The sequence below is a fragment of the Fodinibius salicampi genome, from assembly GCF_039545095.1.
GTDB classification, from domain to species: domain Bacteria; phylum Bacteroidota; class Rhodothermia; order Balneolales; family Balneolaceae; genus Fodinibius; species Fodinibius salicampi.
This window is the reverse complement of the sequence record NZ_BAABRS010000002.1, coordinates 230,687-346,029: the sequence shown is the minus strand read 5'-3', so window position 1 is coordinate 346,029 and position 115,343 is coordinate 230,687. Positions and strand designations below refer to the sequence as shown.

Annotated in this window: 100 protein-coding genes and 3 tRNA genes (2 of these 103 running past the window's edge); 20 read left to right on the top strand and 83 right to left on the bottom strand. The window is 42.5% G+C overall.

Annotated features, from left to right (window positions below; all coding sequences use genetic code 11):
- From ABEB05_RS09355 to ABEB05_RS09335, 5 genes are all read right to left on the bottom strand, one after another.
- Positions 1 to 247, bottom strand: partial view of a glutamate-cysteine ligase family protein gene (locus tag ABEB05_RS09355; RefSeq protein ID WP_265789589.1) — the 5' end (the start) only. Its footprint begins 1,697 nt before the window's first position; only the first 247 of its 1,944 coding nucleotides appear in the window; it begins with the start codon at positions 245 to 247; its stop codon lies beyond the left edge, outside the window.
- Between the two features lie 152 nt (positions 248 to 399).
- Positions 400 to 2,835, bottom strand: a complete 2,436-nt coding sequence (gene priA / locus ABEB05_RS09350) for a replication restart helicase PriA (protein ID WP_265789587.1) — start codon at positions 2,833 to 2,835, stop codon at positions 400 to 402.
- Positions 2,836 to 2,949: 114 nt separating this feature from the next.
- Positions 2,950 to 3,894 carry an L-histidine N(alpha)-methyltransferase gene (egtD, locus tag ABEB05_RS09345; RefSeq protein ID WP_265789585.1) on the bottom strand — a complete coding sequence of 315 codons (945 nt, stop codon included), beginning with the start codon at positions 3,892 to 3,894 and terminating at the stop codon, positions 2,950 to 2,952.
- Positions 3,895 to 4,019: 125 nt separating this feature from the next.
- On the bottom strand, positions 4,020 to 4,271 hold the full coding sequence (locus tag ABEB05_RS09340; protein ID WP_265789583.1) for a hypothetical protein: 252 nt from the start codon (positions 4,269 to 4,271) through the stop codon (positions 4,020 to 4,022).
- A gap of 298 nt (positions 4,272 to 4,569) precedes the next feature.
- Positions 4,570 to 4,767: a hypothetical protein gene (locus ABEB05_RS09335; protein WP_265789581.1), complete on the bottom strand. Its 198-nt coding sequence runs from the start codon at positions 4,765 to 4,767 to the stop codon at positions 4,570 to 4,572.
- Between the two features lie 273 nt (positions 4,768 to 5,040).
- On the opposite strand from ABEB05_RS09335, the gene ABEB05_RS09330 reads away from it, so the two are divergent.
- The gene (locus ABEB05_RS09330; RefSeq protein ID WP_265789579.1) at positions 5,041 to 5,958 is read left to right on the top strand and encodes a hypothetical protein; all 918 of its coding nucleotides are present in this window, start codon (positions 5,041 to 5,043) and stop codon (positions 5,956 to 5,958) included.
- Between the two features lie 22 nt (positions 5,959 to 5,980).
- Entirely contained in the window at positions 5,981 to 6,592 is a 612-nt protein-coding gene (locus tag ABEB05_RS09325; RefSeq protein WP_265789577.1) for a hypothetical protein, read from the top strand.
- Between the two features lie 242 nt (positions 6,593 to 6,834).
- Here the strand turns inward: ABEB05_RS09325 and ABEB05_RS09320 are convergent, their stop codons facing one another.
- The 53 genes from ABEB05_RS09320 to ABEB05_RS09065 all read right to left on the bottom strand — a co-directional run bounded on the left by ABEB05_RS09320 (position 6,835) and on the right by ABEB05_RS09065 (position 67,496).
- Positions 6,835 to 8,757 (bottom strand): eCIS core domain-containing protein, encoded by a 1,923-nt coding sequence (locus tag ABEB05_RS09320; protein WP_265789575.1) that lies wholly within the window; start codon positions 8,755 to 8,757, stop codon positions 6,835 to 6,837.
- Positions 8,758 to 8,837: 80 nt separating this feature from the next.
- Positions 8,838 to 10,220 carry an eCIS core domain-containing protein gene (locus ABEB05_RS09315; RefSeq protein ID WP_265789573.1) on the bottom strand — a complete coding sequence of 461 codons (1,383 nt, stop codon included), beginning with the start codon at positions 10,218 to 10,220 and terminating at the stop codon, positions 8,838 to 8,840.
- Positions 10,221 to 10,227: 7 nt separating this feature from the next.
- Positions 10,228 to 11,586 carry an ATP-binding protein gene (locus ABEB05_RS09310; RefSeq protein WP_265789571.1) on the bottom strand — a complete coding sequence of 453 codons (1,359 nt, stop codon included), beginning with the start codon at positions 11,584 to 11,586 and terminating at the stop codon, positions 10,228 to 10,230.
- Positions 11,586 to 13,025, bottom strand: a complete 1,440-nt coding sequence (locus ABEB05_RS09305; protein ID WP_265789569.1) for a contractile injection system tape measure protein — start codon at positions 13,023 to 13,025, stop codon at positions 11,586 to 11,588. Before ABEB05_RS09305 ends, ABEB05_RS09310 begins: the two co-directional genes overlap by 1 nt.
- On the bottom strand, positions 13,009 to 16,611 hold the full coding sequence (locus ABEB05_RS09300) for a hypothetical protein (RefSeq protein WP_265789567.1): 3,603 nt from the start codon (positions 16,609 to 16,611) through the stop codon (positions 13,009 to 13,011). The genes ABEB05_RS09305 and ABEB05_RS09300 overlap by 17 nt, the downstream gene beginning before the upstream one ends.
- On the bottom strand, positions 16,598 to 19,315 hold the full coding sequence (locus ABEB05_RS09295) for a YegP family protein (RefSeq protein ID WP_265789565.1): 2,718 nt from the start codon (positions 19,313 to 19,315) through the stop codon (positions 16,598 to 16,600). Before ABEB05_RS09295 ends, ABEB05_RS09300 begins: the two co-directional genes overlap by 14 nt.
- A gap of 3 nt (positions 19,316 to 19,318) precedes the next feature.
- Positions 19,319 to 22,399 (bottom strand): baseplate J/gp47 family protein, encoded by a 3,081-nt coding sequence (locus ABEB05_RS09290; RefSeq protein ID WP_265789563.1) that lies wholly within the window; start codon positions 22,397 to 22,399, stop codon positions 19,319 to 19,321.
- A gap of 12 nt (positions 22,400 to 22,411) precedes the next feature.
- Positions 22,412 to 22,822, bottom strand: a complete 411-nt coding sequence (locus ABEB05_RS09285) for a GPW/gp25 family protein (RefSeq protein ID WP_265789561.1) — start codon at positions 22,820 to 22,822, stop codon at positions 22,412 to 22,414.
- A 10-nt stretch (positions 22,823 to 22,832) separates the two neighbouring features.
- Positions 22,833 to 23,126, bottom strand: a complete 294-nt coding sequence (locus ABEB05_RS09280) for a PAAR domain-containing protein (RefSeq protein WP_265789559.1) — start codon at positions 23,124 to 23,126, stop codon at positions 22,833 to 22,835.
- 42 nt (positions 23,127 to 23,168) lie between these two features.
- Positions 23,169 to 24,929: a type VI secretion system tip protein VgrG gene (gene vgrG / locus ABEB05_RS09275; RefSeq protein ID WP_265789557.1), complete on the bottom strand. Its 1,761-nt coding sequence runs from the start codon at positions 24,927 to 24,929 to the stop codon at positions 23,169 to 23,171.
- A gap of 4 nt (positions 24,930 to 24,933) precedes the next feature.
- Entirely contained in the window at positions 24,934 to 25,617 is a 684-nt protein-coding gene (locus ABEB05_RS09270) for a CIS tube protein (RefSeq protein WP_265789555.1), read from the bottom strand.
- A gap of 6 nt (positions 25,618 to 25,623) precedes the next feature.
- Entirely contained in the window at positions 25,624 to 25,800 is a 177-nt protein-coding gene (locus ABEB05_RS09265; RefSeq protein WP_265789554.1) for a DUF5908 family protein, read from the bottom strand.
- A 9-nt stretch (positions 25,801 to 25,809) separates the two neighbouring features.
- Entirely contained in the window at positions 25,810 to 26,253 is a 444-nt protein-coding gene (locus tag ABEB05_RS09260) for a phage tail protein (protein ID WP_265789551.1), read from the bottom strand.
- Entirely contained in the window at positions 26,253 to 26,684 is a 432-nt protein-coding gene (locus ABEB05_RS09255; protein WP_265789549.1) for a phage tail protein, read from the bottom strand. Before ABEB05_RS09255 ends, ABEB05_RS09260 begins: the two co-directional genes overlap by 1 nt.
- A 24-nt stretch (positions 26,685 to 26,708) precedes the next feature.
- Positions 26,709 to 28,505, bottom strand: a complete 1,797-nt coding sequence (locus ABEB05_RS09250; protein WP_265789547.1) for a phage tail sheath family protein — start codon at positions 28,503 to 28,505, stop codon at positions 26,709 to 26,711.
- Positions 28,506 to 28,531: 26 nt separating this feature from the next.
- Positions 28,532 to 29,962, bottom strand: coding sequence for a phage tail sheath family protein (locus ABEB05_RS17125; RefSeq protein ID WP_265789545.1), 1,431 nt, complete (start codon positions 29,960 to 29,962; stop codon positions 28,532 to 28,534).
- Positions 29,963 to 29,970: 8 nt separating this feature from the next.
- Entirely contained in the window at positions 29,971 to 30,756 is a 786-nt protein-coding gene (locus ABEB05_RS09240) for a hypothetical protein (protein WP_265789543.1), read from the bottom strand.
- Positions 30,757 to 30,769: 13 nt separating this feature from the next.
- Complete coding sequence (locus ABEB05_RS09235) at positions 30,770 to 31,324, bottom strand: Pvc16 family protein (RefSeq protein ID WP_265789541.1); 555 nt, start codon at positions 31,322 to 31,324, stop codon at positions 30,770 to 30,772.
- A gap of 192 nt (positions 31,325 to 31,516) precedes the next feature.
- A complete protein-coding gene (locus ABEB05_RS09230) occupies positions 31,517 to 31,894 on the bottom strand; it encodes a helix-turn-helix transcriptional regulator (protein ID WP_265789539.1) in 378 nt (125 codons plus the stop codon).
- 731 nt (positions 31,895 to 32,625) lie between these two features.
- Positions 32,626 to 34,491, bottom strand: coding sequence for a hypothetical protein (locus tag ABEB05_RS09225; protein ID WP_265789537.1), 1,866 nt, complete (start codon positions 34,489 to 34,491; stop codon positions 32,626 to 32,628).
- A gap of 354 nt (positions 34,492 to 34,845) precedes the next feature.
- On the bottom strand, positions 34,846 to 35,001 hold the full coding sequence (locus ABEB05_RS09220; protein ID WP_265789535.1) for a hypothetical protein: 156 nt from the start codon (positions 34,999 to 35,001) through the stop codon (positions 34,846 to 34,848).
- Between the two features lie 1,184 nt (positions 35,002 to 36,185).
- Entirely contained in the window at positions 36,186 to 36,650 is a 465-nt protein-coding gene (locus tag ABEB05_RS09215) for a nucleotidyltransferase (RefSeq protein WP_265789533.1), read from the bottom strand.
- Positions 36,598 to 36,807: a hypothetical protein gene (locus tag ABEB05_RS09210; RefSeq protein WP_265789532.1), complete on the bottom strand. Its 210-nt coding sequence runs from the start codon at positions 36,805 to 36,807 to the stop codon at positions 36,598 to 36,600. The genes ABEB05_RS09215 and ABEB05_RS09210 overlap by 53 nt, the downstream gene beginning before the upstream one ends.
- Positions 36,808 to 37,716: 909 nt before the next feature.
- On the bottom strand, positions 37,717 to 38,706 hold the full coding sequence (locus ABEB05_RS09205) for a GDP-mannose 4,6-dehydratase (protein WP_265789531.1): 990 nt from the start codon (positions 38,704 to 38,706) through the stop codon (positions 37,717 to 37,719).
- A gap of 151 nt (positions 38,707 to 38,857) precedes the next feature.
- Positions 38,858 to 39,994: a glycosyltransferase family 4 protein gene (locus tag ABEB05_RS09200; RefSeq protein ID WP_265789530.1), complete on the bottom strand. Its 1,137-nt coding sequence runs from the start codon at positions 39,992 to 39,994 to the stop codon at positions 38,858 to 38,860.
- Between the two features lie 51 nt (positions 39,995 to 40,045).
- Positions 40,046 to 40,879, bottom strand: coding sequence for a sulfotransferase domain-containing protein (locus ABEB05_RS09195; RefSeq protein WP_265789528.1), 834 nt, complete (start codon positions 40,877 to 40,879; stop codon positions 40,046 to 40,048).
- A 100-nt stretch (positions 40,880 to 40,979) separates the two neighbouring features.
- Positions 40,980 to 42,074, bottom strand: a complete 1,095-nt coding sequence (locus ABEB05_RS09190; RefSeq protein ID WP_265789526.1) for a glycosyltransferase family 4 protein — start codon at positions 42,072 to 42,074, stop codon at positions 40,980 to 40,982.
- Between the two features lie 113 nt (positions 42,075 to 42,187).
- Entirely contained in the window at positions 42,188 to 43,390 is a 1,203-nt protein-coding gene (locus ABEB05_RS09185; RefSeq protein WP_265789525.1) for a glycosyltransferase family 4 protein, read from the bottom strand.
- On the bottom strand, positions 43,387 to 44,613 hold the full coding sequence (locus ABEB05_RS09180) for a hypothetical protein (RefSeq protein ID WP_265789523.1): 1,227 nt from the start codon (positions 44,611 to 44,613) through the stop codon (positions 43,387 to 43,389). Before ABEB05_RS09180 ends, ABEB05_RS09185 begins: the two co-directional genes overlap by 4 nt.
- A gap of 32 nt (positions 44,614 to 44,645) precedes the next feature.
- On the bottom strand, positions 44,646 to 45,512 hold the full coding sequence (locus ABEB05_RS09175; RefSeq protein ID WP_265789521.1) for a glycosyltransferase family 2 protein: 867 nt from the start codon (positions 45,510 to 45,512) through the stop codon (positions 44,646 to 44,648).
- Positions 45,513 to 45,575: 63 nt separating this feature from the next.
- Positions 45,576 to 46,247: a CatB-related O-acetyltransferase gene (locus ABEB05_RS09170; protein WP_345694266.1), complete on the bottom strand. Its 672-nt coding sequence runs from the start codon at positions 46,245 to 46,247 to the stop codon at positions 45,576 to 45,578.
- Between the two features lie 8 nt (positions 46,248 to 46,255).
- A complete protein-coding gene (locus ABEB05_RS09165; protein WP_265789519.1) occupies positions 46,256 to 47,050 on the bottom strand; it encodes a sulfotransferase domain-containing protein in 795 nt (264 codons plus the stop codon).
- The gene (locus tag ABEB05_RS09160) at positions 47,031 to 48,059 is read right to left on the bottom strand and encodes a hypothetical protein (protein ID WP_265789517.1); all 1,029 of its coding nucleotides are present in this window, start codon (positions 48,057 to 48,059) and stop codon (positions 47,031 to 47,033) included. Before ABEB05_RS09160 ends, ABEB05_RS09165 begins: the two co-directional genes overlap by 20 nt.
- Before the next feature lie 2 nt (positions 48,060 to 48,061).
- Positions 48,062 to 49,027, bottom strand: a complete 966-nt coding sequence (locus tag ABEB05_RS09155) for a sulfotransferase (protein ID WP_265789515.1) — start codon at positions 49,025 to 49,027, stop codon at positions 48,062 to 48,064.
- A 17-nt stretch (positions 49,028 to 49,044) separates the two neighbouring features.
- Positions 49,045 to 49,836, bottom strand: a complete 792-nt coding sequence (locus ABEB05_RS09150; protein ID WP_265789513.1) for a cytidylyltransferase domain-containing protein — start codon at positions 49,834 to 49,836, stop codon at positions 49,045 to 49,047.
- A 6-nt stretch (positions 49,837 to 49,842) separates the two neighbouring features.
- Positions 49,843 to 50,907 carry an N-acetylneuraminate synthase family protein gene (locus tag ABEB05_RS09145; protein WP_265789511.1) on the bottom strand — a complete coding sequence of 355 codons (1,065 nt, stop codon included), beginning with the start codon at positions 50,905 to 50,907 and terminating at the stop codon, positions 49,843 to 49,845.
- A 5-nt stretch (positions 50,908 to 50,912) separates the two neighbouring features.
- Positions 50,913 to 51,959, bottom strand: a complete 1,047-nt coding sequence (locus ABEB05_RS09140; protein ID WP_265789510.1) for a nucleotidyltransferase family protein — start codon at positions 51,957 to 51,959, stop codon at positions 50,913 to 50,915.
- The gene (gene neuC / locus ABEB05_RS09135; RefSeq protein ID WP_265789508.1) at positions 51,946 to 53,058 is read right to left on the bottom strand and encodes a UDP-N-acetylglucosamine 2-epimerase; all 1,113 of its coding nucleotides are present in this window, start codon (positions 53,056 to 53,058) and stop codon (positions 51,946 to 51,948) included. Before neuC ends, ABEB05_RS09140 begins: the two co-directional genes overlap by 14 nt.
- Entirely contained in the window at positions 53,055 to 54,083 is a 1,029-nt protein-coding gene (neuB, locus tag ABEB05_RS09130; RefSeq protein ID WP_265789506.1) for an N-acetylneuraminate synthase, read from the bottom strand. The genes neuC and neuB overlap by 4 nt, the downstream gene beginning before the upstream one ends.
- Positions 54,080 to 54,703, bottom strand: coding sequence for an acetyltransferase (locus ABEB05_RS09125; RefSeq protein ID WP_265789504.1), 624 nt, complete (start codon positions 54,701 to 54,703; stop codon positions 54,080 to 54,082). Before ABEB05_RS09125 ends, neuB begins: the two co-directional genes overlap by 4 nt.
- Entirely contained in the window at positions 54,693 to 55,844 is a 1,152-nt protein-coding gene (locus tag ABEB05_RS09120; protein ID WP_265789502.1) for a LegC family aminotransferase, read from the bottom strand. The genes ABEB05_RS09125 and ABEB05_RS09120 overlap by 11 nt, the downstream gene beginning before the upstream one ends.
- Positions 55,844 to 56,839, bottom strand: coding sequence for an NAD-dependent 4,6-dehydratase LegB (locus ABEB05_RS09115; RefSeq protein ID WP_265789500.1), 996 nt, complete (start codon positions 56,837 to 56,839; stop codon positions 55,844 to 55,846). The genes ABEB05_RS09120 and ABEB05_RS09115 overlap by 1 nt, the downstream gene beginning before the upstream one ends.
- A 27-nt stretch (positions 56,840 to 56,866) precedes the next feature.
- Positions 56,867 to 58,660 carry an ABC transporter ATP-binding protein gene (locus ABEB05_RS09110; RefSeq protein ID WP_265789498.1) on the bottom strand — a complete coding sequence of 598 codons (1,794 nt, stop codon included), beginning with the start codon at positions 58,658 to 58,660 and terminating at the stop codon, positions 56,867 to 56,869.
- Between the two features lie 73 nt (positions 58,661 to 58,733).
- A complete protein-coding gene (gene gmd / locus ABEB05_RS09105) occupies positions 58,734 to 59,843 on the bottom strand; it encodes a GDP-mannose 4,6-dehydratase (protein ID WP_265789496.1) in 1,110 nt (369 codons plus the stop codon).
- A gap of 240 nt (positions 59,844 to 60,083) precedes the next feature.
- Entirely contained in the window at positions 60,084 to 60,182 is a 99-nt protein-coding gene (locus ABEB05_RS17120) for a four helix bundle protein (RefSeq protein WP_425558408.1), read from the bottom strand.
- A gap of 33 nt (positions 60,183 to 60,215) precedes the next feature.
- On the bottom strand, positions 60,216 to 60,353 hold the full coding sequence (locus ABEB05_RS17115; protein WP_425558404.1) for a four helix bundle protein: 138 nt from the start codon (positions 60,351 to 60,353) through the stop codon (positions 60,216 to 60,218).
- A gap of 281 nt (positions 60,354 to 60,634) precedes the next feature.
- On the bottom strand, positions 60,635 to 60,898 hold the full coding sequence (locus ABEB05_RS09095) for a hypothetical protein (protein ID WP_265789495.1): 264 nt from the start codon (positions 60,896 to 60,898) through the stop codon (positions 60,635 to 60,637).
- Positions 60,899 to 61,144: 246 nt separating this feature from the next.
- Positions 61,145 to 61,327, bottom strand: coding sequence for a hypothetical protein (locus ABEB05_RS09090; RefSeq protein WP_265789493.1), 183 nt, complete (start codon positions 61,325 to 61,327; stop codon positions 61,145 to 61,147).
- 48 nt (positions 61,328 to 61,375) lie between these two features.
- Positions 61,376 to 62,365, bottom strand: coding sequence for a GDP-L-fucose synthase family protein (locus ABEB05_RS09085; RefSeq protein WP_265789491.1), 990 nt, complete (start codon positions 62,363 to 62,365; stop codon positions 61,376 to 61,378).
- A gap of 1,295 nt (positions 62,366 to 63,660) precedes the next feature.
- Positions 63,661 to 64,644 carry a GDP-mannose 4,6-dehydratase gene (locus ABEB05_RS09080; protein ID WP_265789489.1) on the bottom strand — a complete coding sequence of 328 codons (984 nt, stop codon included), beginning with the start codon at positions 64,642 to 64,644 and terminating at the stop codon, positions 63,661 to 63,663.
- 196 nt (positions 64,645 to 64,840) lie between these two features.
- On the bottom strand, positions 64,841 to 65,917 hold the full coding sequence (locus ABEB05_RS09075; protein WP_265790137.1) for a Wzz/FepE/Etk N-terminal domain-containing protein: 1,077 nt from the start codon (positions 65,915 to 65,917) through the stop codon (positions 64,841 to 64,843).
- A 261-nt stretch (positions 65,918 to 66,178) separates the two neighbouring features.
- A complete protein-coding gene (locus ABEB05_RS09070) occupies positions 66,179 to 66,511 on the bottom strand; it encodes a four helix bundle protein (RefSeq protein WP_265789487.1) in 333 nt (110 codons plus the stop codon).
- A gap of 688 nt (positions 66,512 to 67,199) precedes the next feature.
- Complete coding sequence (locus tag ABEB05_RS09065; RefSeq protein ID WP_265789485.1) at positions 67,200 to 67,496, bottom strand: hypothetical protein; 297 nt, start codon at positions 67,494 to 67,496, stop codon at positions 67,200 to 67,202.
- A 247-nt stretch (positions 67,497 to 67,743) separates the two neighbouring features.
- Between ABEB05_RS09065 and yajC the strand changes: the two genes are divergently transcribed.
- Both yajC and ABEB05_RS09055 read left to right on the top strand, forming a co-directional pair.
- Positions 67,744 to 68,052 carry a preprotein translocase subunit YajC gene (yajC, locus tag ABEB05_RS09060; protein ID WP_265789484.1) on the top strand — a complete coding sequence of 103 codons (309 nt, stop codon included), beginning with the start codon at positions 67,744 to 67,746 and terminating at the stop codon, positions 68,050 to 68,052.
- 16 nt (positions 68,053 to 68,068) lie between these two features.
- Entirely contained in the window at positions 68,069 to 69,334 is a 1,266-nt protein-coding gene (locus tag ABEB05_RS09055) for a bifunctional 3,4-dihydroxy-2-butanone-4-phosphate synthase/GTP cyclohydrolase II (RefSeq protein ID WP_265789483.1), read from the top strand.
- Positions 69,335 to 69,439: 105 nt separating this feature from the next.
- On the opposite strand, the gene ABEB05_RS09050 is transcribed toward ABEB05_RS09055, so the two are convergent.
- From ABEB05_RS09050 to ABEB05_RS09015, 8 genes are all read right to left on the bottom strand, one after another.
- A complete protein-coding gene (locus ABEB05_RS09050) occupies positions 69,440 to 69,955 on the bottom strand; it encodes a cupin domain-containing protein (protein ID WP_265789482.1) in 516 nt (171 codons plus the stop codon).
- Between the two features lie 582 nt (positions 69,956 to 70,537).
- A complete protein-coding gene (locus ABEB05_RS09045) occupies positions 70,538 to 72,097 on the bottom strand; it encodes an aldehyde dehydrogenase (NADP(+)) (RefSeq protein WP_265789480.1) in 1,560 nt (519 codons plus the stop codon).
- A gap of 6 nt (positions 72,098 to 72,103) precedes the next feature.
- Positions 72,104 to 72,940, bottom strand: a complete 837-nt coding sequence (locus ABEB05_RS09040) for a fumarylacetoacetate hydrolase family protein (protein ID WP_265789478.1) — start codon at positions 72,938 to 72,940, stop codon at positions 72,104 to 72,106.
- A 129-nt stretch (positions 72,941 to 73,069) separates the two neighbouring features.
- Positions 73,070 to 74,020 carry an alpha/beta hydrolase gene (locus tag ABEB05_RS09035; RefSeq protein ID WP_345694278.1) on the bottom strand — a complete coding sequence of 317 codons (951 nt, stop codon included), beginning with the start codon at positions 74,018 to 74,020 and terminating at the stop codon, positions 73,070 to 73,072.
- Positions 74,021 to 74,216: 196 nt separating this feature from the next.
- Positions 74,217 to 75,548 carry a GntP family permease gene (locus ABEB05_RS09030; RefSeq protein ID WP_265789474.1) on the bottom strand — a complete coding sequence of 444 codons (1,332 nt, stop codon included), beginning with the start codon at positions 75,546 to 75,548 and terminating at the stop codon, positions 74,217 to 74,219.
- A gap of 427 nt (positions 75,549 to 75,975) precedes the next feature.
- Entirely contained in the window at positions 75,976 to 76,851 is an 876-nt protein-coding gene (locus tag ABEB05_RS09025) for a SulP family inorganic anion transporter (protein ID WP_345694264.1), read from the bottom strand.
- Positions 76,852 to 76,883: 32 nt separating this feature from the next.
- Positions 76,884 to 77,120 carry a SulP family inorganic anion transporter gene (locus ABEB05_RS09020; RefSeq protein ID WP_265789472.1) on the bottom strand — a complete coding sequence of 79 codons (237 nt, stop codon included), beginning with the start codon at positions 77,118 to 77,120 and terminating at the stop codon, positions 76,884 to 76,886.
- 428 nt (positions 77,121 to 77,548) lie between these two features.
- On the bottom strand, positions 77,549 to 78,451 hold the full coding sequence (locus tag ABEB05_RS09015; protein ID WP_265789470.1) for a LysR substrate-binding domain-containing protein: 903 nt from the start codon (positions 78,449 to 78,451) through the stop codon (positions 77,549 to 77,551).
- Between the two features lie 106 nt (positions 78,452 to 78,557).
- Here ABEB05_RS09015 and ABEB05_RS09010 point away from each other — a divergent pair, with 106 nt between their 5' ends.
- The 5 genes from ABEB05_RS09010 (at position 78,558) to ABEB05_RS17110 (ending at position 81,454) form a co-directional block, all read left to right on the top strand.
- Positions 78,558 to 79,307, top strand: a complete 750-nt coding sequence (locus tag ABEB05_RS09010) for a hypothetical protein (RefSeq protein ID WP_265789468.1) — start codon at positions 78,558 to 78,560, stop codon at positions 79,305 to 79,307.
- Positions 79,308 to 79,339: 32 nt separating this feature from the next.
- A tRNA-Cys gene (locus ABEB05_RS09005) sits at positions 79,340 to 79,409 on the top strand.
- Positions 79,410 to 79,444: 35 nt separating this feature from the next.
- Entirely contained in the window at positions 79,445 to 80,212 is a 768-nt protein-coding gene (locus tag ABEB05_RS09000) for a YggS family pyridoxal phosphate-dependent enzyme (protein WP_265789465.1), read from the top strand.
- Between the two features lie 38 nt (positions 80,213 to 80,250).
- Entirely contained in the window at positions 80,251 to 80,937 is a 687-nt protein-coding gene (locus tag ABEB05_RS08995; RefSeq protein WP_265789463.1) for a type 1 glutamine amidotransferase, read from the top strand.
- Between the two features lie 340 nt (positions 80,938 to 81,277).
- On the top strand, positions 81,278 to 81,454 hold the full coding sequence (locus ABEB05_RS17110) for an aminotransferase class III-fold pyridoxal phosphate-dependent enzyme (RefSeq protein ID WP_350356649.1): 177 nt from the start codon (positions 81,278 to 81,280) through the stop codon (positions 81,452 to 81,454).
- A 37-nt stretch (positions 81,455 to 81,491) separates the two neighbouring features.
- On the opposite strand, the gene ABEB05_RS08990 is transcribed toward ABEB05_RS17110, so the two are convergent.
- A tRNA-Val gene (locus tag ABEB05_RS08990) sits at positions 81,492 to 81,565 on the bottom strand.
- Between the two features lie 252 nt (positions 81,566 to 81,817).
- Here ABEB05_RS08990 and ABEB05_RS08985 point away from each other — a divergent pair.
- Both ABEB05_RS08985 and ABEB05_RS08980 read left to right on the top strand, forming a co-directional pair.
- Positions 81,818 to 84,307: a DUF5686 and carboxypeptidase-like regulatory domain-containing protein gene (locus tag ABEB05_RS08985; RefSeq protein ID WP_265789462.1), complete on the top strand. Its 2,490-nt coding sequence runs from the start codon at positions 81,818 to 81,820 to the stop codon at positions 84,305 to 84,307.
- Between the two features lie 759 nt (positions 84,308 to 85,066).
- On the top strand, positions 85,067 to 85,594 hold the full coding sequence (locus tag ABEB05_RS08980; RefSeq protein WP_265789460.1) for a hypothetical protein: 528 nt from the start codon (positions 85,067 to 85,069) through the stop codon (positions 85,592 to 85,594).
- 8 nt (positions 85,595 to 85,602) lie between these two features.
- On the opposite strand, the gene ABEB05_RS08975 is transcribed toward ABEB05_RS08980, so the two are convergent.
- Genes ABEB05_RS08975 through ABEB05_RS08965 form a run of 3 tightly spaced genes read right to left on the bottom strand, consistent with a single transcriptional unit; the run spans position 85,603 to position 88,476 of the window.
- The gene (locus ABEB05_RS08975; protein ID WP_265789458.1) at positions 85,603 to 85,884 is read right to left on the bottom strand and encodes a GlsB/YeaQ/YmgE family stress response membrane protein; all 282 of its coding nucleotides are present in this window, start codon (positions 85,882 to 85,884) and stop codon (positions 85,603 to 85,605) included.
- Positions 85,885 to 85,900: 16 nt separating this feature from the next.
- Positions 85,901 to 86,950: an ABC transporter ATP-binding protein gene (locus ABEB05_RS08970; protein WP_425558407.1), complete on the bottom strand. Its 1,050-nt coding sequence runs from the start codon at positions 86,948 to 86,950 to the stop codon at positions 85,901 to 85,903.
- On the bottom strand, positions 86,944 to 88,476 hold the full coding sequence (locus tag ABEB05_RS08965; protein ID WP_265789454.1) for an ABC transporter permease: 1,533 nt from the start codon (positions 88,474 to 88,476) through the stop codon (positions 86,944 to 86,946). Before ABEB05_RS08965 ends, ABEB05_RS08970 begins: the two co-directional genes overlap by 7 nt.
- A gap of 206 nt (positions 88,477 to 88,682) precedes the next feature.
- On the opposite strand from ABEB05_RS08965, the gene ABEB05_RS08960 reads away from it, so the two are divergent.
- The 5 genes from ABEB05_RS08960 to ABEB05_RS08940 all read left to right on the top strand — a co-directional run bounded on the left by ABEB05_RS08960 (position 88,683) and on the right by ABEB05_RS08940 (position 93,005).
- Positions 88,683 to 89,174, top strand: coding sequence for an SPOR domain-containing protein (locus ABEB05_RS08960; protein WP_265789452.1), 492 nt, complete (start codon positions 88,683 to 88,685; stop codon positions 89,172 to 89,174).
- Between the two features lie 39 nt (positions 89,175 to 89,213).
- Positions 89,214 to 90,131, top strand: a complete 918-nt coding sequence (locus tag ABEB05_RS08955; protein WP_265789451.1) for an alpha/beta hydrolase — start codon at positions 89,214 to 89,216, stop codon at positions 90,129 to 90,131.
- A gap of 345 nt (positions 90,132 to 90,476) precedes the next feature.
- Positions 90,477 to 90,836, top strand: a complete 360-nt coding sequence (locus ABEB05_RS08950) for an STAS domain-containing protein (RefSeq protein WP_265789450.1) — start codon at positions 90,477 to 90,479, stop codon at positions 90,834 to 90,836.
- Between the two features lie 8 nt (positions 90,837 to 90,844).
- On the top strand, positions 90,845 to 91,267 hold the full coding sequence (locus ABEB05_RS08945) for an ATP-binding protein (RefSeq protein WP_265789449.1): 423 nt from the start codon (positions 90,845 to 90,847) through the stop codon (positions 91,265 to 91,267).
- Positions 91,268 to 91,271: 4 nt separating this feature from the next.
- Positions 91,272 to 93,005, top strand: coding sequence for a PP2C family protein-serine/threonine phosphatase (locus tag ABEB05_RS08940; protein ID WP_265789448.1), 1,734 nt, complete (start codon positions 91,272 to 91,274; stop codon positions 93,003 to 93,005).
- Positions 93,006 to 93,163: 158 nt separating this feature from the next.
- On the opposite strand, the gene ABEB05_RS08935 is transcribed toward ABEB05_RS08940, so the two are convergent.
- The 9 genes from ABEB05_RS08935 to ABEB05_RS08895 all read right to left on the bottom strand — a co-directional run bounded on the left by ABEB05_RS08935 (position 93,164) and on the right by ABEB05_RS08895 (position 108,655).
- Positions 93,164 to 94,666, bottom strand: a complete 1,503-nt coding sequence (locus ABEB05_RS08935) for an MltF family protein (protein WP_265789447.1) — start codon at positions 94,664 to 94,666, stop codon at positions 93,164 to 93,166.
- Between the two features lie 178 nt (positions 94,667 to 94,844).
- The gene (locus tag ABEB05_RS08930) at positions 94,845 to 97,271 is read right to left on the bottom strand and encodes a TonB-dependent receptor (RefSeq protein WP_265789445.1); all 2,427 of its coding nucleotides are present in this window, start codon (positions 97,269 to 97,271) and stop codon (positions 94,845 to 94,847) included.
- 97 nt (positions 97,272 to 97,368) lie between these two features.
- The gene (locus tag ABEB05_RS08925; protein WP_265789443.1) at positions 97,369 to 98,268 is read right to left on the bottom strand and encodes a DMT family transporter; all 900 of its coding nucleotides are present in this window, start codon (positions 98,266 to 98,268) and stop codon (positions 97,369 to 97,371) included.
- 21 nt (positions 98,269 to 98,289) lie between these two features.
- The gene (locus ABEB05_RS08920; RefSeq protein WP_265789441.1) at positions 98,290 to 98,697 is read right to left on the bottom strand and encodes a DUF4293 family protein; all 408 of its coding nucleotides are present in this window, start codon (positions 98,695 to 98,697) and stop codon (positions 98,290 to 98,292) included.
- Between the two features lie 178 nt (positions 98,698 to 98,875).
- Positions 98,876 to 102,388 (bottom strand): efflux RND transporter permease subunit, encoded by a 3,513-nt coding sequence (locus tag ABEB05_RS08915; RefSeq protein ID WP_265789438.1) that lies wholly within the window; start codon positions 102,386 to 102,388, stop codon positions 98,876 to 98,878.
- A 15-nt stretch (positions 102,389 to 102,403) separates the two neighbouring features.
- Positions 102,404 to 103,483, bottom strand: a complete 1,080-nt coding sequence (locus tag ABEB05_RS08910; RefSeq protein WP_265789436.1) for an efflux RND transporter periplasmic adaptor subunit — start codon at positions 103,481 to 103,483, stop codon at positions 102,404 to 102,406.
- A 25-nt stretch (positions 103,484 to 103,508) separates the two neighbouring features.
- Positions 103,509 to 105,029, bottom strand: coding sequence for a TolC family protein (locus ABEB05_RS08905; protein WP_265789435.1), 1,521 nt, complete (start codon positions 105,027 to 105,029; stop codon positions 103,509 to 103,511).
- Positions 105,030 to 105,108: 79 nt separating this feature from the next.
- Positions 105,109 to 105,801 (bottom strand): TetR/AcrR family transcriptional regulator, encoded by a 693-nt coding sequence (locus tag ABEB05_RS08900; protein ID WP_265789433.1) that lies wholly within the window; start codon positions 105,799 to 105,801, stop codon positions 105,109 to 105,111.
- A gap of 490 nt (positions 105,802 to 106,291) precedes the next feature.
- Positions 106,292 to 108,655 (bottom strand): PAS domain-containing protein, encoded by a 2,364-nt coding sequence (locus tag ABEB05_RS08895; protein WP_265789431.1) that lies wholly within the window; start codon positions 108,653 to 108,655, stop codon positions 106,292 to 106,294.
- Between the two features lie 327 nt (positions 108,656 to 108,982).
- On the opposite strand from ABEB05_RS08895, the gene ABEB05_RS08890 reads away from it, so the two are divergent.
- A complete protein-coding gene (locus ABEB05_RS08890) occupies positions 108,983 to 109,741 on the top strand; it encodes a sugar transferase (RefSeq protein WP_265789428.1) in 759 nt (252 codons plus the stop codon).
- Between the two features lie 182 nt (positions 109,742 to 109,923).
- Entirely contained in the window at positions 109,924 to 110,880 is a 957-nt protein-coding gene (gene mdh / locus ABEB05_RS08885; protein WP_265789427.1) for a malate dehydrogenase, read from the top strand.
- Between the two features lie 296 nt (positions 110,881 to 111,176).
- Here the strand turns inward: mdh and ABEB05_RS08880 are convergent, their stop codons facing one another.
- The 4 genes from ABEB05_RS08880 to ABEB05_RS08865 all read right to left on the bottom strand — a co-directional run bounded on the left by ABEB05_RS08880 (position 111,177) and on the right by ABEB05_RS08865 (position 114,410).
- Positions 111,177 to 111,986, bottom strand: coding sequence for a LabA-like NYN domain-containing protein (locus tag ABEB05_RS08880; protein WP_265789424.1), 810 nt, complete (start codon positions 111,984 to 111,986; stop codon positions 111,177 to 111,179).
- A 112-nt stretch (positions 111,987 to 112,098) separates the two neighbouring features.
- On the bottom strand, positions 112,099 to 113,559 hold the full coding sequence (locus tag ABEB05_RS08875; RefSeq protein ID WP_265789422.1) for a lipopolysaccharide biosynthesis protein: 1,461 nt from the start codon (positions 113,557 to 113,559) through the stop codon (positions 112,099 to 112,101).
- 27 nt (positions 113,560 to 113,586) lie between these two features.
- The gene (locus ABEB05_RS08870; RefSeq protein ID WP_265789420.1) at positions 113,587 to 114,015 is read right to left on the bottom strand and encodes a type II 3-dehydroquinate dehydratase; all 429 of its coding nucleotides are present in this window, start codon (positions 114,013 to 114,015) and stop codon (positions 113,587 to 113,589) included.
- The gene (locus tag ABEB05_RS08865; protein ID WP_265789418.1) at positions 114,012 to 114,410 is read right to left on the bottom strand and encodes an HIT family protein; all 399 of its coding nucleotides are present in this window, start codon (positions 114,408 to 114,410) and stop codon (positions 114,012 to 114,014) included. Before ABEB05_RS08865 ends, ABEB05_RS08870 begins: the two co-directional genes overlap by 4 nt.
- 234 nt (positions 114,411 to 114,644) lie before the next feature.
- On the opposite strand from ABEB05_RS08865, the gene ABEB05_RS08860 reads away from it, so the two are divergent.
- Together ABEB05_RS08860 and ftsH are read left to right on the top strand one after the other, a co-directional pair.
- Positions 114,645 to 114,717: transfer RNA gene (locus tag ABEB05_RS08860), tRNA-Lys, on the top strand.
- 220 nt (positions 114,718 to 114,937) lie between these two features.
- On the top strand, positions 114,938 to 115,343 hold the 5' end (the start) of the coding sequence (gene ftsH, locus ABEB05_RS08855; protein ID WP_265789416.1) for an ATP-dependent zinc metalloprotease FtsH. The gene runs 1,553 nt beyond the window's last position; only the first 406 of its 1,959 coding nucleotides appear in the window; its start codon is at positions 114,938 to 114,940; its stop codon lies off the right edge, out of view.

The following is a 115,343-nucleotide window of genomic DNA, read 5'->3' as shown; positions in this document are numbered from 1 at the left end:
CCGTGGTAAAACCTTCCGCACCCTCGCTCTCTAATTTATTCAGTATCTCCATTGAGTGCGGCCATGCTTTCGCTTGCTGATTGACCAGGCAGAGCTCCTGCTCGGCTCCGATACGGATCGGATCGGTCTCAAACCAGTCATCTTCCTCGAGCATACGATCCAGCGCCCGCAAGTCCTTCAACACATATTTCATAAACCGCTGCACTTCTTCCTGACTGTCGGCCAGCTTTACTCTGGACTCACCCATAGGCACCTCACTAAACTGTTAACAAGTGTTAATGGCTGTAATAATCGAATTTCTTAAGTACAATGCAAGCATAATTAAACGGTATTAAGCCTTTTAACGATCCCTGTACCAATTACAAAAACTTTTAATGATGGGAGCAGCAGGTGGAAATTCTACTCCAAGGCATCTACATTCACGTTAATTCGGACGCTGCTGGCTCCTTTGGGTTTACGATTCTCATACCGCTCAAAGGTCTGGTCTATAAGTCGTTCAATGGCACTTGCACCATTGGAAGGCTTTATCTTTAAGAGGCTTTCCCACCGATAAAAGTTCTGCATGCGGGCGATAGCAGCCGGTGAGGGTCCCAAAACAGCCTCCATATTTCCCAGAACTTCTGTAAGGCTTTCCGTAAATGCATACGCCACCCTCCGTACCCGGGTGTCTCTTTTACCTTTAAATGTAAATCGAATGATCCGCGAATAGGGGGGATACTCCAGCATTTTCCTATAAGCCAGTTCTTGACGCGCAAAAGATTTATAATCGTGCTTGCGTGCTGTCTTAATTGCCGGGTGATCCGGCTGCCAGGTTTGAAAAAAGACCCGCCCCTTCTTCTCTGCCCGTCCCGATCGGCCTGCCACTTGGCTCAGTAACTGGTACATTCGCTCACCCGATCGAAAAGAGGGGAAAGCCAGCTCAGTATCCGCATCAATGACGCCCACCACGGTTACATCCGGAAAATTAAGTCCCTTGCCTACAATCTGTGTACCCACCAAAATATCTGCTTCCTTGCGCCCAAATGTCTGGAGTATATTGGCGTGCGCTTCCTTTCCGGAGGTCGTATCATAATCCATGCGCAGGGTTCGGGCATCAGGGAAAAGCTCAGAAAGCTCCTCTTCCAATTTTTGCGTACCACTTCCACGAGGGGCAACAGCCTCATGATTACACTCCCTGCAGCACCGGGGTTGTCGTTCTGAGTACCCACAATAGTGACATCTAAGTTGTTTCTTGGATTTATGAAAGGTCAGGCTCACCGAGCAATTGGGACATTCCGGAATCTCCCCACAGTGCCCGCACTGCAGGTAAGAAGAAAAACCCCGACGATTATACAACAAAATGGCCTGCTCCTCTTGCTCCATCGCTTCCTTTACGGCCTCAAATAAAGGAACCGTCAATGGCCCCCGCATCGCCGATCGATACTGCTTCATATCCAGCACTTTTACCTCGGGGAGTGTTGCCTCAAAAGGACGTTCCGTCAGCGATAACATCTTACTCTTTCCTTTTTTTGCACCATGCAAAGAAACCATACTGGGCGTAGCGGAGCCCATAACCACGGCTGCATTATTCATGTAGGCCCGCATAATAGCCACATCCCGGCCGTGATAGCGGGGCGCAGGATTCACCTGTTTGTAAGAGGCATCGTGCTCCTCGTCAACAATAATGAGTCCCAAATCCTGCACCGGGGCGAAAACCGCTGACCGGGCTCCAATGGCAATACTTTTCTCTCCCTTTTGCAGCGCCCGCCAGGCATCATAACGCTCACGATTAGTCAGGCGACTGTGTAAAACCGCAATATCATCCCCAAAAATGTGATAGAAACGCTCTACAATCTGTGGGGTTAATCCAATTTCCGGCACCAGCACCAGCCCTCCTTTCCCCTGCTCAAGCGCTTTTTTAAGCGCATGGATATAGACTTCTGTCTTGCCGCTGCCCGTAATACCAAATAACAGAAAAGAAGCAAACTGATTCTTTGATAGAACTTCTTCAATGGCCTCATAAGCTTCCTGCTGCTCCTCATTCAAGGTCTTAAGCTGGGAAGGGTCATATTCATATTTAAGGCTTAAATTATTGGCTTCCACCTCTTTCGAAATAATCAACCCCTCTTCGCTTATACGATTAAGTGTATAATATTCAAGCAGGTCATGAGACGTCAATTGGGGTTGAAATTCCGGCAAATTTAACTCTAAAAGTAGCTCTAATGCCCGAATCCATTTATAACTTTGATCCTTTTCTTTGTGCTCCCGTATAACTTTCCGGGCTTTTTCGGGCGCATCCTCCGTCGACCATCGCCACAGCGTTTCAGTATTGGGCTCCATTTTAAGAGCTGGTTCTTCCCATATCTCCAGCGCTTTTTGTCCCACCAGTCGCTTGATAACCTTATCACCCCATCTCTTGTTGGCCTCTTTCAAAGAGTATGCTTCTTCTGACTGAACCTCCGCAACGATATCCTGTTCCTTTTCATCCAGATAGTCGGGTATTTCATCCATAACGGCCCGGACCTTCTTTTCCGCATAGAAATTAAGTCCGGCCGGCAGGGCTGCCTGCACGGTCTCACCCCATCCACAATAGTAGAAACGATACATCCACTCAGTCAGCCGCAACAGTTCATCGGAAAGCACCGGCTCCTCATCCAGAATTTTTTCAACCTTACGCGTATTAAAGTTCGGGGTTCGATCGTGTATATTGACGATCATACCGATCGCCTTGTGTTTTTGAAGCGGCACCCATACCCGTCTCCCGGGAGCGGCATTTTCTTTTAGTACTTCCGGCAATTCATAGGTAAAAGGCTGACGCACTGCAGTTGGAAAGACAATATCAGCGTATAAAGACAAGGAAAATATTTGCTCGTTAAAATGATTGGTTATTGTGGTGGGAAAAGCATATCCAATTTCCGACTGCCAATCAATAGCAGATATGGGATACTTTAACTCTTACTTGTCGACCGCTCATTTTTTGTCGAGATACTGAACCGAGAAAAAAGCGTCCTCATCAGTCCACACTTCCTTTACCGTAAACCATTTACTCACTATCGACTCAAAATCTTCTAACGTATATTTATATGAATTTTCGGTATGAATATACTCACCCTCTTCAAAACTTACTTCTTCATCCTTAATCAAAACCGACTGTTCGCAATCCGATATCAGATGCATTTCTATACGTCCCTTCCCAGCATTATATGTTGCTTTATGTGTAAATTGATCGGTATTAAAATCAGCCCCGAATTCCTTATTTACGCGCACCAATAGATTTTTATTAAAACTCGCCGTAATACCCTTGGAGTCATTATAAGCCGCTTCCAATATCTCCCGGTCTTTTTTGAGATCCACTCCAATAAGCATTCCAGCCTCTCTATCACTCAGAGAAGCCATTGTTTGCAGGAACTGCTGGGTTTCATCCGGGGAAAAATTACCAATCGTTGATCCTGGAAAGAAAATCACTTGGTTTTCATAACTTCCGCTCAAATCAGGAAGCCTGAAGGTATTGGTATAGTCAGCAAAAACGGGAATAATAGTAACTCTTGGGTAGTCCAATCGCAGCTCATTTACAGCCTTCAGCAGGTACTTCTCCGAAATATCCACCGGCACATAAGCTGATAAATTATCGAGTTGATCAAGCAACAAGCGAGTCTTTTGACTACTACCACTCCCCAATTCCACTAACATCGCACGTGTCCCGATATTATCAACTATTTCATCGATATTATTTTGAAGAATCTCTTTCTCCTTGCGGGTAAGATAATATTCCTCAAGCCGGGTAATTTGATCAAAAAGTCTCGAGCCCATCTCATCATAAAAATATTTACTGGGAAGACGTTTATTGGGACGTTTCAATCCATGCAATATCTCATCCAACATTGCTGATTCATTAACCGCCTTCGAATTTGCCATAATAAAGTACAGAGGTGCAAAGTTATAATTAGAACCTGCCAAGTCTGACAGATATAAAATGATTGTTGTCGCTGCTCATTATTATCAGGAGGAATATTATTTGAAGCAGATTATTTCATAACGGTTTATTCTTCTCTATAAAAATAGATCTTCTTCTTTTCTGCATCTTTACCTGTCTTAATCTTGACTCCTTTCTCCTTATTATACTGGTAGACAGCAGTCCGCATGGAATTGACATTCTTTTCATCTTCGTAATCCACTTCAATAGCATCTCCTCCAACTTCCAGCTTATCCAAAGCTTCTAACAGCGGCTTAAACTTCGAGGACCTTTTCTTGGCACGTTTTATTTTGTTCCTATCAACAAATTTAATATCCATAATGACACCTATTCTATATTGATATTAAGCACATACTGCATACTCATTATAAAATATAATATATCATTATTAATGAATAGTATATCAATATTATTTCGGTCTCGTTAATATCCTATATGTAAAACTAACTATGATATAAAAAAGCCTACAGTTTATTATTCCTGCAGGCTTCTATAGCAAAAAATTACGATTTCAATTACTAACTCCTCAACGATTAATGAAGTATCTAACCATGCTTAGTAATAAATTAACATATTTAGCTTGAAAATAGTTTTACAATCTTATTTTCAGAAGAATTTCATTGGATTTCATAAAACTGTTTATAGACATAATCCCAGAAATCAGCCAAATTAGACCCCTTGTTATGTGGATTTTTGGACCTTGTTGATTTCATAGCATCAAGGCATGCTTTTTCTTTGGCATCGTAGTAGGCTTTAAGCTGATGAGACGTTGGATTCTCAATCATTTCCTCAAATTTATCGATCTTTTCAGGCATAGGGTGCAATCCTTTTTTTATTGTTTAACGATTAAAAGGCTCAAAAATTACCCTCTCTTTTAAATAAAGCAGTTTAGGGTAGATATTGCAAGAAGAAGGACCCTTTTACTTCTGAATGCTGCCACTAATTGTCTCCTATGGCTTGGCCGGATCCCGAAAAATTCGGTAGTAAAGTTCGGTAGTGTTATTATAAATATTTTTTATTAATAAATAATAAAGGTCAATTAAGCCTGACTGGAATCTTCCTCAAAACTAATAAGTGAGGGATAAATTATGAGAAGGCTTATTTTTACTTTTATCATTTTAGCTTTACTGTCAATCTCAAAAGGCGATATATTTGCGCAGTCCGTCTCGATCGTTGACATCTCCCCCGATTCACCTTCTAACCTGATTTTTGAACAAAAAGTATCCATTACTTTTGATTACACAATAGACAGAGCAGATGGGGCTCGAATTTATATACGTCCTATCACTTCAGGGAATCCGACTCCCAACTATGCCGCCAGTGGATCACCAATTTTCAAAGGAAAGGGCCAACATACCGTAGATTTCACTATTCGATCAGGTGTAGCAACTGTTGACCAACTCAGAGTGCAGGTGTATAACTCAAACCAAAATCAGTTACTCTCTGAATTTTATTTCCCTGTTGAATTCAGGTTTTCTGCCTCTAAGTTCAAGACATTTCTAAATCCCTCAAAAATCAATCCTAACATACTGAAAGTCAAGCCGAAAAAAGTAATTCCCGATACCTCTACTTCTGGATTTTATGAAATTCCCGAGGACGCCGAAGTGGTACAACAGATTGTGAAGCCGGATGGGACCATAGAAACGCATTATTCTGAAGGATCAATTGCAGGTATCACACCCAACAATATCAGATATCGGATAAATCCTGCTACCGGAGATACTACTTTTATGCAGATGCTGTTTATAGAGGTACAAAAAGCCACACCACCCGGATTTGTTCCCTTATCAAACGACGAGGCCAACCAGGAATGGTTATCTAGTCTGAATGCCTGGATTGAATATCATGGAAACCGCCTGTTGGACCGGATCGATATTCTATTACAAGATGAGGAATCATTTAAAAACTACATGCAGTACGAAGAGGAAAACAGTGATACGATTTACGAACAGGTAAATATCAGATACACATTTCTGGAAAAACTTTATATGAATAACATCCAATAGCATACCTGACAAAACAATCTCTATGATAGCTGCAAAAAGAGCTGTAATATTTTTTCTAAGATCGGCTTTGCTTATTGCTCTTCTCTCCATATCGGTACCAACCCTGGCTCAAGTTCCCGATTCAATTTCTGATACCACAACTACTCAACAGGATAAAACAGTTGAGGAGATTCTCCAGGAAATGGAGCAAGAGAAACAGTCATCTGCTACTCCCTCTTTTTCGAATTCCATTATTAACCCTCCAACCCCTGCCCAGCAGCAACTATTTGATGACTCAACAATGGCCATCTACCAGGATGCGATGTATGCCTATTATGAATACCGAGTCTCTGGTTTTGAACATCGCAAGGAAGTATTTGCCTGGCAGCTTTATTCCTCTAAACTGATTTTCTGGTGCGTATTGCTGCTGGTATTTTCCGGCATCAGCTTTTCGGGTATACAGTTCTACAAATCAATACGGAAAGAACAAGAAGGTGACGAGGCTGCCACAGAAAGCAGTGTCACCGAATTCGAAGCCTCGGCGAAAGGCATTAAAGTAACCTCCCCGGTTCTGGGTGTTATTATCCTCGTAATATCGCTGGCTTTTTTCTACTTGTACCTCGTGTACGTCTACCCGATACGGGAGATATTTTGATGGATATGACTTACGTAAAAAAACAACGTACGACCGTATTCCGTAAATTTTCTATAAGGCCGATTGTTGATTATCTATTTTTCCAAGGAGGACTTCAGGGCAAATGAATTTTAAAAGCGGAGACAACAACAGGTATAAATCAAGTTAAAGCTCTACTCATCGGGATAGGCTCCGCTGGTTGATTTTAATAAAGAACTTCAATAATTATCTAACTGCACAACAAAAAATTGCAGCCTTATTTTTCAAGGTTCTGAGGGAAAATCCCGTTCCGCTAGCTGTTCAAGAGGGGTATCAACCAGCCTTGACCGATATTCCTCAGGTAAATTCTCATATTTAGGAAGCATGTCTTCAGTAATCCATCTCCAACGATCCTCAAATTCTGTAATATCACCATCCTCAACTACCTCATCAAAAGAACGTCCACTCGGAATTGGAGATTGTGAAAGTAAAGACATCGCCTGGGGTAAAATATCCATATCAGGTATATCCTGTATCTCATCGTAATATGGCGGCAAGATTTCCTCCTGCTCCCGTCGTAATAAAGCCTGATTTCCTTCACTGACCCGGCCTGACTCTCCACTCGCAATATCGCGCCACGCTTCGATAGGTATATTATCTCCGGCCATAATCGATTCCAGACACTCCAGCCCTCTTTCAATATAGGCTTGATGTTGCCAGCCAAGATCCAGGAAAATATCTTTCTGCATCGCAAGCAGTAGCTCCATTAATCTATTGGAATAATAATCGGCAATAGGCGCCACCTGGGGAACTGCTCTTGCCATTCGCTGTGCACTTTGTGCCTGTTCCATAGCTCCAAAAACAGTACCTCCAGCAAGCTTAGCCATGCCCGCCCATAAAAGATCAGAATCGGTTTGATATAGATATTCATAATAGGCATATACATTCATCACTGTTTCTCTGTTCGTCTCAAACCCTTCGCTGGGTTCCCAATCACTCATCGTTATTTCAGCTCTTGCCAAAGCACGGCGTAACCATTCTTGCGGAGTGGGACAGGCTGTAATTTCCTCTCCATCGTCAAAATCATATCCGGTGATAACCTGCTGAATTAGTGCCGAACGATTATAAGCTCTCGATTCTTCGGTCTCATTACCAGCAATACAAAGGTCTAGTGGCGCAGCTCTAAAACCAACAATCTTTTGACGAGCAGGAGAAGGCAAAGCATTATTCACTGCTATGGCGCGCTCCCAACGAATCAAGGTGTTGACATTATCACTACCATGACAATCAGAAAAACCCAGTATCTGCCATTGAATATTTTCGTTGGTAATCATCTGCCCCCAGTAATTCGTCCAAATAGAGTTATTTTCAAGGTTTTCTTTCAGATCGCTGCTGCCAACCGTAAAATGGCTAACAAGTAGACCTTCAACAGGATTGCTAATGGGAGCTACCATCATTTCTGAACTCCTTGAACGAGGTATCTCACCGGTATCCCGTTCTTGACATCCCTCCTCTTCTTCACAATTTACGAATCGCTGAATCTTATTCTGACCGTCTCCTTTCTGCTGCACCACATGCGTCAACTCATGGGCCAATAAATGTTTTCCCTCTGAAAATTCTGGATTGTACTCTCCCTTATTGAAGTAGATATCGCTTCCGTGGGTAAACGCCCGGGCGCCCAGCTGCCGGTTTAATTTATGCGCGGCAGGGCCGGTGTGGATATTCACTCCGCTAAAATCTACTCCCATCTTATGGGCCATTTCTGAGCGGACCGTTTTTGGCAAACGATTACCTGTCCCTGACTTAGAGGCCAGCTGGCTGCTTATATTGCTCGCTCTGTCAGCCGAAGTCGATTTTCCATCCGATTTCTTCTGTAGCTTTTCCTCTTCTTCACACTCCTCGCACTTCCGCTGGATGAGTGTCTCCTCCCGCTTCATTTGCAGTTCTTCTTCCTCTTCTTCAATTGGTTGCCGTTGTATTTGGGAATCGGGCATACGCATCACGGTATCTGCCACGCGGTCGGCTTGGTGCTCATATTTATTGCCGGGTTGTCCAATATTGAGCTTTGGCTGGACAGTGGAAGGGCCAAAGAATGGAATAGAGGAGCCAGATCTGGCGGAAAAAAAATCACTTTTCTCACTTCCGTTCCGTAAAGGAATGGATGTATTTGTAGATTCCGGCGTAGTTTGTGAATCGACAGTTTTCATTTTAAATAATTTCTTTTGGCAATAACGGCCTTAACAAATTGCAGGCAACATCTTAAACCCTTTAATTTTAAAACTAAAGATTAATAACTATTGCATTCATGGGTTCTGGCATTGCCTTCTTCCGAAGGTTCCGATGGGTTACCCCGCAGTATAGATCGGGTCTGATTCTGCCAGGTTGTTTCTAATGATGATTTCCAATTATCTATCGTTGTCCTGTTGTAAGGACACACTGTGCTTATGTCATTTCGATTTGAAAGTTGTTGCTCCAGCACCTGTTCCGATACGTCGATGTGATAGCCTTCATGTACACGAGTACTTTGTACGGTTATCGGCTGCGGGGTTGTCATGCTGGATTGTGCAGTTGCCCGAGTTATAAATCGCCGATCGGATGGACTGTTACAGTCTTGGAACCACCGCTCGCCATTTGGCCCTCTCCTGTTCAACTCATTCCTGTTGATCAAAACCGGAACATTAGCTCGAATTACAGCCTTACGTGGACATAAATCATACTCGGCTGAATTACCACTGGGACCGCAGGTATTACAGTTCCTTCTTTCCCGATGCCAAATGCTTAAAAAGGGAACATTAGCGCCTGTCCAACGGGTGCTTCCAAAGTGACCTGCACCCAGATTGGAATACTGTAGGACGGGCCGAATTTTAACGTCAATATCAGGATTGGGAGGTGAAGGGCACGGGTTACAACCGGCAACCTGCCGCTGAATATTGGGAGGATTCTTCGCCGTTTGCTGAACCACATGTGTTAACTCATGTGCCAGCAAATGTTTACCACTATTTGAAGTCGGACTATACTCATCTTCATTAAAATAGATATCCCTGCCGTGGGTAAAGGCCCGGGCACCAAGTTGCTGGTTCATTTGGTGGGCATTTGAGTCTGTATGGATATTCACCCCACTAAAATTAGCTCCGATTTTTTGGCTCATCTCCGTTTGCACACCTTCTGGCAGCCGGCTACCGTTGCCGCTTTTTGATTTCAATTGATGGCTCAGTTTACTGCTTGCAACACCCGATTGTGTGTGGCCTCTTGGTTTTTGTTTCGTCTGCAGATTTTCTTCCTGCTCGCACTCTTCGCACTTGCGCTGGATGCCGGGCTCCCGCTTCGCCTGCAGCTCCTCTTCTTCCTCCATAGGCTGGGTCTGCAGCGTCTCTTCTTCCTCCTCAAGGGGCTGTGTTTGCAGCATCTCCTCCTCTTCTTCCACGGACCGGCGCTGTAAATTCGGGGCATCTGGTGAATTTACAACGGCGTCCGCCACGCGGTCGGCCTCCTGCTCATATTTGTCACCTGGCTGCCCGATTTTTAGTTTGGGCTGAATCGTTGTTGGGCTGAAGAAGGATTGGGGAGCATTAGCTTTAGAGGCAAAGAAATTGTTTTTTTGATCTCTGCTTAAGATCGGAGTAGCAGAATGCGTGGATTCGACGGAGGATTTTGGTTGAGCTGATTTCATAATGTCCTCATTGTTTACCGTTCAGTTTCACTTTCTTTTCCAGCAGGTTGTTAAAAACCTTGCCTTCCTTTTCCACCTCCCGCTTGATCCCGTGCAAGACACTCTCTAAAGTGATAACATCAGAGTCGTTACTTATTGATTTCAGGGAAGCCTGGTGCACAACATTTATAATACTGCCGCCGGTAAGCTTATACCGAGCCGCTATCTCAGACAGATCCAATTCTTTTTCTAACTGGGCTTTCTCCGGCAGTGATTTTTTCCAGATAAGATGCCGCTCTTCCGCATCTGGAAAGGGAAACTTAATAATGGCATTAAAGCGCCTCAGGAAAGCATCGTCAATATTGGATTTGTAATTGGTGGATAGTATCACCAGACCTCCAAAATTCTCAACGCGCTGCAGCAGATAGCTCACCTCCTGATTGGCATAACGGTCATGGGCATCACTTACCTCGGTTCGTTTGCCAAAAAGAGCATCAGCCTCATCAAAAAACAGAATCCAGTCCTTGTTGGCGGCTTTGGAGAAGAGCTTTTCCAGGTTCTTCTCCGTTTCACCGATATATTTGGAAACGATAGTAGATAAATCTACCCGAAAAACCTCCCGGTCGGTATATTTTCCCAAAAGGGTAGCCGTAAGCGTTTTCCCGGTTCCTGAAGGTCCGTAGAAAAGGGCCCTATAGCCCGGCTTCAACTTTTTATCCATCTCCCACTCTTTCATTAACCGGTCATTATGATTCATCCATATCTTTAGCTCCTCAATCTGCTCTTTGACATCGTCCGACAAAACCAAATCCTCCCAATCCCGCTCAGTCTCAATTTTCTGGGCCGGGAAATCAGGTCCGAATGAAGGTGTGGACCTTTTACCTGTTAAAAACAAGTCGACATACTCATCGGCAACCGTAAGCTTGCCGCTCATTTCGGGCTCTCCCGCTGGCATGCTCTCGAGGTTCAAAATCTGATCTTGAATTAATTCAGACTCTTTGAGCAAATCTACCACCCTTAGCCGTTCATTAATATCCGATCCGGCCAAGATAAACTGAGCTGTTTCTCCCGTTGGAATAACGCCCCGGTGATTCTTGCCTTTGGCTGCACCAAATATGGGCAAATCTCCCCCTTGCGGCAGGAAGTGCCGGATGAGATTGGAATATAAAGCGGGATTCAGATGCGGGATCAGAGCAATACCCAGCAGAAGCTGTTCCTCCTTTCCCAGCCGACGTGACCGGACCAGTTGATGAAGAGGATTATTTTTCTGCAGGGTTAGCTTAAAATCTTTTAGAGAAGGAGCCTTCTCCCGTTTTTCAAAGTAATGCTCCAGGCGATGAAAAATAAATTGCTGCACCGATGCTATGAGTTGCTGATAATCCATCATTATTGCCAGTGTACGGTTAACATTTCATCCATCCACTCATGTTTGACGACCGACAAGCTCCACGGCAGCTTTTCAAGCAGGATATCCTGCGTTTCCCGCTCGACATAAAGCGACCAGCCAAACTCCTCCTCGCGTAGAATACCCTTCCGCTGCAGGAAATTACTCCGGAATCCATTAATAGACGTATTTTTTAAAGCCTCCCAGTGAGTAATGGCACTGTTCAGCATTGCATCACATTCTTCTATTTCATACTCACTTATCGGTAGAAACCGGTTGATAGGCTCTCCCGAAGGCCATCCGCATAAAAATTTGGGCAATGCCAATTCATGTTCCGGGAACTCTTCATGACCCGTAGCCAGATAATACAGTAGGCAAACCGCTCGTTCGCGGGCAGACTGTTGACTGAATTCTCCTTCCTCCAACAAGCCCAAATTCTCAAATAATGATTCAATAAAAGGATTCAAGAGTACCAATCCGCCATTGGAAACGGATAAATCATCATCTTCCCCGATCTCAGTATCTCTATCCTGCTCCACTTCTTTTTCCTCTTCCTCTAATTCTATTTCTGGTTTGTCATCCAGCAAATTAAGCCAGAAATATTTATTTCCGTCAGACTTTTCCAGCCATTTTTTCCATTCCTCAATGCCCGTCCCCACATCACGGAAACTTGCGAAGGTGACTCCCATTATTTTATTAAAAATGGGCTTAGTCTCCTCATCAAATATTATCCCTGAAAAAGCATGTTCATAAAGCCGTGTAACAATCCGCCGCCTTGTACCATAAGCTAAATGTTGGTCTCCAAGAAAGGAACTGATATCCTTCAATGCCTTAATGATTTCATCTACGGAATATGCTTTCCTGCCCGAAGATTTTTTTATTAATTGCTGGAGGAGATCTTCGGGAAATTGAGCAGCAAGCCTGCGCAGAACTTCCGGATGAACCAGAACCATCGGCTTGATAAGATCCTGCCACTCCTTGGCAGACATTTCCCTCAGCCTATCTTCAAGATCGGCAGATGATGCGCCTTCGGCCCACCAGGGGAATTGACCTGTTTTCAAAAAGTAACTGAGCAGATCTACCCGACGCTGTCCGGGCTCAATTTTTTCAAAGTGTTGCTTCTCATCCTCTTTTTTACTTTGATTATCAGCTTTATGCCCCGCACTTATCATTTTATCAATCAGTGCTTCCTCAAGCAACGTTTCAAGCTGTGACAGATCATCCTTTTGTAAGTTGAGTTCTACTGAAAGAAACTCCATCCGGTAACTCCTGTTATCCCCATACGTACGGTCCAGTTCCGGCACGATATTATCAAGCGCATTTTGGATCGCTTGCTTCAACTGTTCTGACCTGTCTCCTTCTTGTGATAAGGTGGGAGGAATCGTCAGTTCGGCCTTTACTTTATTGATGATATGTTTTTGCTCATTATCCACTGACTTCATTTAATTTTGAAATTAAATCGTCTACAATATCAGCAATTTCTTCATCAAAACGCTGATTCATCCTCTTGCGAATAATCACAAGTTTTTCATGGATGTCATTGCTTCCAATGAGAGCCTCAAGTGCTTCAGGGAACTCTTCCCTTGCCCGATCTGTAAAGTCTGCCCACCCACCTGCAACATCAGAGATCTGAGCATGCACCTCGATATCTTCCTCACGACAGGCCTGCAGATAGAAATAAAGCAGTATAAGCTCATAATAAACTAAAAGCGAAAACTCCCGCTCAGTATCCGTATTATAGGTACCTATCATTTCCTGAATAGCAAAGTGAGCATTCTGGATAAAGGCGAAAACCTCCTCATCCATACCTCCACTAAAAGCTTCTTCAGTATTTTCAAGTATCTTTTCATATACCGGTTGCACCTCATCCTGGTATGAAGGTTGAACTTCCGAAAGGATATCCGGATTCGCCTGGAATAGTCTGTCCATGATATTTCTGGTATTTCGAATCGTAGCTGCAGTAACTTCCTCGCAATCCTCAACCGGTTCTTCGATATCCGGCACGTCAATATTCACACTTTCTGTAAACGTCTCCTCGCACGAGCCGTTGAAAGCTTTAAGCCTTACCTGGAAGTCATAGTTTTCGCCGGGCTCAACATTAAAAGTATGCTTGAACACCACGGAATTTTCATCCTTAACCACCTCCCCTGCGAAGTCCCATTCAAAAGTGAGCTCATCGAACGGTTCGGAGATATTTTCAAAGGTAACCACGGCAATGGTATTCTCCTCTCTGAAGGTAATTTCATCATCGTATGTAAAGCCCGGTTCCGGTTTGCGATATATCTGCAATATAGGTTCGACCGGCTGACCGTTTACCTTAAACCGGATAACCTTATCATAATCATCTGAAGACACCTGATTTGGATCGAAGAAAAGGCCGTTCTCATTCCGGATGATGACCCCACTGAGTTCACGCTCCTGGATATAGGCCTTGATCTCGCCATCAGCAGGTGTTACATCCATCCGAACAGGATCTACTTCATCATCCTCACCCACACATACATGACCAACAGGCAGACGGAGCGTAGCGAGCTGTTCGGGGAATACAAATGTAGTTGATGGGGTTTCAGAACAGCAGATATAAGGCAAGCAGAGGTCGCCAATGACCGTACCGTGAGGAAGTTGCTGTTTCCTGTTTGCCAAGCTACTTGTACTCATTGCAACTATTCCCCGGCGATCAGATTCCAATTCCGCTCTCAGAGTACGACCCTCGGGCTCCTGCCTTCTTGACAAATACAACACGATAAAAGTCCCTCCATCAGGTACGCCAGCTTTGTGTTCAGCCCCGGGATGCCGGTCAACAAAGTTATCCAGCACCCTTTGTTTCAATACCTCTTGCTTGCGCTCCAGTATTTTTTCATAAAGCACCTCCACCTTTTTGATAAGACAACAGGACGATATAATCCGATTCAATATAAATTCATACTGCTCTATCCAAGGCTGAGCAGCAGTATACTCTTTCAATCCAGACAAACGCTGGAACCGTTTTTTTGAAGTTTGGGCCTGTTTACACTGGGCTTTAAGCGCATCAATATATTTTTTGAGATTTTCTTCAGTAAAATCTTCAATATCGGTCAGTTTATGATCTTCTGTCTCTTTCAAATGACCGAGTAATTCTACCGGGATATTCACTGCAGCTTCTTTGATATCTATTTCCCAATCTTCTACAAATCCCTCAACTGCTTTTCCCGTGTTATAAATAATTTCACCTCTGTTATAATTAGAAACAATGGTATTATGTTCATGCATAGTGCCTCCCAGCGTACCTTGTTCTTCTGTAATACCTTTAAGCACATAATTTTCTTTGGCTTTTGTCCGATAAGCAGTATATGACGGCTGCTCTTTTTTCTTGCGGTAGGCTGTTATTAAAGGCATACCAGTCGATACAGAATTGACGTCACTATCACCATTATTCTCTATGGTATAGTTGACATGTCGGCCGGGTTCTGCAAGACTAAAGCCGGATAAAAATTTGCTGGCGGACTCCATCAAACACTCCTGCTCTTCATTCCAGGCTTGCAATACCACTTGCAGATCTTCGAAATAGACCCGGTATTTGTCATAGTCAATGGTTTCTTCGTCCGGGTATTCCCCAATAGCTACCGGCTTGATATCAAAAGCCAAACCTTTTTCTTCTTGTATATCCTGAAGTTCTTCGTGCACGTCCATTACATGATGACCGACATGTCCTTCAATACGATAAAAATCATGATCGTCCAGACAAACATCTAATGGATCAAAATCACTTTCGGGATAATCATAGCCGTAATAATTGGGTACGAGATCTATATCCTCCTCTTTCCAATTTTCAAGAAAAGTAAGCGGATCTTCAGAATTCTCCAGGTCATAATAAAATGGGATGGCCTGCTCTCCAATCCGAAAATGACCGTTACGGGAAGGAGTAATTTGAACTCGATCTTTTCGTTCTGTCCTAAAGTCCTTGATCATCAGCAACAGTCTTTTAAAGGCAGATTTCAAACTATTCAAGCTGTTGGGATGATTCAGAATAGGTGATGGATAAAATTCGTGCCGCCAGGGAGTTTCGGATTTGACCAGCGACCCCAAAAGCACATGCTTTGGGAATGCATCCGGATCGGGACAGCAGATAGCATAATATTTTTTCAATAAATCTCGCAGCTCATTGTATGCGGTAACCAGATCTTTGTAAAAGTCGTACAGGTACTGCGTGTTAAAGAAAGTACCGGAAAGGCTCCCAAGCACATTATCAGGATTTACATCCTGCTCTTCTAAGATATCATGGAACAGGCCCAAATTTCCCAACTGAATAATACGATTGGCCAGACTACTAAACTGTACATTATATGCTTTCCTGAACTTCTCATAACTATCCGTATTTGCTTTATTAAGCACCACTCTCGGAGTATATATGGGAGACAATGTATTAACCAGTGGCTCTCCCTCCTCAGATAGCAGATCCGATAAAATTGAATCTCCCTGTGCTATTTTTTCCGCGTTTCCCGGCGAAACCAAAAGCACCCGAATGGTATTCACGACTTCACGTCCCTGGGTATCACAGTCCACGGGTGAACAGTCTTCCTGTTCTTTAAGATAATCTTCAAGATAGAGAACGGCTATTGCCTCCTCTAATGGAAATCCTACCTCACTTTCGAAATTTTCAAGTGTATGAACATCAGAAGGATCGGTATCGGTTTCCAGCTCCCAAAGAGGCATAGTAGACTCTCCATCCTGTAAGAAGCGGGAGTATTTGACGTTATCATCCCTGAAACGCTTGAATCCTTTGAAGGTGGTTTCGCCCACTTTCAACAAGTTACCATCGGTAGTCACCGCAGCACCGCTGGTAATTTCTATGCTGGTTTCTCCATTTGTATTTAATGACAAATGAAGTCCGCAGACGATGCCCACTCCACTTAAGAGCACACGCGAAAGCTGGTCTTGGTAGTTAAGATGATCCAATACAGCATTGAGTTGATCATCAGTTAGCACCTGATTATCAACAAACTTTCGATAGGTGGGCACCGGGTCGTATAGTGATTTATTCGTCGCCATTTTCTTCTTGTTTTTTTAATTCTCCTATAGTTGAACGTCCCAATATGATGGAGGTGCTGCTGTCGCCTGAGGTACTGCAATCGTGCAGAGTTCCTGCCGGATAGACCGTTTCCAGTTCATGCAGTAAATCTACCAGCGGCTTTAGAAACTCATTGTCTTTTTGATCTTCGGGACTTTGCATCTTTTTGGTTAACCATTTCTTGTAAAGCTCCTCAAGCTTTGTCATCTGGCCATCTTCGGGTTCATCAGATTCGCTTTCTATTTCCTTTTCGTTGCCGATCCAGCAAATGCGAGTCATAATATGGGCTGGTACTTCCCGGCGGATTAGGTTTTCAGCAAACTCACGAAAGTATACATTTGAAAACCGTTTAGTCCATCCCGGAAAAACGATAGTCATTCTTAATGAATAGGGGTCACCCGGTTTGCATTGCTTGCAATCGGAATCCATACAGATGTCCATAAACTTTTGATCAGCATCAGGATCCTCCCGGTCCGGTCGGAACAGGATATGCTCAAAAAGGAACATCCCCTCATCCGAAACCTTGTCAAACATATACTCCGAAAATTCTTCGATATCGGCCTCGGCAGCTTCGCGGGATGTGTAATACTTAATATGCCGGGCGACGACCTCTTTATGTTCATCCACCAGGTTGAAATAAAACTTGTCACCCGACTCGGTCGGAAGCAACTGGTAATTACTTTTATCCCAGGCCAGCGAAACAGCGATCCACATCTCTTCTTCTGCCTCTGCCCTGCTATGGTAGTGTTTACTGCTCGAAAACATAATCTCTCCGGCAGTATTACGGATGCGCCAGCGCCACTCGGAAATATCGTCGTCATCTTCTTCCTGGTAAAACTCATAATCATAAGTGGTAAGATCGCGGCGAGAGTAATCCCTGATTCCCAACAGTCTAGCCAGGCGATGTTCGAGTCCGCTCACATTGTAGGTTTCCCAGACTTCAGCATCTTCAGCATAATAATTAAAAGCGCTGGATCGTCCGGCACTGACCTCCGGGTATTCCTCTAGCAGCGTGGACTTATGCCATAAGGTGGCACTGCTTATTTCTTCTCCGAATCCTTCCAGCATGGAAAAAGCATATTCATTCATATTCTCTGCAAAACGAGAAAGCAGATGATCCAGAAAAGCGTTTTTTCGTTCATCAAAGTCATCCAGCTCATCAAGAATATTCTCAATTTCACCAGCATAAAGGGCAGGATTACTTACCAGATCCTCAAAATCATTTACATTCTGTACTTCATTTACAAAATAGCTCCGATTGTTGATATCCGCCGATAACAACTGTCCAAAATGCTTCAGATGACCAAAATAGGTGGCTAGAATCTGGTCAAAGAACAAGAGGTAACTTTTTAGCTGTTTTGCTTTGGCGTGGCGCTCTTCGGGCAGTGAAGGAGAAAGTCCGTATTCACCCGTCCCATAAAGCTGTGGCAGATCGTTTTGGACGGTACTGAAATGCCCGGTTTCAAAAGAACTGCCCTCCTCAATTGGGATATCGTCATAGCTCAGCTTCAGGCTTTCCTGATGTACTCTGATACGTTCCTCCAGTTTTTCCTTAATGGTTGCTGAATCCACATCAACAGGAATGACATCTTTAAATAAATTCATGGTCCTGATGCTGCGATCCAGACACAACCGAAGTATTTTTTCATGATCAGGCGGAAAGCAGATGGTCCATTTATCCAGGTTCATCTCCGCAGGCTCTTTTCCATTATCCCCACATCTTGCCATACGTAATTTCCGGATATCGGAAACACCGGGAGTTTCCATGACAATCTGCACCAGATCGGAAAGGTGCACTTCGGTCTTGATATCAGCATTACTTAGTTCGTCATCACGAATAAAACCGTTCTCCAGAACGGGGCCCTCAAAGATATCTTCAACCGGCATACCCTCATCCAGAAGCTGATTCAGCGTATACCGACTGACTGAAGGGGATAAATACATCTGAATACGAAAAAGCATCTCTACCAGCACTTCCACAGCATTAGCGGAGTTTTCAAGCTCAATATCTCCACAAACCAACAGTTTTAGCTCATCAATTTCCTTTACCTCAGCCAGGTCTTCACAGAGATTACGGTTAGCATGATACCGCTCTTTTATCTCGCTGGTAATTTCATCGATACGTACCTTCCGCTCTGCATCCGGCAAAAACTGGATATCATGAGTTGGTTCAAAATAAATGTTATACAATCCCTTTAAGTTGAACTCATCCACCTTCTTATAATCGAACTGCAGATCCCCGTCATAACTTAATATACCTTGCCGAAACTCTTCCGTAGCTTCATCCATCTGCAGGCAATGGCTGTAGAGCGTATGATCGGTATCCACACGAATAAAAGCATTGTTGACCCCTTCAATATCGATAAACAACTTGCGATAATCGCTTTCACTGACCGGCTTGGTGGTAAGAATCTGCTTGGCCGTTGGAAAATCATCGGCCAGCGATTCTTTCTCCTCTTTGGAGGAGGTAATCAAATCACGAATGGGCAAATTGACCCTATTACCCAAATCCGTAATGGCATAACAAAGCACCTCCAAAAAAGTGATCCCCGGATCATGGGTATTATAATCAGTCCATAGTTTCCGGCTCAGCTCTTCGATATGCCTCAGCCCTTCCTCGCGCAGAAACTCAAAGTCACGATCGTCATTTGTTTCGATATTTTTTGGAATAGTGCTTGATTCCATAATTTAAGTACAGGCTGTTGCAGGATTAATGCTATGATTTTGTGCCGGCACCAGAATAGCCATCGCATTCGAAGGCTTGACTTCGGATTTTTTTATCTCCTCATCGCTGTTTACCGGCTTGTGAAACATCTTGAAATCCTCGATATAATCGACGTACTCCAGATTCTCCAGGTAGTTTACAATCTGATACTCTGTAAAAGAACCCCCAAAACGAATATTGATCTCCGGGTCAAATACCCAGGGAGCCATCAGCCGTTTCAGATCTTCTTTCGCTTGCTTTTCGTAGAAACTAAAATCCAGTCCCGCATCAAAACGAATATCAAATTGAAAACGAACCGGCTCGTAAACCGCATTGGCCGCCCTGGTATCAGCATGAAGTGAATTATGTTTAGCCACATATTCCTCCACCCGGTCTTTAAAATCCTGGCTTACCCTTGGTTCTAACCGGTGTTCGATATTCTCTTCGGTCAACTTTGGAATCAGGACCAGCGTTACATTTCCGGGACTCATTTCATCAAGTTCGCTGCCGTCCCAATACGCATGATTCAGGCATTTTACTTTATATAGGGAAGGGAATTGTTCCAAAACAACATGCTCGTAATCCCAAATGCTTACTGCGCGATTTTTATGTCGCAGGCGCTCACTCACCCGACGGTAAAAAGCGTTGTCTGTTTCGGTCGGCCTTCCCCCGAAAGATTCATACGGCTGGCTAACTGATTTAAGCTTTGCGCGCGGGTTTACCATTTTCCCAATTGTTTCGGCGGGCAAACCGGCCTCCAGGTGATCGGTGGTATTTTCCTGATTATGGAACACAGCCGTAGCTGCCTGCGCGTGTATACCGGTAAACCGGCAAACGGCATCCGGCTCTTTTTTCAAATGGATGCGCAACCAATGCAGCCCGCCGTTTACAAGCGTATTATTACTGGTAGCCTCTTCGGGAATAGCAATCTCCACAATACCCGACCGGAGAAAGTTATTGGTTTCGTTACGGGTAAAATGGTCTTTCAAATCTATCCAGTCGTTATCTGACAGTACCGCCCATTCAATATGAGTTTCTCCCTCAGGAAAGTTACTGTACAAAGGATTCTCGCTCCCTTCCGCCACCTGAAACAGCAGGCTGATATTACTACCGGACTCCATTTTTTCCAATCCGACAAACAAAGTACCATGATTATAGGATGGCAACAGTGTTTTGTTTTCAGCAATAACGCGCTTGGTGCCGAAGGGATGCCGGTGAAACAGTACAGTAGATAGATCCTCATCCAACTCTTCTGTAAATGAAATATCTTCCCGGGCAGTATAACTGAGGGTAAGCTGATCAAGCAGCGGTGTATAAGGCTCATTGGGCAAATCAACCGAACCAGATCCTTCATCCCCTTCCACTTCTACCTCTGTCCCTTCAATTGTGATTGACATATCACCGGTGGTTTTCTGGGCCTCCATCACTGCATTAACATACAGCTCGGGATATAAATCGTGATAAAATGACTCGGTTAAAGCCAGCTCAATTTCCCCCTTTTTAGTTATGCCAGTACCAGCAATATCTACCTTAACCTGTGCAGGGTCCGTGAACAACTCAAATGTATCGGATCCGGTCTCGAAAGGAGAAGTAACCTCAACTTTAAAGTTTTCTCGCATATTATCATCCGGGGGACCATCGGATCCGTTTATAATTTCCCAAACCGGTATTCCACCTACCAGCCACTCAGTATTGTAAAAAACAGCAGCATTATAATTAATTTGGTCATCGATCTTATAACTATAGCTTTGTTTTTTGCTGTTTATAGCATCCTCATAATGTTTATAATGTTCACTGAAATTGGCCGGAAGATTCAACCATCGCATACTAAGTTCAAAACGTGAAACCGGCTTGCCATACATCTCCGGATATACAACAGACAACTTTGATCCTATTTTGGGCGAAGATCCAAAAGGACGAAATGGCTTGGTGGGATCCAGGTTCCCCAGCTCGTTTTGCAACTGCAGGGTTTTAACGCCCTCCACTTCCACCTTAAGCTCTATACTTTTTATTTTCGCTCTCTTCAAATTCTCATAATAATCGGGATCACTGAATGTCACCTTCACGACTGGCTGGTCGGTACCGATAGAAGCCTCGTGTACCGCCTCTTTATAACCCAATACCGGGTCCTCTTCCGCATTCAGCTCAAACTGCCATTTTGTTTTATTGCCTCCGGAAAAAGTTGCCTGTACAGGATCAAGCCATCCCTTCTCTCCGGTAAAGTAGGCTTTAATATTAGTCGGTGAAAGATCCTCCAGCAGTGAGGGATTGGCAAGCTCGATTGCAAGCGTAATTATTCTGTTTCCCTCTTGAAGATCCAGCAGGTGCGATGCCACATAAAAACTTAGCTCTGCTTCCGGCCACATCAGATCTTCCTCGGGCCACTCTTCTCTCCCAAAAGCCGGCCAGCTGTTCTCCTCTTTAAATTCCTTGCCCTGGCCATCTGCAGAATCCGTGACAGGGGCATGTCTTAGTATACCTTCGTCAACATATACGGACTTTAAAGAAGCTACCTGTGCGGAATTAACGACCAATGGAGTGGTCGTACTATAATTGAGAGGATTTCCCTCGCTGTCTTTTCCCGCTTTTAAAAGCACGCCTGAATCGACCAGTTCTTGCTGAGCATTTTGGGCCAACTCAAAAAGAACATGCACCTTATCTGGCGTATATGGCTGCTTCTTTAGCTTAAGTACGTCTTTATAGTAGAAATCAAGATGTCGCTGGGGCAATTCATTAATGCTTTCCTGCGGATAAGCCAACAACTTCAGAAAGCTGATAAAAAGGGCAAGATGCGGCTCGACCTCTCCGTCACCATAACGCTCCAGCAGCGATTCAATATCACCTTCGGTTTCAAAGAAATCCTGCCAGTCTCCCCGGGGCTCTTCGGCATTATCTTCCGCATAAAAATTGACAAGCCGTGCATATTCATAGGCAAAATCCAGCCAGTCATCGGCATCCAAATCATGTAGCTTCACTTTTTCCGGATCCAATGCATCCAGAAAACGTCCGGATTGCGAAGTACCCTGATGGATAAGCGGATTGCTATGTTGACAGGAGTCACTCATTCATGTTTGTCATTATATTTCGGTTCCTTCTTCCAGGTAAAAGGGAAACACCTTGTTAAAACGAGAATTGGTAGCCCGGATCAGGTACTCAATTTCAATCATCAGCCGGCCTTCATATATAAAAGTCTCGTCAATATTAATATTCAACGGTTCAATACGCGGTTCATAATACAGAATAGCCGTTTCAACCAGATCAGCCAGATACGTTTTCATCGATAAATTGAAGGATTCGAACACCATATCATCAAGATTACAGCCATACTCAGGACGCATAACCCGTTCACCTTTACGCGTGCCCACCAGTATTTCAAGACTGCGTTCAATATCTTCCCGGTTATGCGTTAATTGTACCTTACCGTCTTCTTTATCAAATGCAGGGGGAAAACTCCATCCGCTGCCTAAAAAATCTTTCCCATTCTCCATAAGCGTTTCGTTAGCCTCCAATTATTACCGTTCCGCTGCCTGCTACAATTTGTCCGCCGTGTGAAGTCATATCTCCCATCCTTGCAGCCGGTTTGCCCTCTATTAACACCGTTGCCGATCCCTGGATGATCGTATCGGGTGGTCCAGAGCACGTAGCCATATCACCCATCCGGGCGGCGGGTAATCCCTCAATTAGAACGGTAGGTGCTCCCGGGGGTAAAACGGGTCCCCCCACATGGGGAGCCCCACCCGGATTCACCATTGGGCAAATGTGCATATCGGTTATTCTTGCTGCTGACGGCATAGTTACTTGCGTTTATACTTTTTAAATTCTAAAAATCTTTCATCAATTAATTTGCACTATACTTCCTTTAATCGTAGTACTACCACTCGAGCTCACTTCGGCCGAGGCCGATCCTTCAGCCTTAAAACCTGCATTGGCTTTGACATTGATATTTGTCCCCTCAAGATTCAGATCACCAGTGGCCTTAATATTGATATCCGAAGGACTTTCCACGGTAATACCATCACTATTCATAACCATGCTGTTGCCGTTCTCATCTTCCATGACAATTTCTCCCGCATCGTCATCGACAGAAATTTTCTTGCCCGAAGGCATTTCAATAATTATAGAAGGAGCATCATCATTGAGCAGCATCTTTATTTCCCCGCGGCTCACCCATCCCTTCTCATGATTATCATCACTGGCCGCAATAGGTGCCGGATTATTAGCACTATTCAGGGAACCTAAAATAATCGGCTGGTTGGGATCGCCGTGGATAAAGCCCACCACCACTTCATCATCTATTTCGGGGCGTACAATTACTCCCCGGTTATCTCCTGCCCCTGCCGTAGCCAGCCGTGCCCACACCCCCTGCTCCTCGGTATCAATCATCGGTAACCGAACGAGGATACGTTCATCGCCATCCGGATCTTCCTCGATTTGCGTAACCAGTCCGATTTGAAGTCCGCTCACAGAAGGCATCATTCCGGCTGCAGGCTCCTCGGAAATTTTATATTGCTCGCTAAACCACTCCGGAGAAAGGCCAAACTGCACATCCATCACCCACTCCCCCTTATAAAAGCTATGCTTTACACCGCTCACAAATGCATTGCCATTAAACCGATCACCGACCCCTTCCAGGGTAATAACCGCTCCCGGATTAATCGTAGATAAACCGCGAATTTTAGCCCGGCCCCGGACCTTAGCCAGCTCGTGCTTCATGAGCTTGGCATTCGCCCATGTCTGCAACACTTCGCTGGGTATTTTAGCACCGGCCCGGAGAAACCACTCCTTATTTTCAAAACTCCCCGAGAGATCACCAGAGCTGATATTCCCCGGCGTTACCGGCGAAGAAGAAGCAGCATCTACCTCACTGGGTTCGGTTTTAGAATAATCCCAGGAAATCCCTTTTACCGATCCCATTTGGCTTGTACCATCCATTTCGGCATCAATCTCCAACAGGTTATTGCCATACACAACAGTTTCTTCAGGCTCTTGGCCAAAGTCCGGTTTCTTAATAGAAATAGTGCCTCCCTCAACGTGGCAAAACAGCCCATTTATATCAGCCCGGCTCTGAATAAAATCCCAATCGGTAGACTGAAACTGCAAAATTTCCTTATGGGTAAACTGCGTAGTTTCTACATCCGCACTTACGTTGCCATATTCACTAATAATCGTTTCAAAAACCTCGCTTTCGGTAGCGTCATAAAAATACCGGCTCTTGGGAATAGTGGTGAGTTTTATAGCCGGGTCGGTACAGCTCACGGTTAATATACTATTGCCATTGGAGCGCATTTTAATAGACTGCCCCGTAACGATTCCTTTGAACACCGTATTTTCTTCAGACTCATACCCCAGCTGAATTTCAATTTCATTGCCCGGCACGAACCAATCCTCTTCACTGACCTTGAAAGTCTGATCTGCGGTGTTACCATCAAGAATAACCACTTTCGCCCGGGGAATACGGTTCAACTCATTCCAGATATCGATAGAGTACACTTCTACTGTCGATGGGACTTCCTCCCCATCAACCAGGATAGTATGAGTTACCACACCGTTGGTTCTTGCACTGTTTGAAAGAATATCTGTTGGTAAAACCGGCATATTATTAATTCATCTTTTCAAGAGGTGGAAACACAATTTCGCTTCCCTGTTTTAAATTTCGAAAATCAGTAATCCCGTTAATCCGGGCCACTTCAAGGTAATACCTGGAGTCGCCATAAATATTATACGTCATCAGTGGCAGGGTATCCCCCTCTTCGACGGTACGAACATGCGTTAAGTCGGGAGAACTTTTATTTTCGCGTGCAACTCGCTCTGTTTCCTCCACATACTTCTTAAAGGTCGTTTTTAACACAGCCCGCAAAGGCAGTCCCTGCGGACTAAACATCTTGTGTTCAATCTCCAGGCTCTGCAACTGGCACTTAAACAGGAGCGTACCCCATACCAGCATCAGATAACGAGGACGGTGAATTTCACCGTCATAACTAAGCGCCAATTTCTTAAAGTGCATGATATCCGGTGTAACTCCGACCGGCCCGCTTTCGAGGTTGCCCAGCGCACCAGATCTATCGAGCAAAAATTCAAATCTGAGTGTCTGGGGATCCGTATTATTATATTTATTAGCGGCACTGCTGGTACCCGATGCCTGTAATTCGGAATAATTAACATACACCGACTGGGTATAGCTCTCGGGATTAACGTGAGCTTTAAAAGGCGGGACTGGCGCCGGAATTGTAAATTCAGCATTTTTATATCCGACGATAAGCATTTTCAGGGTTTCATCAGCCATAATACACTACCTGCGGTTTTTCTGCTTTAATACTTCCAACACTTTTTCTACGCATAGGTCAACCAAATTATCACGATCCCCGGTCGCCTGAGGCGGTCGTCGGCCGGGCCTTGACCTTGATCGCTCCGGCGATGGCTCTTCCACATTTACCTTAATGTGCAGTTCCTTAATCTCAATTGGCATAATCAATCCTCACATATTGATTGAAAATGTTCGATAGTGCAGCTCCAGTGTTTCAATTGCGATGGCGTTTTGCTCGGCATCAAAATCGGAGATACTCCATTTTTTAGGCCAGGCATGTACGAGGTTCCAGCTTACCAACGGATCTCCCTCCTCATTAAGCAGCATGATATCAATCGTAACCGGCTGTACCTGCATCGTATCAAAGGTATCAGTAAACCACTTGATGAGTTTGGAGTCGGTAGCCAGCCCCCGCTTCAGGGTAATATCCGAATAGCTGGACCGCACCGGCAATACATGTTCAAAGCGGTTTTCTCCACCCTCTTTATAGGTTTCGGTTTTAACCTCTGCCGAGAGTCCCGAAACGGACTGGAACCGGGTATCAATGGCATTATCTCCAATACCATTGAACGATACCTGGTAATAAAAACTGACCGGCGGATAAGATTCTGCCATTATTGATACTCTATCGTTAATCCTTCGTGTGCAAGCTCCATAGATTCGATCGCTACCTCGTTGCCGTCGGCTTTCAGATCCGTTGATTCAACCTTAATCGGCCATGCATTTTTGACTTTCCAGGTGATAAGCGGCTCATGCTCTTCGTTGAGCAGGGAAATCGTAATATCGCGCCGTTCTATAGTATTCAGCCTTATCGTATTCCACCACTCATAGAACTCGTTGTCACTCTGAAACGACCCCCGTTTAAGGGTAATATTACTATACTTTTGCAAGCCCGGCATTTTGGTTTTGGTGAACTCCGGACTGGCTCCATGGCGGTATTCGATAGGTTCTGTTTCTACATTCAGGCCAGAGACTTCTGAAAACCCGATCTTTGTACCGCCCCATTCTACCTGGAAATGAAATTTTACTAATGGATAATCACTCATGATACTTGGTTTTAGTTATGAAAATTACGATTCGAGCATTTTGTGAGAAAAACGCAGGATAATAAACTCGGCCGGACGTACGACCGCCATACCGATCTCTACAATCATTTCGCCTTCCAATACATTTTGCTGAGTCATCGTCTCACCCAGCCCTACTTTCACATAAAAGGCATCTTCAGGCTTGGCGCCCATCAAGGCGCCGGACCGCCACTGTACCGTCAAAAAGTTTTCAATCATCGCTTTCACCTTGACCCATGTATTGGCATCGTTGGGTTCAAACACGAACGGCTCGGTGGCTTTCTTCACCGATTCCTCTACCATATTGAAGAAACGCCGCACTGAAATATAGCGCCACTCATTGCTGTTGCCATCCAGCGTTCGGGCGCCCCAAACCAGCGTGCCCTTGCCGGTAAATGCACGGATAACATTAATCGATTTACCCGTGGGATGTACGTTAAAGCTATCATTTTCACTGATCGTCAATTTTTCCGCGGGGCCCGATACCCGGTTAATACTCACATTCGCCGGTGACTTCCAGACGCCGCGGTCTTCGTCTACTTTGGCGTAAATACCCGCCATTGTTGAAGATGGCGGCATGGTCATTCTCTCTTCATCAAGCAGCTTTGTCAATTCGGACTGAAACTCATTTGTATAGTGATCCTCAATATCTGAATTACTGCTTTCCGGTATGGATGTTTGGTTCGGATCATTAAGTTCTGTAATAATAGCCTCCATAGCCGTTTGAGCATCCTCGGTTGCTCCCTGGAAGGCTCCAATAGCGTCTCTTATCTCTTCCTTGGTATTAGAATCATCAATAGATTCTGAGTCAGCATATTCGGTCTTTGCAGCATCCAGATCAGAAGAAGTAAACGTCTCATCAGCAATTAATTCCAAAGCATCTTCGGCAAAAGAAATAGCCTTATCAGCATTTCTTTTTGCAATGCCCAATAAAGCTACAAACTCATCTTTTCGTATTGATTCAATAGGCTCAGCTTGCGCATCTGTATCGGCACCATCTACCCTGGTTTTAGCATCTTCCAGCTGCTGTTGCAAATTAAGAGCTTCAGCAAGTATTTGCACTTCATTCCATACAAAATCATCAAAAGGACCGGAAGCATGCTTAAATGTTACCGCTTCCGGGGTATATGCATACGAGACTGAAGTATTAAGATGCGGATAGTATGCCGCTCCATAGCGAAGAAAGGAGGTGCCAATGCCATTTCGAAAATCGCTGCCATCATCATCTTCGCTTCGCACATCAAAGATACCAAACCGGTCCTGCAGATCACCACACTGCATCAGCACATCCTTATACAAATCGTATTGGCTATCCGCTGATAACTGACTGGCTTCCGGCAAAACGATCAGCGTCACTTCATCGACTTTACGGATTTTATCCAGCCCATCCTTTAACTCCTGGTAATCCTCGATACTGTCCAGGCTGGATACCTCAGTTGCGTCATCGTAATCTCCGACCGAGACGATATAGCAAGGTCCCCCTCCGTTTGCATAAAACATTTCCAGGGCGGGATGCATCAGGTAAGGAGTTTTACCTCCTTGAAAACTTAAGGACTGAGGCAAATACGGAGCTTCTTCAGCCAGGTTCACTTCAAACGCCTGCGGTTGCGGTCCCCCGAAGTAGGTTTCATATTCCAGCATCGATTCAATACGTGTTGGCGTTTCATGCAGTGTATTTCCCTCCTCATCCTCAGCCATTTCCGTAAAGCCGATAAAGGCCGGGATTGCGGTTTCTACTTGTGCTACGGAAGGCGGAAACAGTGACTTTTCCTCTACATAAACGCCGGGTGTTTTATAACTCATAGCTGCAGGGATTTAAACATTTGGTTTTAAGATTCAATCATTTTGTGAGAAAAGCGCAGAATAATAAATTCGGCCGGCCGTACCACCGCCATACCGATCTCCACAATCATTTCCCCTTCAAGAACATGCTGCTGAGTCATTGTTTCACCCAGCCCCACTTTCACATAAAAGGCATCATCAGGCTTGGCTCCCATGAGAGCGCCGTCGCGCCACTGGTCAGTCAGGAAGTTTTCAATCATCGCTTTCACCTTCACCCAGGTATTGGCACTGTTGGGTTCAAATACAAAGCGTTCGGTGGCTTTCTTCACCGATTCTTCCACCATATTGAAGAAGCGGCGCACCGAAATATAGCGCCATTCGTTGCTGTTCCCATCCAGTGTTCGGGCGCCCCAAATCAATACGCCTTTGCCGCTAAAACTTCTGATGGCATTAATGGATTTGCCGGTACCGGTTACATTCATATCTTCCTGGTCTTCGCTGTCTAACGCTACCACAGGACGCACAACCCGGTTCAGCGATACATTGGCCGGTGCTTTCCAAACGCCCCGATTGCTGTCAACCATTGCATAGGCGCCGGCGACGGCCCCGCTCGGTGGAAACACCAGCTTAACCGACTCGATTGTTTTCCTGATATCGTAATACTGCTGCCGGTACGCCCCGTCATTGGCATGGAACAATGATTCACCAGCTGTAGCTTCGGGATCACCGGCATTTTCAATGGTTGCATCGCTATGGCGAAGCACCGAAATATCACCGGCATCCGGGTCATCCGGATTTGTGACGGATACCATTAATTCATCTTCGTTATACTGGTGGGTAAGACTCGTTTCCAGATTCGGATAGTAAGCTGCGCCATACATCAAATTGTTGGTCCCGATTCCATTCCGAAATGCCCCTATCGGATCATCTCCCGATACCTCCTCAACAGGCAATACATCACAAATCGTAAAGCGATCTCCCAGATCAGCACTTTGAGATATAGCTGCGGCATAAAGATCATGATAATCGGTTTCATTGCCGATACTTTGGGCATCCGGGAAAACGATAAGCGTCGGCTCGTCTTCTTTCTTAAGCTTATTCGTCAACGCATCGGTTAAATCCGAAGCAGAAATCGAAGGGGTTTCCTCGTAATTCCCCACTGAGATAATGTAACACGGTCCACCGCCGTTGGCGAAATAAAGCTGCAGCATATAATACATCTTATACTCCGGGGTGACGGGAATATCGGAATCCGGACTCGCGTTACCATCTGCATCAATACTGAAATCGGGCAACTCTTTGGACGGACCTCCAAAAATCGACTGGTAATCAACCATTGATTTTATTCTCGTTGGATCGGTGGGTCCCTCCTCAGTATAGCCGATAAAAGCCGGAATTGCGGTTTCTACTTGTGCTACTGATGGCGGGAATATTGAAACTTCCTCTACATAAACGCCGGGTGTTTTATAAGTGGCCATTTTCACTCTTATTTAGGCTTAAAAATTATGTTATACTCCTGACCCTTCTCAGGATCAGAAACAGTGTCTTGGGGATTTTCCCAATAAATATCTACGACGCCGTGAGCGCCTTTTTGTCCAAGTTCTTCGCTAAGATATACCTTCCGGTTGGGAGGGGGCTGGACATCTGCCTCCAACAGGTACGGACCGGACTCGCTAATATAATCCCCATTCAGGTCTATCGAGTTTATTGTTGTGATGAGAGAACCTGCGGCCGGGTCGGGATCAACCGGGTTGGTCTGTGTCAGTGACGTATTGTACTGATGGCTTAATTCATAACTAGAGGGAGGAGTCCCGGCAGCCTCATCATATACCTTAAAGGTTTGCCGATAAATGCGATAGGTATCAGCGGATGAAACCGTTTCCCCGGGATCTGTTCCAGAAGCAACGATAGAGGCCGGGCTCCCGGATATGATGGAGCCATCCGGGTTAAGATTATCAAAATAAAGACCGGGCTGATAGACCGTGGTATCGGTTTCATCTTCGCGAACCAGCCCATATTTCTCAAATAGACCGGCATCGGGGATACGGAATCCATAACTAAACCGCACGCTTTCTGAGATGGGAATCAGCGGGGTTTCAGAATAAAAGACTTCAAAGCCGGTGGAACGAGAACGAAACACCAGGTTATGATTGTCCATCAGGCGCCGGCACTCCCGGGTGGGAAAGAAGGTAAAGCCCTCCATTATATCACCCGCCCCCTCTTCGCCGAGGGTGACACTAAAAAAGCGATTATATTTAATAATAAATCCCATAATATATACTTCTTCACTCCATCAAACCTGTATCGAATTGGATCGTATCGATTTCCGGTCCCTCTACCTCATCCTCGGGCTGAATTTTAATCAATCGTATTTTGTAGAGCAGAGAAGGAAAGTGCGCACCACCGGAGATGCTCCAAATATGATTAAGCTGCTCAAAACTTAACTCCTGAAGATCCATCACAAGCTTCTTCAGTCCGCTGGGAAAAGGGTGGGAAGCCTCTTCATTTTCGGCAGTAAACCATCGTTTATTTTGAAAAAATTCTACGGTTTCGGCCAGGCGCTGCAGGCTTGTTCCATAATCATCAAACTCAAAAGCCATAAGTACATTCATATTCAAATATACCGGCGGTTCCTTATACAACAACTGGTTATTTTTGCGGATGTAATGAGGGGTATTTTTTAAGGTACTCTCCTCCTCTACATTCAGTAAAGAAATCACCAATCCCTGTTCGTGCTTTTCCTGTATCTTTTGGAGATTATCTAATGACACATCTTCAATCCCCAAACCAAGACCGGAAGTCAGTTCTTCACTAATATATTCGAGGGCTTGTTTAATCATTGTATCAGTAAGCTATTCCTTCTCTGGGGTAAATTCCGATCAAGCGCTTAACTTATTTTATTATATATAGCTTGCACGCCTTTGCTCCCTATATTCTATACTCTACTCTCATCCCTTATCGGACGGTTAATTACTCAAGTACTTCTCTTGCAATCTTTTTAATTTCCACCCCTTTTTCATTACCTAACTTTACTACCAAATTTTACTACCGAATTTTTCCATCTTCTCTTTAAAAAGAGATTCAGTCATAGACTCTAATTCGCTGGGGCAGCAGCCAAGGTGATAGTTCACAAACTTATTCAACGCCTTTTCATCCGGCAGGCTATGACGCCGGGCAATATCAAAATTAGAATAATTCCCGGACCGCAAGTCCTTAAAAATACTCTTTAAACGAATGGCTATTAACATTCTGCAGGGACGCACTGCATAGTGTCTCAAAAAACGGCGTGAAAACTTCTTGGGGTTTTGATATCCCATCAAATCGGCCCACTCTCCCACCTGAGCAACTTGCCGAAGATTTACATTCAGAGTTTCTATGGATTCGGATATATCTAAAGACTCAGTATTCATGATGCTTTCTTGATTTTATTATTTTTAATATTTATTCATCACGACACGATATTATTTAATGCCCAATGAGGTTAACGACTCCTTAAACAACCAGAAGCTTTATTTATAAAGAAAGGAAATAAAACTTCCAGCTATAACGAGCCAAAAAAAGATAATCCCTATTGCTATCTAATATTATTTTTGTAATAAACCAACAAAAATTCCTTACGTTTTTTTATAAAACGCAAGGATTTATAAAAAGGAAAAAAAATTAAGAAAAGTCAAAGAAATGGTTGCTCTCCAAGTATTTTAAGTAAGAAAAAAATCCTAGCTGAGTCACCCGGATAACTTTCGAAGATTATTAGGTCGGGAAAGCTCTTAATTTTCTCCCGCCTTTTGCCTTGGCACAAAAGGCTCTTAAAAAGCCAAGGAAAATTTAAACTCCTCGGTGCGGATTACGGTCAAGGGGGTTGAATACAGCCACCGCCCGCCCCTCGTCAAGCAGAAATTTTCCGGGTGGGGCTTGTCGCATTGAATGGAATTATAATAACAAGACTGAAGATCTTAATATTAGATCTACAATTAAGTCCCGGGTTATTCCCCTCCACCAGAGGGCCACTGACGCCTCATGCCAAGCCCTCTCAATTGGGGAATTAACAAAGCTGAAGAAAAGAATGGAAACCCTAAAACCTGCAACCTTTAAACTGGAACAGTAAACACCAGCTTAACACTTCTGACTATTATTAATAGACTCAGGCGCTTTCCTGGTACTCAAAACTATACGAGCGCTCCTTCGACGACTTCTCATCTTCAGACTCAACCTCGCTGAATACCGGCAGAAACTCCTTGCATGTCACCTCACTCTTCGTACACATATACTTAACCATCTCCTTCTTATCCTCCGACAAGTCCCGGATGCAGATAAGCACCTCATCCACATCATGTTCCTCGCAAATAGCTTTCAGGCGGTGGTAGCTGCCCAGCACCCGCAATCCCTGCACCTTCCCCTTCTGCTTATATGGAGAATCATCAATAAAGCCCACCGGATCCAAATGCAGGTCCGGATTCTGACGTATCTCACTCAGCGCCAGCCAGCCGGCATCGCCCGCCCCGTACAGCAGCACATTCTTGCCTCCATTCGTTGGCAGGGCAAACAACCGGCGCAATCCCTTGAAAGCAAAACGTGAAGAAGCCAGCATAAACATAAACAGGAACCAGTCAATAGCAAAGACACTGACAGACATATATCCGCCCATATATCCCCAGGCATAGCCGCCCGCCAGCAGCGATCCCCAAAAGGTAGCCAAGAACAAACGCATAAGATCCGCCATACCCGCATACTGCCAAACGCTTTTATAGAGTCCAAATCCTGCCAGCAGCAAAATCTTCAATACAATAATACCCGGCAGCACCTGGATGACCGCCTCCTCCACTTCAAAAGACCACATCTCAAAACGAATAAAATGGGCAAGCGTAAAAGAAACAATAATAAGCGTGATATCTACAAATATAGTTCCCAGCTGTACCTTTCGCTTCACATAGTCGGGGATACTGTCGACCATACTCTCCAGCGTACTGAGCTTCTGCTCCTCGTATACATCGAGGCGGGAGAGATAAGCCCCGAAAAATGCCAGTCCCACGAGGCCGAGCGTCAGCAGTATATAAAAGAGCGGAGTATAAGAAGGATAGAAAAGAAGAACGATTCCCCCGAAAAAAGCGGCTATCATATAGAGTGTATTAACGGCCGTCTTTTCTGAAAGACCCGAAAACACCAGTCGGTGCGAAGAGTGGTCACTCCCCCCCTGCGAAGGCGACCGTCCCTTAAATATGCGAACAAAAGTAACCAGCGTAGTATCAAAAATAGGGAGAATAGTCACCGCTATAAGCACCGGAAGGATACTGGCCGGATTAATCTCCGTGAGTGCCGGCTCCAGCATCAGCGGCAAGGCCGCCAGCATATATCCGATAAAGAGACTTCCACAGTCTCCCATAAAAATCTTTGCGGGGTTATAGTTAAAGACCAGAAACCCTGCAGACGCCCCGGCAAGAGTAAAGGCAATAACCGCAACAGAAGGCATGCTCAGCTTAAAAGCCAGTCCCCCAAAAACGAGAGCAGCAATTACCGCTATACCCGCAGCCAGCCCATCCATATTATCCAGCAGGTTAAACGCATTGGTAACGCCAATAACCCAAAGGTAGGTAAGCGGAATAGCCAGCCAGAACGGCCAGGAAGAGCTGAGCGTATATCCCATTCCGATAAGAATAGAAGCCGCAAGGAACTGTATCAGGAACTTAGCAATAGGCTTCATCTCCATGCGATCGTCCCAGAAGCCTGCGGAAAACATCATCACAGCCCCGAGCCCTACAGCCTGGTATTCCAATGGCTGGAACACCAAAGCGGTGATTACAAATGAAACAAATACGGCGATGCCGCCCATTAAAGCAACATATCGCGTATTCCAGCGTTCCTCTCTTGGTACGGATATCCACTTTAACTTAACAGCTGCCTGCCGGACCACATAAGTTCCCAACAGCGCCCCAGAAAATGATACTATAAACGGTAGCAATAGTTCATGCAATATATTATTCACCATCCCTTTGTAAAGTTGGTATGGCATTCAATTGTCAAATATAGGGTGTTTCATTTAAATTATCCACAACTTAGAAAAAAAGTCGGCTATGCCGGGTTACAGGTTGAATGTTAAAGGTTGAAGGTTACAAGTTTAAAGGATAAATATCGGTAACAGGTTCCGGCATTTAATTGAGAATTAGGAATTGAGTAGTGACTTCTTTTAACATAACATTACACATAGAATTTGAGGGATACCTACTCACATTCATCAACTTTTTGGAATTTTTTCTTTCCTCTCATCTGGATTGCAATAGAACATCTTATACCAGGTTTTAAAAAAACGGTTCTTATATATATCCCGGGAAAGTTCTTAATGCTCTTTCACCTTTTAACACTTTAACTACCACTTATGGTCGCCAAAAGTGCTGCAAAAACGTCGCCGGCTTCGGCGTTCGGGAACACTCGGTACGGAAATAAATGAAGATCTCGTTTTTTTGGTTGCCCCAACAAGGAATAAGCCGGGAACGTCCACTACTTTTATCACAGCTTTCCCCATTTATTTCTTTACGTACTTCCCGCTCCTCATCTGCTAAGGGCAGCGGGATGGTTTTATTTACCTGTTCCTCGTCAGGCAGAAATTTTCCCAGTTGGTTTTGTCGCTTTCAATAAAATAGGAGCTAACTTATTCTTGAGAAGTCAAAAATCTATTCCTTCCGGCCTTGGGTTGTGAGCCTATCAGAGCAATGACGGGAGAATCGGCCGAAAATAAGCTTGTTTGAGCGACCCACGGGAGCGAGTTTTGCTTTTTTACAGGTTCGAACGGACGCGCTCAGGCGAAGAACCCTCAGCCGGTGAGTTTTTTGTTTACTTTTTTGAGCATCCAAAAAAGTAATACCTCATCAAGGTTAAGGACGCATACATCTTATATTGTATCAATCCGCTGCTCTTGTGGAATTGAGCTCCATTCCACAGGGGCCGGTGACTTTTTTGGGTTCCGTTTTTTCGTCACTGAAAAAAATGGAGAAGCTTACAGTACAATAATATCTCCTTTCAAAAAGGGCAAAAACCCTAATCATATTAATGGTGTCCCTTTTGGCTTGATCCAAAACAGACGAAAAGATCAAGGACCATTTAACTCCTCAGGGTGGACAACCCCGGAAACGCTGATTACTGCTCCAGGCCACCCTTCGTCAAACAGAAATGGTCCGGGTGGGCTCTGTCGCTTTCAGTGGATATACAATTCAATCTTTTAAAATAGAGTGGACTACTTAGAACTCCGGAAAAATTATTTCTCTGGCTTTGAAAAGTCAGCTGTCTTATAGAGCATAAGTTCACAGATCCTCATAAACTACTGCATTCAATCCTCCTGCCCTAGTGGAATCTCCCGTTGCACAGGGAGGCCACTTACGTGGCATTCCAAAGGGCCAGCGTAGAATCTAAAAGGCTGCTCCCTCAATCATTTATCCCCTTCGCACTGGGAGATTCTTCGACTCCACTACGTTTCGCTTAGAATGACAGACGTTGTTTTAATCCGACAACAGACCACGGACAACCGCTATCTGCCATCTGATAACCGCAAACCCACGGAAGCCCACCAACAGTACGCTAGCGCTACGTCGCAGGCCCTCTCCACAGGGAAATCATTCCAAGCTGTAAAAGAATGGAAACCTAAAAACCTTCAAGATTTAACCTGAAACAGTAAACACCAGCTTTACACTTAAAACATAACACTTCCGACTATTAATAGGAATCATCCTTTCTAAACTCTATCAATAATTCGGCATCGGCTTTATCTTTCGTCCTATTCGATGCTCGTTTATTTATAATCAAATCATCCAGCGAGATAAAATTAACAATCTGACTTCCAAGTTTGCCCTGTTCTCTGTTTGAGTAAGCCTCTTCAAAAGAAACTCCCGAAATTCCGGTCATAATATCAATTCGCACAGGTTCATATCCCAATTGCAGAATCTTATCATCTCCTGATAAATCTTCCTTAGTCAGATCCAATGCTCCAAAACCAAATTTTTGTAACACCTTTAAAAGCTGTTTGATATTTTTATCAGAGTTACCAATAAAAAAATCGATATCTCCTGTATTTCTTGGCCGTGCATAATATGAAACAGCATAAGCACCAACAATAAGGTATTGGACCTTATGATCGTTCAACAATGCGACAAACTCTTCGTAATCCTTTTCGAGCTTCATGATATTCTTCCTCTTTCTGGAACAGGGTTATATATTGCTCGCGTAATTCCTGAAGAATACTTAACCGTTCTTCAGGAGATTTAGATTTCCAATATTCAATATCTTTCTGTTCGGCCTGATCCCGATCTAGCAACTGGGCTTCTTTTATCATATCCATATCAACATATATATGTACCTAATAACAAATCTATCACTGTTCAAGCAAATAATATATCCAATAATCCTCTCAAAAACAGAAATGTTAAATATATATCCACTATACCGAAACGAAGAAATATTCTATTCAGAAGATCGTTCCTGAGTGAGAAATATGGTCCAGCCTTAATTCTATTTCGCCTTTTGTCTTGGCACAAAAGGCTCGTAAAAAGCCAAGGAAAATTTAAACTCCTTGGTGCGGACTTCGGCCCCCGACGTTGATGACGGCCACCGGGAGCGAGTTTTGCTTTTTTACAGGTTCGAACGGACTCGCTCAGGCGAAGAACCCTCAGCCGGTGAGTTTTTTGGGTTCCGTTTTTTCATCACTGAAAAAATGGAACAAGGGAAAAGTATAAGATTGTTTCCTTTCAAAAAGGGCAAAAACCCTAATCATATTAATGGTGTCCCTTTTGGCTTGATCCAAAAGAGACGAAAAAATCAAGGACCATTTAACTCCTCAGGGTGGACAATCCCCGGAAACGCTGATGACCGCTCCAGGCCACCCTTCGTCACACAGAAATGGTCCGGGTGGGGTTTGTCGCTTTCAAAATAGAAGTGGAAATATACCAGCCTTAAAAGGTCAGGGATTATCCTTAGACAATCGAGGACTGTCATTAAAAAAAGCAGTGTCATTCCGACCGCCAGCGGAGGAATCTCCTTCCACGAGGACCGCGTAAAATCTAAAAGGCTACCCCCTCAACCCTTTTTTCCCTCAAAAAGGGAGATTCTTCGGCTCCACTGCGTTTCGCTCAGAATGGACTATGGACCACGGACAACCGACAACTGCTATCTGCTATCCGATATCCACCAACCAAAACCCAACCTTACAACATTCAACCTGCAACCTGCAACACTTAAAACTTAACACTTCCTAAGCAACGAGGCTCTCTTTCCTGAAATACTTAATAACATTATTCAAAATATCCTCCGTCGTGTGCGTAGGCTCATAGCCGATCGCCTCCCTGATCTTAGCCAAATCAGGAGTACGGCGCTTCATATCCTCGAAACCCTTGCCATAGACCTCCTCATACGGAATATGGTGTATCTCCGACTCACTATCCGTTAGCTCCTTCACCATGGACGCCAGCTCATTCATCGAAATCTCCTCTTCACCGCCGATATTAAACACCTCGCCCTCGGCATCGTCGGTGTTCATCAGCTTCACGATCGCATCCACCGCATCCTTTACATAGGTAAAGCAGCGGGTCTGCTCCCCGTCGCCGTGGACCTGTATGGTTTCATTGAGCAGCGCCTTTTGTACAAAATTGGGGATAACCATCCCGTACGTACCCGTCTGGCGGGGGCCGACCGTATTAAAGAAACGGGCTACCACTACCGGCAGCTTCTTTTCATCGTAATAGGCCATAGACAAAAACTCATCCATCGCTTTGGAGCAGGCATACGCCCAGCGCCGCTTGCTGGTGGGACCTAATTTCCAGTCGCCGTCTTCCTTCAGTTTATCAATGCCGTTATTCCCTTCCATCAGCTTTCCGTAAACCTCGGATGTGGAAGCGACCAGCACCTTCTTATCGTGATAGCTGGCCAGCTTTAAGACATTTTCGGTCCCCTGAACATTGGTCACAATGGTCTCGACCGGGTTCTCCATGATAAGCTTCACGCCCACCGCCGCGGCCAGGTGGAAGATCTGATCGCACTCCTCCACCAGCTGCTCCAGCGTATGATAGTCCATCACGCTGGCTACCTTTATCGTAAAGTTAGGGTCGTCTCTCAGATGATTGATATTAGACAGCTTGCCGGTGGAAAGGTTATCAATAACGGTTATCTGGTGGCCGTCTTTTAGTAAACGATCCGCCAGATGGCTACCGATGAACCCTGCTCCGCCAGTAATTAAATACTTCATATTAAATTAAATCTGTGTTTGAAATTTCAAATTTCTTCTTTTTTACTCTGTGGAATGGAGCTCAATTCCACAGGGCAAGCCCCGCTCCGCCCGTGATAAGATATTTCATAAAATATTGTTAGACTTCAATAAAAAGTAGTTTGCGTATGCCCTAATTTCCGAGCAAGGTATCATACAATTTTAACGTTCTCTTTTTCGTACGCTGCAAAGAAAAATGTTCACGGGCAAAAGTTCTGCCGTTTTTACCCATTTCCATTCTCTTTTCTTTCTCAGCAAGCAAAGTTAAGGTTTTTTGAGCCAAATCTTTACTATTTTTTTCCTGAACCAAAAACCCGTTATAACCGTCCTCTACAATCTCCCTGCAGCCGGGCATATTCGTAGTAATAATAGGCTTTCCACAGGCGGCCGCTTCAATGAGTATTTTGGGTACTCCTTCCCCATAATAACTAGGTAGTGATACGATACTGCTGCCCTGCAAAACCTCCACCATATTCTCACAAAAGCCCCACCATTCCACTTGACCGCTTTCATCCCAGGCCCGGAGCTGTTCTTCCGTCACGGAGTTGGGATTATTATGATCGGGCTTACCGGCCAGGACGAAGCGTGCTTTCTTAGCATTCCTATTTATAATTTCTGCCGCTTCAACAAATTCGCCCACACCTTTATCCCAGATCATCCGGCTTGCGAACAATACAATGGGTAAATCGTTTTCGGGAGTATCAGCCGGTGTGAATTCCTGCATATCCACCCCAGACCCTCTGATTAACGTAATGCAATCTTCATCTACAACCTGCATCTCCTTAACAAGCTGTACATCATCCGGATTTTGCAGTAAAAATATACTATTGGGATGGTTCAGGGAAAACTTCAACATTGCCCGTATCGGGACCTGAAGCACCCGGGAAGTCAAATCTTCTGACCGGAAGAGGTATCCTAATCCTGAAAGCGCATTGACTACCCCCTTGATACCAGCCCAGCGTGCCGCCATCCCCCCGTATAATACTGGTTTAATCGTTACATGATGAATGACATCCGGCTGTACATCTTTATAGAGTTCATACAGCTCGTACATTAATTTAAGATCGGCTGCAGGATTCTTTCCGCCGGGCTCCATTTTTTTTAGTTCATGCCAAATCAATCCATGTTGCTCATACTGTTCTTCCATACCGGAGGGGGAAGTGGCTACATGCACGTCAAAACCGTTCTCCCGGGCTCCTAAGGCAAAAGGCAGGCGGTGGGAAAAGAAAAATTCTGAATGATTAACTACGAACAGTATTTTCTTACTCATTACTTAAATAAAATAACAGACCTCTTAAATAAGGAGATCTGTAAATTATTATTAAATTAAATCATACCAGTGGCCTAAATCCCGACCTGTCAGATTCTCAACAAATTGAATATCTTCTTTATAATAATCTAAAAGCTCCTGTTTATTATCTTCAGATAACTCCGGTAATTCATCTTCACGACCTGAAAAAATACTTTTTAATCCTAGACGTTTACCAAATTCTACAACTTTATGTAATCTCTTTGACCTGAGGAAAGTAGCTAATATAGCTCCATATTTAGCAATTGTTATATTTTCAGGCATTGTGGCCGGATTTACTTTATTATCTATCCCATTATCTAATGAAATAGTGGGAATATCTAACAAATTAGTAATTTTCCTTAGTGTATCCTTAGGTTCATTCTTTATATCATCCAATAACAAGACATGCACATCATTTTTCCCAAACTGATTCATCCAACGTGGTATATGTTTTGAATATTTACCAGCTGATATGATACGGGGTATATCTTCTATCGAACTAGAGAAGTCTCTGTCAACTCGGCCTTTTCGCAGGTGGTGATGAAAGAGCGATTGGGCACGACTTATGGGGTTTCTAAGAGTAATAAAAATCTTACAATCAACATTAACCGAGTGGATACGTTCCGGTACTTTTTCCTCATCAAAATAGGTAGGAGCAATTTCACCTAATAATTGCTTGTCACTTTTATGCCTGAAATGCCAATAATACCACTCTAGTCCTTTTTCATAATGTTGGTCAAAGAACATTGTTTCCTTTACATTCTTTGGGAAACAAAGTTCTTGATGTTTTTTTAACTGCTTATATACCCATGTTGTACCGGTTCTTTGGGGACCAATAAAAACAAAATCAATACTTTGGCTCATTTACTTTTTACTGATACTTATAAATAAATGCTAAATATATTCTTTATACAGAATTCTAGAATGAACTTGCCAGCTGTTGTCCTGCTTAAAACTTTGTTTTTTAATTAAGAAGTTCATTATAAATAACTGAATACTCTTTGTGCATTTGGTCCAATGAAAAATATTTTTCAACAATATCTCTATTTTTCTTCCCAATATTTTGCAATTCTTCTTTCTCCATTTTATTTAGCTTTTTAATTTTCTTTGCCCATTTTTTTAAACTAAGAGAAAGTAGAATAGGTCCTTCTCCCTTACTTAATATCTCTTTATGCGAGGGGATATCAGATAAAATCATTGGTGTTGAGGTTGCCATAGCTTCTAATACTGCTATTGGCAATCCTTCATATAAAGAAGCTGAAATAAATACATCACTTTTCCGTACTTCCTTAAAAACTTGATCACGTTCAATTAAACCCGTAAAGATAATCTTACTTTTGTCATTTTTTCCTTTTATTTCTTTTGTTTCTTCATCTAAAGGTCCAATAACCTTTAACGTTATGTCAATATCTAATTGGTCTATAAGTTTTATTAAAAAAGGAATGTTTTTTTGACCATTTCTTTTGCTAATAGTAGTCAATATAAGATTATCATTTCTATTAGTATCAACTTTATCAATTGTCGAGTCAATTCGTTTAATATTGACGCCATTAGGTATAGGTTTATTTCTTTTCTTAATAAATGATTTATAAGGATAAGCTTTATAACTTGTTTTACCGCAAAAAGTAATAAAATTTGAGGTTCCTAAATTAATGTTGGTAAATATCTTATTGTGCAAAGAATAATTATTGTAAGTATTATGTACTGTATATAGGATAGGAATTCTCCAAGAAAAGTTCTTATAAATATTGAGAAAAGAAGCAGAGTAAGGGTGATGTGCATGAATCAGAATCTTATTTGAATACTCCTTCTCAACCTCGATTATTTCATTTATAAACTTAGGAATTGCCAAAAGCTTACCTTTACAATCATAAAACTTGACGTTATGATACCCTTTTAAGTCGCGAGTTTCTTCTTCCAATTTTGTATGGGGGCCAAGAGCAATAAAGTGATGGCTTTCATCAGGATATTTATTCGCCCTATAAGCAGTGAATTCATTTAACGCCATTCCTGTAGCCAAGGCTCTACCATCCAAGGTTATCAGAATTTTTTTTCCCATAAAAGTACTATCAAAATTTTATATATCGAATTTGTATTGATCTATATTGTAAGCATTTAAACCCAAGCTACTGCTGAGATATTATTTCCTGATTTTTCAATAATGCCAATTAATCATTTATTATTTTTTTCAATTATAGAAGATAATAAGCCTACGGTTTTTTTAGCCGCTACCTGCCATGTTGCATTATTACTAACATACTCTCGTCCCTTTTTACCTTTTTCTCGACATTTTGATTCATCTGCTAGCAAATCCAATAGGGCTTTTGCCAAAGCTTCTGGCTTTTCTGGTGGTACAGATACACCAGCACCAATCTTCTCAAGTAAATAACCCGCTTCTCTATAATAAGTAGCAACGATGGGTCTTTCACAGGCCATATAAGAATATATTTTTAAAGGATCACCTTTCATAGGTGTCCCAAATGAAATAGACCTATCGGGTAAAGCGACCTCCTTATTATAGGGTGCAACACAAATATTAGCTGCATTTACAAACTTTGCAGCAGTTGGCTCATCAACTTTTTCGTAAAGTTTTATTTTATTCTTTATACCATTGCTCTGAATTTGATCTTTTATGCCTTGAATTTGTGAAGTGGTACCCCCAACTAAAATAAGACTTACATTTGGATATTTTTGAACTACTATTCTAAATGCTTTAATGAGTGTGTGTAATCCTTGATACTGGACGAATGAACCTACATATACAATATGTTTTTTTTCCATATCCAGAGATAATACTTTTTTGTTGTATAGCATTTTCCCCGGTTTATAAATATTTGTGTCGACACCATTTCGTATTGTTATTATTTTTGATTTATCAATAGAAAATCTCTTTTCCCAAGACTCTACAATATGATCAGCCACCACTATAGAACCCGAACAATTTTTTAATAGAATCCTTTCAGATAACATATAAAAAGCTCGCAACAAGCTTCCTCTATTATAAATATTATTTTCTATATGAATGTCTGCATTATGCTCAACAACCAATGGTACTCTGAACAATCGAATTATCAGAGCAATTACAAATAATAGATTAAAATACCTTGCATATATAACATCAGGACGTTCTTTTATCAGGTGTACTACTAAGACAGGTATCAAACAGATAGTATAAGTTAATGTGTAGAAATGTTTTTTTGGCCATTGTAACACATTAACATGATGGACATTGTCATCAAAACTCGTTGGCCAGCCAGGTGCAAATACTTCAATCGAATTTACCTTTTTTGCCAAAGCCTTAACAAGTCCTCGGGCGTGTGATGCATGGCCTCCATGGTCCCGGCCGTCAAAATAAAGTAAATAGTATATATTCACGGAAAAATCTTAAATTTAAAATTGGTACCATTCATTACAATCTTCTTATCACGGAAATATCTCATCCAACCAAGTGGTATTCCGGTTGCGATAATTACTGGAAAAAATTTCATGTAATGCCTGTAGGCTGTATCAGGATCATTGGATCCAATTGAAAAGAGAACAATATGAAATAAAAATATTGCTAAGAGATAAAAATAGGTAATTCGAATTTTAAAAGTTGAGGTAATAGCTCTTAAAAAAAGTTTTACCAGGGAAATAAATAAGATGAACGTTAGAGGCATTCGAACAAAATCGTATGTTCTAAAATTTTCTGCAAAAAAAGGTGAAAATAAAAATTTAAATATAGCTATTCCCCCAAAGATAGGAGGGGCTTGAACCATTAATTGAGAATAGCTTGCCATCCAACCAACACTAATTACATCCAACAACCTTGTCCATACCGTATGAAAAGATAAATTATATAACCCATGTACTTTCCCGCCCCCTATCCTAAATTCTATCATCAAGCTGACAAATCCTACAAAACACAAAATTACGAACAAACCTCCCCATAGAGTTCTTTTGGTTAATTTAACCTTACCCATCTTGAAAGCCATATATATCATTGCTAAAAAAGGAAGAAGTACAAAACCACCATGGAACATGGCAGTCATTATACTAGAAGCAAATAACATAATAGCACTACCTTTTTTACTCCCCGTAACAAAACCAAACTCTATTAAATAATAAATAAACATCGTAAGAAACAGGATAGTAGATGCTTCTCTTAAATAAGAAGCAGACGTAAATATAAGAGCAGGTACGAGGGAAATAATAACAGCCACCAGATAAGATTGTTGGCGTTCCCTTAAAAGGATAAAGCTTATCCGGTAAGCATACCAAACAGTAAGGGTACCATATAACGAATTAATAAGTAAAGGAGTGAAAGTATCATCTCCGGTGAAATATTCAATTATACCTATTAAGCCCGCCCAAACATATGCAGATGAAAAATCAATTTGGAAACCACTATTCACTACTTCATCTGCAAATGCCTGAAATCGAACAATATCAGAGGTGTCACTTAAAGGAAATCGGAAACCGATAATATTAAAGGCTGCAAAACAAACCCTAACCAGATAGGCCCCTAACAATAAAGAGAAGAGATTGAACCTATCTCCAATTTTTTTTAGAAAGAAGAGACTTAATAGAAAAAATAATATTGGGAATACTATGTGCATGTATTTAAAATAATCAGAATACTGTTCACATATCAATTACGAGAAAACAAAATATCCCAACAAAATCGTATATAAACCAACAAAAATATTATGGGCCACAAAAATCCACCATACCGAGAAACAAAATAAAAACGCTCCTTGATAGGTTCCCCTTTTGGTCCTAACAACTTCTTGACTCTTTTTCGCACAGGTAATGTTTCATCTTTCCACGTACCTGAATTCGAATTCCTGGGACATTCTCCTAAAATAGCAGGAACAACCCAAGCTTTATATCCTTTCTTATTCGCTCTAAGTGCATAATCAAAATCTCCACCCGTATGACGAAATCGTTTATTTAGATTTCCAACACTAGTAATTACTTCAGATGGGAACAATACAACATTCCCGTTAAAAACATCGCACTGCCGAGCCTTATCCAAGGAAGAAATTAGACCAAACTTTAAAGGATTGAGTTTTTTGATTCTTTCTTGTCCGCCATAAGTTATCTCTCCAGTATCCGGGTCACATAAACTTCCTACAATAATCGGCGGTTTTTGTTCTTGTGAATTAAGCTCATTAAAAGTTTCAAATAATTTTGATATTGCCTCTTTATATAAGACGGTATCATCATTAAGCCACAAGTAAAAATCATATCCTTCTTCGATAGCAGCATTCATGGCTTTTCTCATTCCACCCGTCCAATATAATGACCCATTGCCTTTAAGAATATTGACTTCAGGGTATTTTTCCTTCACAGCTTCAGATGTCCCATCTGTACTTCCATCATCCACAAGGTAAACAGTAACCTCTATATTATTTATACTCTTTTGGCTAAAAAGTGTATCTAAACATTGAAGTGTTTTCTCTCTCCTATTATGACATGTCAGTAAAACAGCTAATGACCTTTTAAAATAACTCATATAATATAATAATCTACTCTAGTAAATTTGTACCACTTAAAGTGGTTTTTGAAACCACCCTAATCAATCCTGCTCAATTCTATTCAAAAATTCATTAATGTCCGAAAATATATCAGCATTATCTTGTATCCATTTGATATTCTTATTCCACCATTCAATCTTTAATAATTTTTGTCTCGTTTCTTGATCAAAACGATACTTAATTAGTTTAGCAGGCACACCACCATAAATAGCGTACGGTTCTACATCTTTAGTAACCACAGCACCTGTAGCAAGCACGGCCCCATCTCCAATTTTAATACCATCCATTATTTGTACATTGTTCCCAATCCAAACGTCATTACCTATATCTACAAAATATTCGTTTTCCTCATCTATGTATTTATGTTCCTTAAATAATTGCTTATCAACAAAAGTAAAGCCCGCCTGTTCTTTTGTTGAAAAAAAGGATGGATGTATAGAAACAAATTTGCTAGTTGGATGTAAGCCTAAACCCGTTCGTACATTATCTCCAATCGCACAAAACCGACCAATTTTTGTTGCTCTGATCATTGAATTATTAGCAACATAACTTCCAAAACCCAAAAAGGAATTAAGAAAAACAGTATTATTATATAATGCATTTCTACCTTCGAATTCTACTTTCCTATTGATCTTAACATCAGATTTAAAATGTACGTTATATCTATAAGATAGATATTTCTGGAAAGCATATTGCTTAATCTTGCTTATCATATATAAAGTTAAGCTTGGTAACCTAAATCTTTTAATAGCTCCTTATTTTTATCCGTAAGAAGCCTTACTTGTTCTTTGTTTAACTCCTGTTTCCAATACCCATAACTCCCCTTATTGGTAAACTTTACTTCTTTATCTGAATTATTAAATAAATTACTATTACTTTGTTCATTTTCTAATTTTCTCATATTTGAAAATGAAGACCACTCAATTGCATCACGGACCTCATCATCTGTTGGATCAATTCCTAAAAAATCGGCCATTCTCCTGATTTCCGAAAAAGTATCATCTTTCAGGTCCTCATATCGAAACAACATAAATCCATTTTCGACCTCTTTCTTATTAGAAATCCAACTCTTAACATTTTCACTCCAACTCCCAAAATCATCTAACTCTCCTTCCATAAATTTGTCGATAAACCTATCCAGAGGATAAGTATCAGATATCTTATTAAATTTTATGTGATAATTGTAATATGACAAAACTACATCTCTTACATCCCTAACCAGGTATACAACTTTGTTATAACGGGGATCGAATGAATGGTGACTTTTTATTATTCTGGGTCTTTTAAAATCTTTCAACTCCTTATCTGTATTACGATACATATCAGGAATCCCTTTTTCCATCGTTTCCCAAGTAATCTTTTCGTCAGATAGCAAAGTCCCCAGAATAAATCTGACCCACGTATTCCCAGAACGAGGGTAGGAAACAAGGAATATATCATCCTCATATATAGTTAGATCATTTCTAATTGGCCGGTTTCGTAGATTCTTATAAAACCTAATAAGTGTTTTCTTCATTACTTGATCTTGATAACATTTCTAATATTTCAGATAAAGTCTCAGGGAATAAAATTGAATAACCTTCTTCCAAATTGTTTTTTAAATATGAAACTGAATCTTCAACCTGTTTTTTATTATTCGGGGTAAAGTATTTTAAAAGAGAAATACTCTTTTTTCCAGAATTAGCGGCTTCAAAAAGGGTTGCAGTTGAATAACCTATCACGTATTCATAGTTTTTTAAAATTAAGTTTGCGGGAAAATAGTTTGGGATTTTTTTCTGGTTCTTCTCTAACGAATACAATTGATTAAATCGAGGATGTGACTTAACAACTATTGAAAACCCCTCATCATTCAAAGATGCGAGCAACCTATCCATTTCGAGACAATAATTACCTTTTGATACAAAACCTGATTCTATGGTACCACCAATTAATAATAATATATCAGCTTTATTAAGTTTTAATTTCTCATTAATTATCTTATTTACATTCTTCTTTTTGAAGTTAATATTTATTTTTTGAGCACTAACGTTCTTCAGGTATTTCTTATTTATTAAATAAAGGACCTTCTTACCATATTCTATTGGATCTGTACTAACTCCATACAACAATCTTATTAAATACGATTTTAAAACGGATTTCCAACTGTTATTATATTTTCTGGATTTAAACGTAACAGCCGGATCATAGTAAATAGTATTATATTTACTTAGCTTTTTTACCATCCACGCCTCAAAAAAACAATGTGAAACAAAAAAAATATATACCTTGCAATGTCTATATTTTTTCAGTTCACTTTGTATTATTTTTTTCTTGACAAATAATCTTAAAATTGAAATTAACCCCCTAGCTGAAAAAGGAAGGGGCGGTTTTGAGAAATAACAAATCTTATTGGATTCATATAACTCACTAAAAAAAAATTCTATTTTCTTATTAGAAGTAAATACCCTAAAGTCTTCTTCTCCTTCTTCAATTAAGCTAATAGTAGTAGGAATATTCAAATATGAAAGACAAAAAAAAATTTTCATATCTAATATTCTAAAGCCTTTTTAATTTTCCTACATCTCTTATCAATGTAACTTTTTTCTTTTTCCGTTAAATTCCCTTCACTTTGGTTGACACTTTTAGAATGAATTCCCTTAACCTTATTTTCTTCAAATGAAGAATTGGCAACAAAATCCTCGTTGTTGCCTTTTTTTAGGTTATTTATATCAAATAATTTATCTGACAAGCCTAACCTTCCACTAATTTTATCAAGTATTTCTGTTGTATCTGTAACCAAATCTTCATACTTAATAATTAAGATTTTTTCCGGATATTGTTCTTTAATATGTAGAGCTGCGGAATTAGAAAGGAGCCATTCGTCAACTATTTTTAGCGGATACTTATAAACAAACGGAGTAAACATTCTATTACCTACATCTATAGCATGTTTATTTCCTAAGAGCTTCCTCCCTATATCCTTTCTGATCTCATTAGATACATTTTTCAATTTCTTGGAAAAAGAATCATTTTTTTTCTTAACACCTACTCTCTTCTTATGGGAATAAAAAACATCACTTACATCCCTTACCATATGTATAATTATGGAATCTGAGGATTTTGTTATAAAAGACTCATATTTATCGTAGTTATGGGTCGTCTTGTCGCCATTGAATCGAGTTAATCCATTTTTATAATATTTTATAAAAGTCCTATATATCTCTTCATATGAGATACCATTATTAATGATTTCATTTTTAATTTCCCCAGACAGAAAAAATTCCTTGCGCTCTTCATTTAATCCATAAATTATAAAAGGTTCTAATTCATAAAAACACTTTTCTAATTGGTATTTCGAATTCATCATTCCATATTGTCCTAAACAACGATGCCAAAACCAGTTCAAGACATCTGAAACCATATTTATAGAGGGAGAAGAATCAAGTATCTTACACATTAAAGTAGTACCTGACCTCATAGTCCCCGATAGCAAAATTGCCTTCTCAAACTTCATATATCAATTATATACTATTATATAGAATTTTTAATTTTTTCTATTCGACCCTTATTTTCATCATAGAATGTATTTATCTTCTCAATTTTCATCTCAGGAAGCTGTTCTTGTGTCCGTTCTTCATGTATTCTCAAATATTCTGGATGGGCATTCAGCAATTCCAAAATCGAAAATAAGGACGGAATTTCATCGGGATTAAAATGACTATATAATTTATTTATGAACTGATAATCTTCGATATAGTCAGTGGTAATTCTTAATTCTGGCCTTTGATAAAACTCCTCGACTTCAATTTGATCGACATCAAAAACTGAAGGCTGATTAATTAATGGACCCCAAATTTCAGTATCGATAATTTTTTTGACCTTACAGGCTACTTGCATGGCTTTTACTTTAATGCCACTCACTGCACATCCCATTGGCAGTCCTTTTAAGTACGTAAAGTCTGGGCGGTTTTGGCTGATATTATCTACCACCCTATTAGCATGATTAATAGAAAATAAAGGATTTTCCCCTGTTATAGACAAAATATAATCTAATCCAAAAAATTGGCTGGCATCCAACAATCGTTGTAATACATCTTTTTCACTGCCCAAATAATAGTGAATATTGTTTTCAAGAGCTATATCAGTTAGTGGCTTATCTTGTTTATTTGTAGATGTACAAAGTATAATATCATCAACGTTTTGGACCTTCCGGGCTCTCTCAATGACTCTTTCGACAATAGGCTTTCCGTTCAAATCCAATAACAATTTTAAAGGTAGTCTTGTTGATTTTAGACGAGCTGTTATTAAAAATCCTATCTTCATTGTTCCTTAATCTTCGTCTAGTTTAAATTGTGATGTATCTCCTTTCCTAAAACGATACTCTATATTATTGTATGTGAGTGGAGTATCTTTGGAAATATAATCTACTGTTTTTGCACCAATGAAATTGTAGATATCATTTTGTTCAACAGGCACACTGTTATTCGTTCTTTTATAGGCAATATCTTCTATTGCTACCTCAGTCCCTTTCTCCAGATCATTCCTTGCAACAAGAGCTTTTTTCATAGGCCCGACATCACCATATTTTTGCTCAGCCTGGGACATTTTTAAAGGATCATCAATACCATTCGTTAACCAAACGGTATCCATCAATTCACGAATAGTTTTCAGTCTATCTACACTAACTGCTGCTTGTGAATCAATTCTTTCTTCATTTGGCAAGGAAGTAAAATGTTTTTCAAGTATATTATAGCCAGAAGACTGCGGTAAGCAGGAAATATATTCATTTAACTCGTCTTCCGGATCAGTATGGTCTGCATATCCCACTGGAAGTTCAAAAACTTCATTTAGAATATCCATTTTTGAAAAAATAACATCCCTATAGTCCGTCGGATAATTTTGGAAACCATGCATCAAAAAAATATCATTCTGATCTCTCTTTTTAAGGAAATCAACAGCAAATTTAATTTCATCAATAGTAGATCCCCCGGTACCAAGAATAATAGTTCCCCTAAATTCAGCGGCTTTTTCAAGTAAAAACACATCATTAATACCTGTGGCATGTATTTCGGCTGCTTGAATTTGATCATCATTTTGAATTACCCAATCAAAAGAAGCTACATCATTACACAAGAAGATAGGATCAATATTCTTTTTTTGAATTAAATCTAAAATTGCATCCCATTGATCCTCTAGTAAACACATCTCACCTAGCTTTTTTAATGCTTTGTGAGAGTCAATCATGTAGTCATTTATGTCAAATAGTAAATGACATTTTATTGCATCAATCCCTGCTTCAGCTCCTTTGGCAATTAAATCTCTTAAAAAATCTATATCCCCTTCATGATGAAAGGCAGTTTCTCCAATCAAATAAGGTTCATTTTGTGGTAACATAAATATCAAATAGTTAAATGTTTTATATCTTCCTGTGCTTTCTCAAAATCTTCATGCTTCCCGACATCAAGCCAATACCCACTATGGGGATAAGAAAATACTTTTTTCCCATCCTCAATTAGTTCCTTCATCAAATCTGTTGTGTCGTAAAATTCTCCTCTAGGAATATAGTCAACCACTTCCCGCTTCATCAGATAAATCCCACCATTCGAATAATAGGTATAGGTAGGCTTCTCCTTAAAATTCATAACGTGTCCATTTGATGTTTCCAATACGGCATAGGGCACATCAACTTTATAGGGAATCGTAACCACCCCAAAGTCGGCATCTTGTTTTACAAACTTCAAAAAGAATTCTTCATAGTTTAAATCTGTAAGAATATCTGAGTTTGTAAGCAGTATATAATCGTGCTTAAAATTATCAATTTTGGACAATGCTCCGGCTGTTCCCAGCGGGTTTTCCTCCCATACGTATTCTATTTGAAGATTCTTTCGGTTCCCATTTCCAAAGTATTCCTCAATCTGCTCTCCCAAATAGTTTACCGAAATCCAAAAATCATCCATTCCAAATTCAGATAAACGTTGAATATTATGCTCAAGGATGGGTTTGTCCCCCACTTCCAGCAACGGTTTTGGAGTATCCTCTGTCAATGGACGAAGACGAGTTCCCTTTCCCCCGGCCATAATTACCACATCAACGGGCAGATAAGATTTCAAGTAATTAAAATTAAGGACATTTATAACCCGACCATTTCCATCTAAAATAGGCAGTATCTGAAAATTATTTTCACGATATTCTATGATCTTCTCGATGTCATAGTTACTCTTTCGAATAAATTTGGGATCTGGTTGAATGATATCATCAACGGGTTGATCTGTTTGGACATCATTGATCAGGCCACGACGCACGTCGCCATCTGTCATAGATCCTAATAACTTGTCATCTTCATCGACAATAAAAGTAACAGCATCTTTAGCAAGCTTATCTAAAACTTTTAAAGCCGCCTTAATAGTTGTGCCACTTTCTATAAGATGTTCTTTATAGTGTCTCATTATATGATTTAATTATTCTTACAATATTATCTGCTACGTCCTCTTTAAAATAGATATTTTCGCCCTCATACCTTCCCAGATCATTCGCTTTAAATACTGTTTCCAGTATCCCGCTCTTATCAAATTCACAGTTCAATACATTGTTACTTTGAGCTCTTCCCTTTTGACGGTCACCTACATTCACTACATATTTACCAAAAGAAGCAGCCTCAATAATTCCACTCGAGGAATTTCCTAAAAGCAGAGTCGCATAGTTCATTGCACTAAAATAATTCTCCTTTCCAAAGTTTTCCACTGCTACAATATGTTCAGGATAGGTTTCTTTTAATTTCTGTATTTCTCCCCTGTATAAGCTTCCGACAGTATCCGCATTAGGCATCGTAATAACTATGATAAACTGCTCAGATAAAGCCTTCAAGGCTAATGCCATTTCTTTAGCATATTTCTCATTATGGCTGCTATCGACAGTCTCAGGATGAAAGGTCGCTAAAATATAATCGCCTTCCGGTATATTAAATTTACTTCTAAATTTTTCCTGGCTCACTAATTCTATATGAGTAATTCCATCCAAACTCAATGAACCTACATTATAGATCTTTTCATTAGTTCCAGTCAGCTCCTCAACCTTTTCAGCATACTCTTTAGTTGAAGTAAAATGGAGCTCTGAAGCAATCGTTATTTGATGGCGATAAACATTGTCAATGGCTCCCAGGGTAGTCTCCCCTCCATGAATATGGGCGAAAGTTATTCCAAAAGGAACGCCGGCCTGTACTGCAGCTGACATCTCAAACCTGTCGCCCAGGCAAAATACTAAATCAAATGTATGTGAAGACCAATAGTCAGCAAATTTTATCGTCGTTAAGCCATAAGAGGTAGCAATAGATTGTTCATCATCATTCGTCAGTAAGGAACTGATAGTATCTATATTGCTAAATCCATTTTCCTTAATTTCTAGAATGGTATGCCCATGATGGACCGAGCTATGGGTCCCAAAAGCAATGATCTTAAGAGTAATACTCGTATCTTCCTTAAGTTGTTTCAGCAATGGCAGGTATATACCAAAATCTGCCCTTGAGCTTGTTAATACACCTATTTTCACTGCAACGTGTCCCAGGTTAATTGTTCATTTTTTGATAGCGGTTTCAATACCATCTTACCAATAACATTATTCCATTCCATTGGAGAAATCCCATCTCCTGGTCTTAGAGGAATGATATCTTTCTCAGTCAAAACGTCTCCTTTCTTTACATTTCTAGCCAAATGAATACTTTTCCTCGCAATATCAATATTCTTCTGTTCGCTTTTACTGGGCTTCTTTGTGCCATCTCCGGAGAGTGCTTTTTCTATATTCCTAATCCCTTCAACCATTGCTTTTAACTCCTTAGGCTCTAATGAGGCCCGGTGATCAGGTCCCGGCAGTTCTCTATCAAGTGTAAAGTGTTTCTCGATTACTTGGGCCCCTCGTGCAACGGCTGCTATCGGGACCTCTATTCCCAGTGTATGATCAGAATATCCCACTTTAACATCCAATTCTTCTGCAATCGTGTTCATCGCCTTTAAATTCACATCCTCCATAGGAGTAGGATATTCGGTATTACAATGAAGAACTGTAAGATCTTCTTTTTTTAAGCCAAATTCATTTAATACCGAAATTGCATCCTTCACTTCCTGCATGGTTGCCATACCGGTGGAAAGGATAACCGGTTTCCCTTTTTGTCCCAGCTTTCGTAAGTAAGGGTAGTTTGTAATTTCTCCAGATGGACTCTTGAAAAAGGGCAATCCTAACTGATCAAGATAGTCGATACCATCTTCATCAAAGGCTGTAGATAAAAACCGGATATTGTTTTCTTCACATTTCTTTATGATAAATTGATGATCCTCGTCGCTCAACTCTACTGATTTCAACATGCTGTACTGATCATCAGAACCACTCTCAACATTATTTGACTGATATTCAGCTTTCTTCGCCTTTCTGCTTACTATTTTATCTGCATTAAATGTCTGAAACTTTACGAAATCGGCACCCGCTTCTGCCGCTACTTTAATCAATTTTTCCGCCGTTCTGCGATCACCATTATGATTTACACCAGCTTCTGCAATGATTATTACTTTATTAGAATTCATATTTCTCGACCCGGATTACCTACCACTTTTTTATTATGAGGTATATCATTAATAATGGTTGCGCCCGCTCCTACGATTACATTTTCACCTATGGTAACTCCTTCTTTTACAACTGCATTAGCACCGATAAACGAGTTTTTCCCGACTTTTACATTTCCTGCTAATACAGCCCCCGGTGCAACATGTGCCCCATCAGCAATATGACACTCATGTTCAATCACACAATTCGTATTCAGTATTACAAATCTTCCTATGTTACTCAAGGCATTAACGCTTGCCTGGGAAGAAACAAAAGTACCCTTCCCGACATCAGCACTTTTAGAGATTGCAGCTGATGGGTGTATAACAGTCAATAGATCTTCATCTTTATTCGTAACTAATTTACCAAGCTTGGTTCGTATATCATTATTTCCTATTCCCAAAATAAAACCAAACCCTTCATTCCACCCTTTAAAATCACCACTCCCTTCATATCCCAAATAATCCAAATTAAACGGGTCATTTTGAGCCTCTTTCTTATCGGCATAATAATGAATTGCTATACCTGCTTTAAAAGCGGCCTCAGCAACTACATAAGCATGTCCAGAATATCCTAATAATATATTCTTGCTATTTGACATAAACGCTGCTAGGTATATTTACAATCCTATCTTCCAGGTATTCAGCATTCGTCTGATCATCCCGGAAACAATTCTCATACATAGGCAAACGATACATAAGCTGCCATATAGGGCGGGTCATGATCCCTTTATCATTTGTTTCTTCTAAAAAGAGATCCCGTTGTTTTCGATCTTCCAGCTCTACACACATTAACCAATAATTAACTTTGGTATCCGTGTTTTCTGTCCGAAATGTAACCCCTTCTTTCTCAAAAAAATCTGAATACTTCCCAGCTAAAGTACGCTTATTCTCAATAAATCTATCAAGTTGCTCCAACTGTGCACAAATCAATGCCGCATTTAAATTAGGCATACGATAATTGTATCCTAATTCATCATGATAGTACTCGTAGTCATGGGGCTTCTTTGCCGTAGTTGTTAAATGCTTTGCATGTTGTCCGGCTTCTACCTCATCCGTAACAATAGCTCCACCGCCACCAGCGGTAACTATTTTATTGCCGTTGAATGAAAATATTCCAAATTGGCCAAAACTACCGGTAGGCTTTCCTTTATATAAAGACCCCAACGATTCAGCAGCATCTTCTACGATTGGTATATTCCATTCCTTACAAACAGCCTGTAATTCATCCAAATGAACAGGAAATCCAAACGTATGCATAGGCACACAGGCAGCTATTCTATTCCCTGTTTTAGTATTATAACACCCGCCTTCCCGGACTTCAGCATACTGTTCCAAAAACTGTTTTACAGCTTCAGGTGATAGTCCCATAGTATCGCGATCCACATCCAAAAAAACCGGATTAGCTCTGTTATATCGAATGGCATTCGCCGTTGCTACAAAAGTCAAGGCCTGGGTTAGTACCTCATCCCCATCTTTCACACCTGCTAAACGCAATGCTACTTGTAGTGCAGAAGTGCCATTTACAATAGCTACTCCACTTGTCGTTTGGCTTTTTTGAGCAATCATTTCTTCAAATTGATCCACATAAGCACCTACAGAAGAAACAAAAGTTGAATCAATGGTATTAGCTACATATTCTTTTTCATTTCCTATAAATCTTGGCACGTGGAGAGGAATAACATCCTTCGTTTCAAAATATTCTCTGATAAAACTGACGGTATTATCTATTAAATCTGACATCAAATGTTATAAATATCCGTCTTGAACTGTTGTAAATTCTCTTCTTTACTATACCAACCTATTGTTTTTTCAATCCCTTTTTTCAGAGAGTATTCAGGTACCCAACCCGTAAATTTCTTTAATTTTTCTTTGGAACCGTACAAACGATAGACCTCACTTTTTTCAGGGCGAATACGCTCTTCATCCTGTACAATGCTGGCATTCGGATTAACCTGATCAATTATTTCTTCGGCTAGCTCACCAATACTGATTTCATTTTGAGTGGCGATATTTACTTCCTCACCTATGAGATCGTCACATTTTGATACTTCCAAGAATCCCTTTGCAGTATCCTTAACAAAAACAAAATCTCTTGTAGGATATAAATCTCCTAATTCAACTTCCTCTTTTCCACTTGCCAGCTGAGTAATAATAGTAGGTATAACCGCTCTTGCTGACTGTCTTGGGCCGTATGTATTAAAAGGCCGTACCATGGTAACCGGCAGATCAAAACTTCTATAGAACGATTCAGCCATATGATCTGCTCCAATCTTAGAAGCGGAATATGGAGACTGTCCCTGTTTCGGGTGCTTTTCCGTAATAGGTACGAACTGGGCGGTACCATAGACTTCAGAGGTAGACGTTACGAGCACTCTTTCAAGGTCAAAATCCCGTGCAGCTTGCAAGACGTTTAGTGTACCTTTGACATTGGTATCTACATAGCTATCTGGTGAATGGTAGCTAAAAGGAATACCAATCAGTGCTGCTAAATGAAATACAGCATCAACATCTCGCATAGCTGTACGAACTCCATTGGGATCACGGATATCTCCGGTAAATATTTCTATTTCATCCAGCTTATTTTTTTGGAGTGTATCCAACCACCCCCAGGAATTAAAAGAGTTATAATAACAAAAGGCTTTAACATCATAACCTTCTTCTAACAATAATTCCGTTAAATGACTACCGATGAAACCATCGGCGCCTGTGATTAATACTTTTACAGTTGTTTCCATTTAATAAATAATACTTCTGTATTGTTACTAAGTTAAACTCATTTTTCTAAATTCGTCGCTCTTATTTAACAGATCTTCATATGTTCCTTGCTCAACAACCTTTCCTTCCTTCAGCATGTATAAGGTATCACAGTTCTTAACCGTAGTTAAACGGTGCGCAATCATTATTATCGTTCTGTCACCTTTTAACTCCTCAATTGCTGAAATAACATTACGTTCTGTGAGGTTATCCAAAGAAGAGGTTGCTTCATCCATTATTAACACCTCAGGATTATCATAAAGAGCCCGGGCGATACCTATTCTTTGTCTTTGTCCGCCAGAAAGTTTGGTTCCCTGTTCTCCAACAACTGTATCAAGCCCTTGGGACAAATCATCAATCAATTCATCCAGCTGTGCCGCTTCAACGGCAGAATTAACTTTCTCATCAGATATTTCTGCTTCAGGAATGCCAAAAGCTATATTGTTACGAATGCTATCATCTGAGAGATAAATAAATTGGGGAATATAACCTATATTATTTTGCCAGCTTCGGATATTATCAGAAATATTCGTTCCATCTACTAATACCTTTCCCTTTTCCGGTTTTAACAATCCTAATATTACATCAACAATCGTTGATTTCCCGGCTCCCGAAGGTCCGACAAATCCTACAGCACTTTTATTTTTGATGCTAAGATCAATTCCTTTTAGAACGGTTTCATCAGAATTAGGATATTTATACCAGATATCATCTAACTCAATAGTAGCATTAAATGCTAACTTCTCCGTGATCTTATTATCTTTTTTGGTGGCATTGTAATTGTCTTCCAGTGATTTTATATCTCCATGGACTGGTTTAAGAGCATAGATATAATATCGTAAAACAGTTATCTGATTAACTATTTGATTTACCGCCGGCATTAAACGTATAGTTGCTGCACCAAAAAGGGTCAGTATGGGTATTATTGTACTCATTGCCCGCCCCTCCCAGATCATTGTAAATGCGATGAGCAACATTCCAGCAACTGAAACAAACTCAATAACAGGCTTTGTGGACTGTTGAGCTACTGTTTTAAAAATCTCAGCCTTTGTCAGATTATTTACATATCCTTTAAACCTATTAAAGAATAAACTTTCCCGGTTCATTACTGTTACATCCTTAAACCCTCCCAAGCCCTCATTAACCCCCTGAATCATTCGGGATCTTTCTTCAGATGCAATTTGCCCATACCCCCTCAATTTTGTTCGCAAGAATTTAAGTAACAGGCCACCTCCCGCGCCAATAACTAAAAACGATACCAAAGTAACCAAAGGTTCTACCCACACTAAAAAAATGAATATACCAGCTGTAGTAGTAGCCTGCATCAATATATTCATCAACGGCATCATTACATTATTAGAAATAAATCTCGTCTCATTCGTAACATTTCGTATTAATTCTGCCGTATTCCTATTCAAGTGAAAGGTATAAGGCGCACTTAGATAAGATTCAAACAACTTGGAAGATATTAAAGCAAACCTATTAAAGATAAATTTTGACTTTGTATAATTGAGCCAAACAATGTATAAGCCTTTAATTAAAAAAGTTATAACTAAAGCAATTCCTCCATATAACAATAACTGTTTGCCTGTAACTATACCTAAATAAGAAGCTATTTCACCGAGTACCTCATGATCCAAAATTAATCCCGGATCTGCTACTGCGCTAATGAAAACAGGTATCATCCCAATTCCCACTAGTTCTAACACGGTACCAATAAGCATAAGTAAAAATAAAGCTCCGAACTTCCATTTGTCATTATTTGGAAGTATTTCAAAAAGCTTTTTGAAAGTTTCCTTCATTTAACTAGGATCCAACCTTAAAATATCAATAAAATAACTATCTGAGAACCATAACAGCAAAACTGCAATAGATTTAATCGTTTATCTTTGCAAAATCTCCTTCAACCATATCCTTCACCAGTTCATCAATAGAATAGTTAACTTCCCAACCCAATTTTTCCCGGGCCTTCGAGGCATCTCCCAGCAAGACCTCTACTTCTGTGGGGCGGAAATACTGGGAATCGACTTCGATGAGGACTTCGTCCTGTTGAATTGTTGAATTGTTGAATTGTTGACCAGTTACAGCTTTAAATTGTTCTTCATCGATCGAGTCAACAATTCCTTTTTCGTTGGCACCTTTGCCTTCCCATCGCAGTTCGATGCCGAGGTGATTGAAGGCCATTTCGCAGAAATCTCGCACCTTGGTGGTTTCACCGGTGGCCAGTACCATATCCTCCGGCTCTTCCTGCTGCAGCATCAGCCACATGCCGCGCACATAATCTTTGGCATGTCCCCAGTCGCGCTTCGCTTCTAAATTCCCCAAAAACAGCTTTTCTTGCTGTCCGGTGGCAATGCGTACGGCCGCCCGCGTAATCTTCCGGGTCACAAAGGTTTCACCACGCCGCGGTGATTCATGATTAAACAGGATTCCGTTCACAGCGTACATATCATACGCTTCACGGTAATTTTTGGTGATCCAGTACGCATAGAGCTTCGCGGCGGCATAAGGGGAGCGGGGATAAAAGGGGGTATCCTCGTTTTGGGGCATCTCCTGCACCTTGCCATACAGCTCGGAGGTGGAAGCCTGGTAAAATTTCGTTCTCTTTTCCATGCCTAAAATACGAATGGCTTCCAGCAGCCGCAGTACGCCCATTGCATCTACATCTGCGGTATATTCCGGCGATTCAAAGGATACCTGCACGTGGCTTTGGGCTGCCAGGTTATAAATTTCATTGGGCTGGGTTTCCTGAATGATGCGGATCAGGTTGGTGGAGTCGGTCATGTCTCCGTAGTGCAGGTAAAAGGGCAAGCCCTTGAAGTGCGGATCGTGATAGAGATGGTCTACCCGGTCAGTTTTAATCAGGCTGGCGCGTCGCTTGATGCCGTGTACTTCGTATCCTTTGTCCAGGAGCAGTTCTGCTAAATAGGAGCCGTCCTGACCGGTAACACCGGTGATGAGGGCTGTCTTTTGTCTTGCGCTCACAATTGTTGGTTGTATTTAAAAATTGTTATTAGATTTTCAGTAAGTGCTTCGTTTAAAATGTTGAAGCGTTGAGTTGTTGAACTGTTTAGGGATATATCAACGGTTAACATTTTAACAGTACTACAAAAGTCATTTTAATGCTGTGTTGATTTATGAAGTCGATTCAGCATAGATGTTATATGCTCAAGTTCACTTCTCAATTTCTGGTAACTTGATCCATCTAAAAAACCAAGTTCATTACTAATAATTATTTGATTTAATATCTACTGCTGAGCTATACGCCATGATATAGAACCGGGCTTGATCTTTATTTGAAGTCCTTGAAGAACCTTCCGCAATATTAGAGCTTATTGAAACTGCCGCTCGTCTGAGTTAGCTAACCAAACCAAATTTTTCATGCTTTGGAAAGTTAGATGTTATATCATAAATGGAAACAGTAAGATCCTTGGATTTTTTCCACACATCGAGCTTTTCAAAGCTAAATTTATTCATCTCTTTTTGTTTAGTCATTAAAGAGTTGAATTGTTCATATATTTCGATTTTGATTAAATTAACGCTTAAACAACTCAACATTTCAACATCTTAAGATTTTCTCAATTATTACTAATAACTGAAGACCCCCTTCAACGTTCGTAGGTGGTCTGAGGTCCATAGCCAGCCGCTAATAATACGGATAATTTCAGATGGAGGAAAGGAAAGGCAGTGATTCAGTTATCAGTGTGTCAGTGAACAAATATTTACGAATGTGGAGATTGCTGCGTTCCCTGACGGTCGCTCGCAATGACAGCTTATTAATAAGGATTTGACAGGCGTTGTTTTGTTTTTTGTAAAGCCATCGCCAAACCTAAATCCACAGCACGCCGAACCGTGTTCTTTGCAAGAATATAATTTTCCTTACTATGAGAATCGAATTGCAGGTAAATGATCTGAAATACACTGTCTCGGCATGCGATACGATAGTTTTTTGCTATTTGATAGGTTTGGATCGTTTTTGCTGAATGGAAAATACGATTTATACTTAGTTCTCTTTCGCCTTTTAGCGTTTCGTATTGCACTTTTGGTCACTTAATTGGTATAAATAGAACACCTTAAACGAGGATTTACTCAAAAACGGTACTTATATCCCGGGCAAGCTCTTAATTCCATTTCGCCTTTTGGCATTGCCCCAAAAGGCTCGTAAAAACGCTAGGACCATTGAACTCCTCAGGGTGGACAACATTCGGAAACGCTGATTACAGCTTTAGACCACCCTTCGTCACACAGAAATGGTCCGGGATGGGTTTTGTAGCTTTCAAAATAGCCTATCCTTCCGGCCTTGAAAAGTCAGGATTTGGGTAGTGGGGTAAAAGAAACGGGGTCTGGGGAATAGCGGGAACGCTGAAAGCAAAAGCAGCTCCCGTGGCCAGGCTCTCCCCGGATTTGGGACTGCCAAAGAACAATATCTTGCTATTCCCCAGGACTTTTTTGGTTCGTTTTTTGGTCACAAAAAATGAACACCACCCTTACTCATCTCAAAAAGATATATATATAGATCAGTCCTTGACCTTCACTTCCTTTATCTCATCATAATGATCTTTAAACCATTCGTAGGTCGCCCTGATTCCCTCTTCCAGCTCAATATTATAGGTCCACCCGGCTTCCCTCATACGACTGACATCCATCAGCTTGCGGGGCGTGCCATCTGGTTTTGACGTATCCCAGTTAATGTCGCCCTCATGTCCGGTAATATCCTGTATAAGCAGGGCCAGGTCTTTAATAGTGATATCCTTGCCCGTTCCTACATTATAAAGGTCATGCTCCATTTCGTGATTCAGGGCAAAAAAGACCGCATCGGCCACATCATCCACATGCAGGAACTCGCGCATGGGTGAGCCGGTCCCCCACAGAGGCACAGGAGTATGTCCGTTAATCCTGGCTTCATGAAACTTTCGGATCATAGCCGGGAGCACGTGGGAGGTTTCCAGATCAAAATTGTCATTGGGGCCGTACAAATTTGTCGGCATAAGCGATACATAATTCCGGTCGTACTGTCGCCTCAAAGCATCTACCATCTTTACTCCTGCAATCTTGGCAATGGCATACCATTGGTTGGTCGGCTCCAGGGATCCGGTGAGCAGGGCTTCTTCATTCATCGGCTGATCGGCATGCTTGGGATAAATACAGGAGCTGCCCAGGAATATCAGCTTATCCACTTCCTGCTGGTGAGCAGCAGCAATAATATTGTTCTGTATCTCTAGGTTTTCATACAAAAATTGCCAGGGATATTCATTATTGGCCATGATACCGCCTACCCGTGCCGCGGCATCTATGACTACATCAGGCTGCTCCTTTTCAAAAAATGATTGTACCGCCTGTTGATTACGCAGGTCGAGTTCCGAACTGTTTCTGCAAACCAGGTTATTAAAACCTTCGGCTTCGAGCTTGCGCTTTACGGCAGACCCCACCATACCACGATGACCGGCGATATAAATTTTTGCATCCTTGTTTAATGTTAATGTCGCTTGTCCTTTCCCGCTACTCAATGATATATTATTTTAGTCGTTTAAATTCTTTATTTATTTAGCAGAAGAGTCCAAACTTAACATTTCAACGGCTAAAATCCTTAATTTGTCAGTAATAATTCTGTTTTAGAAAATTTTATAGAGTCTTGTATGAGAAAGTGCCTGCCATTACTATTGCAAACAGACTGTAATACTTTAGCAGAGAGATTGTCCTTACTATAACATGGTCATTGTTCCTTATTAGGACATAGTTCCTGTCCTTACTATAAAAATTGACTTGGACACTTTTGGCATTTTATATACCACTTTTGGGGTGTAAACAGTGAAATATTCCAACAGGGCTTTTCCAAAGATCTATTTTTTACACAAACCGTATCCCTTTATTCTTTTCCGCCTCGTATGTTGAATTGGCACAAAAGGCTCCTAAAAAGCCAAGGACCATTTAACTCCTCGGTGCGGACTACGGTCTTCAACGTTGATTTCTGTCATCGCCCGCCCCTCGTCAGACAGAAATGATCCGGGTGAGGTTTGTCACTTTTAATAGAATCGGCCTGAAAAAGGCAAAGAGACCTATCAGGGTTCCAAAACCTAACAGGGCTTAGAAATCCGGCCTTGAAAAGTCAGGCATCCAGGTAGGTGGAGACGGGGCGGAGGATTAAAAATAATTTTTGTTTGAGGAGCCTTGCGACGAGTTTTAAATTATTTTTCGCAGCCCCGGCGGAACCTGATGACTGAGTTTTCTCAGCCGGTGGTTTTTTGGGTTCGTTTTTGTCCACACAAAAAGGAACAATGGAACTATTCCCTATAAAAAAAATATTGACTTATCATCCCCCAAAGCCCCCTTCGGTTCACATGCAACGACTTTTCAACGGCCCTGCCAAAAGGGGGACTTTATGGTCGGAGCTGTAATTTAAATCACATCCTTAAAAAGTAACACTCAATAACGACTTCAGAACTTTTACATACCCCGAGCTTCCGCAAAACCCGCGGAAGCCCACCAACAGTACGCTAGCGCTACGTCGCAGGCCCTCTCCAGAGGGGAATGATTCGGATTTCTAAAAAGAATGGGAACCTTAAAGCCAGGATCCTTGAAAGCAGGACTCTTATTTCCGGAAGATCGTCGCAGTCGCTCTATACGCTCCTTCACGATGACAGGCGCTGGTTACAATTAAAATATCCGGCGGTGGACGATAGACCACTAACGACCAACACCTGGGATCCGCAATCTAAAATCTGGGATCCTAAATCCGCCATCCGCCTTCTGTTATCCGCTATCCGATATCTGCCATCCGCTATCCGCCAACAACATTTAACCTTTATCCCCTATACCACTCTACAAAATTGCGAAGTCCCCGTTCCAGGTCGTAATCCGGCTGATATCCCAATAACTCTTTGGCCTTGCTCACATCTGCCCAGGTCTGGTGTACATCGCCCGGCACCTTTGGTCCGAAGGTTCTGTTGGGTTCAATACCGGAGGCTTCTTCAATGGCCTCTACCAGCTCCAGCAGCTGTACCGTCCGGTTATTGCCGAGGTTAATGATCTCATACTTGCTGTCACTATAGTCAATAGCCGCCATTACCCCGTCAATGATATCGTCGATATAAGTATAGTCGCGACGGCTGCTGCCGTCCCCATACAGGGTGATCTGCTCGCCATCACTCATCAGGCGCAGGAACTTATGGATGGCCAGGTCCGGCCGCTGTCGCGGTCCATATACGGTAAAAAAGCGCAGCGCCAAAAACCGCATGTCATAGAGCTCGCTGTATACATGCCCCATAAGCTCTCCGCTTACCTTGGTGCTGGCATAGGGACTGATGGGCTTCAGCACATGGTCATCTTCCGCCCACGGTACGTTATCGTTGGTGCCGTATACGCTGCTGGAAGAGGCGAACACAAACTGTTTCACTTCTTTTTCCCGGGCCAGCTCCAGCATATTCTGGGTGCCCATCACGTTCACGTCCTGGAATCCCACCGGGTCTTCGACTGAGGGCCGCACGCCCGCCTTGGCCGCCAGGTGTACGATTACATCAATATCTTCATCTTCGGTAATTTCTTTGAGAAGGGCATCAAGATCCCGGATATCTGCTTCTATCAGCCGGTAGTTGTCATGCTTCCGGTGTTCCGCGATGTTACTCTCTTTGATGGACCGATCGTAAAAAGGATCGAAGTTGTCAATCGTTATAACTTTATCTCCCTGTTCTAGCAGCCGGTCAACTAAATGGCTACCGATGAACCCCGCACCTCCGGTGACGAGCGTTGTTCTTGATGAATTGCTTGTTTCGTTGTTATTGCCTTTCAATGACTTTTTGTTTTTGATTTTGTTGAAACATTGAACTGTTGAAATGTTTATCCTCAATAGATAACAATTCAACGATTAAACAGTTATTTCGTTGCCTTATGTAAGCGATTCAATATTTGTATAGTTGAAAGCTCAATGCTGAAAGCTGAAAGTAAAAAATTTAAGCTTTGAACTTTCAGCCTTCATCTTGTATTCCTCAACTACTAAACCTACTCTTCTCACTCTCCCACCAGCTCTGCACCAGTACCCATCCCAAAGCGATGATGCCTCCCAGCATTCCGGAAACAACCAAAATTAACATTCTGTTGGGGGCACTGTTGCTATGGGGCACACTCACCGGCTGCAGTATAGAAAAGACCGGCGTCTGCTCCTGTACCTGCAGGCGGGCCTGCTCCCGACGCTGGCTCAGGGAGTTATAAATTTCAAAAGCGAGGTTGTACTGCGACTGTAGTTCCTGTTCCCGGGTTTGGGCCTTGGCCGTTGCCAGGTTTACATTACTGTCCCGAAATTCCGCTCGTTTTTGCTGGATTTTTTCAAACCGTTCCCGGGCACTTGCCAACTGTTCTTCTATATATTTCAGATCTTCCTTGGCCTTCTGCGTACGGTATTCCCGCACATATTCTTTTAATAATACGATACCATTTTGAGCTATTTCAGCTGCAGCCTGGGGATCAGGAAATTCAGAGTTTATCGTAATCGTATTACCCTCACTATTAACCGTCAATCTGCTTTTCAATTTATTCGCCGTACTCAGCTGACGCTTACTGATATGTAACACCGAGTCACGATCCACTTCGGTGATTACTTCTTCCTCTTGGTCCTCATCGGAAGAGCTAAACAACCCTATTATTTTACCCGGCAAACCAATCGTATAGCCTTTGATAAATCCTATTAAAGAAAAAGGTTCGTAAATTTCACTAAAAAATACGTGGGGCGTTACCGTAGTATCATATTCCGAAAAAGTGACCGGTTTATTCATCAGCTCTACCTGGTAGGGGATACTCTCCAAAATATCGGGGTAAAGAGAAGGGGGTATACTCTCATTCATCATATTCCCCCCCCCGCTAATTCCCAGCATCCCACCGTACTGTTGCAAAAGTCCGCCCGCTCGTCCCTGCGCAGATTCACTTTCCGGCATCAGGGTAGCACTGGTGGAGTATTCCACCGGACTAAAAAGAGCGATAAGCAGCCCTAGTACCAGGAAGCCCCCGGTAATTTTGGCAATAAGCATGCGCTTGCTCCAGAATGTCTGGAAGAGCTCTATAAGATCAATCTCGTCTTCCTCAATGGGCTGGTAGTCGTATTCAGGAGGTCCACCGTAATATCCCTGTGGAGGTGGGTTTTGGGGTTGGTGCCCTTTCCCGGGTTTGTGATGTTCGTTATTTGGGTCTTCTGTACTCAGCGCTGATCTGTATTAGTAATTCGTATTCTAATTTCTAATTATTTAAACATATCTCAATTGTATCCAGGATTAAGGTTAAGGCTGAGGTTGAGAGGTTTTCTTAACCTTAACACGTAACCTAAACCTTAGCCCTCAACCTAAACTTTTCATAATCTTATTCAGTTGATGGAACAAGTCGTCATACGCTTCAATAAGCTTATCAACTATTTGTTCATCAAAATATTTTACTTTCTGTCCATACAGCAAGTGGCTCTGTGTTTCAAAGGCAGAACCGCGAGCGACAATATAAAAATTTCTTTTGTCTTTCCGAGTATTGCGACCAAAACCTTCAGCAATATTTGCCGCAATACTATTTGCTGATCGTCTTATCTGGGAGGTCAATCCGTAGTCTTCAGATCGAGGGAGTAGCTTAGTCAACTCAAATACCTTATAGGACAATTCATTGGCTTTCTGCCAAACGTTCATATCACGAAAACTTTTAACCATTGCGCCTCTCAACCTTAACCCTCAACCTTAACCTTACATGTAGCCTGCCGCATACAATTCTTATGTCGTTATTTGCCAGATTTTATATTTCGCAGTTTAAGCTACGACGGCTAATATAAAAATTTCGCATGTCTTTTTTAGATTTTTTCATAGCCAGACCTTCCAGGTTTTTGAATCATGATAGTAAATAGAAATACCAAAATATCTTCCTTCCTTTCTATTAACGAAAAATGGAATCAAGACAGTGGAAAATTCTAAAAAACTCTTCCAGCCCAGGATATGCTCTTGTTCTCTTTCGCCTTTTATCATTTTACTCTCCCACTTTTGGATCGCCAAAAATGGCACAAAAAGACCATGCCAAAGGAGGGGGACTTTAATTTCTGGCCTTGTAAAATCAGATATCCGGGCAGGTGAAGACGGAGAACGGCCTTTATTTGGGTAATCGATCTATCACTGGCGCGGGAATTCATTCCCGCGCTACTTATTAACAAGCATATCCATATCCGATTAACTTTTCAATCCTCCTGCCCTCCTTCTTCAGGGAGGAACTCCCCAATACCGGCCTTTGAATATGTTGCTGGTAAAAGTGCAGGGGTTTTAGTGGTAAAAAATCATTTTTGTCTGACGACCGGCAGGGAGGAGTTTTAAATGATTTTAACGTAGGCCCCTAAACGGCAGCAACATTTTCATCGCCGGGGAGTTGTTTGATCATCCAAAAAAGTATTACCCTATGTTCTTTTCCGCCTTTTGGCATTGCCCCAAAAGGCTCGTAAAAACGCTGGGACCATTTATCTCCTCGGTGCGGACTACGTTCATTATCGTTGATTACGGCTACCGCCCGCCCTTCGTCACACAGAAATGGTCCGGGGTGGGCTTTGTCACTTTCAATTGGGTTTAAAATATCCCGACCTTGAAAAGTCGGGCATCCGGATAGGTAGGACAGAGAACTAAGTCGACCTATCACTAGCGCGGGAATTCATTCCCGCGGGCAAGTAATAAAAGGAGCAACTCCTTCTTTTTTGATCCATCCCTTCCCACAAGTAAGAAAAAAACACTAATAACTGGTCCAAGTTGTGAACTCCTGAACCTGCTATCCGATATCCGCTATCTGCCATCCGCCATCCGAACTATAGAGATCAAATTGGAGCATGGCTGCAAAAATGGTATCTTTAGAAGCTTAAATTTAATGATGCTAAACAAACTGATATTTCATGATGAACGCAGCCTTTTTTCTGATGGGAAACCCCGATCAGGCCGGATGGATGAACCTGATCTTCCTGGGAGCTATTTTTCTTATCTTTTACTTTTTTATCATTCGTCCACAGAGCCAGCGCCAGAAAGAGATTAAAAAGATGGTGGATAATCTCGAAAAAGGCGATAAAATCGTCACCTCCGGCGGAATGATTGCCAAGGTAAAAACTGTTGATGATGACACCGTATTAGCGGAAATCGATAATGGCGTCAAGGCACGTTTTAGAAAGAGTGCCATAACCGACGTCAATCCCAATCAAAACGACTAAGTTAAATATTCAGGCTATGTCCGGTGATATTACATTCGATAGCATTGAATCGGCTATCGAAGACATAAAACAGGGCCGCATGGTTATCGTCGCAGATGACGAAGACCGTGAAAACGAAGGCGACTTTGTGATGGCGGCTGAAAAAGTTACGCCCGAGGCTATCAACCTGATGGCCAAATACGGGCGCGGACTTATTTGCGTGCCTATCAAGCGCGAAAAGGCATATTCCCTGAATCTCGACTATATGGTAAGTGAGGGGGCAGATCCCGATGAAGCTGCCTTTACCGTCTCCGTGGATCACCGGGAACTCACCACTACGGGTATTTCGGCAGCCGACCGCGCCAACACCATTAATGAACTTATTAAAGATAATGCCGATCCCGATGCTTTCCGCAGGCCGGGACATGTATTCCCGCTCATCGGGGTGGAAGGCGGGGTGCTTCGCCGCGCCGGACATACGGAAGCGTCCATCGATCTGGCTCAGCTCGCGGGATTAAAGCCTGCCGGCATTATCTGTGAGATCATGAAAGATAACGGCGCCATGGCGCGCCTGCCGGATCTTGCTGAAATTGCTGATGAGTTCAATATGAAACTCATTAATATTAAGGATCTGATCTCTTATCGCATGAAGAATGAATCTCTTGTGCGCAAGGTGGTGGATGTTAATCTGCCAACCATCTACGGAGAGTTTACCCTTCATGCTTTCCAGGAACGCCTGACCGGCGACCATCACCTGGCACTGGCCAAGGGGGAATGGACGGAGGACGAGCCGGTGCTGGTACGGGTACACTCTTCCTGTATGACCGGGGACATTTTCGGATCCAAGCGCTGCGATTGTGGTGAACAGCTGCATCAGGCCCTGCTGAAGGTAGAGAAAGAGGGCAAAGGAGTCGTCCTCTATATGAACCAGGAAGGCCGGGGCATCGGACTGGTTAATAAACTCAAGGCCTATAAGCTCCAGGAACAGGGTATGGATACGGTGGAGGCTAACGAGGCTTTGGGCTTTGAACCCGATCACCGCGACTATGGAGTGGGTGCTCAAATTCTTCGCTCACTGAATATTTGTAAGATGCGCCTGATGACCAATAATCCTGTTAAACGTGTAGGACTGAAAAGTTTCGGCCTTGAAATGACTGAGCGCGTACCTATAGAAGTAGGAGCCTACCCGGAAAATGTTCGCTATCTCAAGACCAAGCGCGACAAGATGGGTCATAAGCTTAAGCTGGACGAACTGGACCCGCATAGCCCCAAATTCCTTGACAGTATTGTCCAAGAGGACTAAAGGAGTTGAATGTTAGAAGGTTAAAGGTTGAAAGTTAACTTCCGACCTCATATCTAACCTGCAACATTTAACTTTCCAACCTTAAACCATCATACATAGCTTTTCTTATCTGCCGTAATCATCCTGAAGGCGGACGATATCATCTTCATCCGAAGGGTTCTCTGGGTCTGTATGCTGCCATATCTCAGCCAGTACCGCCCAGTTATCCAGTCCCACCAGACGATGACGCTCTTCCTGCTCAAGGGTTACAGCTTCTCCCGATTTATACCTTTCAAGTTCACCCTGTTCATCTGTATTACTTTTAATTATCCCTACGGGGCCATCCACAACCTTCCATATTTCTGCACGCCGGTAGTGGTATTGCCAGGAGAGCCGTTTTCCAGGAGCCACAATTAATATCTTGGGACTTAGCTTGCCGGATATATTTAATTCGTCTCTGGAGTAATCTGTAAAATAAACGTTTATAAAATCTTCGGTCTGTTCCTCAGCTATAACAAAAAATCCGCCCCACGGCCGATTCTCATCCTGATCAACGATCGAAAAACCCTGCCCTGCAAGACGATCGTGAACCCTTTTAAATATTTCTTTTTTCTTTTCCTTTAGCTCGGTATCGGTATCCATAATGGCTGACTTTGCTCCTTTCTTTACCAGTCTTGATTGATCCGTAAATAAACGGAAAATATATATAATAAATAAGGAGAAATTATTTCGTCATCTAACCATAACCTAAATCCAAGCTCCATATTATTCTCCTCTACGGGAAAGGGCCAGAAAGGTGAGTAATGTCAGGTGTTTGTTTTGATCTGACAATTTTCCCGGCCTTTGAATATGTTGCTGGTAAAAGTGCGGGGGTCGTAGTGGTAAAAAGTCATTACTGTCTGAGGACCGCCAGGGACGAGTTCAATGATTTTAGCGTAGGCTACCCAAACGGCAGCAACATTTTCATCGCCGGCGACGTTTTTGGGTTCCGTTTTTGCTTCGTTTCAAAAATGGAACAAGAAAAAAATATAAAAAGAACCGATCTGATCATCCCCTTGCCCCCTTTGGTTCTTCTTATGATGCCTTTCAACGCTCATGCCAAAAGGGGGACCCTTCATCGGCCTTTCAATATGCTACAGACCAATCAGAGTTATAGATAAATAGTAGGAGAAGAAAATCGGCGTCACCACTAGAAGCCTTAAAAACCCGCTCCCTCATTCAGATCTACTTTGTATGCTCACCATTTTCCAGTCGCCAGATATCAAGAGGATTCTCATCCTTAAGCTCATCCGGAAGCTGGCTTTCAGGGAAATCCTGGAAACAAACGGGACGTGCAAACCGGTCAATAGCCGAGGTACCTACCGAAGTAGTACGGCTGTCGGTGGTTGCGGGATAGGGTCCGCCGTGTATCATGGCGTGATTGACCTCAACGCCCGTGGGAAAGCCATTAAAAATCAGGCGGCCTACCTTTCGCTGCAACACCGTTACCAAATCGGAATATGTTTCCAGATCCTCTTCTGTTCCGTAGAGCGTAGCAGTAAGATGCCCCTGCAGATTCTCCGCAATGTCAATCAGATCGGCTTTTCCCTCCGCTGATATTGTAAGCGTAGAGGGGCCGAACACTTCCTCTTCCAGCCCGTCATTAGCAAGGAAATTTTTGGAATCCACCTTTAAAAGATGGGGCACTCCGGTATTCGGTGATCCATCTTCCGATCCTGAAGCGACCAGCTGTACGCCTTCCTGCTGAAGCAGCGTTTCCAGACCTTCTTTGTAAGCCGATTGAATTCCTGAAGTCAGCATGGTACCCGTGCCTGCCTTCTTAAAATGATCGGCTACCGCCTGGTGAAAAGCCCGGGCCTCATCTGATTCTTCGTAGGCTACCAGGCCGGGATTTGTGCAAAACTGTCCGACCCCCAGGTTCACCGAGTTCGTCAATCCTTCCGCAACCTCATCTCCTTTCTCCCTGAGTGCTCCCGGGAGCAGAAAAATAGGATTGGTACTGCCCATTTCAGCATACACCGGAATTGGCTCCGGCCGGCTGGTGGCCGCATCGTACAAAGCCTTCCCTCCTTTAAAGGAGCCGGTAAACCCAACCGCTTTAATCAGCGGATGCTCGACGAGTGCCGTTCCTACCTCGTGGGAGATACCCTGAACCATCGAGAATGTGCCTTCCGGCATGCCGGTTTTTTCGACGGCCTTTAGAATGGCACCAGCCACCATTTCGCAGGTGCCGGGATGGGCTGGGTGCGCTTTTACCACAATGGGACATCCGGCAGCCAGTGCCGAGGCCGTATCTCCGCCCGCCACGGAAAATGCCAACGGAAAGTTACTGGCGCCAAAAATAGCAACCGGACCCAGCGCCATCTTCATGCTTCGTACATCCGGGGCCTCATCCGAGCGGTCGATCCGGGCGTCCACCCAGGAACCCTCACGAACGACATCCGCAAAGAGCCGCAGCTGATTGAAGGTGCGCCCCCGCTCCCCGGTCAGGCGTCCTTCAGTCAGGCCCGTTTCTTCGCTGGCCCGTTTGATCAGGGCATCACCAAGCTCCATGATTTCATCGGCTATGGCCTCTAAAAATTCAGCTCGATTGACGGTGCTCTTCTGGCGGTAGTCGTTAAACGCTTCTTCTGCTTTCTGTACCGCCTGATCGACTTCATCGCTCGTAGCCTCAACATAGTCGGGTTTTAGCTTGCTTTCTGTTTCTGGATTTATTCCTTGAAATGTTTTACTACCGTTACCTGAGCGGTGACTTCCAATAAAATTTTGACCTGTAAGTGCCATATCTAATTATCTGACTTTGTTAATTAATGTACCAATGGGTTGAATCGTAATACTTATTTTATCATCATGCTGTAGCGTAAACTCATTAGAGGGCACAATCCCCGTTCCTGTCATCAACAGGCTTCCGTGGGGAAATGAGCACTCTTTGTATAAGTAAGAAACAAGTTCTGTAAAATTTCGTTTGATCTGATCGATCGTAATGTCATCTTCAAATACTAGGGTCCCCTCCCGCTCCACCTGCAGCGCAATAGTGGTATCCTGCGGTAATGGCTGATCGGTTACATAAATACAGGGGCCCACGGCAGCAGAACCGTCATAACATTTGGCCTGAGGTAAATACAGCGGATTTTCTCCTTCAATGCTGCGCGAACTCATATCATTGCCGATAGTGTATCCCACGATCGTACCCTTGGAGGTGATCACCAATGTCAGTTCGGGTTCGGGCACATCCCAGGTGGAATCATCACGTATCCGCACGTATTCGCCGGAACCCACCGTTCGATGTTTGGTCGCCTTAAAAAACAGTTCCGGACGCTCAGCGCTATACACCCGGGCATAAAAATCACTGCCCCCGGCTTCTTTCGACTCTTCCTCGCGGCCCAGCTTGCTATTATAGTATGTGACGCCGCTAGCCCATATTTCCTGCCCGTCCACAGGAGGCTGCAGCTCATTAGCAATCAGATCCGGACCATTCGCAAACGGCTTATTGGATGACGCAATGTCCTTTATTTTTTCATACAGCCGGTCATCGTTAATAAATTGATCCCAGTCCTCATCTTCCAGCAAATAAAATTCATCCCGGTGTTTCAGCAAAATACCCTGACTGGTCTTATAGATTTTCATAATTTTCAAAAGGTCAGTTTAAAATAAAGACAATTTTAAAAAATACATTAAAACTTATTCCCACCGTTCTTCACCCTCTAACAGATATTTTTTTGAGAAGTTCTTCATTGAGTTCAAGACCATATGATCTTACTCTTCTGAGTTGGCATTTAGAAAGTCGTTCACCTCCAGCCAATGCATAAAGGCTTCAAACCAGCGATTGCTGGTGCGATCCGGATTTCCGAGGCCGAACCCGTGCCCTCCATTCTGATAAAGGTGAAACTCAACCGGTACGCCCGCTTCATACCAAGACTTGATTATGCCGAACTTACCGTTGAAAAGAAAATCATCGGCAGCAATGACATTGAACATAGGCGGAGCGTTCTTTGGTACCTCAACTGCACCCATGCCGCCATAGATCGGCCCGATGAAGGCCAGTTCCATGCTCTCAGAGTTAAGCGTAGAGTGCATTGTTAGTCCCGCACCAGCCGAAAAGCCGATCATGCCCAGCCGATCGGTATCCACGCCCCATTCCTTAGATCGCTCGACGATCAGGTCATATGCGGCCTCAGCATCCTCGAGCTGGTTGGACAGGTCGCGGCGTGGTCTACTTGGCGGTCCTTCATCTTGTGAAGAAGTGTCAGCGGCGTCATCGAACGTTCTATTCATCGACTCTCTGAAATCATCAAGTGACTCTGGGGTTGGATGAAGCCGGTATTTGAGTACGAAGGCAGCGATGCCCTGATCCGCCAGAGCCTCCGCTACTTCCCAGCCCTCATTGCCCATAGAGAGCCACCGGAAACCGCCACCGGGCGCCACGATAACCGCTGCGCCGTTTGCTTTGTCTGATTCGGGCAGGAAGGGAGTGAGAGTGGCTTTAGAAATGTTTCTTGCCATCGGGTCGCCCCACTGACGAAACCAGGTTTCAGGTGCGTCTTGTTCCTCAACTCCACCGGTGCCGAGCGGAATGGCGTTCGGCTCGTCAGGGGCTTCAAGTGGATAAATGGTCCCGTCCTGCGCTATGGCAGAAGTAGAGAATACGAGCGCTAAGGTAGCAAATATGAGTACTGAGGAAAGGGTAGCTATTCTAGCCTGATTCATAAATGTAATAGTCATGACTGGGTGATTAATAGTTAGAATATAAATGTATAAAAATTATGTGGAATTCGTATAGCTCCACCAACTAAGGATAGAAATTAAATACACAGTAGAAATATTGATCCATTGTTTATTTTAAATCGATGTTCCTGTTGCCCTTGCATCTTTGGCTAATAAATTATTATTAACAATAGTTGATTTAACCGATGAACAAATAAATAATAAACAATGTAGTGGCCGCTGTTAATCCCAGCACAAAGGTTCCCAGGCTAAAAAGCCGGTAGCCCATCTTGGTATCCATGCCTGTCAATTGGGTAACCACCCAGAAAAAACTGTCGTTCGCATGAGAGAATACGGATGACCCAGCCCCTATTGCCAGAACCACTATCGCCTTTTCTATTTCAGTGACAAAACCAAGGGTCTCCATCATCGGGGTCATAATTGATGCTGCCGTTATAAGGGCCACCGTAGATGATCCCTGAGCGGTTTTTATAGCCGCTGCTAATAAAAAGGGCAGCCAGATACTAAGGTCAATATCTGACAGCATTTGTCCCAGCATTTCGGCGATCCCGGAATTCTGCAGTACCTTCCCGAAAATACCCCCGGCCCCGGTAATCAAAATAATGGAGGTGGCGTCTTTCAGGGCTTTTCCCACCCAGCCGGAAGTAGATAACATGGAAGAATCCAGCTTTTGGGGGAGTAAAAATGCCAAAAACATTCCAATAAGCAAAGCAATAAACGGTTCCCCCATAAAGAGGATAACGTTTGCCACCTCAGCATTGATTGTTTCTTCATACATATTAACAATCGACCTGAGTACAATCAAAATAATAGGTACAAACACAGGCAGTGAAGACTTGAAAGCGCCCGGTGCCTTTTTCATGCGGGCGGCCATCTCTTCCTGGTCAACTTCCGGAATGGGATCGATGTAGGTTTTGGATACGTATTGGGTGGAATAAATGAGTGCGGCAACCAAAGCAATAGCACTGACCGGTATTGCCAGCATCATTACGAGTCCCAGGTCGGCATTGAGTATACCCGCTGCTGCTATCGGGCCCGGAGTGGGAGGCACCAGTGTATGGGTGACCGTTAATCCCAGGGCCAATGCCACAGCTGATCCTGATAGTGTAATTTTAGCCTTTTTTGATAAACTTTTATTGAGGGGCGAAAGCAGGATAAAAGCACTGTCGGCAAATACAGGGATGGATACAAAGTATCCAATAATGCCCATTGCAGTCGGCACTCGTTTTTTGCCGGTCAGGTTCAGTACCTTGTCTGCTATTTTATAGGCTCCGCCCGAATTCTCCAAGAATGCCCCAATAATAACACCGAGTATAATAAGCAGCCCAATACTGCCCAGAGTATCGCCAAATCCACTATTAACGGATTCAATGATTTCATTAAGGGGCATGCCGGAACATAAGCCGTAAAAAAGGGAAACCAGAAAAAGGACAATGAAAGGATGAACCTGATATCGGGCGGTCAACAGGATGATCAGGACTATACTAAGAAGGAGATAAATTACCACCATAACATGGGCAGCCTATTGGCTATTTAACGTGAGTTCGATATAAGAATTTAAAAACATTGATATAAGCTAAAAGCAGTACGGTCGTATTGCAATACGACCGTACAAAGTCTATTTAATTAGTGCAGGTCCCGATCTACTTCAGAGCTTTTTCCCTTTTCCCATTTTTGTAAGTCGTAAATTTCAAATCTTTAAATTAAAATAATAGCGCTACAGTTATGTATCATAATCCGTTAATCAATCATTAGAATATATCATTTCTATCTTCAGATGAAAATCGAATTGTATTTATTTGCCTTTGTTGGAATCTAATGAAGTCGTTATTAATCAAACATTCTTCCGGCCCCCTCTTTATTTCTCTGTCAGGTATAATGAACAAGGAGAGAAAAACAATTTATCCGGATACCGGAAGAGCAAACTTTTTTGGAAATCAAACCAGGTGCGATTCCTCTTCCTTCTCCTCCTCCAGGCTGTCAACCGCACGGGTAATGTTCAGATAAAACTGGCTGGGACCAATAATATCTTCCAGACCCGACCGCTTGAATATATCCCTTACAGGTCCCTTTACACCCGTAAAAATCACGTCAATACCCCCGCTTTCATACTCCTCGGTCAGTTCTTTGAGTGCGTGCCGGGTACTTGCTTCGACCTCATTAATACCGATGGCATCAATAATAACCTGTTCCAGATTCTTGCCGCTTTCAATTTCGAGCTCTTCCAGCTTTTCCTTCATATAGGGAATATTCGCAAAATAAAGGGAGGCATCGATGCGGACGATAGTGGTATGTGTCTGCGTTAATCCTTCAGGATGGCGCTCTAAATCCCGATAATGTTCCGTATCCGGAAGACGACCGAGCATTACAATATTCGGATAGCTGCTGCGGTGAATGACGATCGCCAGGGAAATAAGTACCCCAATACCGATACCTACCAGTATTCCCAGTCCAAGCGTGGCAATAAAAGTAACCATCATAAGTACAAACTCACGCTTGCGTACCTTCCACAAAAAGCGGGCCTCTCCTAATTCTACCAGGCCCGGTACAGCCGTAATTATAATGGCCGCCAGAACCTTTTGGGGCAGATAATAAATTAGATGTGTTAAGAATAACACGGTTAACAAAACAAGTACAGCACTGACCAACAAAGAGATACTGGTTTTTGCCTTATTTGTATCGTTAACGGCTGTGCGCGAAAAACTACCTGCCACTGGATAGGCATTAAAAACAGATCCCACCATATTTGCCAGCCCTATACTGAACAGCTCCTGGTTGGATTCAACCTTGTAATCGGGATTACGGCGGACCATTGCCTTTGCCAGGGCAATAGACTGGGTAAAACTCAGCTGACGGGAAGTACCAAATATGGCATAGATTGCAAGGGGGACAACAGAGGCGTAGAGTCCATATACGGAGGTAGTGCAGCCAGCATGGCATAAGCCATACTTTGGGGAATCAGTAAAATACCAACCGTTAAACCAGCACGTAAATCTTTATTTAAGTAGGAACTGTTATAGTCCCTAAGCCAGTTGGTAATTGGGATATAACGAACAAGCAGCGTTTTATCGCTGTGATTCATCGCTTATTTATACCCTGCTTTTTTGAAATTCCTCACGCACTTCTCATTTTAAATTGCAAATAATGACCTCTGATCATTCCAGGATATTCCACCGAAAACAATTACATCGGGGATTAGCCAGTAGAGGGAAGATGGGCACCTAATGTTGTTGTCGGTTAATTAGCATGGAGGTTATTGGGCACCATAGCCATTAGGGTGTCAGCCAATTAACTTAATATTTACCCGGATTTTCAATATCCGGGACCTAATAAAAGATCTAAAAGTCACTGGGTATGGAATAACATCCCTGGTAATAAGAATTTCTGTCCACTAATACGACGGACAGATAAACTAAAGAGCTTTAGTACAAAAGAGTTTGAGGCACTAACTAATGATGAAGTGGATATATTAAAAGACACTTACAAAAAGATATTTATGGAATAACACTTTTAAATTCCTTGTTGAATCTCCTTATACTTTCGTTTCACTACTTCAGCAATTTTTTTTGAAGCTACACTCCGATATCCCCCATTCCTCCACAACATACCAACTGTTCGACAAGGAATCGGGTTCCTTAATTTTATTGCCTTTAATCCATCAGATACTTTCATTTGCATAGTCAGTGCAGGCAAAATAGTCCCAACGGTAATGTTTTTTTCCAAAGCAGCAAGAAGACTGTTAATAGTATTCATTTCAATTTGTACTTCCGGACTTATCTTAGTTTCTAAAACACAATCTTCCCAAATACGACGTGTACAATATCCTTCGGGAAGTAAAATCAATTTTTGTTGATCAAGTGAATTCACATTCATCCAAGCTTTCTCTGCAAATTCATGATTTGGATTAACAATTAGTAATAAGTCTTCCTCAAATAATGCATCGAACGTCAACGACCGCTCTACAGTTGGATTGAAGCTTATTCCTACATCCAGTTCATGATTCTGAACTTTATGTTCTATTTCTGGTGCGGCCAGTTCCTGTATTTTAAGCTGTATATCTGGAAACTGAGATGAAAAAAAAGATACTACTCGAGGCATCAAATAAGCATTTACAGTTTGCACCACCCCAATAGTAAGAGTACCTCGATATAGCTCTTCCAATTCATCAATAGCCTTTTTGACCCCGTCCACTTCCTTTACAATTCGTTGTGCACGTTGATGCAGCAGCTTTCCTGCTTCTGTGAATCTAAGTCGTTGACCAGAGCGATCGAATAGCTGTACTCCAAGTTCCTCTTCCATACTCTTCACCTGCTGTGAAATCGCTGATTGCGAAATATAAAGCTTGTCTGCTGCTGCTGTTAAAGTGCCTTCCTTAGCAATTGAAAGTAAATATTTAAACTGTCGTAACTCCATAATCACTATAAGTTTTACTTATAAAAGATAGAAGTAAATATCGATAGACTTATACTTAAAAACCAGCCATCTTTAGACTCAACAAAAATTAATATACAAACAACTCATGAGACTACGATTTATACTCTTTACCCTTTTCACCTTGACAATAAGCCTATTCTCTTCAGTCAACATGTATGCCCAGAAAGCTAGTGAACAACAAATTTTAGGGCTTAATACAACTGATATGAATATTACTGAAGCCAGTGTCACCTACAACAAAACAACAGATCAACTCATTTTCCAGATGGAAGTCGATGGAACAGCCGGGCACACCAAACCTGAACCAGCCGGACAGCTCAATGGAGCCCCTGTCCTTGGGTACGTATTTCCTACTACACTCAGTCCGACTGCTGTGGGATTTGGCGATGTGGAAGGCATTCTGGCTTTTGCCATAACTTCTCATCCGGATTTTGATGACACCCCGCTTTGGGACGAAAATGGAGACCACAATTACGAAAATGACGGTAAATGCTATCATACGCACTGGGTGGTGCTTGGGGAAGATGATCGTGTGGAAGGTGGACTTTCCGTAGAAGAGTTCGACAAGGAAGATCAAAGCGTGGTACTTCCACCCACCAATCCAGGCATGTCAATGTATCTTGATTCACCGGGTTTCCCCGTAGTCTTTGATGATGATATGTTGAGCGTTGCCGTACCAGCTCAAAGAGTAAGCAATGAGAAAGCGTTCAATTATGACGGCGTAGCTGCTTATATGGAAGTTTCAACCGAGAAAGGCCAGCCTATGCTGGGGGTTTACAAGGTGTTTAAGGTGTTATCAGGTGATTTAAGCTTGCCTTATTCAGTACAACAGTAATGATTAACCGGTAATAATAATTTCAGTAGTAAGGCGATGTGACCGAGTGGCAGGTGGGAGCTTGCAACGCTTCTTACGGTGGTTCGAATCCACCCATCGCCTCTTTTTGTTATTAGTTATTTAGTTCAATTTGCAATATGAAGAACACTATCAAAAAGAATATTCGGAAGGTTGAAAATCGCATTACTCAAGCCTGTCAGCGGGTGAAACGAGATCCCAGAGATATTCAAATAATTCTAGCTGTCAAGACGGTTAAACCCGAACATATCCTTACAGCGGCCGATTTGGGTTACCCAATGGTTGGTGAAAACCGAGTACAGGAAGCACGTCGAAAAATAAAGCAACTGAGTGATCGTGCGGACAAGTTGGAGTGGCATTATATCGGCCATATTCAAAGCAATAAAGTCAATAAGGTTATAAGATTTGCTTCGATGGTGCATTCTATTGATCGCATGAAAATTGTACGAAAAATGAACCACCGCCTTAAAAAGGTTGGAAAGACAATGGACGTATTAATCCAGGTAAATACCTCAGGAGAGGACAGTAAATACGGCATTCATCCGAGTGATGCTATCAACTTTGTCAGAGAAGCAACCAAATTTAAGCGACTTAACATTAAGGGCCTGATGACTATCGGACTTTTCTCAGATAATTGGCCGAAGGTGCGTGAAGGTTTTGCTCAGTTGCGACAATTGCGCGATACTATTTCCGACCAAAATATTCCGGATATTCAAATGCAGCATCTTTCTATGGGAATGACCAACGACTTTGAATTGGCCATCGAGGAAGGTGCAACAATGGTTCGAATAGGCCGGGCCATTTTTGGTGAACGCGATACCCCTGATTCTTATTATTGGCCGGGCATTGACTCAGCACCATATTCATCCAATCACATATCCGAATAATGCAGCCTAAATCATAGGTATATAGAAATTAGATAGAAATGGAAATACATTATTTGCAACATGTCTCCTTCGAAGGACCAGGTTATATTGAGACCTGGGCCGAACAACAAGACCATAAGCTAACCGGTACACATCTATTTAATGCTGAGACGCTTCCCGCATCTGAAAATATCGACGCATTAATTATAATGGGCGGTCCGATGGGTATTGACGACGAGCAAGATTATCCTTGGCTGAAGAAAGAAAAAGTATTCATTAAGGAATGTATCAGTCGCAAGAAAAAAGTGTTGGGAATCTGTTTGGGAGCCCAGCTTATCGCTGATGCGTTAGGGGCAGAAGTAGTGACTCTCTTAGAAAAAGAGATCGGTTGGTTTCCGGTACAGTGGACCCCATCTGCACGAAATCATCCTACGTTGAATTTTCTTCCTCCTCAACAAATAGTCCTTCACTGGCATGGTGATATGTTTTATCGTCCGAATGGTGCTATCAATTTGGGATGTAGTGAGGGTTGCGAAAACCAAGGTTTTATGCTTGATGATTATGTACTCGGCCTGCAATTCCATTTGGAAATGACAAAAGAAGGGTTATCTCAACTTATTGAAAACAGTCAGCATAAAAATGGTAATGGTCGGTTTGTACAAAACGCCGAGCAAATGCTTACCGAAGGATATTTCGAGCAGAATCATAACACAATGTGCAAATTGCTTGATCGGTTCATAACGTAGCAATACCTGCTTCATTTTCTTATGAATACTAAATATCAGGTTTCCGCTAAGCTATACGCCGTCTGATATGAAGGTGCCGGATACTAAGAAACAATGCCTTGTATTACTATTGTTTTCAACCATCCTAAAACCTATAACCAATTATAACAGATAACGCATAAGAATTAGTCCAAAAGTACCATGTAGATTTGTACGATCGTTATCCTTTAACGCTAACTGAAGGTAAGGGCGTTCATGTTAAACATAGTGATGGCAATGAGTATCCTGCTACACTGGCGGGAATAGCCGTTAAAATGGGCATTTAACCCATAATATCAAATAACTACTATAGCACTATAGCATTCTCCAAAACAAGCTGACTGAGAAATTTGCCGAGATCTCGGGCCTTGATAAATCTTCTTTCGGTAACAGTGGTTCAGAAGCGGTAGAGCGAGCCATAAAATCGGCTCGAAAGTTCCGGAAAGTGCATAATAAAAAAAGGAAAGTTATTAGTACTAATATTTGCAATACTAAATAATAAAACCCCGCAAGTCAAAAACTTACAGGGTTTGCAGTGGGCGATGCAGGATTCGAACCTGCGACTTCTTCCTTGTAAGGGAAGCACTCTAAACCGCTGAGTTAATCGCCCATTTTAAGAGAGCACAAATATACGGATTATTTAATATCTCCCAAAAAGAAACATGCTTCTTTTTTATTTTTATAATAAGCTATCGCTCTTCAAAAAAACAGTGCCATTATTTTAGGTTTTTGAACTTTCATATAGCACTTTTGGTCGCCTTTCCTGCTAAGGTCCGCAGGATAATTTTCCTGTCCTGTAACATCAAGATCGAAAATCAGTATAACAGCTGTCAAAATTTACTAAGATATCAATTAATAACCGATGGATAACATTCCCCAAGGTGATTCATGTAACTCCAGTACCAGCCTGGATTCAGATCAGCAAAACATTGCTGATTTTTTCAGGATATCCAAAATATTCTGGCTGCTGATCCTTCTATTGTTGACGCTGGTAGCCACGCCAACGCCTGCTCAAACAGTCATCAGGGGAACAGTTACCGATACTGAAACGGGAGAAACCCTGCCCTCGGCCAATATATCTATTAAAAATACCTACCGGGGAACCATCTCCAATGAAAACGGAAACTATACGCTGAGCATCCCCGACTCCCTGCTCCCGGCCACCCTGATTGTTCGGTATATCGGGTATCACACCCTGACGAAACCTATTACCCGGGAAACTCCTCAACAACAGGATCTCTCTCTTCAGCCTTCGGTTACTGAAATGGATGAAATTGTAGTAACGGACGAAAATCCCGCGACTCGCATCATGCGCGAAGTAATCCGGCGCAAGCAGCAGTGGCGGCAAGGACTCAATACCTACCAGGCGGAAGCTTATACCCGGCAATCACTGGCTAACGATACCAGCATTGTTTCCATTACCGAATCCATTTCACAAGTATTTTGGGATAAAGAGCAGGGGCACCGCGAAGTGCTCAAATCCAAACGGCAGACCGCCAATATTCAGTCATCCGCTAATTTTGCGGGCGTCAGCTACCTGCCCAACCTATATGATGATAATGTTGACATTGCCGGCTTTGAACTCATGGGTATTACCCATCCCGATGCGCTGGACTATTACAATTTTAAGCTGGTAGACCAAACATCCAGGGATGATCAAACCGTATATGAAATTGAGGTAATTCCTGCCCGTAAGCTGCAGCCGCTTTTCCGGGGGACTGCCTTCGTACTCGATGAAGAGTACGCCTTATTGAAAGTAGACCTGGAGCCTAACGAGGTCGTCACTTTTCCCCGGCCGGTCAAATCCTTCAACACTTCCTACCAGCAGCAGTTCAATAACTTTGGCCGGGATTTCTGGCTGCCCATTGATATGCGCATAACAGGCGATGTCAAGGTATCTATGATTGGACTCAATTTTCCACTCATCAGGTTCAAACAGCTTTCCCGGGTTTCCAATTACGAGATCAATACATCACTGCCGGATTCGCTATATCAGCAGGAAGAAACCTTCACCACCGATAGCACTGCTCAGTCCGACTCACTTCTGGTTCAGCGGGCCAGTGCGGTACCGCTTTCACAAGCCGAAGAAGAAGCCTATGCCAATCTCGATAGTACCGCAACGCTTGAAAAAGCATTTAAACCCAGCGGCTTCCTTTCCCGCTTTGTGGACGATGAGGATGACGAACAAGAATCGGATTCCGGTAGCGGATTCAATCCCATGCAGTATATTCCCGGCCAATTGATGCCTAACGGACGTTTTAATCGCGTAGACGAACTTTTCGCTGGACTTAAATATGAAGTTCAGCCCTTCGATCGCCTTACCCTGCGTGGCAACGGGGGCTACAGCACCGGATATGAGGAGTGGAGCTATGGCGGCGGACTATCAGTGCGATGGCTCAATAAAAACTCTATTAACGCTACCGTGGGATGGGATTATAACGCTCGGACCTCCACCCGTTATACCTCCCATATCTATAACCCTTATTTTACCATTATTCCCAACCTATTGGGAAACGATGGTTACTTTGACTACTACCGCTCGGAAGGATATCGCACCTTTTCAAAATGGGATAACTTCGGCCCGGATCTTTCTCTTGAGATTGGATTTAACAGCGAAGACCACCGCTCGCTCCCCACGACTACGGCCTATGACTTCCTGGGTAAATCTAACAACTATCGATTTAATCCCGCTATTAATGAGGGACGATTAAATAGTCTTGACCTGGTAGCGGGCTACAATATTAATGAAGGTTATAACTTTGGAGTAACCGGACAGAAGTATATCCGCTTTGAGATCGAGCACTCCTCGGATAAACTGGGTAGTGACTTTAATTTTACCCGGTACGAAACTCGCCTTGCGTGGTCTTTTCCGACCTTTTATCAGCGCCGACTCTTCCCTAACACCCTGGACGTAGGAATTAAAGCAGGTACATTTAGTGGAGATCTCCCCTACCAAAAAATGGGAGTTATCGACGGGGCGTTAGGTCCCATCAGTCCCTATGGCATCCTGCGGGCGGCCCGGGGACGTCCATACGAGGGAGAACAGTATATTGCTCTTCATGCAGAGCATGATTTCCGAACCATTCCCTTCGAGGCCATAGGGCTTCAACCATTGGTTGAGCGCAATATTGGACTCATTCTCTTTGGAGGTGCCGCCCGCACCTGGGGGCCCACTGCCAGTCATATTCCAGCACAGTCGAACCAAACATATCTGCCGAATGGAACCGGCGGTATCCACTGGGAAGCAGGTGCTTCGCTCAATGGTATCCTTGGGCTATTTCGTGTAGATATTGCTACCCGCATCGATCAGCCAGCCGTTTTGGTAAATGTTGGAGTTGCCCGGTTGTTTTGACACATCTTCCGAAAAAATCGTAACGATATGGCTTTAGTTAGCTACAGCGTTTAACGGTCAAAGTTAAACCTAAATAGCCTGGGTTCGATATGTAATTAAAACATCTCCCTTTCCTCCTTCAGTTCATAAATGGCAGTTTTCAATGGCCGTGCCATAAGAGAATTTTAATCTCCGGCCTTGAAAAGTCAACCATCCGGGTAGGTGTAGGCGGAGCGGAGGATCAAAAATAATTTCTGTCTGAAGCTCCGTGGGGTTCGGAGCAAGTTAAATTATTTTCTGCAGCCCCGGCGGAACCTGATGGCTGAGTTTTCTCAGCCGGTGATTTTTTGATCATCCAAAAAAGTAATACCTATTCAAGTCAAAAGAGAAAGATAAATGCTATTCAGGGACAAAGCCTGATAATTGAGCTTTTTAAGCTATCCCAGAAGTCAATATCCCCGAATAGGAAGTTCGAGAACTTTTTAAAAGTATCGATTGATGATCCCCTTCGGTTTTCATTTTTATAGCCTTTCACCAGCCGTGCCATAAGGGGGGGATTAATTCCCGACGCTGTAAAGAGGACGAGCCATTTAGGCAAATAAGATGCCGAAAATCGGGTAAAAAGAAAAACTGTGTGAACTGGCGGACAGAATGGTACAATAGATCCTCTCGACCCCTAAACATATTTATCATTTAAAAAAACCTTAACCTATTCCAAATTGTTTAGTTTTTTTACTATACTTAGACTCATTTTAAATAACGAATTAAGTCTCGATAAATATGCCAGCTTTTGAATCCGGTTCAAGCCGTCTTTTGGTTATTGCAAGCGTGTTTTTCCTTTCTGTTTTAGCCATTCAATGCAATACCCAGACAGAAAACGCACAGGAAGGGCAAACCGAAAATGAAGGACCTACAAAAGCGATAGAGGATGTCCCGGAATTAGCCGATGCCATGGGGCAGCTTCAGACATATCTGCACAAATACGCATTAGCTCTGGAAGCTGAAAATCACGAACTGGCTACCTTTTACTTTCACGAGGTACGCGCTTCTGCTGATGGTATTAAAGAAAATATTCCTGGTTATGAAGGATATGATATTGCCCGCTTTATGAGGTTGTTCTTTGATCCCGTCGTGGAACCAGTAGAAGAATCACTGGCAAACAGAAACTGGAAAGAAACCCGTGCCAGGACTATAGAATTGGTTGACGCCTGCAATACCTGCCATAGTGCAACTAACCACGGCTTTGTACAGGTTACTCCGGGCTTCTCAAAAAATCCTTTTAACCAGGATTTTTCTCCACGAGAGTAATACTCATACTACATGCGATTACGGCCGCCGGTCACTAATCCGATAACAATAGAGAAAACCGCTGCTCCGATTATAGACCATATGATCGGAAAGGTTTCCCCCTCAATTTCGACAGGGAATATATAGGTAAAACCAAATTCAGCAGCAATATATTTACCAATAAAGGCCCCAATAAATCCCACTACTATAGATACCAGGCAACCTCCCATCGAGTATCCTGCAATGCTCTGACCTATTCCCCCGCATATCGCTGCAATCAGTAAAAGTATTAGTAATCCCGAAAGTGACATAAGAAATAGTTTTAGGTTAGTTTTCGTCTTCTAATATAACGGCAGATTCCAATGGCTTAATCACTACCGAATCATCTGGTTCAAATATGACACGGTTATCGGTATGAACCAAATATTTTCTGTCATTGAGCTCTACATGGTACGTAATATCATGACCTTTAAATTCTCTGCTTACTACCTTACCAATCTCATCCGGATGTTCATTGGTAGCTTTTTCAAGGGTCAGATGTTCCGGACGAATGGAACAGAGTACTTTTCCACAGGCATTACAGTTCAGCCGCATCCTGCCCAAACCGGTATTGATTTCCGATCCCCCGTTTGCATCTGCATGAAATAGATTCGTGCGACCCAAAAACTGGGCAACGAATTTAGTCTTGGGCTGATAATAGACTTCCTCAGGCGTACCAATTTGCTCAATCTTCCCATCATTCATTACCGCAATGCGATCGGCAAATGAAAGCGCCTCTTCCTGATCGTGGGTTACCAGCAGAGCACTCATTCCAGCCTTCTTTAAAATAGACCGTACCTCTTTGCGCATGGAATCGCGCAACATAGCATCCAAATTGGAGAAAGGTTCATCCAATAGTACAAACTTGGGTTTCGGAGCAATAGCCCGTGCCAAGGCAACGCGTTGCTGCTGTCCTCCCGATAATTCATTGGGACTGCGATCTTTATAATCTCCCATACCGGTGCGGCAGAGCACTTCCTCGGCATATACGTTTCTTTTATGTTTGGGAATATCGGTAAGTCCAAAAGCTACATTTTCGAGTGCGGAAAGATGGGGGAACAGCGCATAATCCTGAAATACAAAACCAATACCCCGATTTTGGGGGGCAATATGGTGATCGGGAGATTCCAGCAGTTTTCCGGCAATCTCCACCGATCCCCGGTCAGCGCGTTCAAAGCCAGCAATGAGGCGCAAACAAGTTGTTTTACCGCATCCGCTGGGTCCCAGCAAGGCAAAAATTTCGTCTTCACGTACGGTAAAATCCAGTCCATCGACTACGGGACCGCTTTCATCAAATGATTTCGTTAAATTTTTAACGGTTAATAAATCTGTCATGATTTTTTTACCTCTTTCGAGAATAACAACCCTACAAAGAGAGCTGAAAATAATAAAATTGCAAGTGCAAAGGGAGCTGCTTCTGCAAACATAGCCTCTCCGGTATACGACCACACCTTAAGCGCCAACGTATCAAACCCTATAGGAGACAATAAGAACGTTATTGAAAGCTCTTTCATTGCAGATAAAAAAACCAAGGAAGCAGCTGCAATAATTCCACCCCGCAAAAGCGGAAGCGTTACTTTAAAAAATGATTTTATTGAAGAATAACCTAACGATTGTGCGGCTTCCTCAAGCTGGGGAGGTGCCTGGTATAATGCACTGCGAACCGGACCTATAGCCTCTGCTAGAAAATGAAGCGAATAGGCAATAACCAGCAACAAAAGTGTTTGGTACAGCCATGGCGAAACATAGAGAGAAAAGAATACCAGGGCCAGAGCAAAGGCCAGCGGTGGTGTAGCGTATCCCAAATACGCTACACGCTCTATGGGATTACTCAATTTTGTGCGATACCGTACTCCTATATAGGCCAGGGGCAGAGCCAGAGCCGTACTGAGCACGGCTGCCGGAGCCGAAGCCTTTACTGAGTTGAGAAAAGCTTCAAACAGATCACCTGCAACCGCCGCAAATACCGTCTGGTTCATCCAGTAGCTGATAGAAGAAACCGGCAAAACAACAGCAACCAAGAAAAGTATTCCTATAAAAGAATAGGCCGGAATAGTCCAAGGACCTAAATCAAGAAAGGTTTTGGCCTTGGCGGCTCCCCGTCCCAACCGGTGAAAAATAGCCTGTTTCAGCAACCGATATTCTAATACCAGAGCTCCTGTAGTCAGGGCCAGAAGCATCAAGGCCAGCCAGGCAGCGTAAATGCGATCATAAGCCGATAAATACTGCAGGTAGAGCGCATAACTAAAGGTTTCAAAACGCATCAGCGAGACCGTACCAAAATCACCGATTACATGGAGACTAACCAGCAGTCCTCCCGCCAATAATGCCGGCTTTAATTGTGGTAAGATAATTTTAAAAAAAGTGGATTTGGCATCATGCCCCAGTGAGCGCGAGGCCTCTTCTATAGACTGGTCCAACCCCAGGAGCGCCGTTCGCAAATTCAGATACAAGTAGGGAAACGTACATATGGTAAGCACAATGAGTGATCCGCTGAATCCGCTTATTCGGGGGAAATTCCACCCAAACATGGTATTAAAGGTTCCGTTATAACCTCCCAGCCCTAACAGAGCGTAGGCCATAATATATCCCGGCATTGCCAGCGGCAGTACTCCTAAAAGCGTAATAAACCGCCGGGCCTTGATACGGCATCGAACGGACAAATAGGCCAGCGGCAAGGCAATAAGGGTATCAAACAACAGTACACTTCCGGTTAGGAGTAGCGTGTTGCCTAACAGGCGTAAATTACGTATCCTAAAAATAACGTTAGTGAGCATCTCTGAAGATGCTCCAAATGCACGTATGAGCAGATAGACCAAGGGCAGCAATACGCCGATGGCGATTAACCCCGCTACTGCCAACAAATACCACGGCGGTGATTTTCTATGTATCTTTGTGTCTAAAATACCGGAATTTAAGCTATAAGGCGTGAAATATTTAGATCAAATCTAAATAGAAACCATCATTATAGCAACTTGAAACTGTAGGGTTCATTTGGAACTACTTTATGTAATTGAAGTTCAAACTATGATTTCTGAATACGCATTTTCCAACTATATAAATTCCCATCATGAAAAGATATACCATACTTTTACTGGCAATAATTTTTATAACCGGAGGGATAGTCGGCTGCGGTCCAAGTGAAGAAGAACAAAGAAAGGCCGAGCAAGCCCGGCAGGATTCCCTGGAGGAAGTCCGCCAGCAGCACCTGGAAGAGCGGCAAGATAGCATTGCCCGAGCTGACAGCATTAAAGCCGCTAAAAAAGCCCAAGAAGCTGAAGAGGAGGAAGAGCGCATGGATGTTGCCTTTGATGAAGACGGGAACTTTGCCGTACAGGTAGAGGCGTGGCGATCGCGCAGGAAGGCTGAAGAGCAAATTAAAAAGTGGCAAAATCGCGGATTTGAGAATGCCTTTGTCGTTCAGCATGGGAATGAGGAAACCGGTGATATCTGGTTTCGCGTTCGGCTGGGACGACTTTCCACACAAGAAGCTGCCCGAAACCTCCAAGCTCAAATTAAAGAGAATTATGGAGCCAATTCCTGGGTATCAACAGCTCAATAAATAAATACTGGTTAGCTTTTTATTTATGAGTGTGCACTTATGACTATCATATCGCCGGATGCTATTCCTGATAAGCTTTCTCAGCTCGATGATTTCTTATCTGAGAAAGAATCAGACTGCAATTTAAGGCCCGGTGCTGAGGCTAATATTATTTGGCAGGAGGATAAGAAGCACAGACAGACCGAATATGCTATCGTCTATTTGCATGGATTCCGTGCTTCCCACCCAGAAGGCGATCCGGTGCATAAAAAAATTGCTGACCAGCTGGGCGCACATCTTTATCTGAGCCGGCTCGAAGAACACGGAATTCGTTCTCCGAATCCCCTAAGGAACCTAACAGAACAAAAATTAATAGATTCCGCACGCTTTGCCTTTGCTATAGGACGAAAGATTGGTCGCAAAGTAATTCTCATGGGGACCTCCACCGGTGGATCGCTTGCTCTTTTTCTCGCAGCCACTTCATCTTTTAGAGAAAATATCAGCAGTCTCATACTCTACTCTCCGCTCATCCGGTTTTATGGCATCAAGCAAAAGCTTTTACAGTGGCCACTCAGCCGAAATATGCTCAGCATTATACCTGGAAAGTCATATCCTATTAAGGAAAGTGCTGCAACGAAAGCTGAAGAACGTATCTGGTATACATCCTATGCATTGCAGGGGGCATTAGCGCTGGGTAAGTTTATTGACCAACATATGCATTCTCCGACCTATAAGAAGGTTCATTGTCCCGTTTTGGCCGGATATTATTACAAAAATAAACAACTGCAAGATAAGGTGGTTTCGGTAAAAGCGATTCAAAATATGATGCCTAAACTAGGCACTTCTTCAAAATATCGCAAAAGTGTCGCCTTTCCGCACGCTCAAACTCATGTTATTTGCAGCTCACTCTTATCTCAATCAGTATCCAGTGTTATAAAGGAAACTTCCTGTTTTCTAAAATACATTGGCACACAATAAAATAGCGAGAACGAAAGACAACATAATCCCCCTGTTATGAAGTGAAAATTAATGTTAAGAAAATATTTGCTTCATATTGGTGAAATATTGTAACTTGATATGCGCTCAAGTAGCGTCTCTCTTGATGAATAGTCAGGGCCTCACAACTGATACTTGTGAGGCCTTATTTTTTTGAATCCTCTCTTAACTTTTTTCGTATAATAAGTTATTCCTCCATTTGTCCATTCCATTGGAATTTAGAATGATACGGAAATTGTTCTTTTTTCACAGCATGAATGGTATTTTTTATTATGTTAGGTACTTTAATTCATCCGGCAAACGATATCTAATTCTAAAAATGCAGCAATGAAAAATTTTAGCATCAACCATAAAAAAGTGGACGACTATGATGTCTTAGAACTTTCCGGTGAGCTGGATGCCCATACCGCTTCGCAACTCGAAAATGCTCTGAAACGACTTATTGATAATAATCAGCACCTTATTATCGTCAACTGCGAGGAACTCGAATATATTGCAAGCGCCGGTCTCGGTGTATTTATGGCATATATTGAAGACGTGAGAGATATGGGCGGAGATATTAAGTTGAGCAATATGAATCCAAAGGTATATAATGTTTTTGATCTGCTTGGCTTCCCTACGCTATATGATATTGTTCAAAAAGAAGAAGAAGCGATCCGAAAGTTCGAAAATGAAGAAAGTGAATAGGCTCAAATTTGTCTGAATCAACTACTACATATAATATTTCTGTACCCGCTTCCACGGAATATCTTTCCAAGGTACGTAACTTTGTGGCCAACCATGCCTCAGAATGTGGTTTCACTGAGCAGGAAATAGCAGATATACGCCTAGCTGTAGATGAGGCCTATACCAATATTATCAAACATGCCTATAAAAACGATCGGCAAAAGGCTGTTGATATAGAACTCGGCTGCGATCAATCTGAACTTTGGATAGCACTGCTGGATACCGGAAATGCTTTCGATCCCAATAATTATAAAAAACCAGATATTCGAGAAAAGATTAAACGCAAAAAAAGAGGGGGAGTGGGTGTTTATCTTATCCGCGAGCTGATGGATGAGGTGGAATATCAAACAGACGAGTCGACTAATACCATTCGTATGACAAAAAGAAAATAACACTTTGAGTCACTCAACCAAACATTCCACTGACCGCGAATCCCGCTTTGAATTAACGGCCCTGCTCGAGACTTCCCGCATGCTCGTGGAGTCTCACGATATGGACTTTGTCCTAAACAACCTGCTGTTTATTACCATGGGTAAACTAATGGTCAGCCAGGCCATGATTTTAATCTACCATCCCGCACGGAATCTCTATGAGGTTTCCAAGTCAAAAGGTCGCCACTGGCCCCAGGAAGGCGAAACCATCTCCTTTTCTTCTCCCCAAGATCTTCAGGATAGATCAGTAATACAAACCGGAATTGATGATGTGGATCTTCCGGAGGTAATTGAGGAAAAAGAGCACTCTACCTTATTTAACCTGCAAACCAGTAATAACCATATCGGTTTTCTTTGCCTCGGCGCAAAAGGAAACGACCAGCCTCTAACAGACGACGAAATTGCCTTTATAGAAAGCCTTTCAATAATTTCATCAGTTGCAATTGCCAACTCACGCATGTTTGGGGAACTCCGAAAAATTAACCGGCAGCTGGACCGAAAAGTTTATGAACTCAATACACTTTTAGATCTGAGCAAAGATTTCAACATCATGGTAGATCGGGATGAGATCATCCGGATCTTTAAATTTGCCATGTTGGGACAGATGCTCATCCGTAAGTTTTTCTTTATACTGGAACACGAACAACAACGCAGGTTTGTTACCACCAGTGGTATCCAAAATGAAGCGAACGATGATGAAATTACTGCTCTTTTTGAACTTGAAGAGGATGTAACCCAAGTAGACGAGGAAATTGCTAAGCACATTCCCTTCCTTCAAAAAAATGAAATCCATGCGGTAATCGGCTTGCGGTTCCAAAGTGAAAAAATAGCTGTGATCGGAGTCGGACCGCGGGCAAATGGTGAGGAATACAGTAGCTCCGATTTTAACTTCCTGCAATCGCTCGGTAACCTTGCGCTCCTCTCGATCCAAAAGACCTTTTTGCTCGAGGAACGTATTGAAAAAGAACGTCTTGAAGAGGAGTTATCCATTGCCAAGAGCATACAAAAAGGATTACTACCGGATCCTATTCCCGAGTGTGAGCAGCTCGATATTGCGGCACAGAACATCTCATCGGCACAGGTTGGCGGAGACTATTTTGATATTTTAAAAACTCCAGCCGACCATTTATTGCTGGCAATTGCCGATGTAACCGGCAAAGGTATGCCGGCAGCATTGCTGATGGCTAATCTTCAGGCGATGTTACACATCCTGCTGCCCATTGATATTACCTTGGCCCAGGCATCTGACCAAGTGAACGATCTTATCTATCAGAATACACCGAACGATAAGTTTATCACCTTTTTCTGGGCCATCTTTAATCCCGAAGCATCCACCCTTCGCTATGTAAATGCGGGGCACAATCCACCGATTCTTCTCCGTAAAGGAAGCGATACCCCTGTTGAGCTACAAGAAGGCGGATTGATTTTAGGGGCCATGCCTACTACTACACCTTATAAAGAAGCAACTGTTGAACTTTCCTCAGGAGACCTGCTGGTTTTATATACAGATGGCGTTACGGAAGCTAAAAATCCTGCAGAAACGGAGGAGTTTGGGGAAGAACGGCTGCTTACTTGCATCAAAAAAAATCGATCAAAATCCTCCGAAAAAATCAAACAGGCAATTATTGACGAGGTACAGTCTTATGCCCACGGGATACAGTATGATGACATCACTCTTATAGTCCTTAAGGTAAACTAGGAGCCTGTCGAACTTAGCTTAAACCTACTGCAAAAGCACCAGTTTGGCCAGATTACGAGCTCTTTTTTGTTAAATAACCCGCTATCCGCCTCAAAAGATCCCAAAATCTGCCTCAAACTGACACATTTTCGTTACGATTTCCTAAGTCCGACAGGCTCCTAGAAAAATCCCAAAACCCCGGGTGAGGACTGATTCAGCTCTAACTGCCGCATAGTCAAAACATTCCGGTAAATTTCATACCTGTTCTTGACCTCCCGCACATATCGGACGGTTTCTATACCCCGACAAAAACCGTGGCGCGCTTTACGATAATAGCTCCTGTGCATTAACTTTAGCAAGGCATCGGCTACCGGTTCCCACTCATTGGGGTTTTTATTCTGATCTATTGCCAGCCTACGGGCATCGGCCAGATGTCCCTCTCCTACATTATAAGCGGCCAAAGAAAAAGACCACTGATTTGTACTGTCCATATAGGAATAATGATCTAAATGCCTCTTCAGAATACGCACCCCCTCCCGTACATTGATTTCTTCATTATAAAGCAGCGTTGTATCCGAAACCTCGGAGTATTGGGGCATCACCTGCATTAAGCCCATCGCACCGGCCCAACTCTTGGCACGGGGATTAAACTTTGTCTCCTGAGCTACAACTGAAGTAACCATTAGCCAATTTATTCCCGCTGAATCTGCTACCGATTTTATCAAATCATCATATGGAGATATACCGTCTGACTCTCCAATACTGGGGTTGGGACTATAATAGTTGGCTAATCGCCGTCCTCCCTCAAAATATCGTTTACGAAGAACCTGCAAAAAGAGCGATCGCTTGGGTTCTTTGTCCTCTCTTAGCTGAAAATGTCCCTCTAAATAATTATTAAGCTCTTTTTTCAATTCAGGAGCATTATTGCGCACCGCCCAGGCAATAGTATCTTTCTCTGCGATGGTAGGCCCCTGTACCAATCCATCCATATAGGAAAAAGCAGCCTGAAAAATATTATCGTCTGCCACCGTTACCTCATACTTTCCTTGTGAGACATCAAACAACAACGACTCCGTATCTTTTTCGTTAGGTACCAAATTTACGTCAATATCAACTCCCTCTTCTTTCAAATCCTGCATGCGATGGAAATAGGAACTATTGCTTCGGACCGTTACTGATAATCCGCTTTGCGCCAGTTCTTCAATAGTCTGGGGAGGATTATCCAGTTCAGAGGAATAAACCAACACTTGATCTACCAAGTTATAGGGACGCGTAAAATCAACATATCGCTGACGTTCGGGTGTTGCTGCATAATTGGCGGCAATAAGATCTCCTTTCCCGCTATTCAATAAATCATACGGACTTTCATTAATACCGGTGATTACTACTTCCAGAGCTAAGTCATGTTCTCTGGCAAACCGACTCACAAGTTCGTATTCAAAGCCCCATTCAATTCCCTGATGGAGGAAATAGGTATTAGAACTGTAACGGGTAATCATACGAAGAACGCCATCCTCCTTGATCTTATCAAAATCGCGCTGCACCGGTTCGGTAACTCTAATTGAAAGTCCCCTATCATCTACAGGGGATTCATTGCCGGAACCACATCCTCCCAGCCAAAGCGAACAGCTAAGCACTACTGCAAGTCCGATTCCTATTGTACGCTCCGTACAACTATTCATAACCATTAGTTTAGTTACCAAAAAGCCACGTTATTATCTCATCCGAACACCAAACGTCACATATTTTCTCCTCTCAAAATAGGAAAAAAAGAGGTAAATCATATTTTTCAGTGAATTTATGCTTTTAACAAAGTTGTATAGTATGAATTTTACATTCACCAGATGATAGAAAACTTATTCAAAGATGGGCCCTCAATGCTACTGATACATTTCTACCGGGAGCACTAATACCGGAAGAATACGGGCGATAATGCTTATCAAAAATGTTTTCTACCCCGGCGTTGAGCATTATATCTTCATTCAAATGATAGGATGCTTTTGCGTTTAAAGTAGCCCATGCCGGCGATCCGTCCTCGGTATAAAGGTGTGGTTTACTTCGCTCAGAGGGAGAAAAGTCAGAAATAGGTTTTTGACCGTTAAATTCAGAATAGATTTCTGTCCGTATTCTGTCTCCTTTATAGGTGATTCCGATACGTCCAAACAGGGGGGCTACATGGCGCAACGGCTCATCATTGATGCGATCCCTGCCCCGGGTGTAGGTCAACTCCGATTGAAGGGCAATATGAGTACTTATTTCTGTTGAGAGTCCCACGGAAGCCCCGTACACATAGGCCTGTCCACTGTTTACTACGGCTTCTACCTTACTCATCTGTCCATCATAGCGGATGGAATCCTGCCCATTAAATTCAAAGGGACGCCTCACCATAGCATCCTCCAGCCAGGTGTAGTAGGTATTGATCTCCAACCGGGCCCTCTCATCAAAATCTTTAATAACCGTAAAATCTAAGTTATAGGAATATTCCGGCCCCAAGTCGGCATTAGGCATAATTACCGTTCCCGGCTCGGAATCAAATATTTTAGAAGCGTCATCCACATTGGGTGCCCGAAACCCGGTTGACGCGTTTAAGTTGAACTGTAAATCGTCAAGAGGTCGGTAAATCAATCCCAGGTTTCCGCTTAATGCACCCGTATTAATATCAATGGTGCTAAAAGGAAAATCATAATAGTTATCACTAAAACGCGACTCCAGCAAAATATGGCTATATCTCGCGCCAGCTTCGGCTGTAAGACTGGCAGATAAATCCTGCTGATATTTGGTATATGCAGCTAACTGTATATAGGTACTTCCCTCATCGGGATAGCGGGTGGCAACCGGGGCTTGTTCTCCGCTTACAATATCGGTTTCCACGGCTTCTGATTCCACAAAATTATAAACAGATTCTACCCCGTAGAATAGCTCTTTATCTTCATTCCACTGCTTATCAAAGTCGATATTTGCGGTATAGACATCTACATTTTCTTCCCTGTTTCGTAGCTTGGTATTTTCAAATTTCCGGTCATTTCTGCTCTCCTGGAACCATTGACGTGAAAACACCGCACTTACTTTATCATACCATTTTGTCTGTCCCGTATAATCTATATTCAAGGTATTCATCATCCATATCTGTGGACCGTAATACCACTCTGCATTTACGAGGTCTCCGCTATCTCCATTCTCACGCTGAATCAGTCGGTCGTAACGCGGAATATTACCGGTAGTAGCAAAATGGAATCCATAATTCAAATGCCATCGCCCCGATGGATTATAGCGTACCTTTTGCATCAGATTCAATTGCTCATAGCCGGAAAATCGCTGTATCCTAACATCATCATTTGGGACGATCATATCCTTTCCATTTCTGCGAACGATATATTCCCGGCGTTTTCCGAATTCCGGATAGTCTTCATAAAAATTTCCTCCCGACCTCAAATCACCAAAGTAACTGTAGGTAACACTGCTCAATAGCCCCCACTTTTCAAAACCAACTGCAGCATCCGCATGAAAAGTCCGTTCATTGTTAGCCGTACTATATCGTCCCATGCTGTTCAACTCAAACAGCTTTTCCGCTGCGGAATAAGAGAGCTCCGGATTTTTGGTTTGGAAGTTCATAACTCCTCCGAGTGCGTCACTGCCATAGATTATTGAACCCGGACCGAAAAGTACTTCTGTTCCTTCGACCGCGTTAGGATCAACTGAAATGACATTCTGTAAATTCCCGCTTCGGAATATGGCATTATTCATACGGACACCGTCGACCGAAAGCAATACCGAGTTTGCTGCAAAGCCTCGCAACATCGGACTTCCTCCGCCCATCTGGCTTTTCTGGACAAATACTTTTCCTGAACTTTGCAGCAGATCAGCTGATGTCTGTGGATTATGGAATATCACCTGATCCTCGGAAATACGCGTTACTTTCTGTGGAATATCCGTGATTTTTTGCTCACGCTTATTAGCCGATACAAAAATCTCATCCATAATAACCGGCCGCTCTGTGAGGGCAATTCGGAAATTGCGCTCTTCAACTTCCTTAAATAATAATTGTAATCCCTGGTAGGATGGATGCTGAAAATGCAGGGTATCCCCTTCTGCAAACTTTGTCAGATCAGCCTTCCCATCTAAATCCGTGGACGCAACTTTATTACGACCTTCATTATAGATATATACGTTAGGAATACTCTTAAGTGTAGTTTCGTTGACAACGGTCAACGTTTGGGCAGACAGCCCTTGCGAAGCCAATAAGAAGACAGAAAAGCAAAGAAAAAAAGGCCGTAAATACCGATTCATTACCAACAGTAGATTTAAAATTTAATGCTGATGATAGTACAATCAGAGTGTATTAAAAATACCATGATCATGTGAGATCACCTCCCAAATCAAGAAATTAATCAGGTGAATGAGCCCTGCGCCTCCAGGTAAAAGCAACTCCCATCAGGGTAATAATCATTGCTAGAATCGATAAAAGTGGCGGCAGCTCGGCAAACAGGAAAAAGGCCAATACAGAAGCGAGCAGCGGTTCAACCAGGATAAGAGTGGATAAGAGGGTCGGAGAAATAGATTTAACGGCCAGATTCATAGCTCCATGTCCCAATATCTGGGGACCAAAAGCCAGTCCTGCACCCACCCAAATCCCAATAGTAGAAATATCCATAAGGTTCTTACCCATGCTTAGGGCAATAATAACACAGGCAACAGCGGCATAGAAATAAACCGGAAACACATAATCAATCCACTCTCGCTTTTGACGAATCTTCTGGCCAATAAGAAGATATACTACAAAAATAATGGCTGCCGTTACTGCCATAGCGTTTCCTAACAAAGGGTTAGCAAAAGCTTGCTCTGCCTGACTGTCGCTGATACCCAGTAATACGGCCCCTCCAAAAGCCAGAATAACTCCAACCCAAGTAGTTTTAGCAAATGTACGCTTAAACCACAGGCGTTCTACCAAAATCATGATAATAGGATGTATAGCAACCAATACGGAAGCCGAGGCTACTGAGGTGTAATAGAGAGAAGAAATCCAGAAGGTAAAATGAAGACCAAGGCAAGCCCCGGACAGAGCAATCCACAAGCGTTCTCTTCCCTTCCCTACTCGCTTCTCATTGCTGCGAGTCCACCACCAAAAAGGAAACAGCATAAGGGCGGCAAAAACGGTGCGGTATACCACCAATACCAAAGGTGAGGTATCAGGTGCAAGACGCACTAAAATAGGAGCGAACCCAAAGGCAATTAAGCCCACGAACAGAGCAACCGCAACTTTTACCTTTGGAGAGTAGGTAAACATAAATATGGCCCATGTCCTCGGTTAACGGATACGATCCATCGATTTTACCAACTCAATATCATCCCGGATTTTCTTCCGTGCATATAGCTCTGCGCTAAAAGCGGCTACAAGCAATATCAACCCTATGGTTTCGTCCCAGAGAAAGGTCCCAAATCCACCCAGCGTAAATAAGATTCCACTTCCTAAACCAACCATAATAACCTGTATTAAAAGCGTTATTTTGACCCATTGCAGCTGATTCGATCGACTTTTATAAAGTAAGATACAAACCAGCGGCATGAGTGCCGCAGCGGTCAACACAATGGCAAAAGTAAGGCCAATCCACTGGCTGGGATCATTCATTGCCTGCCGATACAGTGCATTAAAAAAGACGCTCCCGTTAAGAAGAAAGGCGAAAAATAAAAATAATGTTTGGATACGTTGAATCACAGCTACTTCGATTCCTAATTAGTTTCGGTTAGATTCGAATGCCAAGATACTATTTTTTCATCGTTTGGTCATCCTTAACCAAAATTTCTCTCCGATAAAATTTTTAGACTAAAAAAAATAAAAAAGCAGGAGTCTGAATATTCAGACTCCTGCTTCACAACTTATTCTATTCGCTATCCTAAGAAGGAGAAGTTGGTCCTTTTGTTGTATGATAATCCTGAACCTCAGCAGTCATCCCTTTACCTTCTGAAGCTGAAATGATGCCCGGATCTTTATCATCGAAGAAAAACAGATTTACACTGCGCCGTCCTTTTTCAAACAAATAGTAGAGTACCGGAACGAGTATTAAGGTCAGGAAGGTCGCGAAAATAAGTCCATTGATGACAGCAATAGCCATTGGAGCCCACCACGCTGCCTGTTCTCCACCCCAGTACAAATACTCACCCAGATTAGTAAAAAACTCAACCGGACTGTTCGTCAAGACTATAAAATCAAGGTTAAAACCGATAGCCAGCGGGACCAATCCCAGAGTGGTGGTCAGTGCTGTTAAGATAACAGGGCGAAAACGTACTTTACCTCCCCGGACTAGGGCCTCAAACAGTGGCATCTTGTCTCGCCTTCTCAGGATGTCGATGTAATCGATCATAACAATGGCATTGTTAACTACAACGCCCGCCAGGGAAATAATTCCAATACCCGTCATAATAATCACGAATGGCATCTGGAAGATGACCAGCCCATAAAATACGCCGGCAGTGGACATAATCACAGAAGTCATAACAATAAAGGGCTTGCTTACCGAATTAAACTGAGATATAAGGATGAAAGCAATCAGAAACAGTGCTATCAAAAAGGCCATGGATAAAAAGTCAATGGCCTCCTGCTGATCCTCTTGTTGTCCCGTCCAGTTGGCGTTGTAACCGGCCGGCAGCTCATTACTGAGATAGTCATCCAGTGTGGTCTGGACTTCCTGTAGTACAGCATTCGCATTATAATTGGACCTTACATCGGCCATCACTGTGATCACCCGCTCCTGCTCTATATGGGTAATACTGCCGAATCCTTCTCCTATTTCCCATGAAGCTACACTGGAGAGCGGAATCTGACGTCCTTCCTCTACAATGGTGAGGTCATCCAGAACACTTAAATTGTCGCGGAACTGCTCATCCAAACGCACCGTCACTTCATACTCCTCCTTGCCGTCTCGATACTGTGAGGCTTCAACACCGTTAACAGCCTGGCGTATTGTGTTTCCGATCTGCTGGGTCGATAACCCGAACATGGCGGCCTTTTCCCGGTTTACATTGATCTGTATCTCCGGTCGTGCTTCCGAAAGATCCCGTTCCAGCCCATCCAACTTGCCGTAAACCGGGTCGTTTTCGAGCCTATTCATAACCTCTTCAGATATTCTTTCCAGCTCTGGCATCTCCTTACCGGAAATCTCCAGATTGATAGGTTTTCCCGTAGGAGGGCCGTTTTGTGGTTTCTCGACCGTCACTTCAGCACCTGCGATGCCCTCCGAAAAGTTACTGCGAGCATATTCAATCGCATTGAAGGTCGTTCCCGTTCGCTGTTGGTAATCCACAAAATTCAGTACAATGGTTCCCAAATGTGTAGAATTACCCTGACTTGCCATCGGGTTTGCCGTAATAGCCGAACCGGACGTACTCAGTACCGATTCAACATCTTCGCTATTCGGGATATTCGGTACCTTCTGCGTTAACTCATCAATAACAGATTTTGTAAAGTCAACATTGGTTCCAACGGGGGCCTCTACTTGTACATAAGCTTGGGCCGGGGGGATACTTTCCGGGAAAAACTCAATACCTGAATTAAAGAGACCAAAGACTACAAAGCTCGAAATAAGTACCAGCACCGAGATCCCCAGTACCGTTTTACCGTGATGAAGCGACCAGCGCAACGTCTTCTCATATTTATCAAGGACTTTATCGAGCCCCTCTCGCTGCCACCAGTCGCCTACCGGACTCAAAACAAAACGATTCAACAGGTAAAGCAACGTTGCTCCTATAAAAAGCATCGTCCAGGTTAAAAAATTGCTCAACAAGCCAACAAGCAGCAGCAGTGCTGCGGCTCCGGCCATAAACCGTTTACCCTTGGATGTCATTTTAGGCCTGTCGGATTTATCCTCTTGATCCAGGTTCATAAACAGTGCACACAGCACCGGATTAATAATGAGCGCAACAAACAATGAACTGCTTAAGGTAATGATTAGAGTCTGTGGCAGGAAGCTCATAAACTCACCGGTAATTCCCGGCCAGAACAGCAATGGGAAAAAAGCAGCCAGGGTTGTCAGCGTTCCCGATATAATCGGGATGGCTACTTCTCCCGTCCCTTTTTTGGCGGCCGTAAAATTATCGTATCCCTCTTCCAGGTAGCGGTAAATATTTTCCACAACCACAATGGCATTATCCACCAGCATACCCAGTGCCAGTATCAATGAAAAAAGTACAATCATATTCATCGTCATTCCTACGGCGCTTATAACAATAAAGGAAAGGAACATCGACATCGGGATAGCTATTCCTACAAAAGAAGCGTTGCGAACACCCAAAAAGAACAGCAAAATACCCACTACCAAAAGCAGTCCAGAGATAATATTATTTTCGAGACTGCTTACCATCGCATTAATATTGTCACTTTGGTCAGAAGTAATCTCATAATGAGTGGTAGGAGGCAACGTTGGAAGCTCCTCTTCCAAAAGACTTTTAACGGCAGAGGAGGTTTCCAAAATGTTTTCCCCACTCCGTTTTACCACAGAAAGTGAAATCACCGGATTGCTATTCAGCTCGGCGTAGGTCTCGCGCTCTTTAAATCCAAAGTTAACCTCTGCTACGTCTCGTAGATAGATGGGATGATCATCCGGGGCATCAATCACTATATCTTCAATTGGCTCTACGGACTTGAATTCCCCAGGCACACGCAACAGGAACTTCTTGATACCAACATCGATGTTTCCACCGGGAACGGTTACATTTTCTTCCTGTATAGCTGTAACAAGATCAGTAAATGTCAACCCATAATATTTAAGTTTCGGTAAATTGACATCCACTTTAACTTCACGCTCCAATCCACCAGCCAGGTTAACCTCAAGTACCGATGGAATTGTTTCAATCTGATCCTGCAAATCTTCAGCAATCTCCTTAAGCTGAACCAGTCCATATTGGCCCGAAAGATTCACCTGCATAATGGGGAATTCCGAAAAATTAATCTCTTGAATTATCGGATCCTCTGCTTCGGAAGGCAGTTCCGGCTTAGCCAAATCCACTTTCTCGCGCACCTTTTGCAGGGCCTCGTTAATATCCACATCCGCGTTGAACTCCATGTTAATATTTGAATAGCCCTCTGCGGAACTGGATCCCATCTGCTTGATATCTGAAATACCACTCAACTCGTCTTCAAGCTTACGGGTAACCAAGCCTTCCATATCTTCAGGCGAGACACCTGGATAAGTTGTAATAACCATCACATTTGGAACAGTAATATCAGGTGAAGCTTCTTTAGGAATAGTCAGATAGGAATTTACTCCCATGATAGCCACTAATAGTACTAATACCAATACACTAATCCGGTTATCAATAGAGAAAGAAGACAAGCCAAATTCTTTTTGGTCGTCTACATTTCCCACACCGTTACCGGTTATATTCTTATCATCTATCATTGAACCACTCATGGTAATAATGCTTTACTAATTTTCCTGAACAATATTTCTATCTTTCTCTTCAACGATCTTTATACGCATCGCATCCTGCAAAAATGAGGAGCCCACCGTAATAAGCCGTTCATCTTTGCTGAGCCCTTCGGAAACTACCACGTTATTCTTGTATGAGGGACCGAGTTTCACTTGGTTCATCCGGGCAATTTTATTTCCCTCATCATCTTCAGCCACTACATACACCACGTTTTCATTTCCCTCTTTATACACATACTCCTCACCAATTACGAAAGCACTGTCTTTTCTAAACGTCGGGATCTTTATGTTACTGATCATATCTACTTTATATTCTTCGCCTTGGGGAGGTAGTTTAATCTCTATCTCAAATGTTCGGGCTTGTGGATCGATAGACTGCCCCACAAAATTTATTGGCAGCCTTAGTGTATCGCTTTGCTGAAAATCAAACCAAACCTGGGCGGTGTCTCCCTTAGAAACGGCATCAGAATAGATAGATGGTACTCCGGCCGACACGTTGAGTCTGTTATGACCGATTAGACGAAGCAATACTGTGCCGGGACTAGCCATCTCCCCCTCTTCCATAACAATTTCTTCTAAAGTGGCATCAAAAGGCGCATTCACCGTTGTATTCTGCAGATCTACTTCAATAGCCTCAAGTGCTGACTGACTCTGCTCATAAGCAGTTTTAGCATTGATGAGATCCATTTCCGAACCTACACTATCTTGTTCAAACACCTTCTTTAAGCGTTCATATTGCTCCCGTGTCTGCTGGACCTGAGCCGTCAACCGAGCATGTTCGCGCTGCAGCCTACTGTCATCAATCTTGAGGATCGGTGTTCCTTTATTAACCTGGTCTCCCTGATCCACATAATACTCTTGGACCCTTCCTGTTACTTCGGCAGAAATACGAACATCATTTTGAGCCTCTACGGATCCCACCAATTCCAAATAACGTTCAAATAATTGAGCCTTCATGACCTTGGTCTCTACGGTAACACTTTTCACGACCTCTTCTTTAGGCTCCTGTTGCTCTTCGGCACATCCGTTTATCAGTAAAAAAAGTACTATTCCTGCTAAAACTAATTGCTTATTCATTTTACTAAATTTATGATGATTAATTTTAATCATTGAGCTTAGGAAGTTCTTCGTCAACAAAAGGGACCATACCAACTGCCTGATCGTACTGCGCCTTGGCTGACAGATAGTTAAATACCATCTGCGCATAATTAGCTTCAGCCTCACGAAGCTGTAATTCAGCGTTGGCAACATCCAGTTGTGAACCAAGCCCATTTTCCAGTCGTGCCCGAGCCCGGTCATATCCTTCCTGTGCTAACTGCAACGCCTTTTCACGGGCCGGAGCCGTTTCTATTGCTTGGTCCAGATCTTCCCTGGCTGATTGAATTTCATTCTCAGCTGATCGTAGAGCGGAACGTTTTTGTTCCTCGAGGTCTTTCTTTTCAATCTGTGCAATACTCAGGTTGGCCGAGCGTTCAAATCCCTGGAAAATGGGCAAGCTGAGCGTAAGGCCTACAGTTTGTGATCGGGCTCGGCTATCTTCAGTCCCAAAAAATACGGGATTTCCTGCCTGTGACGCCGTCCAATTTAAATTATAATTAGCTGAGAGTGTTGGCAGAAAGCGACTCTTAATAGCTTTCATTTCCTGAATTTTCAATTCATTTCGTTTTTCCAATATCCGAATATCGCCTCGCATATCTGAGACCCTATCTTCTATCGGAGGTTGCTTGCTGTATTGATAGGGCGTCATCTTATCCACCTTTTTAATATTTTCATTGACCTTGTCGGTCGCCTCCTGTGCTGTTATATCAAAATTATTAAGGTCTCCCTTAACCATGAATTCAAGTCCCAAAGGAATGCCTAAAACCACTGCCAACTCGCGATAAGCTTCATCAACGGCATACTTAGCCTGCGTTAGTTGTGGACGCTGATTACTAAGCTGTACCTGTACCTGCAAAACGTTATATTCGTCAACCAGTCCCGCCTTTTGGCGAGCTTTATTTTCCTTCAAGTTTTTTTCCAGCCGTTCAATCGCTGCTTTTTGAAGGCGAAGCTGTTCCTTAGCTACTAATACATTATAGTAGGCAACACGGGTTTGAGTCACTACTTGCTGCGCAGTCGCTCGTAGATTTTCGGCCTGTACAGCCTTAAATACTTTTGAACTACCAATACCAACAAAAGCCTCACCCCTAAAAAGAGTTTGATTTACGGAAAGGCCTCCCTGCCAGTTGTTATCAGTCCCAAACTGTAATGGAACCAATTCGCCAGCCGGGGCATCAGGATCAAAAAACTGTGCGGGCACAAAATTTACTGGTATCTCTAAATTTCGGGTGTAAGTTGCCGAAGCGGAAACATCCGGGAGCACATCGCTCCAAGCAATCCGGACCTGTTCGTCGGCATTTTTGAGGCTGAGTAGTGATCGTTTGATCTCGGAATTATTTGCAAGGGCTACATCAAGGGCTTCTGTCAGTGTTAATACTTTTTGGTCTCCAACAACATCAGAGACAGCCACTGAATCTGATATTTGCCCCCATGCCGGTAATGAAATAAGAACCATAAATACAACCATCATCAAAGCAATTGCTCTGCCGAGCCGCGATAATTTAGCAGATGTATTGTCAATCATATCTTATCTTTGAAATACTTATTTACTATTAAATTAAAATTTACAGCGGGTGGGTATACGTTATTATTTTTCAGATGTTTCATTTTTTTTGACTATCAGTCATTAATTTATTTCGAGCTTCATCAGTAGCAATTCCAGTACCTATAAGATTCAGAAAGCTTTCAAACAACGAGCTAACCTGAATTTCCATATCATCCAACACCTTGAAGTAATGACCGATCCCCTTCATGTGTGTCATCGTGGTAATTCCCCGCGTACTTGACCAAAGGACGATTGCCAACTCCCTGGGATCATAACTTTCATCAATGGTCCCGTCCTGCATACCGATCTGTAAAGCACGAATCATAAAGCCCAATGCTTCACGGCGATTCTCCTCACAATGTCCTGCTATTTCGCTTTCCTGGAGCTCTTCAACATCACTCATGGACTCATAATACATGAAAGCCCTAAAATAATCAGGATTCTCATTTACAAAATTGAGGTAAGTTTCCCCAATCTTCCTGATGAGTTCGAGGCCGGTAAAATCTCCGGCAAACATTTTGGCAAAGCGGCGGTTGAGGATGTCAGATCCACGCTGGGCTATTGCTGTATACAACTCATTCTTACTTTTGAAATAAAGGTAGAGCGTCCCCTTACTCAGTTCTGCCTCATGAGCAATCTCTTCCATGGTAGACTGCTCGATACCCTTTTCAAAAATAACCTTTTCGGCCGCATCTATAATGGTGTTACGACGCTGCTCTTTTTCTCTTTTTTTTCGTTCTTCTTTGCTCATATTTAATTCATGAAATGACTGTCGGTCATAATGTGACCGAAGTTAAGTACTTTAAACTTTCAAAACAAACTTTCCGTTCCCTAAATTATATCCTCAATTCTAATGCTTTGGAGTAGTTGTAATGGAATAATGCCTGTCAGTACCTTGTGGATAACACTTATTGGAAACCAATGCCTACTCAAAAATAATGGCTTCCCTTGTGACAATTGTAGCACGGGCTGTTGTAAAGTTTTTGGACGTAAACTGAGGGGGGGAGGGTATTTGGGGCATTCCACAAAACCGGTCGTTTTTGCAGTACTTTTAGCGACCAAAAGTGCTATATGGAAACTCAAAAGGCGACAAAGAATAATACTAGCCAAAGGAAATAAAAAGATCGAGACTTTTTTGAATTACAGACGCCAAACCACAAGCCTCCTTGTGGCAGAGTCGCTGAAAAAATGCCATGGTAATCTAAATCTAAGCGCTACACATACTCTTAACATAGCGTTAATTAATAACCTACTACCGTCCGAACTGCATCTCCTTTTATTACAGCTCTTTTATCCTTAACCTTTGTACTTCCGATACCATTGGCTTCACTCCTGTCAAAGGATAGATAAAAAAACCTGTCATCATTCTCTATTTTGTAGCCATAGTCCGCTTCCAACTGACGTGAAAGCGTTTCTATGAGCTCCCGGCTCAACGTATTGTCTGACAAGATATCTGAAGCCTGGTCATCTAAAAGATTATTGGAAATCTTGATATGAATCGTTTCATCTTCCTCAAACAGACTAACTACGATCTTAAGAAATCCAACCCCCCTATACTCATATTGAAGCATATTGCTAAATATTTCGTTAATAATCAGCGAACAGGGAATTGCCTGGTTGATATTGATATCCACAGGTTCCAGTTCATAGTCGACCCCAACTGACTGATTCAAGCTAACAGTTTCAATGATTGCGGATATAAGTTTTTTAATGTTCTCATTAAAACTGATATTGGAAAAATTTTGCGACTCGTAAAGAAATTCATGTATAGATGCCATCGTCTTTATGCGTCCCACACTGTGAAAAAGCTTTTGGCGCAACTCTTCACTTTCTGATTGAAAGGCCTGCAATTGCATCATCCCCGATACTACTGCCAGATTGTTTTTAACCCGATGATGGATCTCCATTAAGAGAATTTTCTTCTCTTTCAGAGAATCTTTTAATATCTGCTCTCTTGTCCGCTGATGTGTTACATCCTGCATAGCGCCGATCATCCGTACAGGTTGCCCATCTTCATCCGTCACGACAAAAGCACGATCATAAACATATTTATAAGTACCATCGGCACATCGAAATCTGTACTCCATCTGGAAACGATCTTCCTTTTCCGTCCAGGCATCATCCAGTTTTTGCAAGACATAGGGCCGGTCATCAGGATGGAGCTTGCCTCGCCACCACTTGCCAACCTTGGTAATCCTTTTGGTATCATATCCAAACATTTCACTAATATTGGAGTTATACCTGATAACATCCTCCTCCAGATCCAGATCCCAAATGGTATCGCTCGTAGCTTTGGATACAATTTCATAGCGCTCCACGCTTTCTCGGAGCTTCTGCTCACGCTCCATCTGGTCAGTTATATCCCTGGAATTAACTACATAACCCTCTACGGCAGGATTATTCATCATATTGGTAATGGTCGTCTCTTTCCAACCCGGCAATTCATCAGCATCAAGCGATCGGAAGGGGCCCACCTCTACACGCTCACCGGGGGCAAGCCCCTCTAAAATCCTTTTCAGCCGTTGCCGGTCTTTCGGATGTACGTAGTCAAAAGCACTTTTACCTATAAAATCCTCTGCGTTAATGCCTTCAGATGAATTAGAAAATGGGGCTACATATTTAAAACGACCACTTTTATCTACGATAGAAATTAGATCAGCTCCATCCTGCACCAATGCACGGAAACGTTGCTCTCTAAGTTTAAGAGATTGATGTACTTGTTTAAAACCTATAACAATCTGCAGAATCTTCTGGATACGATCTAAAGCTTCCTGATTCCATAACGAAAGAGAGTGAGACTCCTGACGACAATAACAGCAGAACGAAGCATAAATCTTACCCCCTTCAACCAAAATAGGTATGGCCCAAGAGGCCATCAGGCCTTCCGCAAGTGCGTTCTCCCTCACTTCCTTACATCTTTCGTCCTCAGAAATATGTAAGCACACAACATTTTTTTTGTGATAAGCAGCGACGCCAGCCGAACCGGCATTCGGACCAACCCGTGTGCCATCCAAAAGACTGAGAAATCTATTTGATAATTGCCCCGAAGATATCCAAGAATACATTCTCATGTCTTCGATACGCACTACCACCGGAATAAGATCCGGATGTATTCGCTCTATCGACTCAACGAAATGTTGCAGTATATTCTCCAGTGTATACTGTTCATCAAAACACATCCCGACTATTTCTTCCTCTAATATATAGAGTCCTGATCGAATACCTGCCTTTGAGAAAGAACTATCTTTTTTCAAAACCCGTGTAATAGCGATGTCCAGTCGTTCAATTTGTCCCCGGGAAATATAATCCTCTGCCCCTTCTTCAACCATCCGCAATCCATTTGAATAGTCATTTGTACCAGATAATACAATTATGGGCAAGTTTTCATACTTACTCCTAACCTCCCACAAAAAGTTTTCTATAGAGCTATTATCCTCAGCAATAATCACATCCGGGAGGGTATCTCTCAACTTGCTCAAACAGTCTTCGGTGCAGACTCTCTCCCAAATTATCTCAAAATCCAGCTTCTCTATTCTATTGACCACATGCTGAATTTTTCCGTCAGGTGGTACAACTATATAAATTGTATGCTGTCGATCTTTCAAAATCAATTCAACTATTTTATTAGCAGGAACGATACGGCAACCAAAGGGATATCTTGATATTGATTACCTAATAATTACACCTGCTAAGCTCTTACTATTCCATACCTATTTCAGACTCTGTATTATCGGAGACATCCTTCAATTCTTAAATTATATTTTGTTTTTTTATATTCAGATTAAAATGATTTTCCTCAAACAATTCATATAAATGTTAAACTGACTTCTTTTTTTTACTTTTATTAAATAGTTCTATATTTGACTTTTAAAATGAAATGGTAAGTATTGCTATTAGCTTGATTAGCTGAAATTTTTTAACAAATTATTGAGATGGGATATAAAAGCGAGTCGGTAGCCCAAAACAGTATCATCCAAGAGAAATACGAGACGGTCAGACAATCTATTGTACAAGAGATGTACGATACCAATATTGGATCAGCAGAGGGCGCAGACAGCAGTTATTCTAAATTTGAATCACTGGCCAATAAAACATTTCGGGGAAAACGAAGTATTGATATCGCCATCGGTTGTCTTGCTTTTGCCGTATTTTTAATTGTATATCCTATTTTTGGATTATTTATAAAACTGAGCTCCCGCGGACCTATTCTCTACAAACAACGCCGTACAGGACAACATGGACACGAATTTATCTGCTATAAATTCAGAACAATGCATCAGCTAGATCTTCGGCGGATTGATGGTAAGCCGGTTGTTACCCAGGAAAATGACAAGCGTGTTTTTTGGTTTGGAAGCTTATTGCGAATGACTAATCTGGATGAGATTCCACAGGTACTAAATGTTCTCAAGGGAGATATGAGCCTTATAGGTCCACGCCCTTATCCCATAGAAGAATGTGCCCACTGGAACAATACCTTCGATGATTTTTTCTATCGCTATGCGGTAAAACCAGGCATTTCAGGTTTGGCACAAGTTAAAGGTTATCGCGGCGGTACGCTTGAAGAAGAGCACATGCGGAAGCGTCTCGATTATGATCTTATTTATGTTGAAAAACAGTCGCTCTCACTCGATCTATACGTATTAGGCCGTACAGTATTTAAAATGATCCATCTGGATACCGACGGACATTAGAGCATTGGCTTTTTTCATTATCCCACCAAGAAATATCTTTATTGGATACAGCTTGTTTAAAATATTACAGGTTATCTGTCCATATCCGATCCTCTCTTTTAAAGCTTCTTTTCAGTCCTGATATTCAACAATTTTACCGTTATCTTTAGACTGAAATTTTAACTCCTAAAACAAATAGTCACATGAAAGTTACAGTAGTCGGTGCCGGTGGGAATGTCGGCTCTACCGTATCAATGGCAGTAGCACAGCGCGACTTTGCTAAAGAAGTAGTAATGGTAGATATCGTACAAGAACATAACGGTGAAAAGATATATCCTTCCAAGGGACGTGCCCTTGACCAGTGGGAATCCTCTCCCATTCACAAATTTGATACAAAGCTTACCGGAACAGTAGATTATGAAGACACTGCAGGATCGGATGTGTGTGTAATTACAGCCGGGGTACCGCGTCGACCGGGTATGAGTCGGGATGATCTGCTTGAGACTAACGCCAATATTGTACAGTCTGTTACCGAGCAGCTCATTGCACACTCCCCCAACACGATCATTATTGTTGTTTCCAATCCCCTTGATGTGATGGCCCAGGTAGCCTATGAAACAAGTGGACTGGATTCTAACCGGGTAATGGGTATGGCAGGAATTCTTGATACGGCCCGCTATCGTTCTTTCCTGGCAGAAGAACTGGAGGTCTCTCCAAAAGATATTCAGGCACTTTTACTGGGCGGACACGGAGACACTATGGTACCTCTGCCCCGCTTTACTACCATTGGTGGAATGCCGGTAACCCAATTTATTGATGAGGATAAACTTGAAGAAATTGTAGAACGCACCAAAGGTGGTGGGGGTGAGCTGGTAGAATTGATGGGGACTTCCGCTTGGTACGCACCGGGCGCTGCTGCCGCACAGATGGTCGAGGCGATTCTTTTGGACCAAAACCGCATATTTCCCTGTGCTGCCTACCTAAATGGCGAATATGGCCATAAAGACCTCTTTTTGGGGGTACCAGTCAAACTTGGCAAAGGTGGCATAAAAGAAATAATTGAGGTTGATTTAAATGATGAAGAACAGCAACTTTTAGATACATCAGCTAATCATGTACACTCCGTACTTGATAACTTTCGCAAGCTGATGAACAAATAAATCGCAATAAATTGTTGAAGACGTAAGGCTTCTTCACTACTTGCATTTTTAAAAAAAGGCTCCGTCGATCATAGCGGAGCCTTTTTTGTTTTAGGAACTTTCATCTACGAGTTGGATTCGTGCTACTTTATTTAACAAGCCTTTTTCCATAATCCTTCAACTATTTACAGCTTGAAGGTATTACAACATTTCCGGATCCCCCCTTTATTGACATATGTATTTTATAACTTATTGCCAACCTAGTGTAAGCACAAGTTCTTCAAGCATTTTATTTAAAACTTATTACTCTCCACTCATTATGGCGCACTGACGAGCTCAATATTTTCAGCTACCAGTCCCTTATCGTTTTCAATCAGATCAAATTCAAAAATGAGATGTCGACTCGGTAAAAAGTCGGTATCCAAATTCTCCTCGAATTGAGACACATGGGCAAACACCGTTCGATAGGGCGACTCATCAAAGCGAGAATCTGTAATCCACAAGTTTTCATTCAACCTGACCAGATAGCGGAGAAAACCATACCCCTCATTATGTGCAAAATCATAGCAGACGCCCCGCACGCGCGAGCCTATTTCTCCCCAGCCATAAGGTGACTCAATCGGAAGCAATCCCGGTATCAGATAACCGGAAATATACATATCCGCCTCTTTGCGAAGCTCGGGCGACATATCATCGAATCCCACTAGCTCAACCCGTGTTCCCTTTTGCTGTGCGGCCTTAACGACGCTTACATAGCTACCGTTATTGGTAAGCAAAACAATCTTATCCAGTTGGTCGGCCTGTGTTACAATATCGACGGCCATGTCCATATCTACCGTAGACTTAGTAATGATCTCTCCCGTTTCTTCGTCTTCGTAGTACTGCATCGGCCGCTTAATGACCTTATACTCAAAATCCCGAAGTACTTCACTAAATCTTTCTGTTTTCTCGCGATAGGATTCATCTTCTTCTACTCTCTGCTGATCGTATGCCAAATATACATTCATCCGAGAAGGAATACTTCCATCGCGGCCCGCAAATTTACGTAAAATATCATAACGTAAGCCAAAGCCACCATTCATGGTTACATTTACTGCATCAACAAAAATGCCGATCTTATTTCCCATAAATAATTTCCCCTTAATAATTTTAAATTATACGCCAATAATAATTTTCGAAATGGTGAGCCCTTTCTAATAACTGTTTTCACTCACCGGGATAAACCAAAATGCCAATCATTTATTTCGATGCAGGCCATGCAAAAAGTATAAAGCCTGCTGTACCAATAAATAACATGATTGGCCGGCTTATCCATTCCAAGCCAAGCCACTCTCCCACATAAGGCTGAATGAGCAGGCAAAAAACGGCCAGCAAAATCATGCCCAAACCCCGTCCCAAATCATAGTCTACTTTATAAACCTTAACACTCTGGTAGTACAACAGTAATGCCATCGAAGCATAACTAATAAGCGTAGCCGTAGCCGACCCCATCATCCCCAGATAGGGGATAAGTATGAGATTGGCAGCAATGGTTATACCAGCACCAATAAGGGTAATAACAGGCAGTACTTTTGTTTCCTCCTTAATAAATATGCCCGCTGAAAAATTCATATACCACCCCTGAAACCAGTAGGCCGCGAGCAGCAAAGGCACGATTTCGAGTCCCATCCAATAATCCTTTCCAATAATATAAGCATCCAGTATGGGGACTTTAATCTGAACAATCTGATCGACAAAAAGTGCTACAATCAAAAAGCAAACTCCCGCAACACAGTTAAAATAGCGAAAGACATCTCGATATAAAGCTTTAGAATCGGGATCATCAGCATGGCGAAGGAAAAAGGGCTGCCAGGCCATCCGAAACATCTGAACCAGCAATAACATAAAGACCCCGAGTTTATAGCAAGCATTATAGACTCCAACAACGGCTTCGTGGGTAAATCCAGCTCCATAAAGCTGGTGGATGGTATCCAGCGACAGATAATTGTTAAGCAAGAAGCGGTCGAGACTCTCATTAATGGCATAGCCCAGTCCGGCCGGCACGAATGGCAGACCGAACTTTAATGCTTTCTTGAACAGTATTTGTTTGATATCCCCACGAAGCATATCGGATGTGATAATCCAAAGAACCAGTGTAGTAACGCCCGAAGCTACCAGATTTGCTACAAAAACGGCTTGAATGCCCCATCCCAAACCCAAGATTAGATAGAAATTGAGTCCAATATTTATCAGCACGTTTCCGGTTCGCAGAACGGCAAATAAAACTGATTTACGAACCAGGCGCAGCTCGGCAAAAGGCACAATACACATGGTATCAAACCAAAGGATACCGATCATAAACAAGTAAAAGTTCTCGGTCTCAGGACCAAGGCTCATTAGCGGCATCAATACTGGAGCAGAAAACCACAATGCAACTGCCAGTACCGTTGCAGCAACTAACAATCCTGCTTGTATCGTCTTGAAAACATCTTTGGCTTTTTCTCGGTCTTTGGCATAACGCAGATAGGCCGACTCCATGCCAAAAGTAAAAATCACATTCAGGAACATAATTCCCGAATAAACCAGTCCAACAACACCATACTGTTCCCGCTCAAATACATCCGTATAAAACGGAACCAACAGGTAATTAATAAACCGAGCCAACACGCTGCTGATACCATAAATTAGCGTGTCGGAAAGTAATTCTTTAAGTTTTTTCAAACTGGTTTATGATTTATAGCCATCCATCTACTTGACAAGCTCTTGCATAGCGTGTACTCCCAACACATAACTCTGTTTTCCGAAACCGGTGATTATACCATCGGCCACAGCTCCGGTGAGCGTTTGCTCGCGAAACGCTTCCCTTGCATGTATATTCGACAGATGTACCTCTACAATCGGAATACTAAGCAGATCAAGGGCATCACGAATAGCTACGGATGTATGCGAATATCCGCCAAAATTTGCTATAACGCCATCAACGTTTCCATGTAAAAGCGACTGTATCTTTTCTACCAATTCTCCTTCCAGATTACTTTGAAAGAAGATAAATTCAATATCCGGGAAACTATTGGCCAGTAATCCTTCAATATCTCCAAGGGTATCCGAGCCATAATGTTCCGGATCACGCGTTCCCAGCATGTTCAGGTTGGGACCATTGAGTACGATTAGCTTCATATTTTCACCTCATCACCAATTTGGTCGGCCAACTTTTTCATGCGCTCGTCAGAAACTTCTACGTTATGACCAAGAGCCATTACCTGGTGTGTTTTATATAATGGAATAAGGTGTACATGGGCATGAGGAACCTCCAAGCCCTGTATAATTACACCGGTCCGCAGTGGATCTAAAGCCTCGTCTATAGCATGAGCGATGGTTCGGGAAAAATCCATTGTGCGTTGCATTAGCTTATCCGGCAAATCAAAAAAATAATCAACCTCCTTTTTGGGAACCACCAGTGTATGACCCTCTGCTATAGGATTAATATCTAAAAAAGCAATATGCTCCTCGGTTTCTGCGACCTTGTGACAGGGAATCTCCCCTTCAATAATTTTAGTAAATATAGTAGCCATAAGATTTATTAATCGTTACGGTTTTTTTAATTAAGCTGATGATAGCTTAGCTTATTGTCAAACCTTATCATAAGATATTTTATTACAAGCATGATAGTAAATAACCAAATGAATGTATAAAAGTGTATTTGGGTGTCCAAGTACAGTTTAAACATTCTTCATTTAAAAAAAATAGATTTCCGGTTGAAATTAAAGCAATGAAAGCCGTATATTTGGAATCTGTTTTCAACCCGAGAGTCGGTAGCTCAGCTGGCAGAGCAACGCCCTTTTAAGGCGTGGGTCGTGGGTTCGATCCCCACCCGACTCACACTATCACTATTAAGAAACTCTCTCTCAAGCCTCTGGCGGTTGATAGCCTCAGAGGCTTTTGTTTAACTATACAGGATTTTGCTCTTTTAAAAGGAATAGCATATTCCATAGCCATCTTATGCACGTACTATTTTCATGGAATGGCTGCACCTCAACTTAACGTTGATAAGGAGTATATACTCTTTGAATGTTGCTATCTATTATTTTAATATTCTTTTATGGCCGATCAGCAGAAGCAGTCTCCGAATAACAATCCAAAGGGGAATAAAAATAAGAAAGGTCCAGGCAGAAGATTCCAGTACTCTTTTTATTGGATTATTTTCGCTACCCTGCTTGCCTTCTGGATTTTCAGTTCTCAGGAAGGAGGTCTTTTTGGCGGACCTCCCAACATTGACTACAGTACTTTCCGTGAACAAATTCAATCCGGCAATGTAGAACGGGTAACCGTTCAGGGTGATCAAGTTAAAGGCAAACTTAAGCAGGAAGTTCCACTCAAGGCTGCAGAAGAAGATACAACCAACTACAGTAACTTTACCACCTACCTCCCCTCTTTTGGTGACGATAAGCTAATGGATATGCTTGAAGCCAATAACGTGGAAGTTCAAACCCTGCCCCCCAGCAATT

Excerpts from the sequence above, each read along its gene's own strand:
- egtD (WP_265789585.1), bottom strand. The coding sequence starts at position 3,894 with ATGGCAAATTCGAAGGCGGTTAATGAATCAGCAATGTTGGATGAGATA.
- ABEB05_RS09340 (WP_265789583.1), bottom strand. The coding sequence starts at position 4,271 with ATGGATATTAAATTTGTTGATAGGAACAAAATAAAACGTGCCAAGAAA.
- ABEB05_RS09335 (WP_265789581.1), bottom strand. The coding sequence starts at position 4,767 with ATGCCTGAAAAGATCGATAAATTTGAGGAAATGATTGAGAATCCAACG.
- ABEB05_RS09330 (WP_265789579.1), top strand. The coding sequence starts at position 5,041 with ATGAGAAGGCTTATTTTTACTTTTATCATTTTAGCTTTACTGTCAATC.
- ABEB05_RS09325 (WP_265789577.1), top strand. The coding sequence starts at position 5,981 with ATGATAGCTGCAAAAAGAGCTGTAATATTTTTTCTAAGATCGGCTTTG.
- ABEB05_RS09320 (WP_265789575.1), bottom strand. The coding sequence starts at position 8,757 with ATGAAAACTGTCGATTCACAAACTACGCCGGAATCTACAAATACATCC.
- ABEB05_RS09315 (WP_265789573.1), bottom strand. The coding sequence starts at position 10,220 with ATGAAATCAGCTCAACCAAAATCCTCCGTCGAATCCACGCATTCTGCT.
- ABEB05_RS09310 (WP_265789571.1), bottom strand. The coding sequence starts at position 11,586 with ATGATGGATTATCAGCAACTCATAGCATCGGTGCAGCAATTTATTTTT.
- ABEB05_RS09305 (WP_265789569.1), bottom strand. The coding sequence starts at position 13,025 with ATGAAGTCAGTGGATAATGAGCAAAAACATATCATCAATAAAGTAAAG.
- ABEB05_RS09300 (WP_265789567.1), bottom strand. The coding sequence starts at position 16,611 with ATGGCGACGAATAAATCACTATACGACCCGGTGCCCACCTATCGAAAG.
- ABEB05_RS09295 (WP_265789565.1), bottom strand. The coding sequence starts at position 19,315 with ATGGAATCAAGCACTATTCCAAAAAATATCGAAACAAATGACGATCGT.
- ABEB05_RS09290 (WP_265789563.1), bottom strand. The coding sequence starts at position 22,399 with ATGAGTGACTCCTGTCAACATAGCAATCCGCTTATCCATCAGGGTACT.
- ABEB05_RS09285 (WP_265789561.1), bottom strand. The coding sequence starts at position 22,822 with ATGGAGAATGGGAAAGATTTTTTAGGCAGCGGATGGAGTTTTCCCCCT.
- ABEB05_RS09280 (WP_265789559.1), bottom strand. The coding sequence starts at position 23,126 with ATGCCGTCAGCAGCAAGAATAACCGATATGCACATTTGCCCAATGGTG.
- vgrG (WP_265789557.1), bottom strand. The coding sequence starts at position 24,929 with ATGCCGGTTTTACCAACAGATATTCTTTCAAACAGTGCAAGAACCAAC.
- ABEB05_RS09270 (WP_265789555.1), bottom strand. The coding sequence starts at position 25,617 with ATGGCTGATGAAACCCTGAAAATGCTTATCGTCGGATATAAAAATGCT.
- ABEB05_RS09265 (WP_265789554.1), bottom strand. The coding sequence starts at position 25,800 with ATGCCAATTGAGATTAAGGAACTGCACATTAAGGTAAATGTGGAAGAG.
- ABEB05_RS09260 (WP_265789551.1), bottom strand. The coding sequence starts at position 26,253 with ATGGCAGAATCTTATCCGCCGGTCAGTTTTTATTACCAGGTATCGTTC.
- ABEB05_RS09255 (WP_265789549.1), bottom strand. The coding sequence starts at position 26,684 with ATGAGTGATTATCCATTAGTAAAATTTCATTTCCAGGTAGAATGGGGC.
- ABEB05_RS09250 (WP_265789547.1), bottom strand. The coding sequence starts at position 28,505 with ATGAGTTATAAAACACCCGGCGTTTATGTAGAGGAAAAGTCACTGTTT.
- ABEB05_RS17125 (WP_265789545.1), bottom strand. The coding sequence starts at position 29,962 with ATGGCCACTTATAAAACACCCGGCGTTTATGTAGAGGAAGTTTCAATA.
- ABEB05_RS09240 (WP_265789543.1), bottom strand. The coding sequence starts at position 30,756 with ATGGGATTTATTATTAAATATAATCGCTTTTTTAGTGTCACCCTCGGC.
- ABEB05_RS09235 (WP_265789541.1), bottom strand. The coding sequence starts at position 31,324 with ATGATTAAACAAGCCCTCGAATATATTAGTGAAGAACTGACTTCCGGT.
- ABEB05_RS09230 (WP_265789539.1), bottom strand. The coding sequence starts at position 31,894 with ATGAATACTGAGTCTTTAGATATATCCGAATCCATAGAAACTCTGAAT.
- ABEB05_RS09225 (WP_265789537.1), bottom strand. The coding sequence starts at position 34,491 with ATGCCATACCAACTTTACAAAGGGATGGTGAATAATATATTGCATGAA.
- ABEB05_RS09220 (WP_265789535.1), bottom strand. The coding sequence starts at position 35,001 with ATGGGGAAAGCTGTGATAAAAGTAGTGGACGTTCCCGGCTTATTCCTT.
- ABEB05_RS09215 (WP_265789533.1), bottom strand. The coding sequence starts at position 36,650 with ATGAAGCTCGAAAAGGATTACGAAGAGTTTGTCGCATTGTTGAACGAT.
- ABEB05_RS09210 (WP_265789532.1), bottom strand. The coding sequence starts at position 36,807 with ATGGATATGATAAAAGAAGCCCAGTTGCTAGATCGGGATCAGGCCGAA.
- ABEB05_RS09205 (WP_265789531.1), bottom strand. The coding sequence starts at position 38,706 with ATGAAGTATTTAATTACTGGCGGAGCAGGGTTCATCGGTAGCCATCTG.
- ABEB05_RS09200 (WP_265789530.1), bottom strand. The coding sequence starts at position 39,994 with ATGAGTAAGAAAATACTGTTCGTAGTTAATCATTCAGAATTTTTCTTT.
- ABEB05_RS09195 (WP_265789528.1), bottom strand. The coding sequence starts at position 40,879 with ATGAGCCAAAGTATTGATTTTGTTTTTATTGGTCCCCAAAGAACCGGT.
- ABEB05_RS09190 (WP_265789526.1), bottom strand. The coding sequence starts at position 42,074 with ATGGGAAAAAAAATTCTGATAACCTTGGATGGTAGAGCCTTGGCTACA.
- ABEB05_RS09180 (WP_265789523.1), bottom strand. The coding sequence starts at position 44,613 with ATGCACATAGTATTCCCAATATTATTTTTTCTATTAAGTCTCTTCTTT.
- ABEB05_RS09175 (WP_265789521.1), bottom strand. The coding sequence starts at position 45,512 with ATGAGTTATTTTAAAAGGTCATTAGCTGTTTTACTGACATGTCATAAT.
- ABEB05_RS09170 (WP_345694266.1), bottom strand. The coding sequence starts at position 46,247 with ATGATAAGCAAGATTAAGCAATATGCTTTCCAGAAATATCTATCTTAT.
- ABEB05_RS09165 (WP_265789519.1), bottom strand. The coding sequence starts at position 47,050 with ATGAAGAAAACACTTATTAGGTTTTATAAGAATCTACGAAACCGGCCA.
- ABEB05_RS09160 (WP_265789517.1), bottom strand. The coding sequence starts at position 48,059 with ATGAAAATTTTTTTTTGTCTTTCATATTTGAATATTCCTACTACTATT.
- ABEB05_RS09155 (WP_265789515.1), bottom strand. The coding sequence starts at position 49,027 with ATGAAGTTTGAGAAGGCAATTTTGCTATCGGGGACTATGAGGTCAGGT.
- ABEB05_RS09150 (WP_265789513.1), bottom strand. The coding sequence starts at position 49,836 with ATGAAGATAGGATTTTTAATAACAGCTCGTCTAAAATCAACAAGACTA.
- ABEB05_RS09145 (WP_265789511.1), bottom strand. The coding sequence starts at position 50,907 with ATGTTACCACAAAATGAACCTTATTTGATTGGAGAAACTGCCTTTCAT.
- ABEB05_RS09140 (WP_265789510.1), bottom strand. The coding sequence starts at position 51,959 with ATGAGACACTATAAAGAACATCTTATAGAAAGTGGCACAACTATTAAG.
- neuB (WP_265789506.1), bottom strand. The coding sequence starts at position 54,083 with ATGAATTCTAATAAAGTAATAATCATTGCAGAAGCTGGTGTAAATCAT.
- ABEB05_RS09125 (WP_265789504.1), bottom strand. The coding sequence starts at position 54,703 with ATGTCAAATAGCAAGAATATATTATTAGGATATTCTGGACATGCTTAT.
- ABEB05_RS09120 (WP_265789502.1), bottom strand. The coding sequence starts at position 55,844 with ATGTCAGATTTAATAGATAATACCGTCAGTTTTATCAGAGAATATTTT.
- ABEB05_RS09115 (WP_265789500.1), bottom strand. The coding sequence starts at position 56,839 with ATGGAAACAACTGTAAAAGTATTAATCACAGGCGCCGATGGTTTCATC.
- ABEB05_RS09110 (WP_265789498.1), bottom strand. The coding sequence starts at position 58,660 with ATGAAGGAAACTTTCAAAAAGCTTTTTGAAATACTTCCAAATAATGAC.
- ABEB05_RS17115 (WP_425558404.1), bottom strand. The coding sequence starts at position 60,353 with ATGACTAAACAAAAAGAGATGAATAAATTTAGCTTTGAAAAGCTCGAT.
- ABEB05_RS09070 (WP_265789487.1), bottom strand. The coding sequence starts at position 66,511 with ATGAACGTTTGGCAGAAAGCCAATGAATTGTCCTATAAGGTATTTGAG.
- yajC (WP_265789484.1), top strand. The coding sequence starts at position 67,744 with ATGATGAACGCAGCCTTTTTTCTGATGGGAAACCCCGATCAGGCCGGA.
- ABEB05_RS09055 (WP_265789483.1), top strand. The coding sequence starts at position 68,069 with ATGTCCGGTGATATTACATTCGATAGCATTGAATCGGCTATCGAAGAC.
- ABEB05_RS09050 (WP_265789482.1), bottom strand. The coding sequence starts at position 69,955 with ATGGATACCGATACCGAGCTAAAGGAAAAGAAAAAAGAAATATTTAAA.
- ABEB05_RS09045 (WP_265789480.1), bottom strand. The coding sequence starts at position 72,097 with ATGGCACTTACAGGTCAAAATTTTATTGGAAGTCACCGCTCAGGTAAC.
- ABEB05_RS09040 (WP_265789478.1), bottom strand. The coding sequence starts at position 72,940 with ATGAAAATCTATAAGACCAGTCAGGGTATTTTGCTGAAACACCGGGAT.
- ABEB05_RS09035 (WP_345694278.1), bottom strand. The coding sequence starts at position 74,020 with ATGAATCAGGCTAGAATAGCTACCCTTTCCTCAGTACTCATATTTGCT.
- ABEB05_RS09030 (WP_265789474.1), bottom strand. The coding sequence starts at position 75,548 with ATGGTGGTAATTTATCTCCTTCTTAGTATAGTCCTGATCATCCTGTTG.
- ABEB05_RS09025 (WP_345694264.1), bottom strand. The coding sequence starts at position 76,851 with ATGGTCCGCCGTAATCCCGATTACAAGGTTGAATCCAACCAGGAGCTG.
- ABEB05_RS09020 (WP_265789472.1), bottom strand. The coding sequence starts at position 77,120 with ATGAATCACAGCGATAAAACGCTGCTTGTTCGTTATATCCCAATTACC.
- ABEB05_RS09015 (WP_265789470.1), bottom strand. The coding sequence starts at position 78,451 with ATGGAGTTACGACAGTTTAAATATTTACTTTCAATTGCTAAGGAAGGC.
- ABEB05_RS09010 (WP_265789468.1), top strand. The coding sequence starts at position 78,558 with ATGAGACTACGATTTATACTCTTTACCCTTTTCACCTTGACAATAAGC.
- ABEB05_RS09000 (WP_265789465.1), top strand. The coding sequence starts at position 79,445 with ATGAAGAACACTATCAAAAAGAATATTCGGAAGGTTGAAAATCGCATT.
- ABEB05_RS08995 (WP_265789463.1), top strand. The coding sequence starts at position 80,251 with ATGGAAATACATTATTTGCAACATGTCTCCTTCGAAGGACCAGGTTAT.
- ABEB05_RS08985 (WP_265789462.1), top strand. The coding sequence starts at position 81,818 with ATGGATAACATTCCCCAAGGTGATTCATGTAACTCCAGTACCAGCCTG.
- ABEB05_RS08980 (WP_265789460.1), top strand. The coding sequence starts at position 85,067 with ATGCCAGCTTTTGAATCCGGTTCAAGCCGTCTTTTGGTTATTGCAAGC.
- ABEB05_RS08975 (WP_265789458.1), bottom strand. The coding sequence starts at position 85,884 with ATGTCACTTTCGGGATTACTAATACTTTTACTGATTGCAGCGATATGC.
- ABEB05_RS08960 (WP_265789452.1), top strand. The coding sequence starts at position 88,683 with ATGAAAAGATATACCATACTTTTACTGGCAATAATTTTTATAACCGGA.
- ABEB05_RS08955 (WP_265789451.1), top strand. The coding sequence starts at position 89,214 with ATGACTATCATATCGCCGGATGCTATTCCTGATAAGCTTTCTCAGCTC.
- ABEB05_RS08950 (WP_265789450.1), top strand. The coding sequence starts at position 90,477 with ATGAAAAATTTTAGCATCAACCATAAAAAAGTGGACGACTATGATGTC.
- ABEB05_RS08935 (WP_265789447.1), bottom strand. The coding sequence starts at position 94,666 with ATGAATAGTTGTACGGAGCGTACAATAGGAATCGGACTTGCAGTAGTG.
- ABEB05_RS08930 (WP_265789445.1), bottom strand. The coding sequence starts at position 97,271 with ATGAATCGGTATTTACGGCCTTTTTTTCTTTGCTTTTCTGTCTTCTTA.
- ABEB05_RS08925 (WP_265789443.1), bottom strand. The coding sequence starts at position 98,268 with ATGTTTACCTACTCTCCAAAGGTAAAAGTTGCGGTTGCTCTGTTCGTG.
- ABEB05_RS08915 (WP_265789438.1), bottom strand. The coding sequence starts at position 102,388 with ATGAGTGGTTCAATGATAGATGATAAGAATATAACCGGTAACGGTGTG.
- ABEB05_RS08910 (WP_265789436.1), bottom strand. The coding sequence starts at position 103,483 with ATGAATAAGCAATTAGTTTTAGCAGGAATAGTACTTTTTTTACTGATA.
- ABEB05_RS08905 (WP_265789435.1), bottom strand. The coding sequence starts at position 105,029 with ATGATTGACAATACATCTGCTAAATTATCGCGGCTCGGCAGAGCAATT.
- ABEB05_RS08900 (WP_265789433.1), bottom strand. The coding sequence starts at position 105,801 with ATGAGCAAAGAAGAACGAAAAAAAAGAGAAAAAGAGCAGCGTCGTAAC.
- ABEB05_RS08890 (WP_265789428.1), top strand. The coding sequence starts at position 108,983 with ATGGGATATAAAAGCGAGTCGGTAGCCCAAAACAGTATCATCCAAGAG.
- mdh (WP_265789427.1), top strand. The coding sequence starts at position 109,924 with ATGAAAGTTACAGTAGTCGGTGCCGGTGGGAATGTCGGCTCTACCGTA.
- ABEB05_RS08880 (WP_265789424.1), bottom strand. The coding sequence starts at position 111,986 with ATGGGAAATAAGATCGGCATTTTTGTTGATGCAGTAAATGTAACCATG.
- ABEB05_RS08870 (WP_265789420.1), bottom strand. The coding sequence starts at position 114,015 with ATGAAGCTAATCGTACTCAATGGTCCCAACCTGAACATGCTGGGAACG.
- ABEB05_RS08865 (WP_265789418.1), bottom strand. The coding sequence starts at position 114,410 with ATGGCTACTATATTTACTAAAATTATTGAAGGGGAGATTCCCTGTCAC.